Genomic DNA, 109,136 nt, shown 5'->3' on the forward strand with positions numbered 1-109,136 from the left:
TCCTGATCGGCACGCCGTTCTTCCTGTTCTTCGGCTCGCTCTCGGATCGCATCGGCCGTAAGCCGATCATCATGGCCGGCCTGCTGATCGCCGCGTGCACGTATTTCCCGCTGTTCAAGGCGCTCGCGCACTACACCAACCCGGCGCTGGAAGCCGCAAGCGCGAAGGCGCCGATCGTCGTGATCGCGAATCCTGACGAGTGCTCGTTCCAGTTCAACCCGGTGGGCACGTCGAAGTTCACGAGTTCGTGCGACATCGCCAAGGCCGCGCTGTCGAAGGCCGGCCTGAACTACGAGAACGTCGCGGCGCCGGCGGGCACGCTGGCGGAGATCAAGGTGGGCGATACGGTCGTCAACACGTATGACGGCAAGGCCGCCGACGCCAAGGATCAGGGCAAGGCGTTCGACAAGACCATCGCGTCGACGCTGAAAGCCGCCGGCTACCCGGCAAAAGCCGATCCGTCGCAGATCAACTGGCCAATGGCCGTGGTGATCCTGACGATCATGATGATCTACGTGACGATGGTCTACGGTCCGATCGCGGCCATGCTGGTGGAGATGTTCCCGACGCGGATCCGCTATACCTCGATGTCGCTGCCGTATCACATCGGCAATGGCTGGTTCGGCGGCTTCCTGCCGGCGACCGCGTTCGCGATCGTCGCGGCGAAGGGCAACATCTTTTCGGGGCTGTGGTATCCGATCGTGATCGCGGTCGCCACGTTCGTGATCGGCATGCTGTTCATCAGGGAAACCAAGGACTCGGATATCTACGCGAAGGACTGAAACGCCTGACGGACGGGGCAATTTAAAAAAGTTGTGCAGTGGGGGTTGACAGCCCCCGGCCCTATCCTCATAATCTCGCTTCTTTCGGCGAATTAGCTCAGTTGGTTAGAGCGACGGAATCATAATCCGCAGGTCCGGGGTTCGAGTCCCTGATTCGCCACCAGTTGCAAGAAAAAGCCGCTGATCCACAAGGTCAGCGGCTTTTTTGTTTTGGCTTTCCAAACAGCAACTTCAAGGAGGTTTCTTGATGACGTTCCGTACCGCCGCGCTTGCCGTGGTCACCGCATCCATCGCGCTTTTCACCGCCGCATCAGCGCTCACCACCAACGCCCAAACGACGCCCGACAGTCAGTGGCGCGCCAGTCCGATCACGCTTTCGACGTTGCTTCAGGACGGCTACAAAATCGTCGCCGTAGTGAATGACGCACGCGGCAATGCCACCCCGGCCGATACGATTTTCGTTCAGCGCGATCAGAGCGCCTTCAAATGCATCGACCCGCAGCAACCCGACGCGAAAGCGAAAACGCCGGCCGCGCCGCCTGCCTGCTTCGAACTGGTTCAGCCGTCGGGCGCGGCTGCGGCCTCTGAGGCCAAGTAGTCGCGCGTTCATAGCGGCTGGGCTCCGCTCGCTCGTGGGCGTAGCCGGCTACACACTCGTCGCACAACACGGCGATAAAGCTCACTCGCGTACGCAACCGGCCTCATGCGTAGCAAGCGTCAACAGATTTAGCCACGACCCGGCAGACCAGCCATAAAAAAAGGAGTCAGCCGAAGCTGACTCCATCAAATGCCACTCCTCGCGCATTCAGCACGACACTGCTCTTGCTCTAACTCGCCACGCCCATCGCCGGATCGCTGACGCTGTCCTTACCGGTTTCGACACGGCCTGCAAAACGCCGCGAGTAACCCCCCGGTGCAGCAAGCGTGAAGTCGTACCAGCCACCCACCGCGCTCACCGACCAGTACGGTTCTACCTGCATCCCCGCGGGCACCGCGTAGGTCCACGGGCCATCGCTGCGATACGCGTTCGAGGTGACCGTCACGTTGGCCGTCGCGTTGCCCGAATTCATGATCGTCAGATAGACCGCGTTGTTGACGATGTCGTAGCAGACCCGCACTTCCGGATTCGGCCCGGTGACCACCGTCGCGACGCTGCCCTGGAACGAGCGATGAAAACCGTTCGGCCCGAGCACCCACAGGCTGTAGTTACCCTGGTCGTCGGCGAGCGCGGCCCACGAATCCGACAGTTCCTTGCCTGCTTCGACGGTGTAGCGGCGCGGCACCCGATCGAGATGCAACTGGTCGTACACATGAAACACGGCACCCGCCGTACCCGTGTTGCTGAAAATCAGCCAGATCAGGCCATCCTGCACATCGGCATTGGCGCTCACGTGCAGCAGGTACGGCAACGCGCGCGACGGCCGCGACATCAGCGCCTGTTGCGGCATCTGCTGACTCGCCACCGGCGGCACGGGCACCGCGCCCAGGGCACTCTGCTGCGTGTTCTGCGCATCGGCCTGGGCTTTGGTTGGTGCCGGCAGCGCCGCAACCGGCGCGTCGTTCGGATTGCGGAAATTGAACGCCGACGTGAGATCGCCGCACACCGCGCGCCGCCACGGGCTGATATTGGTCTCGGTCACGCCGAAACGCTGCTCCAGAAAACGCAGTACCGACGTATGGTCGAACACTTGCGAATTCACCCAGCCGCCGGTGCTCCACGGCGACACGACGAACATCGGCACACGCGGCCCCGGTCCGAAGCATTGCCCGTCCGGCACCATCGGCGACGAATCGCCGGGAGGGTTCGGCTCCGTGAAGTACTCGTACTGCGTGTTCACCGTGGATTTACCCGCGAACGTGCCGTCGATGTTTTTGCTCGGCGCGTCGGGCGGCGGCATGTGATCGAAGAAGCAATCGTTCTCGTCGTAATTGACGAACAGCACGGTCTTGCTCCACACGTCGGGGTTCGCAGTCAGCGTGTCGAGCAACAGTTGCAGGTAATAGCCGCCCTGCCCCGGGGTCGAAGCGCCCGGATGCTCACAGTACGCCTGCGGCGACACGATCCAGCTCACTTGTGGCATCTGTCCGGCAGCAATATCGTCTTTCAGCGCCTGCAGGAAGCCGCCATCGGGCATCGTATTGCCGATGCCTTTGTACAGCGGCGCCACCGCTTCGAGCGACTGCGTGTAGGGCAACAGCGGCGAACCCGGCAGCGTCTCGTTAACCTTGCGGTAGGTCGCAAAACCGGCGAGCGAATTGTCCGTGTAGTTGTCCGGCATGTTCTGGTAGACCTTCCAGCTCACGCCCGCCGCCTGGAGACGCTCCGGGTAGGTGGTCCACTTGAGGCCGGTAGCCGAAGCGCCCAGGCCGTCCCAGCCGTCGTTGTTGACCACCGCATTGGCGCCGGCACTCGCGCCATTGGTGCCGGTCCACAGGAAGATCCGGTTCGAGTTGGTGCCGCCATGCAGCGAACAGTGATAGGCGTCGCAGATCGTGAAAGCATTCGCCAGCGCGACATGGAACGGCAGGTCGCCCTGCTTGAGATAGCCCATCGACACATCGCCCTTGGCTTTCGGCCACTGCGTCATGCGTCCGCTGTCCCACGCCTGATGCGCGTCGCTCCACGAATGCGGGCCGCCGGCGAGCAGCGCGTTCCCTTTCGTGCTGTCGAGGTAGAACGGCAGCACGCTGCGGGTTCCGTCGTTTTGCTGGAACACCGTCGTGCCTCCAGGCTGCGGAATCGTGAACCGGTCGCTAAAGCCGCGCACGCCCGGCAGCGTGCCGAAGTAATGGTCGAACGAGCGGTTCTCCTGCATGAAGATGACGACGTGCTGGACGTCGTTGATGGTGCCGGTGGTGTTGTTTGCGGGAATCGCAAGCGCGCGGCGGATGGCCGGCGGAAACAGGCTGAGCGCGGCAGCGCCCGCGGCGCTGCGCAGGAAGGTACGGCGGTCCAGTGAGGTCATGTTTGGCGTGTTGGGGTCGTCAGAATCTGTGCGCCTCGCCGGCCCGTCTCAGCCGATGGCTCGACGGACAGGCGGCAAAGCGCACTCGGCAAACAGCACGTCAGGGCGCGCAGACGAGTTGCGTGTTCTGCAACGGCTGCGCGGCGCTTGCACCCAGGGCGGCGCACGCACCGGAAGCAGGCGCGGCGACGATCGGCACCGGCGCGCTTGCGCCACCCGCGCCGGCCGCCGCGTTATTCGCGGCGGTGGCAGGGCCGGCTGCGCCATTGCTGGTGCTGCTGCTCAAACCGTCGCCGCAGCCGGCCACCGATACGGACAGCGCACACAAGGCCGCGGCCGTCAGCAGGCCACGCATATGCCACAGCCCGCAGCGGGTGTGCGCCTGATGCGCCTCACGCGTCGCGCAGGCCTCATTCGTCTCGGGCGCTTTCGAAAAGGAAGCCGTCGGGTTCATTGCAGGACTCCGTTCAGTGGGTGAGGGTGGACAGCGGCTGGCCCGAACCGAAGATCGACTGCAGCTCGGTTTCGGTGACGACGCGGGTCCACAGCGCGAGATCGCTAAACGCCTGCACGTCCGGCGGCGTCGCCGCGCACTTGCCGACGGTGTACGGCGGCGTATCGTTACAGGCGTTCATGTAGTACTTGCCGGTGCCGTCTTCGTTCAGGCCGAACACGCCGAGGCCAGGCAGCTTGGCGATGTTGACGCTCAGCGTCTGGCTCAGCACCTTCTCCTCGCCGAGCACCGGATCGAAGACGTAGGCATTGATCTTCTTCGCGGCGGTGTCGATGGTCAGCGCGAGATAAGTCCACTTGTTGGCGCTGACGTTCAGGCCGTTGATGTCGTTGCGCGTGCTGCCGTCGCCGAGATTGAAGCGGACATTGCAGCTCGTACCCGAACCAGGGAACAGGCCGATCGCGATGCCGGCATTGCCACCCGAGTAGTAGTTCTTGTTCGAGAACACCGGCGTGCCGTTGCCCGTGAGATTCGCGCACGAGGTGTAGAACCAGAAGCCGATCGTGAATTGCGCGTGAGTCGTGACGTCGTTGGTCTGCGTGAGCTTGTAGCCATCGAAGCCGTTGCTGTCGACCGTATGCGTGTCGATCTGCAAGCCCTTGCCGCCGAACGGATCGGCAACCAGCGAGCCACCGTCGGCGTCCGCGGCCCACGGCGCCATCGTGCTGGCGCTCAGGCGGTCGACAGGCGGCAGCGCACCGAACGGGTAGTAGCTGGAGAGACCGTTGGTCAGCGTGGTCGCGAGCGGCGGCGGCGGAGGTGGCGGCGGCGGAGGTTGCACGTACACGACCTGGGTGATCGTCGCGAGCGGCGCGCTGCCGGCCACCACCGTGTAGTTGAACGGGTAGACACCGGTAGCCGTCAGGCCGAGCTGACTGTCGGTATAGGTCGCAGTGCCCGCCGGCAGGCTCGCGATCAAGGTGCCGTTACGCAGCACACTGATCGCGCCGGTAGCGGGCGCAGTCCACGTGAGGACGAGGCTGGCGTTATCGCTGCCGGTGGTGCCGAGCAGTTGCAACACGGGCGTGGCGCCGATGAACTGGCCGCCGTCGAGCGCATAGGTCGTGGGATCCGGCAGCACGCCCTTATAGGCGAGCAGCGTCGGCGTGATGTCGGCGATGCTGGCGCGCGTGTAAAGCGCGGCCATCGTAGTCGGTGCGGTGGTGTTGCCGAGGCGCGCATTCGGCGCCTGGTTCAGGGCGATGAAGCTGGTCGATTCAGACGGCAGCGGCAAGCCGTCGGTGCCGCCTGCCGCGTTCAGACCGTGACTGCTGGTCACGACGATCAGCCAGTTCTCGTTGCTGCGTTTCGCGGTTTCGGCGACGAGCGTGCCGAGCGCGGCATCCAGTTGCGTCAACGTGCTCGTGTAGTTCGTCGACGACAACCCGTCGTTGAGCGCGGCGTCTTGCGCGGAGTGATATTGCGCGAACACCAGCGAGTAGCCGTTGTCGATCAGACTCACGCCGTTCTGCGTGACGCAGGTGTCGACCGAGGCGCAGTTCACCAGCGCGTCGAGATTGCCGGCATTCTGATCCGGTGTCAGCAAGGCCGCGAGACCGCTCGAATCGACGGCCGCACCCACCGTGCCGGCGCCCGCGCTCTTGAGCATCTGGAACACAGTGCTGCTGTGCGACGCCTGATTGGGGGCGTCGGAATTGATCTGGTGACGGTCGGCCCACGTGCCGGTCAGCACCGTCGCCCAACCCGGCGTATCGAGATTCGGTTGCTGCGACAGCGTGCCGTTGACACCGCCGCTGTACGCGGGCGCCACGGTCAGCTTCGCCAGATTGGGCAGCTTGCCGCCGGCAATACCCGCGCTCAACGCGCTATACGTCACGCCGTCGAGTTCGACCAGCAGCATCTTTTTGACCGCCGGTGCGCCGGACGTAGCCGGCGTGCTGGCCGGCGTACCCGAGCCGACTTGTGTATTGCCCGCGCTGTTGCCTGAATTGCTGTCGCCGGTCTGCGATACGCCGCCGCAGCCACTCAGCGCAGCCGTTGCGCCCAGCGCGCCGAGCAGCGCCAAGCCGCATGCGAATTGCACGACGGTGTGCCGTCTCATGTTTGTCCCCTCTCGATGCCGATATGCGCCGGACCATCCGGCGAGTCGTTGCAACGATAGGGACCACGGACGACGCGGCTATGTCGTTCTGCGCAAACTGACCGATACCGGCATCAGCATTCTTTTGGAGACCGCTGCGCGAGCGCGTCGACGTTGGCGATGAAGGCGGTGATGAGACGCGAGCCGGCCCGCGCCTCGAGGTAATACAGATACTCCTGGAGGATCGGCGCGTCGGTGTCCAGGGGCAGTTGTCGCAGATCGGGATGCGCCGGCGCCTCACCGAGCGGCATCAGCGTGCAGCCCATGTTGTGGCGGATCGCTTCGTAGATCGCCTCACGGCTGCCGATTTCGATCAGCATTCTCGGTGCAACGCCAATGCGCTTGAGCGCGGTCTCGGTGGCCTCGCGGGTACGCGAGCCGGGCTCGCGCAGCAGAAGCGTATGCGCGGCGACGTCGGCGAGCCTGACCACTTCCTGCGCGGCCAGCGGATGCCTGCAATGCGCGACGACGACGAGCGGATCGTCGGCAATCGTACGGCGTGCGAGGCGTGGGTCGTCGACCCGTTGCGATGACACCGCGAGATCGACACGAAAGTCGAGCAGCGCATCGAGGATCTGCTGCGAATTGCCGATCTCGACACAGATCTTGACGGCCTGATACTGCCGATGAAACGCCGCGATGGTCGGCAGAATGTAATAAGGCCCGGTCGCGCCGACCCGCAGATTGCCGGTGGCCAGTTCGCGTTCGTTGCGCAGCGTGAAGTCGATATCGCTTTCGGTTTGCTGCATGCGATCGATCAGCGGCATCAACGCGGCGCCGGCGTCAGTCAGGTCGAAACGGCTGCCGCGCCGATGGAACAGCTCGACGCCATACTGCTTTTCCAGTTGCTGGATGCGCGCCGTGATGGTCGGCTGACTGACTTCGAGGCGCTTCGCGGCGGCGGTGACACTGCCCTGCCGGACGGTTTCATAAAAGGCGACCAGAAGCGTTGCGAGCATGGAAGGCCAAAGGCAAAACTTCCAATTTATTACCGTAACGTGGCAATTTCGTTACGAACAGCTTTTGATTTTGTAATGCGTTGCAAGCGCCGCTGCGTAGATGCGACGCCATACGCGTGACGTCAACGGTCCACGAGGCGGCTGAGATTGCCGCGCACCCGTTGCAGCAGCGCGATGAGTTGCTTCGCTTCTTCGTCGCTGAAACCGTTCAGCGCTTCCAACGCGACTTCATCGCCCACTTTACGGGCCTTGCCGAGCGTTCGCTCGGCCTTCGGCGTCATCCGCACCTGGCGCTCACGGCGATCCTCTGGATTGGCCGTGCGCTCGATCCAGCCGCCCTCTTCCATGCGGTCCAGCAGGCGTCCCGCCGAAATCGGCGCGACTTCGAGCAGATCCGCGAGCCGCGCCTGATTGACGTCGCCGTAATGGGCGAGGTTGGCCAGCACGCGGCATTGCGCGCGCGTCAAATCGACTGATGATTTCGCGAGATCGTCGAAACGCTTGCCTGTCAGGCGGCCGACGTCGGAAATCAGAAAGCCGAAGCGTTCTTCGAGTTGGGTGGTCATGCGCGGATTATACGAAAGGCTTTTGTTTGTCATCGTCAAAACGGGTGCAATTCAGGCACCGCATAATTCCTGGTGGGCGCATGCGCTTGCAGCCGATATACTAAGCATGCTTACTATATCGAAGATCCCGCTCCCTCATGTCCTCCGACTCCTCGCCGACGAGCGCCGCCGCGCCGCTCAACCGGCCGATGATCACCGTCTCGATCATGCTCGCGACGTTGATCCAGACGCTTGACAGCACCATCGCCAACGTCGCGCTGCCGCACATGCAGGGCACGCTGTCGGCGTCGCAGGACGAGATCACGTGGGTGCTGACCTCGTATATCGTCGCGGCCGCGATCGCCACGCCCCTGACCGGCTGGTTATCCGACCGGCTGAGCGTCAAGCGGCTGCTGATCTTCTCGATCGGCGGTTTCACGGTGGCCTCGGCGCTGTGCGGGTTGTCGGAAACGCTGACGCAGATCGTCGCGTCGCGTTTGCTGCAGGGGATTTTCGGGGCCTCGCTGGTGCCGCTGTCGCAGTCGATCCTGCTCGACATCAATCCGCGCGAAAAGCAGGGCCAGGCGATGGCGGTGTGGGGCATGGGCGTGATGGTCGGACCGATTCTCGGGCCGACGCTCGGTGGCTGGCTCACCGATAGCTACAACTGGCGCTGGGTGTTTTTCATCAACGTGCCGATCGGCGCGTTTGCGCTGTTCGGCGTGGCAACCTTCCTGCCTGCGCGTGAACCAAAGCACGACGCAAAATTCGACGCATTCGGCTTTGCCACCCTGGGTCTCGCCATCGGCGCGTTCCAGGCGATGCTCGATCGCGGCGAACAGCTCGACTGGTTCGGCTCACATGAGATCGTTATCGAGGCGCTGATCGCGGCGATCAGCTTCGCGTTCTTCCTCGTGCATACGGCGACGGTCGGCAAGAAATCATTCTTCAAGTACGAGTTGCTGAAGGACCCGAACTTCGCCACCGGCACGTTCTTCATCTTCGTGATCGGCGCTGTGATGTATGCGACGCGCGCGCTGTTGCCGCCGATGCTGCAGAACCTGATGAACTATCCGGTCGCGACCACGGGTCTCGTCACGGCGCCGAGCGGCGCGGGGACCATGGTCGCGATGCTGTTCGCCGGGCGGCTATTGAAGCGGGTCGATGCGCGGCTGTTGCTGCTCACCGGCTTCCTGATCTCAGCGTTCGCGCTGTGGCAGATGATGCATTACACGATCGTGCTGTCGGAGTCGAACATCGTCTGGCCCGGCGTGATCCAGGGCTTCGGCCTGGGTCTCGTGTTTGTGCCATTGAGCGCGCTGACCTTCTCTACGCTAACGCCCGAACTGCGCGCGGACGGCACCGCGACGTACAGCCTGATGCGCAATATCGGTAGCAGTATTGGCATTTCGATCGTGCAGACGCTGATAACGCGCAACACCCAGGTCTCGCATGCCGACCTCGCGGCGAATATCACGCCCTTCAATCCGGCGATCCAGCCGATGCTCAACAGCGGATCAAATTACGACCTGGCGGCGCTGAACGCGTCGATTACGCAGCAGGCGTCGATGATCGCGTATCTGAATGACTTCAAGCTGATGTTCGTGGCCACGTTGCTGGTTATTCCGCTGCTGCTGTTGATCCGCCCAGCGCGCCAGGCGCCGGATGCATCAGTGGCGCATGCCGCGATGGATTGAGCACGAGGATGAAGTCAAGCGGGAGCGGCGGCGCACTCGCGTCACGCTCACCCTTCGATTCTTCCGCGCGTCACCCCCAGCAACCCCGCCATCGCCTCTCGCGCCGCCGCGGCGTCACGGTCGCGGATCGCTTCGAACACCGCCGAATGTTCCGCGAGCGACGCATTGAACACGTCCGCGCGTTTAGCATTCAGGCGTAACTGCGCTTCCAACGTTCGCTCGATCAGCGTGCCGAGCGGAATCAGCAATTCGTTACTGCACGCCGTCAGCACGCTCAGATGAAACTGCAGATCGGCGCGCACCCATTCGTCGACGGTACGTGCCCCGACCATCGACGCATGCGCTGCCGCCAGGGCTTTGAAGGTGTCGTCCGTGTGCGAGGCCGCCGCCAGACCCGCCGCGTACGGCTCGATCATCTCGCGCATTTCCTGCAACTTGAGTGCGAAGGCCATTGGCTCGGCAACGCGCGAGTACCAGTCGAGCACATCGACATCGAGCAGATTCCACGCGTGTTTCGGCCGTACCCGTGTGCCCACCCGCGGACGCGATTCGATCAGTCCTTTCGACGTCAATGTACGCAGCGCCTCGCGCAACACCGTCCGGCTCACGCCGAAGGTGTCCATCAACTCCGCCTCGCGCGGCAGGATCGAGTCGGGCGCGTAGTCGCCGCGCAGAATCGCGGTCGCCAGCAGATGGGCGACGCGCCCATGCAGATCGTGCTGAATAGCTTTCTCCCAGCAGCCTTGGGCTGCTATTGATATCGTCACTGAATCCGGAACGATCGCGATTATCCGGCATCCCGACGTGCCAACCTATGGCTTCGCCGCCGTTCCGGCGTGGGTCATGCTCGGCCCGCGCTCGTCCGCGGCCTCGCCGGCGCATGGAGAGTATCCAGCCGCCCCGGCCAACTTCCCGGCCAGCATCCGAGCAACATTCCGACCGACATCCCGACCAACAGCCCGACCAACAGCCCGACCAACAGCCAGCCAATATTTGGCCAATAGTACTATTAATAGTACTTAAACGCGCTTTTGTTGTAGCATGTGAATCCTCAAAATTGCCCGCACACGCAGGCACCCAGGCCGCAAGGAGACGCACACCATGAAAATCACCAAGCTCGAAACCTTCATCGTTCCGCCGCGCTGGTGCTTCCTGAAGATCGAGACAGACGAAGGTATCGTCGGCTGGGGTGAGCCGGTGGTCGAAGGCCGCGCGCATACGGTGGCGGCTGCCGTCGAGGAACTGTCTGACTATCTGATCGGCAAAGACCCCCTGCTGATCGAAGACCACTGGCAGGTGATGTATCGCGCGGGCTTCTATCGCGGAGGCCCGATAACGATGAGCGCGATTGCCGGTGTCGACCAGGCGCTGTGGGACATCAAGGGCAAGCATCATGGCGTGCCGATTCATGCGCTGCTGGGCGGCCAGGTGCGTGACAAGATCAAGGTGTATTCGTGGATCGGCGGCGACCGTCCGAGCGATGTCGCGAACAACGCCCGCGCCGTGGTCGAACGCGGCTTCAAGGCGGTGAAGATGAACGGCTCGGAAGAGTTGCAGATCATCGACACCTTCGACAAGGTGCAAGGCGTCATCAACAACGTCGCGGCCGTGCGCGAAGCGGTCGGGCCGAACATCGGCATCGGCGTGGACTTCCACGGCCGCGTGCATAAGCCGATGGCGAAGGTGCTGGCGAAAGAACTCGACCCGTACAAGCTGCTCTTCATCGAAGAGCCGGTGCTGTCGGAAAACGCGGAAGCCTTGCGCGACATCGTCAACCAGACCAATACACCGATCGCTTTGGGCGAACGTCTGTATTCGCGCTGGGACTTTAAGCACATCCTGTCGGGCGGCTACGTCGACATCATCCAGCCGGACGCGTCGCACGCGGGCGGGATTACCGAGTGCCGCAAGATCGCGTCGATGGCCGAGGCGTACGACGTCGCGCTCGCTTTGCACTGCCCGCTCGGTCCGATTGCTTTGGCCACCTGCCTGCAGATCGACGCGGTGAGCTATAACGCGTTCATCCAGGAACAGAGCCTGGGCATTCACTACAACCAGGGCAACGACCTGCTCGACTACATCAAAAACCCCGAAGTCTTCAAATACGAAGACGGCTTCGTGTCGATTCCGCAGGGTCCAGGCCTCGGTATCGAAGTGAACGAAGAGAAGGTGCGCGAGATGGCGAAGGTCGGCCACCGCTGGCGCAATCCGGTGTGGCGCCATGAGGACGGAAGCGTCGCGGAATGGTAATCGCGTGACGGCGCTCGGCGTGCGCGTTACGGTGGCGTGACGCGCACGCCGTCGCAGTTACGTAACATCGCGGACCGGAACGGCCTGAAGTCGCACGTTCCGGTCTTTCAAAGACCCCCCATCGCATTGCGCAAAGCCTTATCCAGAAAGGCTTTCCGCCCGTCTGTTCGGCATCAGACATACGCTTGGCCCACTCCTTGCTCAAATGCATTCAAACGACAAATGCATCGGGGAACATCATGGGCGAATTCCTTCCAGACTATCTGATCCGCGAACAGGCCGCCGTCGGCGCGCTGGTGGTGTTCGGCGTGCTTCGCATCATCGGCGCGATGCTCGCCTATGAACGCGGCTGGCGCATCTCCGTGGTCGAAAAATGCTTTATCGCTGCCGCGGTGCTGTACTGCCTGCCGCAGCTCTTCGATCTGCTGACGCAAATGGTCGGTTCGCGCGCCGCGAGCGCCGAGCTGGAAGGCAAGGCAGCAGGCTGCGCGATCGCGCTCTTCTGCGCGCCGATTCTCGGACATCGGCTCGGCCTTGAATAATCGGTTTCCTTGAACGGGATGCTCACCATGCGACTGGGAAATAGACCTGCAAGGTCCGCAAGACCCGCTTACCGCGCCGGCGACGTCCTGACGCTCAAGTCCGGCGGGCGTCCGATGACGGCCACCTGGACCGGGCCAGTGCTGTTCGCGCCGGGCAACTGGTTGATCTGCCAGTGGTTCGGCAATGACGGCGAGCTGCAGCAGGAGATGTTTCCGGAAGAGACGCTGGAACGGGCGCACAACGCGCTCGCTGCCTAGAGGGCAGTAACGGATCAGCCGGCCACCGCCGGGCGACCGTGTGTATTGCGCCGCACGCTTTTGCTGTGCGGCGCTTTTTTTAATCTCAGCCCAACGCGGCGAACGCCGGCACGCTATGCGACAACACGGCCGCAGCGACGAACACGCCGATCATCGCCAGCGCCTCCAGATACAGCACGTTGACGAAGGTATGCGCGTCCATCGTCGAGGCGGTACGGCGCAAGCGCGGCAGCGCCGATAAGCGGTTGAGTCCGCCGAGCACGAGCGCGAGTCCGACTAGCGTCAGCTTCAGCGTCAGCACATGGCCCCACGTGCTCATCTGGATCGCTTCGAACGAGCCGCCCGAACCGCGCACGGCATTGAAGATGCCCGTCAGCAGCACAAATCCGACCGCCACCACCGATACGTTCGACACCTGCGTCGCCGTGCGGATCAGCATCCCACGGGCGGTCGACGTGCCGAGCGCGGGCAATACCGCAAGCCCCGCCGCCATCGTCAGGCCGCCCCAGACGCCCGTGACCAGCACATGCAGCGTCTGCATGCCGATCGCCGCCGAGAGCGGGCCGGCATCGGCCGCGTGCCCGAGCGACGCCTTGCCCGCCGCAATCGCAATCACCGCGAGCCACAGCAGCGCATTGCGCAGCATGCCCGTATGACCGGCCATGGCCGTGCCCAGCAGCACCAGCGCGCCGCCGAACGCCACGCTCCAGCCATAACCGACATGGGTTTGCGTCAATACGGTCGGCACCACGCCGATGGCCGCCGGCAACGCCACGCCACTCATCGACGCCGCCTGATACAACAGCCAGCCGAGATCCGCGAACACCAGCACGACGGTGGCCGTCAACATCGACCGTTGAGCGCGCAACCAGGCAGGCCGTGCAGGGTTGATCTTGGCCTGCGCGTCCTTGGCGAGCCACGCGCCCAGCAAGGCCGAACCGACAGCAAACGCAAACGCGACATTCATGAGCGCGGCCATGGCGACCTGCCCGATCCACAGTCCGTCCATGCTCATTTGACGATGAACGCGAAGTCGCCTTGCGTGCGGTGGCCGTCCGTGGCAACCGCCGTCCAGTGCACCGCGTAGCGGCCGGCCGTCAGCTGCGGCAGCGGCAGGTGCATCACTTTTGCGTCACTTTTGTCGACTTGCGACGCAGCCGGCGCGGCGGGCTTGCCGCTCGCGTCGTTCAGCTCGATCCTGCTGAAAGCCGGCTCGAGCGGCTCGGTAAAATGGATCGTCACTTCAGTGGCGGCGGCCACTTCGGCGTTCGCCGCCGGCTCGCTCGACACCAGATGCGCATGCGCAAAAGCCGTGGACGTCATGACCAGCGCCGCGGCGCCGAACGTCAACGCACGCAGCGCCGGACGGGAAAAATTGAATAGCTTCATGTAAGGCCGATAGCTTGTGGAAGTAAAACGGTAGGCGTTGAGCCGGGGGCGTCCGCGTCGGACAGACGCCGGCGCGCCCGGAAGTGTACGCTTCGATGGTCGGCGCGCGCGTCGGTTCAACCTGCTTTGTTATGCAAGCCCGCGGGAGCGGCACGTGCACACGCGATTCCGCGGACAAAATCGAGACGCCCGAGCCGCCAGCCACGCAGCGGTGTGCGTCAAACTGTCGCATAGGCGTGACACCAGGAACCTTCTCTATTGTGGCAAATAGTCACCATCAGCCTTCGATGATAGAATTCTGCGTCGCCGCAGCGCCGGCTGCCCTTCACACCGAGCCGCTCGAAGTTCGGTCAGGTCCCCGATTTTGATGGAGTTACGCGTGTCTTCAAGACGCATTTTCCGCCCGTTGCTTGCCCTTCTGCTGATCGGCTCCGCGGGCGTCTATAGCGCTGCGAAAGCGCAGACTCAACCGAAGGCCCCCGATACGATGGAAGCGCGCGTGCAAGGCTGCACGGCCTGCCACGGCTCGCATGGCCAAGGTACCGACAACGACTACTTCCCGCGTCTGGCGGGCAAGCCGGCCGACTATCTGTACAACCAGTTGCAGAACTTCCGCGAAGGGCGCCGCAAGTACCCGCCGATGAACTACCTCGTCACGTATCTCTCGGACGACTACCTTCATCAGATCGCCACGTACTTCTCGCAGCAACGTCCGCCGTACCCCACGCCGGCCAAGCCGACCGTGTCGGCGACCATCGTTGCGCGCGGCCAGCAGATCGTGCTGCACGGCGACGCATCCAAACAGATTCCGGCCTGCGCGGCTTGCCACGGCAAGGCGCTGACCGGCATGGAACCCGCTATCCCGGGTCTGGTCGGCCTGCATTCGGACTACATCAGCGCGCAGTTGGGCGCATGGCGTTCGGGCTCGCGTCATGCCATCGCACCTGATTGCATGCACACCATCGCCACGCGTCTGACCGACGAAGACGTGAACGCCGTCGCTGCATGGCTTTCCACGCAAACGGCCCCACAAAACCCCGTGCCGGCTCCGGCCCGCTCGATGAAGACTCCGCTTGCCTGCGGCAGCGAACCGCAATAAGGCACCGGGAGAGACACTCAAATGAAACGCAAGTCTTTGTTCGCCCTCTCGGCAGTCGTCGTCGTTGCGGCTGCCGCACTCGTTCCCGTCCTGTGGTCGGGCGGCGACAACCTGCATAACGGCACGGCTATGGCGGCAACGCCCGCCGACCAGGCCGCGCTGATCAAGAAGGGCGAGTACCTCGCCCGCGCCGGCGACTGTATCGCCTGCCACACGGTGCGCGGCGGCAAGCAGTTCGCCGGCGGCCTGCCGATGGCTACGCCGTTCGGCACGATGTTCACGCCGAACATCACGCCTGACGACCAGTACGGTATCGGCAAGTGGACGCAGGACGACTTCTACCGCGCGATGCACACGGGCCGTTCGAAAGACGGTAGCCTGCTGTATCCGGGCTTCCCGTTCACAAGCTACACGAAGGTCACGCGCGCCGACTCGGACGCGATCTACGCGTACCTGCGCTCGGTTACGCCGGTCAATGTGCCGAGCCGTCCGCACGAACTGAAATTCCCGTTCAATCAGCGCAACATGCTGATCGGCTGGCGCACGCTGTTCTTCCGTGAAGGCGAGTACACGGCTGATCCGACCAAGTCGGTCGAATGGAACCGTGGCGCGTACCTGATCGAAGGCCTCGGCCACTGCGGCATGTGCCACACGTCGATCAACGCAATGGGCGGCCCGGTCAGCTCGGCGGCGTTCGCTGGCGGCTTGATCCCGCTGCAGAACTGGTATGCACCGTCGTTGACGTCGAACAAGGAAGCCGGCCTCGGCGACTGGGAAACCAAAGACATCGCCGACCTGCTGAAGACCGGTGTGTCGAACCGCGGCGCGGTGTTCGGTCCGATGGCTGAAGTGGTTCACAACAGCCTGCAGTACATGTCGGACGAAGACATCAACGCGATGGCAACGTACCTGAAGACGATTCCGCAGAAGAGCGAAGCACCGGAACCGCTGCAGCTCGAAACCTCGGAAAAGTTCGGCGGCGAACTGTTGAAGCAAGGTCAGAAGATCTACGCTGACAACTGCGCGAAGTGCCACGCGGAAAACGGCCTCGGTATGCCGCCGTCCTTCCCGCCGCTCGCGAACAACCAGTCGATCCAGATGCCGTCGGCGGTCAATCCGATCCGTATGGTGCTGAACGGTGGTTACCCGCCGAGCACGGAAGCCAACCCGCATCCGTACGGCATGCCGCCGTTCGCACAAGCACTGTCGAACACGGAAGTGGCCGCTGTCGTGACGTACATTCGTATGTCGTGGGGCAACCACGGTACGGCAGTGTCGCCGCAGCAAGTGTCTGATCTGCGTTCGGCGCCGCTCGACTAAGCGGCGTTAGATGCACCGGGGGCGCGGCCTGCGAAATACGCGGCCGCGCCCTTCGTTTTTTCAGGACCGGTATCATGTGGGGATAAACCCTTATGAAACCGCAGGAGGAAAGAGCCGTGCATGTCGGTGAGCGTTTCAACAGCATTACCCATCTCGTCGGCGCCGTGCTGTCGGTGGCGGGGCTTGCTGCTCTCGTGACAATGGGCGCGCTCGACGGCGACGCGTACAAGGTAGTGAGTTTCAGTGTCTACGGTGCGATGCTGTTCGTGCTGTATGCTATCTCGACGCTTTACCACAGCGTGCGCAACCCGCGTGTCAAAGCGGTTCTGCAAAAATGCGACCATTCGGCGATCTACCTGTTGATCGCCGGCAGCTACACCCCGTTCACGCTTGTCACTTTGCGTGGACCGTGGGGCTGGTCGCTATTCGGCGTAAGCTGGGGGCTTGCCGCTCTCGGCATCGTGCAGGAACTGACGCTCGGGCGACGCACCCGCAGCGTTTCGATGGTGCTGTATGTCTTGATGGGATGGCTCGCGCTCGTTGCCGTCCGCCCGCTGATTCAAGCCTTACCGGCAGCGGGTACCGCCTGGCTCGTGGCCGGCGGGATCATCTACAGCGCCGGTATCTACTTCTTCATCAACGACGAGCGCATCCGGCACGGACATGGTATCTGGCACCTGTTCGTACTGGCGGGCAGTCTGTGTCAATTCGTCAGTGTTGCGCGCTACGTCGCGTGACATCCCACGGCGGCGAAATGCAACTTAAGGCCAGTCAACGTGTCTGCATAGCGCGTTGAAGCATTCGGCACGCATTTGAGCGTGCCGCCGATTTCTCTGCGACCGGAACTGGGCTCTGGCCTCGAACGCGCCATGCGGGCGTGTTCATGCCGTGCTTGTACCAGCTTGTACCCACCTGGACCCGCTTGGGCCCAATCGGTGCCGTCTGCTACCGTTCGCGAAACTGCATTGCAAAGAGCATTTATGTCTTTTGATTCCCTCGGCTTGTCCGAACCGCTGGTCCGCGCTGTACACGAACTCGGCTACACCACCCCGACTCCGATCCAGACGCAAGCGATCCCCGCCGTGCTCAACGGCGGCGACCTGCTGGCCGGCGCGCAGACGGGCACCGGCAAGACCGCCGGCTTCACGCTGCCGATCCTGCAGCGTCTGAACACCATGCCCGCTGTCACCACGGCGTCGGGCAAGCGCGCTGTCCGCGCGCTGATCCTCACGCCGACGCGTGAGCTGGCCGCACAGGTCGAAGAAAGCGTGCGCGCCTACGGCAAGTATCTGAAGCTGAAGTCGACCGTGATGTTCGGCGGCGTCGGCATCAATCCGCAAATCGGCGCGCTGCGCAGCGGCGTGGACATTGTCGTCGCGACGCCGGGCCGTTTGCTCGACCACATGCAGCAGAAAACCATCGATCTGTCGCATCTCGAGATTCTCGTGCTGGACGAAGCCGACCGCATGCTCGACATGGGTTTCATCCACGACATCAAGCGCGTGCTCGCGAAGTTGCCGCCGAAGCGTCAGAACCTGCTGTTCTCGGCCACCTTCTCCGACGAAATCAAGACGCTCGCCGACAATCTGCTCGACTCGCCGGCGCTGATCGAAGTCGCCCGTCGCAATACGACGGCTGAACTGGTCGCGCAAAAGATTCACCCGGTCGACCGAGACAAGAAGCGCGAGCTGCTCACGCACCTCATCAAGCAACACAACTGGTTCCAGGTGCTGGTGTTCACGCGCACCAAGCACGGCGCGAACCGCCTTGCCGAACAGTTGACGAAAGACGGCATCAGCGCGCTGGCGATTCACGGCAACAAGAGCCAATCGGCCCGCACGCGCGCGCTCGCCGAGTTCAAGGACGCCACACTGCAAGTGCTGGTCGCGACCGACATCGCCGCGCGCGGCATCGATATCGATCAGCTGCCGCACGTGGTCAACTACGATTTGCCGAACGTGCCGGAAGATTACGTGCACCGGATCGGCCGCACGGGTCGTGCAGGCGCATCGGGCGAAGCGATTTCGCTGGTGTGCGTCGACGAGCTGCAACTGCTGAAGGACATCGAGAAGCTGATCAAGCGTCAGGTGCCGCAGGAAGTGATCGCCGGTTTTGAGCCGGATCCGACTGCGAAGCCGGAACCGATTCTGCGCCGTGGTCAGGGTGGCGGCGGTGGCAATCGTCAGCCACGCCAGAGCCAGGGCGCGCCGAAGCGCGAGGGTGGCCAGCGTGACGGCGGCCGCCGCGATGGCGCATCGTCGTCTGCCAAGCCGGCACAACGTTCGGGGCAGCGTCCGGCGAATGGTCAGCAGCAGCCGAAGCCGCAAGGTGCGAAGCCGGCCGGCAACGGCGGCCAGCCGCGCCGCGACGGCCAGCGTCATGACGGTCAACCGCGTGCAGCGGCGCACGAAGGCGGCGCCGCGCAGCATGCGCCCCGCAAGCCGCAGGGCGCAAAGCCACAAGGTGGCAATCCGGGTGCGTTGCTGGGTGGCGCAAAGCCGCGCAATGACGCACCGCGTGGCGGCCAGCCGACGCGCACCGGCCAGCGCGGCCGTTAAGTTTAAGCACTGCCTGCTCGCTAGCTGTAGTCCCAGATTAACGGCTAGCCGCAGCGGCAGCTTGCTTCAGGTGCTCGATCTGCCGTTCCCATCGATCGAGCACCGCCTCCCCTCCCCCTTCCAGTTCAAACGTAATGCCGCCTGTCAGGCGCGCATAACGCACGCTCTGCGCCTCCCCTGTGTCGATCGAGCCGATAAGGTACACGAGGCCGCTGTCATCGCCTGTTACGCCCGCTAGCGGCGTCAAACGCAATTGCACCTGATAGAACGCCTCGTCGCAGACGAACGTCAGCGCGGCCCGGCCGCTTTGCGCGATCACGCGCGCCGCCCGAGCCTGGGGCCACAATGCGACGCACAGCGAGCGCGAATCAGGCGCGTACAACTCGCCGACGCCGAGCAACGACGTGCGCACATGGCCGTTCGCATCGACGGTGAGCAGCGACGCGGTGAACCCCATCTTGCTCGCCAGGGACGAACCGTCGAATACCGTGCGGACGGCGTCGGGCCATTCGTCGAACACGTTCTGTTCGAGCGAACGTTCGGGTGAAGGAAAATCGCTCATCGTATCGATCCGGTCAGAAACAGGTTGCGAGGGTTGCCAAAGTTACCAAGCTTGCCAGGATCAATCATGCCTCGAAAAACGAATGGCCCGCACAAGCGGACCATTCGTCTTCATCTCTATACGCCGCGAACTCAGCAGACGAACATCAGCGAAAGAACACGTGCTGCGTGATCTTGGCGAGCGGGTAATGCACGCCCGGCTGAATCTTGGCCGGCAGATCGAGCGGCTTGAGCAGCATCTTCACGCACATGTCCGCCGACAGATTGCGCCGCACCAGCGCGTTAATGCGCGCCGCGCGTTCGCGGTTATAGGCCGAATCGTGCACACGCTCCGGATAACGAATCGCGAAGACATGGCGCAACGCAATCTCTGAGTCTTCGTTCTTGATTTCCATCACACGGCGCATCAGGGCGCCGAGAACCGCAAGACGCCCATTGCCTTCGATCTTGTTGTACTTCTTGAAAAACTTGAAAAAATGCTTGTAGTGACGGACTTCGTCAGTGCGAATGTTGTCGGTGATCTGCTTGAGCACTGGCTCGTCCGAACATTCGCCGATCGCGCGATATAGCGTGGCGGTGCCGGTCTCAACCACACAGCGGGCAACCATCTCGAGCGCGCGGGTCTTTTCGAAGTCTTCGACCGAGCAGGTCAGCGAATACTCCTCCATGAAATTGCGGAACGCAGTGTCCCAATCGAACTCAGGCCAGACGTAGGCGACATACGTCTTGAGAGCCCGGCCGTGCTGCATCTCTTCCGGCTCCCATTCCTGGTTGAGCCAGGCCGAGACTTCCGGATCGCCGTCGAAGAAGGTGCTCAGATTGCTGGTGTAAAGATCGGTGCCACTTTCGATAAACGAAGCGGCGCACAACAGAAGCAGCAGGTCTTCGTTAGCGACGGCCTTCTGGCGATCTATGCGGGTGAGGTCAATATCCTCGATCCGCCAGGGCATCACATGGTTCAGCTCAATGTGCATTGTGGCTTTGCTCCGAAAGCTGTATCGACTCGTGGAGCGCGCTCGAAACCGCCCGCTAGCGCAAGGACGGTCCGCCGTGTCAGATACAGCGCCTTGAATTAGAGTTAACCCCTTGTATCTTGCATCTTAGCCGGTGTTTCACAACTCTGCAGATAACCCAGCACAGACCGTGCCGAACAGCCGCAGTTCCAATTTCACGGTAGTCGAATCCTTCGGTTGATTACAAGCGACGCACGCAAAGGCACAAAAAAGCCAGCTCGACGAGCTGGCTTTGGCTTGAACAGAGGTTGCACGTCACGCGCAGAAATGCTCGCTGCGGAGCACAACGGCCGCCTGCAACGCCGTCATGCGAGCTGAACACCTTCGAGATGCCGGACGCGCCGCATACGCCACGCGACCACGACGAGCGACAATCCCGACAGCACTGCCGCAATCAGGACGTAGTAACTTGGCGCGAGCTTGTCGCCGGTCAAGTGAATGAAGGTCTCTACAATCGTCGGCGCAAAGCCGCCAAAGATTGTCACGCCGATGCTGTAACCGATTGACAGACCGGTGGAGCGCACCTGTGTCGGGAAGATTTCGGACATCAGCGCGGGCATCGGTCCGGAGTATGCCGCCTTGAAAATACCGGCTGTGCCTTGCAACACCAGCAGCCAGCCGATCGTCGGATGCGACTGCAACCACGCGAACATCGGATAGATCAGCGTGCCCATCAGAATCGACGTGGTCAGCATGATGCGAATCCGGCCGATGCGGTCGGACAATGCGCCCATCACCGGCGACAGCAGAAACTGCAAGCCGCCGTTGAGCACCACTACACCGAACGACGCCGCAGCCGGCATGTGCAACTGCTTGACCGCGTACATCGGCATGTAAAGTTGCAGCACGTACACGCCGACCGTGGATTGCGCAACGATGCCCACGGCCAGCAGCAGGTTCACCCACTGGTTGGAGAAAGACGCGCCCTTCTCCTCGGAGGTCTCCTGACGCTTGCCCGCGGTCTCACGCGCTTCGCGCATCGCGAGAAACTCCGGCGTCTCGTCGAGATGTGAACGGATGTAATAGCCCACCGGCCCGACCAGCAGACCGAATACGAACGGCAGACGCCAGCCCCAGCTATTGAGTTGCTCGGGCGGCATCCACGCGGTCAGCAGCGAACCGAAGGCCGCCGCGGTGATCGCGGCCAGACCCTGGCTCGCGAACTGCCAACTCGCGTAGTAGCCACGCCGCGACGCACTGTGCTCGACCATGAAGGCCGTCGCGCTGCCGAACTCACCGCCCACCGCGAAGCCTTGCACGAGCCGCGCAAGCAGAATCAACACGGGCGCCGCAATACCGATCGACGCATATGACGGCATCACGGCCATCGTGAAGGTGCCGACCATCATCAGCGCAATGGCGAGCGTGAGCGCCGCCTTGCGGCCTTTGCGGTCACCGTAGACGCCCAGCACGACGGCGCCCAGCGGCCGCATCAGGAACGAGATGCCGAAAGTGGCAATGGCGAGCAGCGTCGAGAGCCACTCGTCCTGCATCGGGAAGAACTGCTTCGCGATGATGGTCGCGAAATAGCCGTAGACGAGAAAGTCGAACCACTCGAGCGCATTGCCGACCGACGACGAAAACACGATACGCCGCACCATCGCTTTGGAAAGCGGCGCGGGCGTGGAATGAGATGAAGCTGTCGCGGATTGCGACGCGGGGGTGTTCATGATGTCTCCTGCCCTGCCAGATGCTGAATACCTGATTTGCTTGATGTACTTGAGACGCTGAATGCGCTCAATGCGCTTGTCCCGCGCAATGCCGGCTTTCGCGCGCAGCCCGTCTGGTTGTACGCGATGCCTTCATTTGGTCCCGAATGCGGTATGCCGCGGCGATACGTGATACATCGTCCGCAGATGCCGTAAAACGCGGCGGCCCAAGCGGCGCCGCGTTTCGTGTGGGACGTTTAGAACCCGGCTGCCAGCCCGTCGCGACGGCTGTCGCTCGCCGCCACGTAGCCGCGGTCCGGATCGTTACGGTCGAGCTTCCAGATGTACTGGCCGGAGCCGAAGTCCATGTACGGATCGTCGACCGACTTGATTGTGTGGCCCAGCTTCTGCAGTGCCGCGGCGGTCTTCGGATCGAGCGTCGATTCGATGTCGATCGTGAAATCGCGGTTGACCTTCCAGCGCGGTGCATCGCAGGCGGCCTGCGGTTGCTGACCGTAGTCGAGCATCCGCACGATCGATTGCAGATGGCCTTGCGGCTGCATATCGCCACCCATCACGCCGAAGCTCATCACCGCTTCCTGCTTGCCGTCCACCTGCTGCGTCAGGAACGACGGGATGATCGTGTGGAACGGCCGCTTGCCGCCTTCCACCACGTTCGGCGACTTCGGGTCCATCGAGAATCCGCAGCCGCGATTCTGCATCGCGATGCCGCTGTCCGGCACCACGATGCCCGAGCCGAAGCCCATGTAGTTCGACTGGATGAAGCTCACCATCATGCCGCGTTCGTCCGCCACCGACATGTAGATCGTGCCGCCGGCCTTCGGCATGCCGAAGTCGAACTGCGTGGCGCGCTTGTGGTCAATCAGCTTCGCGCGCGACGTGAGGTACGCGTCGTCGAGCATCTGCTCGGGCGTGACTTCCATCGAACGCGGATCGGCAACGTAGCGGTAGACATCGGCGAACGCCAGCTTCATGGCTTCAATCTGCAAATGCTGCGACTCGACGTTGTCGACGGCGAGTTCCTTCACGTCGAACTTTTCGAGGATGCCCAGCGCGATCAGCGCCGCGATGCCCTGGCCGTTCGGCGGAATTTCATGCACGGTGTAGCCGCGATAATCCTTGCCGATCGGCTCGACCCAATCCGCGCGGTAGTTGCGCAGGTCGTCGAGGGTCAACGCGCCGCCGCCTTCACGCGCAAACGCCGCGATCTGTTCAGCGATCTCCCCTTCGTAGTACGCACGCGGGCCTTGTTCAGCGAGCTTGCGCAACGTCTTCGCGTGGCCGGGAAAGCGCACCAGTTCGCTGACTTCCGGCGCGCGGCCGCGCGGCATGAAGGTTTGCGCGAAGCCCGGCAGGTCTTTCAGTTCCGGTACGGCTGCCGCCCACTTGTAGGCGACGATGCTCGCCACCGCATGACCGCGCTCAGCGATCTCGATCGCCGGCTCCATCAGATCGGCGAACGGCAGAGAGCCGAATTTCTGATGCAACGCTTCCCAGCCGGCGATCACGCCAGGCACGGTCACCGCGTCCCAGCCGCGCTTGGGCTGCTTCGCGAGACCGTTTTCCTCACCGTACTTGCGCTTGAAGTAGTCGACGTTCCATGCCGCCGGCGACACACCGGAAGCATTCAGGCCGTGCAGCTTCTTGCCGTCCCACACCAGCGCGAAGGCATCGCCGCCGAGGCCGCACGACACCGGCTCGACCACGGTGATGGCGGCGGCCGCGGCGATCGCCGCGTCGACGGCATTGCCGCCTTTCCACAACATCCGTAGCCCGGCTTGCGCGGCGAGCGGATGCGAAGTCGAAACGATGTTGCGCGCGAATACAGGCAGACGCGGCGTCGGATAGGGGTTTTGCCAGTTGAAGCCAGTCATGTCGAACACTCTCGAAAGCGCGGCCCGGCCTTGGGAAGACGCCGGAAACCATGGGAAACGGGTAACACGCGGGTGAAACGTGGAACCTCGGATTGCAGCGCGATCCGGCACAAAAAACAAATTCATTTATCAAATGAATAAATGCGCAAATGACCTGAATGGGTCGCTGCACGGGCGCCCCGGATCGGAACCATGACGCACGAGTTGGCAGACAAGACGTGCGATGGTCTTACAATAGCTCACCCTCGTTCACGCATTACCCGTTTTCCGGCCCGGCTTATCGCGCCGGCGGCGGGCAGCGTCGATAAAAAACCCACGACCCGAGACACATGACCCGAGACCCCCGCCTGACTCTCAACGCCCGGCAACAGGAACTGCTGGAGTGGGTGCAACGCGACGGCTTCGTGACCGTGGACGATCTCGCGGCCCACTTCGACGTGACGCCGCAGACGATCCGCCGCGACGTCAACTGGCTCGCCGACATGAACCTGCTGCGCCGCTATCATGGTGGCGCCAGTCTGCCGACCAGCTCCGAGAACGTCTCGTACACCGCGCGTCAACGGATGTTCCACGAAGAGAAGCGGCGCATCGCGACGCTAGTGGCCACTCACATTCCCGACCAGGCGTCCCTCTTCATCAACCTCGGCACGACCACCGAGGAAGTCGCACGGGCGCTCAACCGGCATCGCGGCCTGCGCGTAATCACCAACAATCTGAACGTCGCCAGCATGATGAGCGGCTATCCGGATTGCGAAGTGCTGGTGACGGGCGGCATTGTGCGGCCGTGGGACAAGGGCATCGTCGGCGAACTGGCGATCGACTTCATCCGGCAGTTCAAGGTGGACTTCGCGATCATCGGCACGTCGAGCATTGAAACGGATGGCACGCTGCGCGATTTCGATACCCGCGAAGTGCGTGTGGCCGAGGCGATCATCCAGCATGCGCGCACGGTGTTTCTCGCCGCCGACAACTCCAAATTCGGCCGTCCGGCGCTCGTCCGTCAAGGTCATCTCGATCAGATCGACGCGCTTTTCACCGACGCCGCACCGCCTCCCGAGATGGACGAAACGCTCGCTGCCGCCAATTGCCAGGTGTATATCGCCGAATGATCCAGGCGTCTTCGGCCATGTTGCAGTGCACGCGAAACTTCGAGTGAAATCAAGGATCTGAGCGCTGCCCCAAACCGCCTCAGCGGGTCCCAATTGTCAAAGGAAAAATTTACTGGGGCCCCTTTGGTGTTTAACCGGCGGTTGACTACACTCCAGTTCCCCGGCGTCCGTTCCGCGCTATGCGCAGTGCCGGTAGCGTGAACCTGTGTATGAGCCGTACCTCCCGCCTGATCCTCTAGCGGACTTCACTGGCATCTGGCCAGTCGCCGGCAAGGCCGTCCGCGTTTGCTTGACATGGAGAGAACAATGCTGAGTCCGCATGAATTCGCCACGTTGTTGCTCGTCAAAGACGCCCCCAACCAAGTCGACATGGAGCGAGAAGAACTCGACGCCCTGCTGGAACGCCAGCTTGTGCAACTCGAACGGCTCGCGTCGGGCAACGAACAATGGCGCGTGACCGAATCCGGCGACAGCGCACTCAAGGCCATCAAGCGTTTCTCGTAATACGTCCGGCTTTGAAGCCGACAACCGGCAACATGACGGCGGGCTGCGCCGCGGTGAGATAGTGGGCGCCCTCGTCTCTTCAAGTTGACGCACAATCTTTTTTGCCTCAAGGCAAGCCGCCGCACATGCGGCCGCTTTGTTGTGCCCAATTCATTTACACAGTAAATTGACGCGACGGACCTTCTGCCTTCGCGCATGCCAAAAACGCTCTCCTCCGACGACATCCAGCAATTCCGCGAAACCATGCGGCGCGTGGCCGAAAACGCATTTGCCACGCGCGGCGCGCAAGGCGTGACGATGCGCGAACTGGCGAAGGAGCTGGGTTGCAGCGCGATGACGCCCTATCGCTACTTCCGCGACAAGGATGAGATCCTGGCGATGGTCCGCGCTGCGGCGTTCAACCGCTTCGCGGCGCGGCTCGAAGCAGCGGCGAAACAGGCGCCCGCGACCGACCGCTCCGTCGTCAGCGACGCCTACGTGGCGTTCGCGCTCGACGAACCGCACGCCTACCGCCTGATGTTCGATCTGACCCAGCAGGAAGGCGCCTACCCGGAACTCACCGCCGCGTCGCAGCGTGCCTGGCGCATGCTCGGGGCGCACTTCGAGCAGCTCGTTGCCGCAGGCATTCTGGAAGGCGATCCACAGTTGATCGGCTATGCCTACTGGGCAAGCCTGCACGGCTTCACCATGCTAGCGCTCGCCAATCAGCTGCCTTTGCCACAGGCGCAACAAGCCGCCGCGAGCAACGCGCCGACACGCGAAGCCGTGTTCGCGCAGATTCGCCGGATGCTGTGGCGCGGGGCCCAGCCGCAGCGCGGCTAACCCCGCCTTAGCTGAGAGTTGCCCCCCGGTTCGCCCCGCAACGCTCAACGCGAATACGCCGGCGGGAAGGACTGGGCGGAGAAAATCGGGCGCGAAGGTCAGCCCGCGCGCAAGGTCGGATCGGCCGCCGCGCGCCAGCTCAACGCCTTGGCTCGCTGGTCGGTGAAGAACGCAACCCACTGATTACGCACCTGCGGGTCGGTGCTCACCCCTTGACTCGTATAGCGCTGCGCAAGCGACGCCTGGAACGCGCAGTAATCGTCCTTCGACAGCTTGCCGCGCCGGTTCGCCACGTACGCATCGAACAGCGTCGCGTAGACGCCTTGCGCGTCGTTGCCGTAGTCGACGGTCTGGGCACTGCACATCTGTTGCAACGATGCGAACGAGGGCGCGCCCATCGTTCCGTTCAGGCTCGGCGAGCTGACGCATCCCGCCATGAGCGCAGCGGCGCCGATCATCCAAAGTCCACGCATGAATTCACCTCGAAATGGCTCTTGCCGAGAGTATCGTCCGTGGCCGCGCGTTACGCCACCACCTTAGCCAACCGCTAGAGGGCCGCCTAAGAAAACCGAACTTTACTTTTTCGAATATGTTCATTAAAGTTCGAAAACGAACACTATCAGTTCGATAGTTTTTCCAAACCGCTTTCCGAAGATGACGCAGGGGACACAGCAGGTGACGCAAGGCTCGAGATACGATTTGCTCGTCGTGGGCGGCGGGATCAACGGCGCAGGCATCGCACGCGATGCGGCGGGCCGCGGCCTGTCGGTGCTGCTCTGCGAACAGGACGATCTGGCGGCACATACGTCGTCGGCCAGTACCAAGCTGATTCACGGCGGCCTGCGCTACCTCGAGTACCGCGAGTTCGGGCTGGTGCGCAAAGCCCTGCAGGAGCGCGAAACGCTGCTGCGCGCCGCGCCACACATCATGTGGCCGCTGCGCTTCGTGATGCCGCACATGCCCGATCTGCGCCCGGCCTGGCTGATCCGCGCCGGCCTGTTCCTTTACGATCACCTCGCCAAACGCGAACTGCTGCCCGGCTCGCGCGGCATCGTCATGCGCAACCATCCTGCCGGCGCACCGCTGGTTGATTCGATCAAGCGCGGTTTCGTGTATTCGGATGGTTGGGTGAATGACGCGCGTCTGGTAGTACTGAACGCGCTGGATGCGCAGGAACACGGCGCAAAGATTCTCACGCGCACCAAACTGCTGAGCGCGGTGCGCGCCGGTGGCGAATGGCGCGCGCAACTCAAGCGCGCGGACGGCACGATCCTCGACGTGCGCGCTGCCTCGATCGCAAACGCCGCCGGTCCGTGGGTCGGCGAACTGCTGCATGGCGCGCTCGGCCGCGAGGCGACGCACAGCGTGCGCCTCGTAAAAGGCAGCCATATCGTCACACGGCGCCTGTTCGAACACGATCACGCGTATATCTTCCAGAATCCGGACAAGCGGATCATCTTCGCGATTCCGTACGAACACGATTACACGCTGATTGGCACAACTGACCTCGAATATCGCGGCGACCCGTCGCAAGTAGCGATCGACGCCGACGAAATACAGTACCTGTGCGACTCGATCAACCGCTACTTCAAGCAGAAGATCTCGCCGCAAGACGTGCGCTGGACCTACTCGGGCGTGCGTCCGCTGCTCGAGGAAGAAGGCGCGGACAACCCGTCGGCGGTCACGCGCGATTACTCGCTCGAACTCGACGCGCCTGCGGGCGAAGCACCGCTTCTGTCCGTGTTCGGCGGCAAGATCACGACGTTCCGCAAGCTGGCTGAAGAAGCCGTCGACAAACTCGGGTACGCGCTGCATAAGAGCACGCCTTCTTGGACGGCCGGTGCGCCGTTGCCCGGTGGCGACATTCCGCAAGCCAACTTCGAGCGCTTCCTCGCCGGCTTCAAACAGCAGAATGCGTGGCTGCCCGCCGATCTGGCTCACCGCCTCGCTCGTGCGTACGGCACGCGCGTAAAGCATGTCATTGGCCAGGCGCGCTCGGTGGCCGACCTCGGCCGCGCTTTCGCGCCGGGTCTTTACGAAGCCGAACTCACTTACCTTCGCGACGCCGAATGGGCGCGCAGCGCGCAGGACGTGCTGTGGCGCCGCTCGAAACTCGGCCTGCACGTCGAACCGGGCACGCTCGATTCAATCACACACGACATTGACACGTGGTTCGCCCGCGAGCCGGTGCGGCAGAACGCTTAGTTCGGCCACACTCAGTTGCGTCGCTGAGTTGCGTCGCTAAGTTACGTCGCTGAGTTGCGTCGCTGAGTTACGTCACTAAGTTATATCACTGAGTTACGCCATTTAGTTACGCCATTTAGTTACGGCCATTCAATTTGGCCGCCAGGTCGGGCCATAGCAACGCGGCCTGACTGCTTGCATGAACCTGCATGAACCTGCATGAACCGAATCGATTTTCACCCCTCGGCTACTGGCAAAGCCGGGACGCACAACCACAAGCTGTTGCAGCCCGCTTAAAACAACAAGCCGTTCCCGTCGCCGGTCAACAGTCCGGCGATTCATAAAACGCATGGAGAAGAGACAATGCAGGATCAGTACATCCTCGCGCTTGACCAAGGCACCACCAGCTCACGCGCGATGCTGTTCGACCGGCTCGGCAATATCGTGTCGACCGCACAGAAAGAGTTCCAGCAAATCTATCCGCGTCCGGGTTGGGTCGAGCACGACCCGCAGGAAATCTGGTCGACGCAGGCCGGCGTCGCCGCCGAAGCCGTCACACGCGCCGGCATGAACGGTACGTCGATCGCTGCGATCGGCATTACCAATCAACGTGAGACCACCATCGTGTGGGACCGCGAAACCGGCCACCCGATCTATAACGCGATCGTCTGGCAAGACCGCCGCACTGCCGACTTCTGCGACCAGCTTAAAGAGCAAGGCCTCGAAGAAAAAGTCCGCGCGAAAACCGGCCTGCCGATCGACTCGTACTTCTCCGCGACCAAGATCCGCTGGATTCTCGACAACGTCGAAGGCGCACGCGAAAAAGCGAAGCAAGGCCGTCTCGCCTTCGGCACGGTGGATAGCTGGCTGGTGTGGAATTTCACCAAGGGCGGCCTGCATGTCACCGACGTGACCAACGCATCGCGCACCATGCTGTTCAACATCCACACGCTGAAGTGGGACGACGAGTTGCTCGAAGCGCTCGACATTCCGCGCAACATGCTGCCGGAAGTGCGTGCGTCGTCGGAAGTGTACGGGCCGACCAAGACCACCGTGTTCGCCTCCAAGATTCCGCTCGCGGGCATCGCCGGCGACCAGCATGCGGCCCTGTTCGGCCAGATGTGCACGGAGTCGGGCATGGTGAAGAACACCTACGGTACCGGCTGCTTCCTCGTGATGAACACTGGCGACAAGCCGATCGAATCGAAGAACAATCTCGTCACTACGATTGCATGGCAAATCGGCGATCAGATCAACTATGCACTCGAAGGCAGCATCTTCATCGGCGGCGCTGTGGTGCAATGGCTGCGCGATGGCCTTGGCATCATCAAGAACGCCGCTGAAATCGAATCGCTGGCGCGCAGTGTGTCGCACAGCGACGGCGTATATCTGGTGCCCGCGTTTGCAGGCCTCGGCGCGCCGCACTGGAACGCCCGCGCGCGCGGCACGCTGTTCGGCGTGACGCGCGGCACAAGCTCGGCGCATATCGCCCGCGCCGCGCTCGACTCGATCGCCTATCAATCGCTCGACGTGCTGAAGGCGATGGAAGCCGACTCCGGCATTCGCATCGGCGAATTGCGCGTGGACGGCGGCGCTTGCGCGAACAATTTGCTGATGCAATTCCAGGCGGACATTCTCGGCGTCGACGCAGTGCGCCCGAAGGTATCGGAGACGACCGCATTGGGCGCGGCGTATCTGGCCGGTCTCGCGGTCGGCTACTGGAAAGACGTGAACGAACTGAAAAGCCAGTGGGCGCTCGATCGCCGTTTCACGCCTGCCTTGCCGCACGCCGACGTCAAGGAATGCCTCGACGGCTGGAAGCGCGCGATTCGCGCCGCGAAGGCCTGGGCCGACACGCCCTGACTGCATTCCAACAGTTCAATAAGTCACTTTTCGACATAACGAAGCCGCTTATCCCGCGGCTTCCCTAACAACTATATTTCGGATAACCAACGATGTCTCCTTACATTGCGGAATTCATCGGCACTGCGCTCCTGGTGCTGCTCGGCAACGGCGCAGTCGCCAACGTGCTCCTCGCGCGCACCAAAGGTAAAGGCGCGGACCTGATTGTGATCGTGATGGGCTGGGCGATGGCTGTGTTCATCGCCGTGTACGTCACCGCATCGTACAGCGGCGCGCACCTGAATCCTGTGGTGACGATCAGCCTCGCGCTGGCAGGCAAATTCGCGTGGATGAAAGTACCCGGCTACATCGCGGCGCAGATGCTCGGCGGTATGGCGGGCGCCCTGCTCGTGTGGGTCGCGTATCGTCAGCACTTCAACAAGGAAGGCGATGCCGACGTGAAGCTCGGCGTGTTCTGCACGTCGCCCGCGATTCGCAGCGTGCCACATAACCTGCTCACCGAAATGATTGCGACTTTCGTGCTGATTCTCGGCGTGCTGTATCTGGCTTCGCCGCAAGTCGGCCTGGGCGCACTCGACGCGCTGCCGGTCGGTTTGCTCGTGCTCGGCATCGGCATTTCGCTCGGTGGCCCGACCGGTTACGCGATGAGCCCGGCGCGCGACCTGTCGCCGCGTCTGATGCACGCGCTGCTGCCGATTCCGGGCAAGCGCGACAGCGACTGGCGTTATTCGTGGATTCCGGTGTGCGGTCCGCTGCTGGGCGGCGCGCTGGCAACGGCGTTGTATCTGTACCTGCACGCGCACTGATCCTGCGGCGCACATAGGGGCGCCGCATAGGGTGCATATAGGGCGCGCACGAGGCGTAACTAAACGCACGCTTAAGGTGCAAATAAGCGCCGACGGAAAGCGACGGCACCGCGCACGCGGCGCCAAAGCACGTATCATGATGCTTTCAATCTCCGCGTATGAGCTTGCACCTGTCTTGCTCGCGTGCCTCTCGCTTTCCGCTTTAAAGCATGATCGACCACCTCATCTGTGACTGCGACGGCGTGCTCGTCGACAGCGAAATCATCGCTGACCGCGTGATGCTCGAAACGCTGTCTGCCACCTTCCCCGGTCTCGACTTCGAACCCGTCGTCAAGACGGCGTTCGGCCAGCAGACCTCGCGCTTTCTCGAAGGCATCGAGAAGTCGTTCGATATCACGCTGCCGGCCGATTTCTTCAATACGATCGAACACAACGTCGAGCTCGCGCTCGCGGCATCGCTCAGTCCGATCAATGGCGTGCGCGACGCATTGCAACGCGTGACGCTGCCGGCCGCTGTCGTGTCGAACAGCCGGACGGCGCGCGTGAATGCGTCGGTGCGGCGCGCGGGTTTGCAGCAGATTTTCGGCGAACGGATATTCAGCGCCGAACAGGTGGCGCGGCCGAAGCCTTATCCGGATGTGTATTTGTTCGCGGCGAAGGCGCTAGGTGTGGAGCCGGCGCGATGCATCGTCGTGGAAGATAGCGTGGCCGGTTTGAATGCGGCGCGCGCGGCGGGCATGAAGACGATTGCCTTCGTGGGTGCGAGTCATATCCCCGACGGTTACGCGGATGCACTGCGCAAGATGGGCATGACACGCATCATGAAGCATATGGATGAGTTGCCTGCGCTGGTTGAAGCTGGCGTGCGTGGTGAGTTTGGCGACGTGCAGTCGTAACGAGGCAGCAACAGAAAAACCGGCTGTAATAGCCGGCTTCAGGCCTCAGGCCTCAGGCTGCTGACCAACCCCACGTTTTTTCCGAGCGTGGGGTTTGTTTTTTTCAAACGCGCGAGAGTGCGTCGAGTTCGCGCCGGTCGGTGCCATTGTCCGGCGCGACAAAGCGTTCGCGTTCAACAAGCGCAAACCCATTCACCGCACGCGGCGCACCCCTTAACGCATCAAGCCTCGACGGCCACGCATTCGCGCGCCGTCGCCAGCGCCTGGCGGAATTCCACCAGTTCAGCGATCGTAAGCATCGGCAGATTGTGTTGTTGAGCGAAGCGCTCCACGTCCGCACCGCGCGTCATCGTGCCGTCTGCGTTCATCAGCTCGCACAGCACGCCGGCCGGCTTCAGACCCGCGAGAATCGCCAGATCGACCGTGCCTTCGGTATGGCCGCGACGCGCGAGCACGCCACCCGGCTGCGCACGCAACGGGAACACGTGGCCTGGGCGCACGATATCGGCAGGCTTCGCCGTATCGTTGATGGCCGCGCGGATTGTCGTCACGCGATCGAGTGCGGACACGCCGGTGGTTACGCCATCGCGTGCTTCGATCGAGACCGTGAACGCGGTGCCATGGCGGCTTTCGTTATTGACGGCCATTGGCGGCAGTTCGAGTGCGCGAATCTTGTCGTCGGGCAGGCACAAACAGACGATGCCGCTGCATTCGCGGATCAGCAAGGCCATGGTTTCGACGGAAAGACGCTCGGCTGAGACGATCAGATCGGCTTCGTTCTCGCGGTCGTGATCGTCTTGCAGGACGACAGCGCGACCATCGCGCATGGCTTGCAGCGCAGCGGCGATACGCGGCGGAACGGGTTCGGTGGCGAGCAGCGGGAGATCGAGAATTGCGCTGTCCGCAATCACCGACGGTGCAGGAAAAGTAGCAAAGGACATAGTTGAAACGCTCATCGCAAAAGTTGGGCGAAAAACGTTTCAGGGCATTGCAAACAGACAAAGACGCGCCGTTGAACGCCGAACAAAGCGACGCTCGCGCACCGCTCCAACCTCTAGCGGCGCCACGGAAACGAACATGACTATCTGCACATCTTCTTCCATCCGGACTCTAACCGTCGGCTCTGGCTTCTCACCAGATCTGCTGACCCCGCGCGGCTTTCGGTACGCTGAAAGCCAAATGAATGCGGGCGCTCGCGGGCTCACCGGCTCACGCTTTCGCGCTGCCGGCATACCGCCGGTGGGGAATTTCGCCCCGCCCTGAAGACGCACTGATTGCCGGATCGACCGGCTGGCAAAGGATACAACAGTCGCGCGGAACCTGCAGCGCAACCCTACTGATTAGACGGACATCTCTGCTTCGGAGCCGATCCTTGCAGCACATCCGCCTGAAAAACCTCATTCATCAGACCGGCGCGGCCTGGCGTGTCAATTCGTGCGGCGCAGGCACGTCCCAGCGCGGCGGCGTTTCCGCCTTCAGTGTCACGCGAAACGCGCGCGCTTCGGTGTCACCGGGATTGCGCAGGCTGTGCGGCTGATCGGCGTCGAACACAATCGCGTCGCCCGTTGCCAACAATTGGCGCTGGTCGTGCACGCTGACTTCCAGCGTGCCTTCGCTCACCACCAGATTCACCGTAGTGCCCGGCGCGCGGCGCGTGCCGGCTTCGGTATGCAACGGTGCGATACGCAACTCGTGAAACTCGGCGGCGGTCGGCTCGGCGTCGGGATAAAGCGGCCGGGCCGAATAGCGGCCATTTGAACTGACAACACGCGACGAACGCTCTGCCGGCAAATGTTCGAAGCCGTTGGTCGCATGACGTCGCAAGAACGCCGCCACCGATACCTTCAACGCCGACGCCACCTTGCACAGCACCTTGATCGACGGCACGCTGCGCGCCGACTCGATCTGCGCGAGCATCGCCCGCGAGACGCCCGAAGCGCGGGCCAGGGCGTCGAGCGAAAGTTGGCGCTCGGCACGCAAACGGGCGAGATTCACGCCGACCAGATGTTCAAGAGCATCGAAGGGTTCTGCGGCACGCGGCGACGCATTAGTGTCAGCCGTGGGATCGCGAACCAGCGCAAGCGGGGAATGCATGATTGCCTCCAGGAGCGCCGCCGGACGGCGGGCAAGCGGTTAGTGGAAGCAAGATAGCATCGCGCCTCGCCGCGCCCAACGAAGTTATCTTCACACTGTTATCAGCATTGCGGAGGACGATTCTCGCAAAGCTTGTGCGAATTTTTCATATGGGCGTGTTCGGGGACCTGTTTGGCCGCAGATGAGCTCGAACATGCCAACGCGCGTACACGCACATTCAGGCACATCTGGCGAAATCAAGTGCGCCCCACACACACTCAGGCGCGTAGCGCGACGGCCGATGCCGGCGCATCCATCCGCGCCGCGAACCACGTGAGCAACAAAGCCACCACGCTGACTGCCGCCGCGACCCACGGCAGCGTATCGAGCGAATGGCCGTGATTGATCACCAGACCGCCGAGCCACGCGCCGCCCGCATTGCCCACGTTGAACGCGCCGATGTTCAGTGTCGAAGCCAGATTCGGCGCGGCAGCGGCCTTTTCGACCACGCGCATCTGCAACGGCGGCACCGTGGCGAACGCAGCAATACCCCACACGAAAATGGTAATCGCCGCGGCCACCTGCGAATGACTGGTGCGCGCGAAGATCGCCATCACCACCGCGAGCGCCACCAGAATGCCCATCAGCGAAGGCATCAGCGCGCGGTCCGCAAGCTTGCCGCCCACGGTATTGCCGATCGTGAGGCCAATACCGAACAGCACAAGAATCAGCGTCACGCCACGCGGCGAGAAACCGCTGACCTGCTCGAGAATCGGCGCGATATAGGTGAACACGACGAACACGCCGCCGAAGCCGAGCACGGTCATCGCGAGCGCGGTCCAGACTTGCGGATCCTTCAGCACGCGGACTTCGTGTCCCAAGCCGACCGGGCCGGAATCATGACGATTCGGCACAAGCAACGACACGCCCGCCAGCGACAGCACCCCAAACGCGCTGACGATCCAGAACGCCGCACGCCAGCCGAATTGCTGGCCGACGAAAGTGCCGAACGGCACGCCGAGCACATTGGCGAGTGTCAAACCGGTGAACATCAGCGCAATGGCGCTGGCCCGCTTTTCAGCCGGCACGAGCGAGGCCGCCGCCACCGCGCCGATGCCGAAGAACGACCCATGCGCGAACGACGTCACCACGCGCGCGATCATCAGCACGGAATAGCTGGACGCGATCGCGCACAGCGTGTTGCCGACGATGAACACCCCCATCAGCAGCTGCAACGCGAGCTTGCGCGGCATTTTGCTGGTAACCACCGCGAGCAGCGGCGCGCCGACGGCCACGCCCAGCGCATAGCCGCTCACCAGCAAACCGGCCGACGGAATCGACACGGCCAGATCTCGCGCGACCTCGGGCAGCAAGCCCATGATCACGAACTCGGTCGTGCCGATCGCGAAAGCGCTGATCGCTAGCGCGAGTAATGGAATGGGCATTTTTCTACTCCTGGTTCTAAAGTTGAGCGTGTTAGCGACGGTGGGCGTGGCGCAGCGCCGTCACGAATTCGATGACGACACCCGGCGCGAGCGCGACGAACAGTTGCAATTCGGCTTGCTGCGGACCCATCTGCGGCACTTCGGCGAGCTGATACGGCATGTCCGCCGCATGCAAGCGCTGCAAAAGCGCCTGCCATTCGTCGGCGCTCTCCAGCCGGAAGGCGATATGGTCGATGCGCGGCGCGGCCCTGCCCGTCTGGGCAGGCACCGTCGCGTCAACCAGATGAATCACCGGGCGGCCGCTTGCACACAGCCAGTAGCCGTCGATCGAAAACGGCGGACGCGCACCCTCCGTCAGCCCGGCGACGTCGACAAAAAAGCGTCGCGCGGTCTCGAGGTCGGCGGTGACGATCGTTGCGTGATCGAGTTGCATGACGGGCTGCACAAAGCGTAAGGGGTTTACGAGGAGTGCATTGTGAACGGGATACAACAATTTGATAATTGGCGTAGCATTTGAAGCATTTTCAAATTCTTTTGAAAGATCGCGATGGATAACCTCGGTGACATCCGCCTGTTTGTCGAAGCGGCGCAGCAAGGCAGCCTCTCGGCGGCGGGCCGCAAGATGGGCCTGACACCGGCCGCCGCCAGCGCGCGGCTGGCCAAGCTCGAAGCCGGCCTGAAGGCACGCCTGTTCGAGCGCACCACTCGTCAGCTCAGGCTCACGGACGAGGGCCGGCTGTATCTGAACTGCTGCCGCCAGGCGCTGCAATCGCTCGATGACGCCGAGGCCGCGCTGCAAGCCGGCCAAGGCGTGGTGCGCGGCAAAGTCCGAATCTCGGCAACGTCGGACTTCGGCCGCAATCTGCTGATGCACTGGCTCGACGAGTTCAACGCGCTCTACCCCGAGGTGACGTTTGCGCTGACGCTGTCGGACTCGTTGTCGAATCTGGTGCAGGAAGACATCGATCTGGCGATCCGCTTCGGTGTGCCGCAAGACAGCTCGCTGGTCGCCCGCAAGCTGGCACCGAACCGGCGGGTGCTGTGCGCGTCGCCGGACTACATCGCACGCAAGGGCGAACCGAAAGATCCGCACGATCTGGCGAATTTCGATTGCATCGTGCTGGGTACCGCGTCAGGCCCGGTCAACGAGTGGCGCTTTACGCGCGGCAACGAAGTGCAGCAGTACACCGTGCCGTTCGAAACCTCCCGGGAAACCAACGACGGCGCCGTGGCCCGCGAATGGGCGCGGCGCGGCTACGGGATCGTCATCAAGTCGATGTGGGACGTGGAAGCTGACTTGCGGGGCGACTGCCTGAAAATCCTGCTGCCTGAATGGCGCTACCCGGACGCGCCGTTGCACGCGCTCTACCACCGCAACCGTTTCATGGCGCCGCGCGTGCGCGTACTGCTGGACTTCCTGAGCGAACGCTTCGCGCAAGTGTCGGACGAACTGGAAGGCCTGCTGGGCTTGCCGACAGAGCCGCCGCGAGCAATAGCCGCGGCAGAAATCGCAACCGGTGAAGGGCTATAATGTTGAGTTACGCTGCAAACGTGCATTGAAAGTGGACCGAAATAGGCTCAAGCGGGCTCAAGCGGGCTCAAGCGGGTTCAAGCGGGTTCAAGCGGGTTCAAGCGGGTTCAAGCCGGCCCAAGCCGGCCCAAGCGGGCCCAAGCGCCGCCCCGCGGTGCATCCGCACGTTTTCACCTCTCTTCACCTTTTAAATGACGCCCCCAGGTTAACCACTGCGACCGGCGAAAATCGATGACCAAGAAAGTTTATGTAAAGACCTACGGCTGCCAGATGAACGAGTACGACTCCGACAAGATGGTCGACGTACTCGGCGCGGCTGAAGGCCTCGTCAAAACCGACACCCCGGAAGACGCGGACGTCATTCTCTTCAACACCTGCTCGGTGCGCGAAAAAGCGCAGGAGAAAGTCTTCTCCGAACTCGGCCGTGTGCGTGAGTTGAAAGAAGCGAACCCGAATCTGATCATCGGCGTGGGCGGTTGCGTGGCGAGCCAGGAAGGCGCGTCGATCGTGGCGCGCGCACCGTATGTCGATCTGGTGTTCGGGCCGCAAACGCTGCACCGTCTGCCGCAAATGATCGACAAGCGCCGCGAAAGCGGCCGTGCTCAGGTCGACATCTCGTTCCCGGAAATCGAAAAATTCGATCACCTGCCGCCGGCGCGCGTCGATGGCGCGAGCGCGTTCGTGTCGATCATGGAAGGTTGCAGCAAGTACTGCAGCTACTGCGTCGTGCCGTACACACGCGGCGAAGAAGTGTCGCGTCCGCTGGACGACGTGCTGACCGAAATCGCCGGCCTCGCCGACCAGGGCGTGCGTGAAGTGACGCTCCTCGGCCAGAACGTGAATGCTTACCGCGCCGGCATCACGCTCGGCTCGAGCGAAATCGCCGATTTTGCCCAGCTGATCGAATATGTCGCGGATATTCCGGGCATCGAACGGATTCGCTACACCACGTCGCATCCGAAGGAATTCACGCAGCGCCTGATCGACACGTACGCCAAGGTGCCGAAGCTCGTCAGCCATCTGCATCTGCCGGTGCAGCACGGCTCCGACCGCATCCTGATGGCGATGAAGCGCGGCTACACGGTGCTCGAATACAAGTCAGTGATCCGCAAGCTGCGCGCGATCCGTCCTGACCTGTCTTTGTCGACCGACATGATCGTCGGCTTCCCCGGCGAGACGGAAGAAGACTTCGACAAGATGATGGCGTTGATTCACGAGATGAAGTACGACACCAGCTTCTCGTTCATCTACAGCCCGCGTCCCGGCACGCCGGCCGCGAATCTGCACGACGACACGCCGCACGAAGTGAAGCTCAAGCGTCTGTACCATCTGCAAGCTACGATCGAAGAAAACGTGCAGCGCATCAGCGATTCGATGGTTGGCAAGGTCGAGCGGATTCTGGTCGAGCGCCCGGCGCGCAAGGACCCGAACGAACTCGCGGGCCGCACCGAGAACAACCGCGTGGTGAATTTCCCGGCGCCGATCGCGTCGCACGCACGCCTGATCGGCCAGATGGTGGACGTGAAAATCGTCCATGCGTACCCACATTCGTTACGTGGCGAACTCGTGCTGGTGCACGAGGACACGCCCGCAGCCACCCACTGAGCGACGCCCGCCCGGCGTCACGAACCCGACAGGATCGATCCACCGCCTTGAAGACCACTCAGCAGCATCTGGAATTCACCGCACCGCGCGACGACAACGCGCGGCTCGCCAACCTCTGCGGACCGCTCGACGAGAATTTGCGGCAGATCGAGCAGGCGCTCGACGTGACGCTACAACGCCGTGGCCACCGCATCACGATTCGCGGGCGCGGCGCGAAACTCGCGCTCACCGCGCTCGAAAAGTTCTACGACAACTCGCAGAAGCCGCTGTCGGTCGACGACATCCAGCTCGCGCTCGTTGAAGTGCGGCAGCCGGCACGCCATCGCGCGAACGGCAACGGCCATGGCACGGAAGGTGTGGACCCGCGCTTTCCGGGCAATCCGGATCACCCGTTCGACCAGCCCGCCGACAGCGGCGACGACGACCTCGAAGAACTCGGCCCGAAGCTGTACACGCGCCGCGCCGATCTGCGCGGCCGCACGCCGATGCAACGCGAGTATCTGAAGCAGATCATTTCGCACGACGTGACTTTCGGCATCGGCCCAGCGGGTACGGGCAAGACGTATCTAGCGGTGGCTTGCGCAGTGGACGCGCTGGAGCGTGATCAGGTCAAACGCATCGTGTTGACGCGTCCGGCCGTCGAAGCGGGCGAGCGGCTCGGCTTTCTGCCGGGGGACCTGGCGCAGAAGGTGGATCCGTATCTGCGTCCGCTGTACGACGCGCTCTACGACCTGCTCGGTTTCGACAAGACTGCCAAGATGTTCGAGCGGCAGATGATCGAAATCGCACCGCTCGCGTACATGCGCGGCCGCACGCTGAATCACGCGTTCATCATCCTCGACGAGGCGCAGAACACCACGCCCGAACAGATGAAGATGTTCCTCACACGGATCGGCTTTGGCTCGAAGGCCGTGGTCACCGGCGATACGACCCAGGTCGACTTGCCGCGCGGTCACAAGAGCGGGCTGATCGAAGCGCAGCAGGTGCTGTCAGACGTGCGCGGCATTGCGCTCACGCGCTTCACGAGCGCCGACGTGGTGCGGCATCCGCTGGTAGCGCGAATTGTGGAGGCGTACGATGCGCATTCGCAGAAAACCGCCAGTCCGGCGGATTCACGCTAATTTACGGCGCTAATTTGCGGCGAATTTCATGGGATACGCCGCAGCAACCCAAGCAACAAGTCGACACCGCATGAGCCGCGCCCCGAAACTGACGTTGAATCTGCAATTCCCCGCCGCCAAGGCTTGGCCGGAACACAAGGCGCTGCTGCCGCGCGCCACCGTGGCCGGTTGGATCAAGGCGGCACTCTTCGCAGACGGCGAACTGACCGTGCGTTTCGTCGACGCCGAAGAAGGCCGCACGCTGAACCGCACCTATCGCGGCAAAGACTATTCGACCAATGTGCTGACCTTTGCGTACGCCGAATCGGAAGACGATCCGGTGACCGGCGACTTGATCCTGTGCTGTCCGGTCGTCGAGAAAGAGGCCGCCGAACAGGGCAAGCCGCTGATCGCGCACTACGCGCATCTGCTGGTGCACGGCACGCTTCATGCGCAAGGCTACGATCACGAGGTCGAGGAAGAAGCCGAGGAAATGGAAGCGATCGAAACCGAAATCCTCGGCAAGCTCGGCTTTCCGGATCCTTATCAATAGTCTTTCCCATCGTCTTTACCATCACAGTTAGAAGCCACCGTGAGCACCTCCTCCCCTGAAGCCGATACGCGAAACACGCCCTGCCCGGACTATCCACCCGCGCTCGGCGAACCGCGGCTGCTGACGGACGAGGAGTTGCGGGCGTCGCTCGAATGCACGTTGCGCGACTGGGACCGCAAAAGCGATCTGTGGCTGTTCGGCTATGGGTCGCTGATCTGGAATCCCGGTCTGCCCACCGTCGAAGCCGCCCGTTCGAAAGTGCACGGCTATCACCGCGGACTGTATCTGTGGTCGCGCGTGAATCGCGGCACGCCCGAGCAGCCGGGCCTCGTGCTCGCGCTCGATCGCGGCGGCTCGTGCACCGGCATCGCCTTTCGCCTCGCCGCCGAGGGAGCGATGCCGCATCTGGAAGCGCTGTGGCGCCGCGAGATGCCGATGGGTTCGTACCGCCCGGCGTGGCTGCCCTGCGTGCTCGCCGACGGGCGGCGCGTCGACGCGCTCGCGTTCGTGATGCGCCGCGACGTGCCGACCTACACCGGCAAGCTGCGCGACGAGGTCGTCAAAACCGTGTTCGGCTGCGCCTGCGGCCGCTACGGGACAACGCTTGATTACGTTAGCCGCACCGTGCACGCGCTGCGCGAGAGCGGCATGCCGGACCGCGCACTGGAAGCGCTACTTGAACGATGCCGTGAGGAAAACCGCGAGGCGGGTTGACGAGGACCGGCAAGCCAGCCAGGAATCGACGCGATAAGCCGCGAACCGGCTGTGGCACCACTTCCTGTTTGCCCGAACGCCGCCGCAGCCGTATGGGTAGGCCGTGGGGAACAAGCTTGAGCGCGCCACGCCCGCATCGGCATCGCACATGTCACCGCAATCCGTACTTTTTTGCTCCGAAACGCTTTTCCCCGCGTAATCAGTTAGGATTGACCCATGCCCACCACACGCGGCCGGGCGGTTTCATCCCAGCTTCACTCATCGCCCAGCCAGGCGGGACACGGTCCTGCCATGTGCCTGGTGTATCCTTAATACTCTGCAACAGCGCGCCCAGTCTCGCCGGGCGCACTACCATGAACGACACGTATCCCAGTCGACGTCAAACCGACAAACCGCAAGAAAAACGCTCACTCCTCGAGCGGCTGACCGACTTCATCTCGCCCGAGCCCGACTCGCGCGCAGAACTCCTGGAAATCCTGCAGGACGCGCACGAACGCAACCTGATCGACGCCGACTCGCTGTCGATGATCGAGGGCGTGTTCCAGGTGTCCGAACTCAGCGCGCGCGACATCATGGTGCCGCGCGCACAAATGGACGCGATCAACATCGCGGACAATCCCGCCGAATTCATCCCCTATGTGCTGGAAAAAGCGCACTCGCGCTATCCGGTCTTCGAAGGCAATCGCGACAACATCATCGGTGTGCTGCTCGCGAAAGACCTGCTGCGCTACTACGCTGAAGACGAATTCGACGTGCGCGGCATGCTGCGCCCCGCCGTCTTCATCCCGGAATCGAAGCGCCTGAACGTGCTGCTGCACGACTTCCGCGTGAATCGCAATCACCTCGCGGTGGTGGTCGACGAATACGGCGGCGTGGCCGGCCTGATTACGATCGAAGACGTGCTGGAACAGATCGTCGGCGATATCGAAGACGAATACGATTTCGACGAGGAAAGCGGCAACATCATCGCCTCGCCGGACGGGCGCTTTCGCGTGCGCGCGCTCACGGAAATCGAACAGTTCAACGAGGCCTTCGGCACGCATTACTCGGACGACGAAGTCGATACGATCGGCGGGCTCGTCACGCACCATTTCGGACGGGTGCCGCATCGCGGCGAAAAAGTCCGCCTCGACGATCTGATCTTCGAGATTCTGCGCGGCGACGCCCGCCAGATTCACATGCTGCTGGTGCGCCGCGACCCGCTCGCCGGCCAGCGTGAGCGCGAAGCACAGCACGTGCAGACCTGATCCGCTTCTTTTCTTCGCTTTTTCAACTCCTCACGCCGACCGCGCAACAATGGCCGACCCGATTACATCCCGTTCGCGCCGCGGCGTGAGTGCTGCTGCCGCCCGAGAAGCGCGCGGCCGTGCACTGCCCCGCTGGCATTACCTCGTCGCTTTGGCTGCCGGTGCGGCCAATACGCTGTCGTTCGCGCCGACGCCGCACGGCGGCTGGCTCGAACTCGTGATCTTCGCCTTCTTCTTTGCGTGGCTTACGCGTACCACCGGCTGGAAAAGCGCAGCGCTGACGGGCGGCGCTTTCGGCTTCGGCAACTTCGTCACCGGTGTGTGGTGGCTGTACGTCAGCATGCACTACTACGGCGGCATGGCCGCGCCGCTCGCGGGCGCGGCGGTTGTGCTTTTCTCGCTGTATCTGGCCGTGTATCCGGCGCTGGCTGCCGGCATCTGGTCGTTTTGCGCGGGGCACGCTCGCAACGGCGCGTGCGATAACGACCAACCGTTTTCGCCGACCTGGCACGGCGCGCTGGCGTTTGCGAGCGCGTGGGCGATCGGTGAATGGTTGCGTGGCACCGTGTTCACCGGCTTTCCGTGGCTCGCGAGCGGTTATGCGCAGGTGGACGGCCCGTTCGCCGGGTTTGCACCGGTGGCGGGCGTGTATGGCGTCGGCTGGGTGCTGGCGCTGGTAGCGGCGTTGATCGTGCAGGCGCTGGTACCGGTGCTGCCTTCGCGCGGGCAGCTCGATGGCGTCGGCGGCGGCAATGCTGGAAATGCGGCCAACGGCGTTAAGCGCGGCCTCGCGCGCGTCGCGGTGCCGGGGGGAATCGCGGTTGCGCTGATCGCGGCCGGCCTGCTGCTGCCGCTCGCACAATGGACCCTGCCGGCCAACGCGCCGCTGACGGTGCGTCTTCTGCAAGGCAACGTCAAACAGGACATGAAGTTCGAAGAAGCCGGCATGCGCGCCGCGATCGACCAGTATCAGCAAATGATCACGTCGAAGCCGGCCGACCTGGTCGTCACGCCCGAAACCGCCATTCCGGTGCTCGCACAGCAATTGCCGCCGCAGTTCGCGTCGGCGGTGCGCAACTTCTCCGATACGACGGGCACCGCGATCCTGTTCGGCGCGATTGGCGGCACCATCACGCCGGAAGGTCAGGTGGTCGACTACACGAACAGCCTGTTCGGCGTCACGCCCGGCACGCGCGACGTGTATCGCTACGACAAACACCATCTCGTGCCGTTCGGCGAATTCGTACCGTGGGGCTTCCGCTGGTTCGTGAATCTGATGAGCATTCCGCTCGGCGATTTCGCGCGCGGCTCGCCAGTACAGAAGCCGTTCATCGTGCATAACCAGCCGGTCTCGGTCGATATCTGCTATGAGGATATTTTCGGTGAGGAGATCGCGCGGAATATCCGCGAGAGCGACACGCCCGCGGGTGTGCTGGTCAACTCGACCAATCTCGCCTGGTTCGGCGACACCATCGCGCTGGATCAGCACCTGCAGATCGCGCGCATGCGTTCGCTGGAAACCGGCCGGCCGATGCTGCGCGCCACCAACACCGGCATGACCGCCGCGATCGATGCTAATGGCAAGGTGATCGGACGCCTGACGCCGTACACGATCGGCTCGCTCGATGTGACTGTGCAAGGGACGTCGGGCAGCACGCCTTATGTGACGAGCGGCAATAACACGGTGCTGGCGGTTTCGTTGCTGCTGCTGGCGTTCGGGTTTGCGTTCGGGCCGGGGATTACGCGGCGGCAAAGCGGCAAGAAATAAGCCTCAGTCAGATGGCCGATGCAGCAGTCAGGCCGGCAATCGCACGCCCCGGTTGAATCGCAGCGGCAAGACCACCCACGTAAAAAAGCGCGCTCCGGAATACCGCGAGCGCGCATTTTGCAAAAAATACCGCTTTACCGATCCGTGCTCAATTCGCCGGCACCGTATCAATAAACGACTGACGCAGCGACAGCTTCTGGAAGTGCTTATCCAGATTCGGATACCCTTCACGCCAGTTCAACTCAGGCATGCGGAAATCGAGGTAGCCCAGCGCGCAACCCACTGCGATATCCGCGAGCGTGTAGTGATTGCCCGTGCACCACGGCTTGGTGCCCAAGCCCTGTGACATGGCAATCAGGCCTTCGTCAATCTTGCGCTGCTGCCGCGCCACCCACGCGTCCACGCGCTGCTCGGGCGTGCGCTGGGTGCCTTCGAGGCGAATCAGCACCGCGGCGTCCAGCATGCCGTCGGCCAGCGCTTCCCAGCAACGCACTTCGACGCGCTCGCGGCCCGACGGCGGAATCAGCTTACCGACCGGCGACAGCGTATCCACGTATTCGCAGATCACCCGCGAATCGAACACCGCTTCGCCGTCTTCCATCACGAGGCACGGCACCTTGCCGAGCGGATTGAAGGTGTGAATCGTGGTATCCGGCGCCCAGACGTTCTCGGGCACGAGTTCGTAGTCGATCTTCTTGTCGGCCAGAACGATCCGCGCTTTACGCACGAACGGACTGCCGAGCGAACCGATGAGTTTCATCATTACCATCTGCCTTTTCTTGAATTCGGCGAAAGTATAAGTGGTTATAAGTGGTCGGCGGCATTCCCGAGCACGGCGAAGCCGCGTCGCAAGCCGCATGAATGCTCGCTGTGGATGGATTGCAACATTGCCGCGGTGCTCGTGCGCCGTCTACCCGGCCGAATGGCTAACGCAGCGGGCGACCACCCTCTCCCCGTCAGTATCCGCGGAAAATAAGTCTCCGCATTGGGCGCTACAATCGCAAGATGAACCAGCCGACCGAACCCACCATCGCCATCGACGTCTACCGCGCGCGCCGCGAGCGCGTACTCGCCGCGCTGCGCGCGGCGGGCGGGGGCGTCGCCATCGTCCCCACCGCGCCGGAAAAGCTGCGCAACCGGGACGCCGACTACCCCTACCGGCACGATAGCTACTTCTACTATCTGACGGGCTTCACGGAACCCGAGGCGCTGCTGGTGCTCGACGCAAGCGCCGCATCGGGCGAACCGGCCTCGATCCTGTTCTGCCGCGAGAAGAATGTCGAGCGCGAAACGTGGGAAGGGTTCCGTTTCGGGCCGGACGGCGCGCGCGAGGCGTTCGGCTTCGACGCCGCCTTCGCCGTCAGCGAAGTCGAGACGCAACTGCCGCGCATTCTCGCCGACAAGCCCTCGCTGCATTACGCGCTCGGCACGTCGGCGGAACTGGACGAACAGGTGCGCGGCTGGCTCGACGCCGTGCGCTCGCTCGGCCGCAGCGGCGTCGCCGCGCCCACGGCCGCGCGTGACCTGATCCCGTTGCTCGACGACATGCGACTCATCAAGGAACCCCACGAACTCGCGATCATGCGCCGCGCCGGACAGATTTCGGCGCAAGCGCATCGCCGCGCGATGGCCGCCTGCCACCCCGGCGTGCGCGAGTACGAACTCGAAGCCGAGTTGCTCTACACATTCCGCAAATTTGGCGCGCAAGCGCCGGCTTACACGTCGATCGTCGCCGCGGGCGCCAACGCCTGCGTGCTGCACTACCCGGCCGGCAACGCGATTGCCCAGGACGGCGACCTGATTCTGATCGACGCCGCCTGCGAACTCGACGGCTACGCTTCCGACATCACCCGCACCTTCCCGGCGAGCGGCCGCTTCACGCCGGCGCAGCGCGAGTTGTACGACATCGTGCTAGCCGCGCAGCAGGCTGCCGTCGACGCCACCCGCGTCGGCGCCACCTTTGACGATCCGCACCAGGCCGCCGTGCGCGTGCTGTCGCAAGGTCTGCTCGACACCGGCATCATCGACCGCGCGAAGTTCGCCTCCGTCGACGAGGTGATCGCCGAGCGCGCCTATACGCCGTTCTATATGCACCGAACCGGCCACTGGATCGGCATGGACGTGCACGATGTCGGCGACTACCGCGAACGCAGCGCGGCGCGCGACGAAGCGGGCGCGCTGCCGTGGCGCACGCTGCACGCAGGGATGACGCTGACCATCGAGCCCGGTCTGTATATCCGTCCGGCCGAAGGCGTGCCCGAGCGCTACTGGAACATCGGCATCCGCATCGAGGACGACGCGATCGTCACGCCGACCGGTTGCAAGTTGATCACACGCGACGTCCCCGTGGCCGCCGACGAGATCGAGGCGCTGATGCAGGAAGCCCGCGCGGCTCAGGAAACAAAGCAGTAACCCAGGCAGTAATCCAAGGAAGCAACCCGCAATGAACGACGTTTCCCAGTCGACGGTGATTCTGAAACCCGCCGCGTCCGACCACCCCTTCGATTTCGACGTGACGATCGTCGGCGCCGGGCCGGTCGGGCTGGCGCTCGCCGGCTGGCTGGCGCGCCGCAGCGCGACGCAAGCGCTGAAGATCGCGCTGATCGACGCGCGCGAGCCGGAAGATTCGATTGCCGATCCGCGCGCGATCGCCGTATCGCACGGCAGCCGGATGATCCTCGAACCGCTGCGCTGGCCCGCCGACGCCACCGCGATCCAGCGCATTCACGTGTCGCAGCGCGGCCATTTCGGCCGCACGCTGATCGACCACAGCGAGCATGGCTTGCCGGCGCTCGGCTACGTGCTGCGCTATGGGTCGATCGTGCATGGTCTTGCGGAAGCGGTTCACGCGACCGCCGTGCACTGGTTCCGCTCCACCTCCGCCGCGGCGCCGACTCAGGACCTCGACGGCGTCACGCTGCCGATCGAGACCGCGGGTGTCACACGCAATCTGCGCACGCGGATTCTGGTGAATGCCGAAGGCGGCCTGTTCGGCGACCAGAAACCCGCCAAGGGCGCGAGTAGCAGTGCCAGCGGCGGCACGCGCGATTACGGGCAGACCGCGCTGGTCGGCACGGTCAGCGTGTCGGCGCCGCAACCGCATGTGGCGTGGGAGCGCTTCACGTCGCAAGGACCGATCGCGCTGCTGCCGATGGGCGGCGTGCGCGGCGCCAATTACGCGCTGGTCTGGTGCTGCGCGCCCGACGAAGCCGCGCGACGCGCGCAACTCTCCGACGACGCATTCCTGCTCGAACTCGGCGCCGCATTCGGTAACCGTATGGGCCGTTTTACGCAGATCAAAGGGCGCGCGTCGTTTCCGCTGGGACTGAACGCGGTCGATACGCTGGTGAACGGCCACGTCGTCGCAATTGGCAACGCGGCGCAAACGCTGCATCCAGTGGCGGGCCAAGGCCTGAATCTCGGTCTGCGCGACGCGCATGCACTAGCCGATGCCTTGTCGGCGGAAGGCCCTACCCCGCTCGCCCTGGCGACGTTCGCGCAACGCCGCGCGCTCGACCGGCGCCTGACGATCGGTGCGACCGACACGCTCGCCCGCCTTTTCACCGTCGACTTCCCGCCGCTCGCCGCCTTGCGCGGCCTCGCCCTCACCGCGCTCGAATTCGTGCCGCCGGTGAAAACCGCGCTGGCGCGGCAAATGATGTTCGGTCAGCGCCGCTGAGCGCGCCGCCCGCTCGCGCCCCACGCCCCAGAGCCGCTGCGGCCTTTTTAGGCACTGCAAGCAGTAGCGCGTGAGCGGTGCCGGTTCTATGAACCGGACCACTTTCATAGAAGATTTAATGAGTTACGACAGACGCAAGTCGGGTGTCGGCTATCTGTTAACGCTAAAATAGCGGTTTTCCCTCGCATTTCGCGAATGCTCCGATTGACAGAATCTGAAAAGAAACTGCAACGATCGGTCGCAGGCGCGTCCAAGTCATGCCCACTCTCGGCTCCCACAATCTGCGTAATAACCTGTTCGTCGCCCCTATGGCCGGCGTGACCGACCGGCCGTTCCGGCAGCTGTGCAAGCGGCTGGGCGCGGGCTACGCGGTGTCGGAAATGGTCGCCTCGAACGCGCAGTTGTGGAAAAGCGAAAAGACCATGCGCCGTGCCAACCACACGGGCGAGGTCGAGCCGATTGCCGTGCAGATCGCGGGCGCCGATCCGGTCATGATGGCCGAAGCCGCTCGCTACAACGTGGCGAACGGCGCACAGATCATCGACATCAACATGGGCTGCCCGGCCAAGAAGGTGTGCAACGTGGCCGCGGGTTCTGCCTTGCTGCAGAACGAACCGCTGGTGCAGCGCATCGTCGAGGCGGTGGTAGGCGCGGTGGGCATCGGCCCTGACGCGGTGCCCGTCACGCTAAAGATCCGCACCGGCTGGGATCGCGACAACAAGAACGCGCTCTCCGTCGCGCATCTGGCTGAAGCCGCCGGCATTTCCATGCTGACCGTGCACGGCCGCACGCGCGCCGACCTATATCACGGGGACGCCGAGTACGAGACCATCGCTGCCGTCAAAGCGGCGGTGCGCATTCCGGTGGTCGCCAATGGCGACATTACGTCGCCGCAAAAAGCCCACGAGGTGCTCGCCGCCACTGGCGCCGACGCCATCATGATCGGCCGCGCCGCGCAGGGGCGCCCGTGGCTGTTCCGCGAGATCGAACATTTCCTGCAAACGGGTGAGTTGCTGCCGCCGCCGCGCATCGACGAAATCCAGCAGGTGATGAACGAACATCTCGAAGATCACTACGAGTTCTACGGCGAATTTACGGGTGTGCGCACAGCACGTAAGCATATCGGCTGGTACACTCGCGGCCTTTCTGGCGCCAATGTGTTCCGGCACCGCATGAATACGCTGGACACCACGCGCGAACAACTCCTCGCCGTCAACGAATTCTTCGACGCCCAAAAGGCGATCTCCGACCGCCTCGTCTACGTCGACGAGACGCTCACCAAGAACGACGGCGAGCCGGACCATACCGACCGACTAGCAGCATGAGCAAGAACAATATCGAACAATCTGTCCGCGACAGCTTGGGGATGTATTTCCAGGATCTCGACGGTTCCAATCCGCATGACGTCTACGACATGGTTATTTCATGCGTAGAAAAACCCCTGCTCGAAGTGGTGCTCGAGCAGGCCGGTGGCAATCAGTCGCTGGCCGCCGAGTATCTCGGCATCAACCGCAATACGCTGCGCAAGAAGCTGCAACAGCACGGTCTGTTGTAGTTTTTTTTCGGCGCCCTGCCACGTTTCCCTTCGGCTTTTCGTCTTCATCATGATCAAGCAAGCGCTCATCTCTGTTTCCGACAAGTCCGGCATCGTCGACTTCGCCAAGTCGCTGTCGGACCTCGGCGTCAAGATCCTGTCGACCGGCGGCACCGCGAAACTCCTCGCGGACGCGGGTCTCTCCGTCACCGAAGTCGCCGACTACACGGGCTTCCCGGAAATGCTGGACGGGCGTGTGAAAACGCTGCATCCGAAGGTGCACGGCGGCATTCTCGCGCGCCGCGATCTGCCGGAACACATGGCAGCGCTTGAAAAGCACGACATCCCGACGATCGACCTGCTGGTCGTGAATCTGTATCCGTTCGTGCAGACCGTGTCGAAGGAAGAGTGCTCGCTGGAAGACGCGATCGAGAACATCGACATCGGCGGCCCGACCATGCTGCGCTCCGCCGCGAAGAATCATCGCGACGTGACGGTGGTGGTCGATCCGGCTGACTACGCAATCGTGCTCGACGAAATGCGCGCGAACAACAACACGGTCGCCTACAAGACGAACTTCCGTCTGGCCACCAAGGTGTTCGCCCATACCGCGCAGTACGACGGCGCGATCACGAACTACCTGACGAGCCTGACCGACGAATTGCAACATTCGTCGCGCAATGCTTACCCGGCTACGTTCAACCTGGCGTTCGACAAGGTGCAGGACCTGCGCTACGGCGAAAATCCGCATCAGAGCGCTGCGTTTTACCGCGACCTCACCGTGCCGGCGGGCGCACTGGCGAACTACAACCAGTTGCAAGGCAAGGAACTGTCGTACAACAACATCGCCGATTCCGATGCAGCGTGGGAATGCGTGAAGACGTTCGACGTGCCGGCTTGCGTGATCGTCAAGCACGCGAATCCGTGCGGCGTGGCAGTGGGCGCGGACGCGAACGAAGCGTATGCGAAGGCGTTCCAGACGGATCCGACTTCGGCGTTCGGCGGCATCATCGCATTCAACCGTGAAGTCGACGAAACGGCTGCCCAAGCGGTGGCCAAGCAGTTCGTCGAAGTGCTGATCGCCCCGTCGTTCAGCGCGGCGGCTCGCCAGGTGTTCGCGGCCAAGCAGAACGTGCGTCTCCTGGAAATCGCTTTGGGTGATGGCCATAACGCGTTCGATCTGAAGCGCGTCGGCGGCGGCCTGCTGGTGCAATCGCTTGATTCGAAGAACGTGCAGCCGCGCGAATTGCGCGTGGTCACGAAGCGTCACCCGACGCCGAAGGAAATGGACGACCTGCTGTTTGCATGGCGCGTCGCGAAGTACGTGAAGTCGAACGCGATCGTGTTCTGCGGCAACGGCATGACGCTCGGCGTCGGCGCGGGCCAGATGAGCCGCGTGGACTCGGCGCGAATTGCGAGCATTAAGGCGCAGAACGCCGGTTTGACGCTGGCGGGTTCGGCTGTGGCGTCGGATGCGTTCTTCCCGTTCCGTGACGGTCTGGATGTGGTGGTCGCAGCAGGCGCGACCTGCGTGATTCAACCGGGTGGCTCGATGCGCGACGACGAAGTGGTCAGCGCCGCGGACGAGCACAACATCGCGATGGTGTTGACTGGGGTGCGTCACTTCCGGCATTGATTTTTCAGGCTTGGCGGTCGGCGTTTGCTTCTTTGCGAAGCGGCGGTCGCTGAGCTGCCTTGAATGAAGCGGCCTGGTGGAATTTTCCACCGGGCCGTTTTGTTTTTTGGCGGCTACTACTGGCAAGTCGTGACCGCTGTCCTTGCTGTGACCCTCTGTCTCCCCGCGTTCTTTGGATGTTTCGGGCCGCTCATTGGCCACTGTCATTGGCCACTGTCTTTAGCCACGCGCATTGGCGGCGCTCTTTGGCGGCGCCCTTCAAGCGTTCCCGCTGGGCCATCTGCTTTGGCCGCTTTCTCTTTGCGTCGCCAGTCAGTCGTCGGGGTCCTTTCTCGCGTATCCACCACTCACGTCGGCGTGCTGGCTAATGTAGGTGCTGAGCCCCCGCCCTCGCTGCGCCAAACGCTTTAGCGTGGCGACGTGCTTCGCGCCGACGCTCGCCTTCGTGTACCAGTAGACGACGCCCGTTCTGAAACGGACCGCGACGAAGTCATCGCCGATTTCGTACGCCTCGACGCCTGAGTCGCCGCTGAGATTTCGATAGTGCTCCATGTGCGATCCCCCTTTCAACGCATGCAGCAGCAGTTTTTATTCCGTCGGCATCGCTGCACACCGACCGCCACGTGACGCGTTCGTTGTAGTATCGCAAGCACTTAGTTTTAACCGCACGTGCGGCATCTCATGAGAATTCTCGGCATCGACCCCGGCTTGCGCGTGACCGGTTTTGGCGTAATCGATCAAACCGGTCACACGCTCAGCTACGTCGCAAGCGGCGTGATCAAGACCGCCGACGCCGATCTGCCGTCGCGTCTCGGCACCATTTTCGAAGGCATTTCGACGCTGATCCGTCAGCATTCGCCGGATCAGTCGGCGATCGAAAAGGTGTTCGTCAACGTCAACCCGCAATCCACTCTGCTGCTCGGCCAGGCGCGCGGCGCGGCGATCTGTGGACTAGTGGCGGGCGGCGTGCCGGTCGCCGAATACACGGCCTTGCAGTTGAAGCAGGCTGTAGTCGGCTACGGACGCGCGACCAAGGAACAGATGCAGCAGATGGTGGTACGGTTGCTCAACCTCTCCGGCGTGCCCGGCACCGACGCCGCCGACGCCCTCGGCATGGCGATCTGCCACGCACACGGCGGCACGACGCTTAGTACGCTCGGTGGCATTGCGCCTTCGCTGGCGAAGAAGGGTTTGCGCGTCAGGCGTGGACGGTTGGTGGGATAGACGCTCAGTTCCGGTTTGCCAGCGCCCGCCGCGCACTCGCTGCGCTACACTCGCCATTTCTCTCGAGATTGAATCCGCCATGATCGGTCGCATTGCCGGCGTTCTGCTGGAAAAAAACCCGCCGCATCTGCTCGTCGACTGCAACGGCGTCGGTTACGAAGTCGATGTACCGATGAGCACGTTCTACAACCTGCCGTCGAACGGCGAACGCGTTGTGCTGCTCACGCAAATGATCGTGCGCGAAGACGCGCATCTGCTCTATGGTTTCGGCACCGCTGAGGAACGTTCGACTTTCCGCGAATTGCTGAAGATCACCGGCATCGGCGCGCGCATGGCGCTCGCCGTGCTCTCCGGCATGAGCGTGCATGAACTGGCGCAGACCGTCACGATGCAGGACGCTGCACGCCTGACTCGCGTGCCCGGCATCGGCAAGAAAACAGCAGAGCGGCTGCTCCTCGAACTGAAGGGCAAGATTGGCGCCGACCTAGGCGCGTTGGCGGGCGCGGCGTCGGCATCCGACCATGCCTCCGACATCCTGAACGCACTAATCGCATTGGGTTACTCCGAAAAAGAAGCGTTGGCGGCGATCAAGAACGTATCGGCCGGTACCGGCGTTTCCGAGGGCATCAAGCTCGCGTTGAAAGCGTTGTCCAAGGGTTAAATGCTCAGGCCATCGCAGCGGCGCCGCATGCGATGGGTAGAGCTTCGCATACGGCGGCACGCTGCACACCCTGGCCGTTCGGCCAAGCTTCGCAACGGCCGTCCCCCCAAGGGGGTTCCCTTCGGGGCGCGCGCGGTACAATGACCGCATGATCGAAACCGACAAACTCGCCGCCGAGCGCATCATCGCGGCCACGCCCGTCTCGCCGAACGAAGAAGCGTTCGAGCGCGCGTTGCGCCCGCGCCAGCTCGAAGAATATGTCGGGCAGGAAAAAGTGCGTGGTCAGCTGGAAATCTTCATCGAGGCTGCCAAGCGCCGGTCGGAATCGCTCGACCACGTGCTGCTGTTCGGGCCGCCGGGTCTCGGCAAAACCACGCTCGCGCACATCATCGCGCGGGAAATGGGTGTCAATCTGCGGCAGACCTCGGGGCCCGTGCTCGAACGCGCCGGCGACCTCGCCGCGCTGCTCACCAACCTCGAAGCCAACGACGTTTTATTCATCGACGAAATCCACCGACTCTCACCGGTCGTCGAAGAAATTCTGTATCCGGCGCTGGAGGACTATCAGATCGACATCATGATCGGCGAAGGGCCCGCCGCGCGCAGCGTGAAGCTGGATCTGCAGCCGTTCACGCTGGTTGGCGCGACCACCCGCGCCGGCATGCTGACCAATCCGCTACGCGATCGCTTCGGGATCGTCGCGCGGCTCGAGTTTTATAACGCCGAAGAACTGGCGCGCATCGTCACGCGTTCGGCGTCGTTGCTACATGCGCAGATCCATCCGGATGGCGCGTTTGAAATCGCCAAGCGTGCGCGCGGCACGCCGCGGATCGCGAACCGGCTGCTGCGCCGTGTGCGCGATTTCGCCGAGGTGAAAGCGGACGGCAACATCACCGCGCAGGTGGCCGACGCCGCGCTCAAAATGCTCGACGTGGACGCGGTCGGCTTCGACCTGATGGACCGAAAGCTCCTTGAAGCGATCCTGCACAAATTCGACGGCGGCCCGGTCGGCGTCGACAACCTGGCGGCGGCAATCGGCGAAGAGCGCGATACGATCGAAGACGTGCTCGAGCCGTATCTGATCCAGCAAGGCTTCCTGCAACGCACGCCACGCGGCCGCGTCGCCACGCTGCTCACGTACCGGCATTTCGGTCTCGCCGCGCCGGACGCTTCGAGTCCCATATCCGGCCTGTGGAATTCGGCCGCGACCTGAACTGGATACACGTCGCGTGAAACTGATTTAGGGATGTCCGATCAAGCCAAGCAGCCCACTTCACGCGGCAGCCTCTCGCAGCTACTCACGGGCAGAATCCGCTCAAAACTGGCTGCCGGCGTCACGCATCTGACGACCGGCAGCGGTCCCACGCTCGACTACTCATCGCCGCCGGGCGACCCTGGGCTGTTCGGGCCCGACTCCGTTTGCTGGAAAGTCCACGCCGACTTCACGTCGATGATGACGGGCGGCATCAGCGCGCTTCTGCTCCAGGCCCTGCATCCGCTGGCGCTCGCCGGCGTCTGGGATCATTCGACGTTTCGCACCGATATTCTGGGGCGCCTGCGCCGAACCGCGACTTTCATCTCCGGCACGACGTATGGCAACCGGCATGATGCGTTAGCGCTGATTGAGCGCGTGAAGCGCATTCACCTCGGCGTCACTGGCGTTGGACCTGATGGCCGGCCATATCGCGCGAGCGACCCAGCCTTGCTGACGTGGGTGCACGTGGCCGAAGTGTCGAGTTTCATGACTGCGCACTTACGGTACGTGAATCCATTACTGCCCGTTGCCGCGCAGGACCAATACTTCGCGGAAACCGCGCGCATCGCTGAGATGCTCGGCGCGTCGAATATTCCGCGCTCACGTGCCGGGATCGACGCTTACCTGTTCGCCATGCAACCTCAGTTGGTGGCCAGCGAGCGCACTAGAGAAGTCGTGAGGATTCTAATGAACGCGCCCGCACCGACTGCAGCGATGCGGCCCGCGGGAGCATTGATGTTAAATGCCGGCGTTGATCTGCTGCCCGATTGGGCGCAGTCGATGCTGGGGTTCGAACGATTCGCCGGTATTCGCCGTGCGCTCGCGAGGCCCGGCGTGCGGCTGGTCGCGCCCGTGATCCGCTGGGCGCTGGTGAACGGTGTATCGAAGCGGGCACGCCGTCGCGTTGCCGCCACGCACGAATCGAAGTAGACCGCGAAATACCCACTGCGAGACAGCTTCCGCGAATAGCGGCCCCCTAAGGGTCGCGAGCGAAGCAAGCCGTGCAAACCGGCTCCATGCAAATGGAACCGCTCCGATCAACGCCCTGGTTCCGGCACCCTCTTGAAGCTATCGTCCGCGCTCGGCGCATCGAGATGCGACACATCCGCCCACGACACGATCGTCGCCTTGCTCGCGTCGTCGGCGTAGTCCACCACGTTGACGCTCGTGTTCAGCAACGCGTAATCGCGCGGCGCATCGAGCGACAACCCACATGCGAACCGCCGCACGCAATCCAGCACGCCACCATGAGCGACGACAGCGATCCGCCCACCCGGATGGGCAGCAACGATCGGCTCGATCGCATGCAGCACGCGATGGTAAAGCGTGCGCTGCGATTCACCTTCAGGCGCCGCAAAACCTGCGTCGCGAGTTTGCCAGTGCGCGTGTTCATCGGGAAAACGGACGGCGATCTCGTCGCTGTCATGCCCCTGGAATGCGCCGTATGAGCGCTCGCGTAAACCTTCACACAGTTGCAACGGCAGACCGAGCGCATCGGCGATTGGCTGCGCGGTTTGTTGTGCGCGCTGCAGATCGCTCGAATAGATCGCGTCGAGCCGCGCACCCTCTTTCACCTCATTCGCGATGCGGCGCGCAAGGCGTTGCGCCTGCGCGAGGCCGGTCGTTGCGAGCGGAATATCGATGTGACCTTGAATGCGCTTGATGCGGTTCCAATCGGTCTCGCCGTGGCGGATGAACAGAATCTGCGTGGTCATGGGATGAGCGTGGGGGCCAGTAGCCGGTTATGCCGAGCCGCTATTGTCGCAAAAAGCGGCTGGAGGAGTAGATGCCTGCCGGCGAATGCACCATTCGGCGGCAGTTGAAACTCAAGCGTTCGTCTGCAGCCAGAACGTGACTGGTCCGTCATTGACTAGCGACACCTGCATATCGGCGCCGAACTCGCCCGTCTCGACGATCGGGTGCTTTGCGCGCGCTGCCGAGACGAAGTAATCGAATAACCGCTTGCCTTCGTCCGGCGGTGCGGCGGGCGTGAAGCTCGGGCGCAGGCCGCTGTTGGTGTCAGCCGCCAACGTGAACTGGGAAACGAGCAGCAAGCCGCCTGCGCGCCCGGCACCGTCGAGATTTTGCACGGAGAGGTTCATCTTGCCAGCCGCATCGCTGAAGACCCGGTAGCCGAGCACCTTGGCGAGCAGCCGGTCAGCTGCGCCTTCCGTGTCGCCACGTTCGGCGCATACGAGCGCGAGCAGTCCCGCCTCGATCGCGCCGGTCACGCGGTCGCCTACACGCACTTCCGCGCGCCGCACGCGCTGTATCAGCGCAATCATCGGCTCGACTCCGAATGCAACGCTCGAGGCATCATCACGTTATCGCTGAGCCATCAAGCCGTCAGCGTGACGCGCGCAAAACGACGCTTGCCGACCTGCACGACGTACTCGCCGGCCTCGACCTTCAGGCCCTTGTCGGACACAGTCGTGCCATCGATCTTCACGCCGCCCTGCTCGATGTTGCGCAGCGCCTCGCTGGTCGACGGCACGAGGTTGGCCTGCTTGAGCAACTGGCCGATTGCGAGCGGTGCGCCCGCGAGCGTCACGGCCGGAATATCGTCCGGCACGCCGCCCTTGGCGCGATGATTGAAGTCTTCAAGCGCGCGCTCGGCATCGGCTTGCGAATGGAAGCGTGCGACGATTTCCTGACCGAGCATCACCTTAAAATCGCGCGGATTGCGGCCCGCTTCGATCTCTTTCTTGAACCCGGCGATCTCGTCCATCGGACGGAACGACAGCAGTTCGAAGTAACGCCACATCAGCACGTCGGAAATGCTCATCAGTTTGCCGAACATGTCCGTCGGCTTTTCGCTGATACCGATGTAGTTGTTCTTCGACTTCGACATCTTCTCGACGCCGTCCAGGCCTTCCAGCAACGGCATGGTCAAAATGCACTGCTGTTCCTGACCGTACTGTTTCTGCAGTTCGCGGCCCACCAGCAGGTTGAACTTCTGATCCGTGCCGCCGAGCTCGAGGTCGGCATTCAGCGCGACCGAGTCGTAGCCTTGCATCAGCGGGTACAGGAATTCGTGGATCGAGATCGGCACGCCGCCCTGGAAACGCTTGGTGAAGTCTTCGCGCTCGAGAATACGCGCCACCGTGTAGCGCGACGCGAGCTTGATCATGCCGTCGGCGCCGAGCGGCATCGACCATTCGCTGTTGTAGCGGATTTCGGTCTTGTCGCGGTCGAGCACGAGTGCGGCCTGCTCGAAATACGTTTTCGCATTCGATTCGATCTGCTCGCGCGTGAGCGGCGGGCGCGTGGCGTTGCGGCCCGATGGATCGCCAATCAGCGACGTAAAGTCGCCGATCAGGAAAATCACCGTGTGACCGAGGTCCTGCAACTGCCGCATCTTGTTCAGCACGACCGTGTGGCCAATGTGGATGTCAGGCGCGGTTGGATCGAGGCCGAGCTTGATACGCAGCGGCTTGGCCGTAGCCGCGCTCTTCGCGAGCTTTTGCGCGAATTCGTCTTCGATCAACAGTTCGTCGACGCCGCGTTTGGTGACCGCGAGTGCGTGACGGACTTCGTCGGTGATCGGGAAGGCGGGGCTGGGCTTGGTGGACTCGGTGGTCATGCTGGAAACGTGAAGTCGCGAAAAAAGGAGATTGTCCCATAGATGCGCGCCGCCGCGCCCACTGACTCAGCCATAAGCGCCCGCCGGCGCATGATTTCGGCTTGTTAGGACGCGCCATTGGCATCGTGACGCTTTATATTCGGCCGCGCTTGCGCGGATAATCTGCTAAAACAGATCGCAACGAATCATCGAGAGGAGCAGCAACGTGGCGCAAGACCCCGCAGACGGCGTCTACTTTGGACTGATGTCCGGCACGAGCATGGACGGCGTGGACGGTGTGGCCGTCAGATTTGCCCAAGGTAAGCCACCGGTGGTGCTGGCCGAGGCGTTTGTCGGCTTCGCGGCAGGCTTGCGCGAGGCGCTGTTCGCGCTGCAACAGCCGGGGGACAACGAGATCGAACGCGAAGCGCTGGCCGCGAATGCGCTCGCCACGCGCTATACCGTGTGCTGCCACGAATTGCTGAATTGCAGCCGCGTGCCGGCCTCAGAAGTCCGTGCAATCGGCGTCCACGGCCAGACGGTACGGCATCGACCGGAAAAGGGTTATACGCGGCAAATCAACAACCCCGCGCTGCTCGCGGAAATGATGCACATCGACGTGATAGCCGACTTCCGCAGCCGCGACGTCGCGGCCGGCGGCCAAGGCGCGCCGCTCGTGCCGGCGTTTCACGCCACGGTGTTCGGCGCGAAAGACGAAACGCGGGTGGTCTGCAATCTGGGCGGTATCAGCAATATCACGATCCTGAACGCGACCGGCAGCGTGCGCGGCTTCGACTGCGGGCCGGCGAACGCACTGCTCGACGAATGGGCGCAGCGCCATCTCGGCAAACCTTTCGACGAAAACGGCCATTTCGCCGCGGGCGGACAGGTCGATCGCATGTTGCTGAACGCGCTGCTCGATGAGCCCTTCTTCTCGCAGCAACCGCCGAAAAGCACCGGCCGTGACTTGTTCAACGCGCAATGGCTGGATGCGAAGCTCCAGCCGTTCGCCGCTCTCGCCCCCGCCGACGTGCAAGCCACACTGGTCGCGCTGACTGCGGTAACGGTTGCGCGCGAAATCGAACGGCATGCATCGGACGCCAAGGCGGTCTATGTGTGTGGCGGCGGTGCGCGCAATCCGGAGATTCTGAAAGCGCTGCAACAGGCGCTGGAGGACAGCGGCGTAAGCGGCGTGCCCGTGATGACAACCGACGCGCTCGGCGTCCCGCCGAGCCAGGTCGAGCCGCTGGCGTTTGCATGGCTCGCGATGCGCTGCGTAGCACGGCTGTCGGGCAATTTGCCGGCCGTCACCGGCGCCGCTGCCGAGCGCGTGCTGGGGGCGATCTACCCGCGCTAAGCGAGGCCCCTGGGTTTTAGCGCAGACAATAAAAAGCGGGGCCGAAGCCCCGTTTTCTTTTACAACCTGTCGCCTAACCGGCCATCAAACCGAGAACGACGAGCCGCAACCACAGGTGGTCGTAGCATTCGGGTTCTTGATGACGAACTGCGCGCCGTTGATGTCGTCCTTATAGTCGATCTCAGCGCCGACCAGATACTGGTAGCTCATTGAATCGATCAGCAGCTGGACGCCGCTCTTGTTCATGACGGTGTCGTCTTCGTTGACGGCTTCGTCGAACGTAAAACCGTATTGAAAGCCCGAGCAGCCGCCGCCCTGCACGAAAACGCGCAGTTTGAGGTCCGCATTGCCTTCTTCTTCGATCAGTTGCTTGACCTTGTCAGCCGCTGCGTCGGTAAAAACGAAGGGGGCGGGCATCTCGGTCACGGGTGTATCGGTGACTGCGTTCATTCGAACTCTCCAAAAAGCTTCTAACCGCTATTGTAGGGCTGATCTCAATATCGTGCTGATGCCCACAAAATCAATGGGTTCTTCCAGGAAACTCTATCGATCGGCGCCGGCCGCCGTCAGCCCGCCTGAGCGGACCAAACCACCGCCCCAGCGAGAAAACCGTCGTCGTAAATTCAACGCGAAAAGTCATAAAAAAAGCCGCCTTCGCGAAAGCGTTGGCGGCTTTTGCAGCGATCCAGCCCGAAAGCCAGATTGCACCCGAAGCGATTAACGCTTCGAGAATTGCTTCCTGCGACGTGCCTTGTGGAAGCCGACCTTCTTACGTTCGACTTCACGAGCGTCACGCGTCACGAAGCCAGCCTTCGACAGTTCCGGCTTCAGCGTTGCGTCGTAGTCCATCAGCGCGCGGGTGATGCCGTGGCGAACCGCACCGGCTTGACCCGTTTCACCGCCACCGTTCACGTTGACTTTGATGTCAAACGTGACGCCGTGGTTCGTGAGTTCCAGCGGCTGACGCACGATCATCAGCGACGTTTCGCGCGAGAAGTAATCGGCGATAGGCTTGCCGTTTACAATGATCTCGCCCTTGCCAGCCTTGATGAAGACGCGTGCGACGGCGCTCTTGCGGCGGCCCGTGCCGTAATTCCAGTTACCGATCATGTGGGCTCCCCTTAGATCTCGAGCGCTTTCGGCTGTTGTGCCGAATGCGGATGCGTTGCTTCAGCGTAGACCTTCAGCTTCTTGATCATCGCGTAGCCGAGCGGGCCCTTCGGCAGCATGCCTTTGACCGCTTTCTCGAGCGCACGGCCCGGGAAGCGTTCTTGCATCTTGCCGAACGTCGTTTCATAGATACCGCCCGGGTAACCCGAGTGACGGTAGTACTTCTTGTCAGTAGCCTTGTTGCCCGTGACGCGCAACTTGCCGGCGTTGATAACGATGATGAAATCACCGGTGTCGACGTGCGGAGTGAATTCAGGCTTGTGCTTGCCGCGAAGACGGTGTGCCACTTCGCTGGCGACACGCCCGAGAACCTTATCCGTCGCGTCAATCACGTACCATTCACGCGTAACCTCATGGGCTTTTGCGGAAAACGTCTTCATGATCGATCCAAAAAAATTGCTGCGCCCAATGTATTTTTTCCTGCTTGTAGTGTGCGCATCGAGGCGCGTGCAGGCTCTCCCTGGTTCTTCCTCCGCGGGCGCGGATGCGGAAAAGCTCTGAATTATAAAGGAATTTGTCACGCCGAGTCAAAGTTTGCGGGGTTTCGGGCGACAAGTTGTCTGCGGCGACGGCCGGACAGCGTCATTTGACGTTCCTCGTGGGCCGCCGGACGACACCGGCTCCGGGAGCCAAACACGGGAGAAAGCGCAGGCGAAAGCGCGAGCGAAAAAAAACCCGAACGAGCGGTTCGGGTTTAATCCACCAAAGGAGGAGGTGGAGGAGACAGCGGAGGTTGCAGAACTGCTGCAACCGATGGGATCGATTATACGAGGCGTCCTTGTGCGATGCAAGAACATTTGCATTGTGAAACTCTATCTCACAATATGGTAGTCACATCCACAGACCCAAAAACGCTGAATTCCTTTTAAAATCAATTGTGAAAGCCATTTTAAGCGGTTGCCTAAGCAGACATCGTCTAGAGTAAAACCCCTAAACCCGTCAGGACATTCCCGAATCGGCGGAACGTGCCGCACTGCAACACGCAAGCCATCATTGCGCGTAAGTTCCAGCGAAAGTCCCCTCGGGCGGACACGCAGACACCGGGCTACAATGCCGTTTCGATATAAGCGCAGCGCGGTGGAGCACAGCATGGAATGCAAAGTTAGCTGGATGGGGCAAGACGGGATGGCATTTGCGGCCGAGACCGGCAGCGGTCATCTGGTCACGATGGACGGCGCGCCGGAAGGCGGCGGCCGCAATCTCGCGCCGCGTCCGATGGAAATGGTTCTGCTCGGCACGGGCGGTTGCACGGCGTACGACGTCGTGATGATCCTGAAGAAGAGCCGCCAGGAAATCGCCGGCTGCTCGGTGACGCTGAAGGCCGAACGCGCCAGCGAAGATCCCAAAGTATTCACCAAGATCCATTTCCACTTCACCGTGACGGGCAAGAATCTGAACCCGGCTACGGTGGGGCGCGCGATCAATCTGTCGCACGACAAATACTGCTCGGCGTCGATCATGATCGCGAAGACCGCTGAGCTCACGCACTCGTTCGATATCGTCGCGGGCTGAGCGCTTCGGCTTCGGCGCAGGTAGCCGCGCATCTAACCAAACCAGCGCGTCAAAATAAAAATGCCGGCGTCCACACGGACGCCGGCATTTTTTGTTGGGTGGCAAAGCAAGCCGATAAGCCGGATTCTGTGCACGCGCCACGTCCGAAAACGTGACGCGCGTAGCAGTCATTCCTCTAGGCGCGCCATTGCTGACGCGCTCAAGCTTCCTACCCGCAGACGTGACGGGGGCCCCGTCCTGCATCTCGAAGATGCTAGCCTGCCTACTTGGAATTGCTCCGGGTGGAGGTTACCGTGCCGGTCTGCCTTGCAGCAGCCGCGGTGCGCTCTTACCGCACCGTTTCACCCTTACCTGATCCCGGCTTGCGCCGGGCCATCGGCGGTTTGCTTTCTGTTGCCCTGTTCCGCGTGTCACCACGGATGGCCGTTAGCCATCACCCTGCCCTATGGAGTCCGGACTTTCCTCGCCCTCTTTAGCCGAAGCCGCAGAGGCCGCGACTGCCTAGCCTGCTTTGCTGGGGCGCATTTTAGCATCTGCCGGCATGGGTAGCCGCGTCGGTGGGGAGAAATAGCCGGATGGCATCTGGCCCGGCGCGAGCAATTCGAATCGCGCCGCGATGTGGCGACGTCACATCCGTGCGACTCGCGTGCGCGGCCACCCACAGACGCCGCTCAAACAACTTCAAGTGGATCGGGAAAGCTTGTCGCGTGCGACAGCCCACTGAAGCCCCTTTCAGGAAATCTCACGTGGGCCGACAAGCCCTAGCGCGTGCGGCGGCCTGCTCGAAACACTGAGGCATCCTCGTAAAACGCCGGCACTTCGTTCTCAGACCACCACCCCGGAATGCCCAGCACGGGGAGCGGCGCGAACATACGGCTCGTCAATGCGTCTGTGCCCAGCAACGTGGCGCTCACCACCTTATCAAGCCATGCGTCGCGCGCCGGAGCGTCCCAACCGAAGTATTCGTATGGCACGTCGACGATCCACGCGTGGCCCGTGCAGGCCTTGAACGGCGCAACCAGCTTTTCCAGCAGCGCGTGCCCGAAGCAGCGCACTTCGCAGCGTGCGCCCCAGGCATCACGGTGAGCGACCATCAGCGTCTGCCAGTCGAACCCGCGCAATGCCACGCTCAACGCCGGGTCGGCACAGGCGAACAGCAACGCGTTTTCGTCGAACAAGGTCAACGTGTCGCGCACGCCGCCGCGGGTCGGACCGACACCTAACGCGTCGATCGCCGCCGACTGCCGCGCGTTCAGCGCCGCCTTGATACGCGGAAACGCAAACCACATCGACCCGTTGAAGAAGTCATGCAGGTTGTGGCGCGTCGGCACGCAGCCCGTCGATGCGATGTGCGCCTCGTAAGCCGCGCCCGGCGGCAGATCGTCCTGCGCAATGAACGCGAGGCGCTGACCGCGCCCAGTGACCTGCCGCATATCGCCGGCGTCGGCATTCATTTCTGCGAGCAAGGCCGCGTAGCTCGTCAGCGCGCCCTGCTGCCAGCGCTCGCCGCGCACCGCGAACTGCGCGAACCACGGCTTCGACCAGTCGATATCGGCGAAACCGAAGCCCACGCGCGCCGCCTCTTGCACCTGCATCTAACGCAACCTCAGACGAGGCGCCAGCCAATCGACTCACCGCCGCGCAGCGGCACGACAGGCGTGTCGCCAACCGGCAATTCAGCCGGCAGCGTCCATTCTTCGCGACGCAGCGTGACCTTCTCTTCGCTGCGCGGCAGACCGTAAAAATCCGCGCCGAAGAAGCTGGCGAAGCCTTCGAGTTTGTCCAGCGCGCCGGCCTTGTCGAATGCTTCCGTATAGAGTTCGAGCGCATGGAGCGCCGTGTAGCAACCCGCACAGCCGCACGCGTGTTCCTTCAAACCCTTCGGATGCGGTGCGCTATCGGTGCCGAGGAAGAAGCGCGGATTGCCCGAGGTCGCCGCCTCGACCAGCGCCACGCGATGCGTCTCGCGCTTCAACACCGGCAGGCAGTAGTAATGCGGGCGAATGCCGCCCTGGAAGATCGCGTTGCGGTTGTACAGCAGATGGTGCGCGGTGATCGTCGCACCGAGCAGCCCCGGCGCCACGCCGGCTTCGCGGATGTAGTCGACTGCGTCTTTCGTCGTGATGTGCTCGAACACCACCTTCAGCGCCGGAAATTCGCGGCGCAGCGGCGTCATCACGCGGTCGATGAACACCTTCTCACGGTCGAACAGGTCGATCGACGAATCCGTCACTTCGCCGTGCACAAGCAGCGGCATACCGGTTTCCTGCATCACTTCGAGCGTTTTGGCGCACTTCATGATGTCGGTGACGCCTGCGTCCGAGTTGGTCGTCGCACCCGCCGGGTAAAGCTTCACGCCATGCACGAAGCCGCTTTCGCGCGCGCGGCGGATTTCGTCCGGCGGCGTGTTGTCGGTCAGATACAGCGTCATCAGCGGCTCGAACTTCGCGCCGGCCGGGATCGCGGCGACGATGCGTTCGCGGTACGCCCGCGCCATCGCGGTCGTGGTGACCGGCGGTTTCAGGTTAGGCATGATGATCGCGCGGCCGAACTGGCGCGCGGTATCGGGCAACACGGCGGCAAGCATCTCGCCGTCGCGGACGTGCAGGTGCCAGTCGTCCGGGCGGGCGAGCGTAACGGTGTCGATGGAATCGTGGGGGGCGTTGGAAGCGGTCATGGCGAGAGGGGACGAGATTCGGCGATAAAAGCGTGATCGACGTGGGCACACTGCGGCAATTCGTGCCGTTGCGGCCTAAACACACGTCAATTTTGCTATTTGGCGCTTCTGGCTCGGTGATATGCTTGGAAAATCATCATTGTAACGGCTCGCCCCGTTCACAGGCTTACCCGCAACATGTGCCAACTTCTCGGAATGAACTGCGCCGCGCCGACGGACGTCACGTTCTCGTTCACCGGCTTTGCGGCGCGCGGCGGCGTCACCGATCACCACGCGGACGGCTGGGGCATCGCCTTCTTCGAAGACAAAGCCTGCCGCCTGTTCATCGACCATCAATCGTCGGCTACCTCGCCGATCGCCGAAATGGTCAAGCGCTACCCGATCAAATCGAAGAACACGATCGCGCATATTCGCAAGGCGACGCAAGGGCACATCCTGCTCGAGAACTGCCATCCGTTCATGCGCGAACTGTGGGGGCGTCACTGGATCTTCGCGCACAACGGCGACCTGAAAGACTATTCGCCGGCGCTGACGGGCGTCTATCAACCTGTCGGCACGACCGATAGCGAACTGGCGTTCTGCGCGTTGCTGCAAGGTTTGCGCAAGGCTTTCCCGGGCACGCAGCCGCCGCTCGACGAACTGTTCGCCGCGCTCGAAACGCTCACGCGCGAGATCACGCAATTCGGCGTATTCAATTTCCTGATGTCGAACGGCCAGGCGCTGTTCGCGCATTGCTCGACGCATCTGCATTACATCGTGCGGCGCTGGCCATTCTCGACTGCCCATCTGGTCGATGCGGATGTGTCGATCGATTTCGCCAAATACACGACGCCGGAAGACCGCGTCGCCGTGATCGCGACCAAGCCGCTCACCGATAACGAGGTGTGGACCGCTTTCAAACCGGGCGATCTGATGATGTTCCAGCACGGCGAAGTGGTCGGCCGAGTCAACGTGCCGGTGCCGGCTTCGGTGCTGGAGAAGTTGCGCAATCCGGCGTTGGACGCATCGGCTTCGGCAACGACGATTGCGGCTTCGGTTGAGGCGGTAGCCACGGCCGAGGTCGACTTTGAAGCCGCGGATGACGCCGCCGCTTTCGAATCCTGACCTGCGAATGCGCTCGCTAACGTCGGAACGCCGACCCTACGCTTGCGCTCGCCAACGCAAGAATTCTTAGCCCGCGTCTGCATTCACGCACGGCAGAACGACCAGCCCGCGCTTGCCTCCCGAACGTCAGAAGGCCAACGTCAAAAACAAAAAAGCCGCTTCTTTTCCCGAAGCGGCTTTTTTGCATGTGAGCCACGCCATGTAAGCAGCGTGGCCCGATAAAAACCTCAGTGCAGGATCTTCGCCAGAAAATCCTTCGCGCGATCCGACTTCGGATTCGCGAAGAAATCTTCCTTGCGGTCGTCTTCCACGATCAAGCCCTTGTCCATGAAGATCACGCGGTGCGCGACCTTCTTGGCAAAGCCCATTTCGTGCGTGACGCACATCATCGTCATGCCTTCCTGCGCGAGTTCGACCATCACGTCGAGCACTTCGTTGATCATTTCCGGATCGAGCGCGGAGGTCGGCTCGTCGAAGAGCATAGCGATCGGGTCCATCGACAGCGCGCGCGCAATCGCCACACGCTGCTGCTGACCGCCCGACAATTGCCCCGGAAACTTATCCGCATGCGCACGCAGACCGACGCGATCGAGCAGCTTGTAGCCCTTGGTGGTGGCTTCGTCTTTCGAACGGCCGAGCACCTTGATCTGAGCGAGCGTCAAGTTCTGCACGATCGACAGATGCGGGAACAGTTCGAAGTGCTGGAACACCATGCCAACCTTCGCACGCAACTTCGACAGATTGGTTTTCTTGTCGGTCAGCGATTGGCCGTTGATGACGATTTCGCCCTTCTGGAACGGCTCAAGGCCGTTCACGGTTTTGATCAGCGTGGACTTGCCCGAACCCGACGGCCCGCACACCACCACCACTTCACCTTTTTTGACTTCCGTCGTGCAGTCGGTCAGCACTTGAAACTGACCGTACCACTTCGAAACATTCTTGATAGAGATCATCTTGCGACCTTTTTCTGAAGACCTTTGACGAGGCTCGACGCGATCACACAGACCACGAAATAACACGCGCCCGCGAACAGTACCATTTCGACATTCGTACCGTCACGGTCGCCAATATTCGTAGCGGTGCGGAAGAAGTCGGCGAGGCTGATCACGTAGACGAGCGACGTATCCTGAAACAGCACGATACCTTGCGTAAGCAGCAGCGGCACCATCGCGCGGAACGCCTGCGGCAGCACGATGAGGCGCATCGCCTGCGGGTAGCTCATACCGAGCGCAAACGCCGCATTGACCTGGCCGCGCGGCACCGCCTGAATGCCGGCGCGGATGATCTCCGAATAGTACGCTGCCTCAAACAGCGAGAAAGCGACCATCGCCGAAGCCAGCCGGATATCGATATCCGGCGACAAGCCCAGCACGTTTTGTAGCACCTGCGGCACGATCAGGAAGAACCACAGCAGCACCATCACCAGCGGGATCGAACGGAACACCGTGACATAAGCCTTCGCGAACCAGGCGAACGGCTTGAACGGCGAGAGCCGCAGGATGGCGAGAACCGTGCCCCAGATAATGCCGAACACGATCGCGATCAGCGTGATCTTGAAGGTGACGATCGCGCCGGTCCACAGCGTAGGCAGTGCGCCCGGAATACCGCTCCAGTCGAAATGATGCATCACTTACCTCCGATATAGCCGGGCAACCGTGTCTTGGCTTCGACCCAGCGCATCAGTTGCATCACGACCAGATTGATCAGCATGTAGGCCAGCGTGACCGCGATGAACGACTCATACGTCTGCGACGTGTAGTCGACCAGTTGGCGCGCCTGGGCCGACAGATCCAGCAGACCGATGGTCGACGCGACCGCCGAGTTCTTGAAGATGTTCAAAAACTCGGACGTGAGCGGCGGCACGATGATCCGGTACGCAACCGGCAGCAGCACGTAGCGATACGTCTGCCATTGCGTGAAGCCCATTGCCAGACCCGCGGCGCGCTGGCCGCGCGGCAACGCGTTGATGCCCGAGCGCACCTGCTCGCACACGCGCGCGGCGGTGAACAACCCGAGACAGATGATCGACGACGAGAAGAACTGCGCGCCCGGCGGCAATTGCTTGAACCAGTTGCCGATCGACACCGGCAGCAACTCCGGTATCACCAGATACCAGATGAAGAACTGCACGATCAGTGGGATGTTGCGGAAGATCGCGACATAGAGCGTGCCGATACCGGACGCCCATTTGTTCGGCACCGTGCGCAGCACACCGAAAAACGAACCGACGATCAGCGCGATTACCCATGCCGACAGCGACACGGTAATCGTCACCCAGAAGCCGGACATCAGCCAGCCCAGATAGGTGGTCGGCTCGCCGGTGGAGACCGGACTCAGCAAAATGCCCCAGTTCCAGTGATATGACATGACCAAGACTCCAGCAAAAAGAAACGGAAGAAGCGCGTGGCCCCTTCCGTCTCGTTCAGCGTTTCAAAAAAACAGCTAAGGTTTAATCGATTGCCTTGTCATTCGGGCTCTTGTAGAGCGCCTTGATGTCGTCGCTTTCCGGGAAGTTCAGGTTCAGGCCCTTCGGCGGAATCGGCGATTCGAACCACTTCTTGTAGATCTGATCGGCTTCGCCCGAGGTTTCGACCTTCGCGATCGCGTCGTCGACGACCTTCTTGAATTCCGGATCGTTCTTGCGAATCATGCAGCCATACGCTTCATGCGATTGCGGTGTGCCGACGATCACGAAGTCGCCCGGGTTGTTCGACTTTGCCCGCTCGCCCGCCAGAAGCGCGTCGTCCATCATGAACGCGGCAGCGCGGCCGGTGGAGAGCGTCAGGAATGACTCGCCATGGTCCTTCGCGCTAATGATGTTCATGCCCATGCTCTTGTCCTGGTTCATCTTGCGAAGCAGGCGCTCGGAGGTGGTGCCGGCCGTCGTGACGACAGTCTTGCCCTTCAGGTCCGCGAAGTCCTTGATGCCGGAGTCCTTCTTGGTCATCAGACGCGTGCCGATCACGAAGATCGTGTTCGAGAACGAAGCTTGTTGCTGGCGTTCGGCGTTATTGGTGGTCGAGCCGCATTCCATGTCGACGGTGCCGTTTTGCACCAGCGGAATACGGTTTTGCGACGTGACAGGCGTGAGCTTGACCTTCAGGTTAGGCATGTTCAGCTTTGCCTTGACCGCCTCCACCACCTTCAGCGCGAATTCCTGCGAGTAGCCGATGACATTCTGTTTGTCGTCGTAATACGAAAACGGGATCGACGATTCGCGATGACCCAGCGAAATCACGCCCGTGTCTTTGATCTTTTTCAGCGTACCAGCGTCTTGCGCATGCGCGCCAACCGTAAACAGTCCGAGAGTCGCGAGCAACAGCGCAGCTTTTTTAACCTTCATGTGTGATCTCCTTGGCAAGAATCGGCGCCAGTTTAGCAAAGTAATTATTTTGAAAGTATTGCTATAAACCATGTTTGTTGCATGTTCCCCTAATCCCTCAAGAGGACTTCCTTGGGGGCGCGCGCCGCTACGCGTGTTGTCGTGTTAAACGACGCTTCCGGGACGGTCAGTTAACCTTTCCGGACATGCGAAGGCGGGCGGCATCGATACGATGCCGCCCGCCGGGTCAAACACGCGGTCTTTTGAACCGCGTCGAAGCAGGATCGGTAAGTTCCGCGAGGTAGCGGACCCGCCGTTTCACGCAATCAGGTCAGGGATACAGGCCGCGCAATTCGCGCGCTTCCAGGATCCGCTTACACGCGACGATAAACGCGGCGGTCCGCACGGACACCTTCTGTTCGCTCGATACTTGCCAAACTGCGGCAAATGCTTCACGCATCACGCGCTCGAGACGCTGGTTGATCTCATCTTCGGTCCAGAAGAAGCTCGAGAAGTCCTGCACCCACTCGAAATACGACACCGTCACACCGCCCGCGTTGGCCACAACGTCCGGAATCACGAGGATGCCGCGGTCGTGCAGAATGTCGTCCGCTGCCGTAGTGGTCGGGCCGTTAGCGCCTTCCACGACGATCTTCGTCTTGATCTTCGCTGCGTTCTTTTCGGTGATCTGGTTTTCCAGCGCAGCCGGAATCAGGATGTCGGATTCAACCGTCCAGAAATCTTCGTTCGCGATCGCGTCGGCTTCCGCGAAACCGCCCACGCCGCCCGTCTTCGCCACGTGAGCCAGCAGCGCGACAGCATCGATGCCGGTTGACTTGTACAGCGAGCCGGTGTGATCTTGCACCGCGACCAACTTCGAGCCCGCTTCCTGAAACAGACGCGCAGCGATGCCGCCCACGTTACCGAAGCCCTGCACGGCGATACGCGCGCCTTCGATGTCGACACCAATGCGGCGTGCTGCTTCGGAGGCAACCACGAACACGCCACGGCCCGTCGCTTCACGGCGGCCCAGCGAACCACCCAGCGTGATCGGCTTGCCCGTCACGACGCCCGTAGCCGTTTGGCCCTGGTTCATCGAGTACGTGTCCATCATCCACGCCATGATCTGCTCGTTCGTGTTCACGTCCGGCGCGGGGATGTCGGTATTCGGTCCGATGATGATGCCGATTTCGCTCGTGTAGCGGCGCGTCATGCGCTCCAGCTCGCCACGCGACAAGGTGCGCGGGTCGACACGAATACCGCCCTTCGCGCCGCCGTACGGCACGTTCACAGCAGCGTTCTTCACCGACATCCACGCCGACAGCGCCATCACTTCCGACAGCGTCACGTCCTGGTGATAGCGCACGCCGCCCTTACCCGGACCGCGCGACACGTTGTGCTGCACGCGATAGCCTTCGAAGTGCGCGACGGTGCCGTTATCGAGTTCGATAGGCACATCGACGATCAGAATGCGCTTTGGGCGCTTCAGGGTTTCGAGCCAGCGGGACAGCGAGCCGAGGTACGGCGCGACGCGGTCGACCTGACGCAGGTAGTTGCCCCACGGGCCGAGGTCTTCGCTATTAAGGTAGGAGGGAACGGACTGCAACGATGATGCGGATTGTGCGACTTGCTGCTGAGAAGACATGAACGCTCCGGCGTTGATCGAATAGCAGCATTGTCGAAAAACGCCGTTTTGAAATCCAATGCCGTTTCCTTATCCGATTATGTTTTTTCTGCATAACCGTTAAGAAGCCGCAAATTCGCGTCGTAGGGACGCAGGTTTTCAGGCAGCGCCTGCGCCTTGCGCCAACTCCTCCGACACCACGTCCCACAGTTGCCGCACGAGTATTTGCCGTGCATCGTCGCCTTTGGCGGCCAGCTTGTCGCGATAGAGGCGAATCTCCATGGTCAGCGTGAGCTGCCCTTCGGGCGTGCCGCGCGTCGCGCGATCGAGCCTGATCAGCTTGCTGTCGGCGACCGCGTCTTCCACTGCGCTGTGCGGCAGGAACGCAATGCCGTGGCCGGCCAGCGCCATCGCTTTGAGCCCCTCGGCCATGTCTGTTTCGTACAACCGGTCGAGATACAGGCGCTCCGGCGCGTTGGCGAGAATCACTTCGGTCATGCGGCCAAGGTACGCGTTCGGCGTGTAGGTTAGATAGGGCGTGGGCGTTTCGGCCGTGCCCGGCAGCGTGTGCCGAGGGCGCCCGGCGCGGCCCGGCGCCGAGAACGGACTGATCGGTTCGTTGCCGAGCGTGAGCATGTCGTAGCGCGCGGGATCGAGCGCGACCGGATGACTCGGATGGTGATAGCCCATCATCAGATCGCAACCGCCTTCCACCAGCGCCAAAGCCGCGTCGTGCACGTTCAACGCCCGCAGCCGGGTATGGATCGGGCCCATTTGCGCTTCGATGCGTTGCAGCCAGCGCGGGAAGTACGTGAGCGACAGCGTGTGCGGCACCGCGAACTCGATGGTTGCCTGCGGCGTCGCCGTGTGTCCGCGCAGTAGGGCACGCGCCTCGTGGAACTGCGACAGCATGGTGAGCGCCTGCTCGTAAAACACCTGGCCTGCCGCCGTCAGCCGCGTCGGGTAAACCGAACGATCGATCAGTTCCGTGCCCAGCCACGCTTCCAGTGCCTGAATTCGCCGCGAAAATGCCGGTTGCGTGACGTGACGCGATTCGGCAGAGCGGCTGAAACTACGCGTTTCCGCGAGCGAAACAAAGTCTTCGAGCCATTTCAGTTCCATACGTAGCCTGCTGCTGCCGGGAGAGAGGAAGACAGCATTCTAGATCGGTGTCGTGATGCATACCGCGGCCATCACGCTCCGCTATTGCCCGCCGGCGCGATGAGACGGCCATGAGCCGGCGACAGGCCAGGCGCGATAGAGACGCACTAGGCCTCGTCGCCTTCCATGACGCGGTGGTTCCCAATACGCTCAACCTCACCGAGTCCATTGATCACACATGCCTGGCCGATCAAGCCTTTGCGGTCCAGGCCGGCATCGTTGAGCTGTTGAGCTGTCAGGCTGCCACTCGCCACGCCGATATACACCCAATACTGCTGCGGCCGACAGCCGATGCCCAGTTCGCCGGCATCGCTGATAACGCCAAAATGCTTCAGTGCCCGATAGTGATCGGGCCGGGCATTCTTGTCGTCATCCGATTTCCATTGCTCGATGAAACTGTCGTAGCGGTTCGCCCGCAACGCGACGAAATCGTACGTCCATGCGTCATTGAACACTGACTCGAGAAATGCCCGGCGGGCGCCGTCAGCACCCATCACGCCGCACATCGCCCCGAGTAGCCCGCAGTTGAGACTCGCCGTCGCATCGTTGAAGTGGGCAGGCAATCCCACGACGATCCAGCTTGCGCTGCCCTCCGCTTCGCTGGATGCCGGCTGATCGAACTTCATGCGAATGCCACGCGCATCCCAATCCAGAAATGCCCGCATCAGGCATTCAATATCGTCGGCGAACAGCCATTCATCCGGCCCGGCCTGGGCGCCGCCCGGATCGTCGCCTCCACAGCTGACCGCGAACCTTGGACGCCCGATCCCGTTGATGTATTCCTCGAATTGTGTACCGTTGGTAATAACCGACCTGAAGACCGTTACACCTTGCTGGGGAGCTTTCATTATTTACGACCTCCTGGCTTTACTTGATTTTTTGGGGGTACAGGAGCCGACACAATACTCACTTTTTTACAAATGGAGAAGCACGGACATTAGATTCAGAAAATACTTCACCACTACCCATGCAATGAACCGTATAGTTAATTACCAAGTGGCGCAACGCGTGAAACATGTCACGCCATCAAAACCGCCCTGGCGCAGGCATTTTGCATCACAGCATTAACGTTCATGGCACCCCTCGACACGACATTAATTTGATATTTTTGACGAAAATTAGCTGGCGATCACGTATATCGCATACCAGCCACATCTACGCCCGTTACCTTGCGCAGGCATCTTTCGCTAACGAATGATACCCATTCTCACCAATCCGCCAATCGCCGTCCGGCGACAACGCAGTCACTTTCGATAAGAAAATATTTGAATCCGTGGGTGAAGCACCATCGACTTATTTCCTCCTTTTTTCCGTAGTAAGTCGACGTAGCCTTTTGCGGAGATTAAGCTAGACTCCTGCAACAGTCCTTAGTCGTTCCTCGGTGCGTTGCGGCCTCTCCCCGGGTCGCTGCATTGTTAATACGCCCGTAAGTTGCGGGCGTTTTTTTTGAAAGTATTCGCCGCCGCTCTCCGGGCGTCTCGACATAAACAAGCACGTCGTCATAAATGGTATTCGCGCAGCGTAATAGATGTGCTGCGCGCAATGAATCAAGTTGCTACCCGAATGTTCGACATTCGATGAAAATTCTTGAGATCCGCTGGCAGCGACCGGTTCGATTTCCGGCTGTTCCGCATATCCGCATTTCAGAGTTACACCACGTCTCCAGATACATCGCATCGCACGAATTTAGCGAAATTGACACACAGGAAGTCTTAAGACGTCATTCAGTCTGAGCATTGCCTGTTGCTTCATCTACTCTCATGTTCAAGAGGAACGGATAGGCGACGTGATCGCAAGTCATGCTTATTGTGCTAATTTTTTCGCATATCGATGCTGTCACCACCGATTTGAGGGTCATCGGAATTAGCCCATTTTTCCGATGCGTATCCGGCGCTCGAGAATGAACCCCTGTATCGAAGGCGAGACTTTCTTATGGAATTGAGTGGTCTCCCTCCGAAGCCGGATGATTACCTCACAGATGACCTGAGTGGCACACCGCTATTACTGGTTCGTCGTCTCCGGGCTACTGACTCCACGGCGAGGCATTGCGCAAGAACCGATGCCAACGATCAGCCCTGCCGTACGGCTCGAAGGCAGCACCAGCCAACCCCGTTCGCGTGCATCCGATCCGCGCCTCCCACCCTTCGGTAACGAATAGGCGTTGTTGTCCCTCGTGGACGGCGCGATGGAATCAGGGGTGCAAGCGTCCGGTGGTAAAATTCCGGGTTCTCGCAGTTTCCCCGCGTTTTCACCCTTGCGTCACGCCCCCATCATGTCCGACACCCGCCCCGACACCCTGTTCGCGCTGAACGCGCTCTCCCCGCTCGACGGCCGTTACGCGTCGAAAACCGAAGCCCTGCGCGACTGGCTCTCGGAAGCCGCTTTCATGCGCAATCGCGTGACGGTTGAAATCCACTGGCTGATCGCGCTCTCGCACGCCGGTTTCGCCGAAGTACCGCGCTTTTCCGAAGCGGCCGAACAGTTCCTGCTGCAACTGGCCGAGCGCTTCACCGCGCACGACGCCGCGCGCATCAAGGAAATCGAACGTGTGACGAATCACGACGTGAAAGCGGTCGAGTACTGGCTGAAGGAATCGGTCAAGGGTCAGGAAGAACTGGAACGCGCGAGCGAGTTCATCCACTTCGCCTGCACGTCGGAAGACATCAACAACACGTCGCACGGCCTGATGCTGGCGGGCGCGCGTGAACACGTGATTCTGCCGGCGCTGCGCTCGGTGCATCAACGCCTCGTCGCGCTGGCTCATGCGCAAGCCGAACAGCCGATGCTGTCGCGCACGCACGGCCAACCGGCCAGCCCCACCACGCTCGGCAAGGAAATCGCCAACGTCGCTGCGCGTCTGGAACGCGCGATCGAGCGTATCGCGAAGGTCGAACTGCTGGGCAAGATGAATGGCGCGGTTGGTAACTTCAACGCGCATCTGTCCGCGTATCCCGAATTCGACTGGGAAGCGTTCTCGCGCGAAGTGGTCGAACAGCGTCTGAAGCTCACGTTCAATCCGTACACGATCCAGATCGAGCCGCACGACTACATGGCCGAACTGTTCGACGCCGTGTCGCGCGCGAATACGATCCTGCTGGATCTGGACCGCGACGTGTGGGGCTACATCTCGGTCGGTTACTTCAAGCAACGTACGAAGGCCGGCGAAATCGGCTCGTCGACGATGCCGCACAAGGTCAATCCGATCGACTTTGAAAATTCGGAAGGCAATCTCGGCCTGGCCAACGCCACGCTGCGCCACCTGGCCGATAAGCTGCCGATTTCGCGCTGGCAGCGCGACCTCACCGACTCGACGGTGCTGCGCAACATGGGCGTCGCGTTCGGCTACTCGCTGCTTGCGTACGACTCGCTGATCCGCGGCCTGGACAAGCTCGAAGTGAATGCGCAGCGCCTGAATGAAGACCTCGACAACTGCTGGGAAGTGTTGGCCGAGCCGGTGCAAACGGTGATGCGCCGCTACGGCATCGAGAACCCGTACGAGCAGTTGAAGGAACTGACGCGCGGCAAGGGCATCACGCGCGAAGCGCTGCAAACGTTCGTGAGCGGCCTGGCGATTCCGCAAGATGCGAAGGATCGTCTGCTCGCCATGACGCCGGGTTCGTATATCGGCAAAGCGGTCGAACTGGCAAAGCGCATCGCTTAAGCTTCGGTCATCGCTGCCTCATTGCTTCTTCGGAGGCATAGAAAAGCCGCTCCTCGGAGCGGCTTTTCTTCGTTCAGGCCAAAGGGCTGGAAACTCAGCGAACCTCGACCTGCTTCAACACCTCGACGACGATTTCTTCCGGCGACAACTCGATACTCACCGTGATCGCTTCATCCGGGCCCGGTTCCTCGAGCGTATCGAGCTGACTTTGCAACAGCGACGGATCGAAGAAGTGACCGGTACGGGTAGTCAACCGCGCCTCCAGCACTTCGCGCGAACCCTTGAGGTAGATGAAGCACACGTCCTTGTCGCCATTACGCAGAACATCGCGGTACGAACGCTTCAGCGACGAACACGTGAATACCGCCTTCTCGCCCGCCCGTTGCTTCCCTTCGATTGCCACGCGGATGGTTTGCAGCCACGGCCAACGGTCTTCGTCGGTAAGCGGAATGCCGTGGTGCATTTTCTCTTTGTTGGCGGCGCTGTGAAACGCGTCGCCGTCGGTAAATGCGCAGTGCAGGCGTTCCGCCAGCATTTCGCCAATCTTCGTTTTGCCGGCGCCCGACACGCCCATTGCGATCAGAATCATCAGAAACTCCTTACACGACCGTCGCGAGCGCGAAAGTCAAACCCAAACCCATCACTGAAATGATGGTTTCGCAGAGCGACCATGTCTTGAACGTCTGCACTACCGTCATACCGAAATATTCCTTGATCAGCCAGAAACCGCCGTCGTTGACGTGCGAGAAAATCAGCGAGCCCGAACCGGTTGCCAGCACCAGCAATTCCGGCGTGACATGCACGCCGCTCGCCGCCGCGATCGGCGCGACGATACCGCAAGCGGTGGTCATGGCGACCGTCGCCGAACCCGTGGCCAGACGAATCAGCGCGGCCACCAGCCAGCCGAACAGCAGCGGCGACAGGTGCATGGCCGTTGCCACGTTGACGATTTCCTTCGAAATGCCGCTATCCATCAGCACGCGCCCGAAACCGCCGCCGGCACCGACGATCAGCGTGATGCCCGCGATCGGCGCCAGACATTCGCCGCAGAACTTCTGAATCTGCTCACGATTGAAACCGCGGCTCGCACCGAAAGTCCAGAAGCTGACCAGCACGGCGATCAACAACGCGACGTCCGAATTGCCGACGAAACGCAGCAGGTCGTTCGCCAAGGTCTTCGGCGTAAACACGAGGTCGGCCCAGCTGCCGACCAGCATCAGAATCACCGGCAACAGAATGGTGAAAAGCGTAATGCCAAAGCTCGGCAGTTCGCGCTTTTCCTTTTGCTTGTCAGCGGCGCCGAGAAACTGCGCGGCGAGCGGATTGTTCTCCGGCAGTTTGATATAGCGGCTGACCAGCAATGCGAACAACGGACCGGCGACGATCGCCGTCGGCACGCCCACGATCAGGCCGTACGCGATCGTCTTGCCGATGTCGGCGTGATACGCCTGCACCGCGAGCATCGCGGCCGGATGCGGCGGAATCAGGCCGTGCACGACGGAAAGCCCCGCGACCATCGGCAAGCCGACCAGCAGCAGCGATTTGTTGGTGCGCTTCGCGACGTTGAACGCGATCGGAATCAGCAGCACGAAACCGACTTCGAAGAACACCGGCAAGCCCACGATGATCGCCACGACCATCATCGCCCAGTGAATGTTCTTCTCACCGAACCAGTCGATCAACGTAGTGGCAATGCGCTCCGCGCCGCCCGATTCGGCCATCATCTTGCCGAGCATGGTGCCTAGCCCGACCACGATCGCAATGTGGCCGAGCGTGTTGCCGTTACCGGTTTCGAACGATTTGACGATGGTGCCCATCGGCATGCCGGATGCGAGACCCAGCAACAACGACACGATGATGAGGACGAGGAACGGATAAACCTTGTAGCGGGTGATCAGCAGGATCAGAAGTGCGATGGCGATCACCGCGAAGACCAGCAGCATGCTGCCGTGGACAGCTTCCATGAAGCTCCTCCTTTGCGTTATTGATGTCGGTGCGGAACACGGCTGGCACCTGTCTCACGGCGACCTGCAGCGGTGCCAGAAAACCCGGCAAGCCGCGCGGACGCTGAATTTTACTGTTTGTTGTCTCTAAAAGCGCGCGAATCCGGCGCGCATATCGAAAAGGAGCCTCGCCGCGACAGCCTGACAGACTGTTTCGACGAAGCTCCTTTGCGTGGTACCTGGCTAGCGGACTATCGTATCGTGCGCCGATGCAACTTAGTGTGCAGCTTAGTGAGCAGGCGCGGCCAGCTCGCTGGCGGCACGCGCGAGACGCGTGACTTCATCCCAGTTTTGCGCGACGAGCGCGGCTTTCGGCGTCAACCACGAACCGCCCACGCACACGACGTTCGGTTGTGCGAGGAAATTGATGGCGCTTTCGGCCGTGATGCCGCCGGTTGGGCAGAATTTCAGTGTCGGGAACGGGCCGTAAAACGCCTGCAGCATCGGCACGCCGCCGGCTTGCTGCGCCGGGAAGAACTTGACGATTTCGTAGCCGAGTTCCAGTGCGGTGATGATGTCGGTCGGTGTCATCACGCCCGGCAGCAGCGGCAAGCCCGCATCCTGCGCGGCCTTGTGCATGTCTCTCGTCAGACCCGGCGAGACGCCGAACTGCGCGCCCGCTTTCTTGGCCTGAGCGCAGTGCTCGGGCTTCGTGATCGTACCGACGCCAACCACGATGTCCTCAGCCAGTTGGCTCGCGCGTTCGATCGCTTCCAGACCGGCTGCGGTGCGCAGCGTGATTTCCAGCACCTTCACGCCACCCGCGTGCAGTGCGCGCGACACGTTTTCACCCTGCTCGACCGAGTCGAATGCGAGCACCGGAATCACGGGGCCGAGGCGCACGATGTCGCTTACTGTTTTCGCTGTCATAGTCAGACTCCTTATTTCTGCAGCGTTTAGCTGGCTTGAGTGGTGCTTGTGTGTGCTTCGGTGTGTGCTTTGGCCCGCTCACCGTGATGCGCTGCGCGCTCGCCCACCATCGGACCGAACACCGAGGCGCCCTGCTCCGCCGGCGCTGCCGCCGCACGGAACACGCCGAACAGCTCACGGCCGAAGCCGACTTCGTTCTCCGCCTGATGCTGCGGCAACGCTTCCGGCCGCGCCGCCCATTCGGCTGCGTCGATTTCGATGTCGAGCACGCCTGCGTCCGCATCGATCACCAGCATGTCGCCGGTGCGAACCTTACCGATCGGGCCTTGCAGCAATGCTTCCGGCGACAGGTGGATCACCGCCGGCACCTTGCCCGACGCGCCGGACATGCGGCCGTCCGTGACCAATGCGACGTGGAAACCTTGATCCTGCAACACACCGAGCAACGGCGTCAAACGATGCAGCTCGGGCATGCCATTTGCGCGAGCGCCCTGGAAACGCACAACAGCAATGAAATCGCGCTTCAGCTCGCCCTTGTCGAACGCGGCCTGCACCGCTTCCTGCGAATCGAACACGATGGCCGGCGCCTTCACCTTGCGATGCTGCGCCGCCACTGCGGAAATCTTGATCACGCCGCGGCCAAGCTTGCCTTGCATCAGACGCAAACCGCCATCGGGCTGAAACGGTTCTTTGATGCCACGCAGCACCGCCGTGTCTTCGCTCTTTTCCGCGCCCGGTACCCATTGCAGCTTGCCGTCGATCAGCTTCGGCTCTTCCGTGTAGTGATGCAGCCCTTTGCCGGCGACGGTGTTCACGTCCTCATGCAGCAAGCCGCCTTCCAGCAGATTGCGGACCAGGAACGCGACACCGCCCGCAGCGTGGAAGTGGTTCACATCGGCCTTGCCATTCGGGTAGATCTTTGCGAGCAGCGGCACGGCTTGCGACAGCGTGTCGAAGTCGTTCCAGTCGATCACGATGCCGGCTGCGCGTGCAATCGCGACGAGGTGCAACGTGTGATTGGTGGAACCGCCCGTTGCCAGCAATGCGACGATGCCATTGACGATCGCTTTCTCGTCGACCACGTGGCCGATCGGGGTGTAATTGCCGCGGTCCACCGTCAGATCGAGCACGCGGCGCGCGGCCTGCGCCGTCAGCGCGTCGCGCAGCGCCGTATGCGGATGCACGAACGCGGAACTCGGCAGATGCAGGCCCATGACCTCCATGAGCATCTGGTTGCTGTTCGCGGTGCCGTAAAACGTGCAGGTGCCCTGGCTGTGGTATGCGGCGGCTTCCGCTTCGAGCAGCGCGTCGCGGCCGCATTGACCGGTGGCGAAGAGTTGGCGCGTCTTGGCTTTGTCGTCGTTCGACAGACCGCTCCCCATCGGGCCGGCCGGCACGAAAATCGTCGGCAGATGGCCGAATTGCAGCGCGCCGATCAGGAGGCCCGGCACGATCTTGTCGCAAATGCCGAGGCACAGCGCCGCGTCGAACATGTTGTGCGTGAGCGCGACCGCCGTGCTCATCGCGATCACTTCGCGCGAGAACAGCGAAAGTTCCATGCCCGCATTGCCTTGCGTGACGCCGTCGCACATGGCCGGCACACCGCCCGCGAATTGCGCGACGCCGCCGTTTTCACGCGCGGCCTCTTTGATGATGTCGGGGTAGTTTTTGTACGGCGCGTGCGCGGACAGCATCTCGTTGTACGACGACACGATGCCGATGTTCGGCTCGCGGATCGCCTTGATGGCGAACTTGTCGTTGCCTTCGAGGCCGGCAAAACCGTGGGCCAGATTGGCGCAGGAGAGCGCGCCGCGCGCCGGAAATTTGCCCTGAGCGTGATGGATGCGGGCCAGATACGCCTCGCGAGTGGGTTTGCTGCGCTCGACCACGCGTTGCGTGACCTTCAACAATTGCGAATGCGGGGAAACCATCGGAGCTCCTTCGTCGCTGGCGTGAGCCGTGCGCGCACTATGCCAGGTAGGTATCGCGGGGATGTCGGATCAGTCGACGACGCAATCTTAGTAGAAAAACTACACGATCGCAATCACGATTCCTGCTGCACCGCCGCATCTTTGAATCGCCGCATCGCCATACTGGCTTTGCCTTAGCGACATATATGCCAAAAACCAGGGAATACACCTAGCGCTCGATATGTAGTTTTTGTAGCTTCTTCAGCAATCAGATATAGTCCACGCATTCTTCAGCATAGTGCGAGTTTTCCGATGATGCTGTCCCAAGTGGAAGAGATGCGCGAGCAGTTGCGCCCGTCCGAGCGCAAGCTGGCCGATTACGTGATTGAAGCGCCGCGCGAGGTGCTGGATCTATCGATGACCGAAGTGGCCGCGCGCGCCGGCGTCAGTCAGCCAACTATCGCTCGGTTCTGTCATGCGCTCGGTTTTTCCGGCTTTCGCGAGTTCAAGATCCGGCTGGCGCAAGGGATCGCGGCGGAAGTGCCCGCCGTCTACCGCGACGTGCGGCCTGACGAGCCGGCGCCGGGCGTGGCCGCGAAGGTGCTTGACCGGACTATCGGCGCGCTGATCCAGGTGCGCAACAATCTGTCGTCAGATAGCGTGGCGGCGGCAATCGCGCTGCTGGCGCAGGCGCGGCGCATCGAGTTCTACGGCGCGGGCGGTTCGGGCATCGCGGCGCTCGATGTGCAGCACAAGTTCTTTCGCCTCGGCATGCCGAGCGTCGCGTATTCGGACCCGCATACGTTTCTGATGTCGGCCGCGCTGCTGGGCGAGGGCGACGTGGTGGTGGCGATCTCGAATACCGGCCGCACGCGCGACATCGTCGATGCGGTGAAGTCGGCGCTAGCGGCAGGCGCGAAGGTGATTGCGATCACGCACGGCAATTCGCCATTGGCACGGCTTGCGACGGTCGGGTTGTTTGCCAATGTCGACGAAGACACCGATATCTTTTCGCCGATGACCTCGCGCGTCTCGCATCTGGCGATCGGGGATATTCTCGCGGTGGGTGTGGCTTTGAGCCGGGGGCCTGAGCTCGTCGAGAAGATGGCGCAGGCGAAGGAAGTGATTACTCGCAGAAGGATCGATCCGGGCGCCTGACGTTTCGCGGACGGTCGCGCATCGGACGTTGGCAGTGACATGCGTTCGCGTAGGGACAGCAGCAGGGGAAGGCGTCGCTCGGGAGAGGTGAGCGACGTGTTCGCAATCGTATCGGCTGTTCGGTGCGTCAACCGCACGCGCAAAAAAAGGACGAGCTCCTCGAAGGGAGCCCGTCCTCTTTTCTTTACTACCGGGTCAAACTCAAACTTGCGGCCTACGGAAGGGCGCGACGCAACCGCCGCACCTTTTCACCACCGTCATACGCTTACCACTGATACGACGCACCGGCGCCGACAGTCGTTTCGCTACCGCTGATGCCGGCACCCACCTTGACCTTCAGGTTCTGCGTGATACGGGCCGATGCGCCCACAGCCGCGGCCTGATAACCCTTGTAAGTCGCTCCGGCGACGCCGACTGCCAGCGTCTTGCCCGGATCGACTTCCGGAATCATCGTCAGCGCGGTGGCGGCTGCTACGCCGCTGTAGGCGCTGCGCGCCACGTCATTGATACCCGACTGGAACTGACGCATGTTCACGGCGTCCGTCGCAACCTGGCCATCGGCGACGTTGGTGATACGACGCTCATTGCCTTGCGAACCCACAGAGACAGTGTTCGCCTGATCGGCCACGGAACCCGAACCGATCGCAACCGAGTTCTCGCCACTAGCCTGCGAACCGCCGCCGAGCGCCACGGCATTGTTGCCGGTGGCTGCCGCTGCCGGTGCGCCGCCTGCGTTGAGGGACATCGCGGTGTTGCCGGTCTGCTGCTGGTTCTGCACCGACTGGCTCAGATCGGACAGTTGCTGGTTGGTATTCCACAACTGCGCGCCGGTCACTGCATCGGTGCTCGTCGCCGACAGTTCGCCATCCTGCAGGTTGGTCAACTTCACCTTCGGCGCGCTGGCCGAACCGCCCAAGGTCACCTGGTTGTGTGCCGACGTGTCATACGACACCGCGTTCGCCACCGAGCCGCTCATCGAGCCGACCGTCGTCTGCAGGCTCGCGATATCGGACGTGTTCTGCGTCACACGGCCGTCGACGTTCGCGATCGCCGCGCCGACGTTGTTCACGGTCGTGCCGCCGACGCTATATGACGGCGCCGAGACCGTGCCGTCCGCGTTGACGGTCGATCCGCCGCCAAGCGCCGCTGCCGTGCTGGCTGCGTTCGCATGGAGTTGCGAGCCGTTCACCGCATCGACGCTCTCCGCGCTCACCGCACCGGCCGCCACACCGGTCACGACACGGTTACCCGCTGTGCCGGCCACGCTGAGACGCGTGCCATCGGTCGTAGCGCCGATGCGCAGATCGCGCGAAGTCTGGTCCTGCGTGACCATGCCGATGCTGCCATTGTTGATCTGCGTTTCCAGCGACGACAGATTCGTGTCAAGCGTATCGAGCGCGTCGCCGACGGTGCTCTGCGTGCCGCCCTGCATGTGATAAGTCGGGCTGACGATCGAGCCGTCAGCGTTCACTTGCGCACCGCCGCCGAGCGATGCGACGAGCGGGTTCAACTGACCCAGGTTGACCGCGGAGTTGCTGGTCGTGCCGGCTGCGACGCCGAGCAGTTCGCGCGGGCCCGTGGTGCCCATGAAGTTGACGCGCGTTCCGCCGGTGTTGCTGGCGACCGTCAGATCACCCGAAGTCTGATCCTGCTGCACGAGGCCGACTGCGCCCGTGTTGATCTGGTTAGCCAAATCGCTTACCGAACCTTCGACCGTCGTGACGCGCGTGTCGAGGTTCGAGATATTGCTGGTGTTCTTCGCGATGTCGCTAGTGTTTTGCGCGATGTCGCTGGCGTGCTGCGCAATATCGCTAGTGTTCTTCGCAATATCGTTCGTGTTCTGCGCGATGTTGCCAGTGTTGGTCGAGATGTCGCTCGTGTTCTGCGCGACGTTCTGATTCGTCGTGTACAACTGCGTGCCGTTCACTGCGTCCATGCTCGAGCCCGACACCGCGCCTGCCGCCACGTTCTTGAGCGTCGTACCCGAGGCGCCTGCGAACGTCACCTTGTCGCGCGCCGCGGAGTCGTAGGCCACCGCGCCGGCCACACCGCCGCCGAGGCTGGCGATCTGCGAGTTGATCGTGCTGATGTCGCTGGTGTTCTGCACGAGATCGCTCGTATTCTGAGCGATCTTGCCAGCGTTCGTCGCGATGTCGCTGGTGTTCTGCGTGATCGCAGCGACATTTTGCGCAACGCTCTGGTTCGTCGCATACAGTTGCGAGCCGTTCACCGCGTCCGTGCTCGAGTCCGATAGCGCGCCCGCTGCCACGTTCGTGATCTTCGTGCCTGCCGCGCCGGCCAGCGTCATCGTGTCGTGCGCCGACGAGTCGTATTTCGCGACGTCCGCCATCTGGCCGTTGATCGTGCTGACCTGCGTATTCAGCGTGCTGATGTCCGTGGTGTTCTGCGCGATATCGCTCGTGTTCTGCGCAACCTTGCCCGCGTTCGTCGAGATGTCGCTCGTGTTCTGAGCAACCTTGTCGACGTTCGTCGAGATATCGCTCGTGTTCTGCGCGATCGCGGCGGCATTCTGTGCAACGCTCTGGTTCGTCATGTAGAGCTGCGAACCATTGACCGCATCCTTGCTCGAATCCGACAATGCACCTGCCGCCACGTTCGTGAGCGTCGTGCCCGATGTACCGCCGAAACTCACCTTGTCATGCGCCGACGAATCGTACGTCACCGCGCCCGCCACCCCGCCGCCCAAGCTGGCAATCTGCGAGTTGATCAAGCTAATGTCGCTGGAGTTCTGTGCGACATTCTGGTTCGTCGCGTACAGTTGCGTGCCGTTCACCGCGTCCGTGCTCGACGAGGACAGCGCGCCCGCCGCCACGTTCCTGATCTTCGTGCCCGCCGTGCCGGCCAAGGTCATCGTGTCGTGTGCTGACGTGTCGTATTTCACGACGTCTGCCATTTGACCGTTGATCGTGCTGACCTGCGTGTTCAGCATGCCGATGTCGCTGGTGTTTTGCGCGATGTTGCTAGTGTTTGTCGAGATGTCGCTGGTGTTCTGTGCGATGTTGCTGGCGTTCGTCGAGATGTCACTGGTGTTCTGCGCGATCGCAGCCGCATTCTGCGCGACGTTCTGATTCGTCGTGTACAGCTGCGCACCATTCACCGCGTCCGTGCTCGACGCCGACACCGCGCCGGCCGCGACGTTCGTGAGCGTCGTGCCCGACGCGCCGCCCAGCGTGACCTTGCTCTCCGTCGTATCGTCGTAGGCGACGAAAGAGTTGGTGGCGTTGCCGCTCGTATCAGTCTTCAGACCCGCCGCCTGCAACTGGGCGTAGTTGACCGCATCGGTCGCTTGCGTACCCGCCGCGACATTCACGATCTGACGCTGGTTCGTTGCGCTGCCGACCGATACCGTGCCGAAACGATTCGCCAAAGAACTGCCGCCCAAGGCGACTGCATTCCCGGCAGTCGCACTCGCGTTATAGCCCAATGCCGCCGAAACTCCTGCGCCGCTCACGACGTTCGAGTTATAGCCAAAGGCGACCGATTGGCCTGCGCTAACTATCGAGTTATAGCCCACGCCAATGGAATTTTGGCCGCTGACATTTGCACCCACGCCGATCGCCTGAGAATTGTTGCCCAATGCCTTGGCATTCGGGCCGATTGCCAACGCTCCATTCTGAGTCGCGCTCGCAGCGGCCCCGCCACTGTAGGCAGCGATGTATTTGCTGCCACTCACAGCAAGATTGTCGATCGCCGTATCCAGACCACCGAGCGCGCTGCCGACGTCGTTATAGACTGAGCCACCAAGGGTATAGCTCGGAGCTGTCACATGACCGCTCGCGTCCACGCTAGCGCCGCCACCCAGCGAAGCCGCGATGCTTTGCGCCGTACCGGTCAGTTGGCCGAAATTCGCCGCATCAGTAGCCGCCGTACCCGCAGCCAGATTCGTGATCTTGTTGCCGCCCATATCGAGCGCGTTCAGCACGAACAAACCATTGTTCGTGATCTTCAACTGGTCGATGCCACCGGCACCCACATGAGCGGTATTCGGATCGGTCACCGTAAAGAACGCACCCGCATTCCCACTAGCGTCGTAGGACACGATGCCGGCTTGCTGCGCACCAGTGCCCGAAGTACAGTCAGCACCCGTGGTCACCTGTGCACCGTCCGCAGAAGAAATGCAGCCCGAGTTGCTTGCATCAGTGCCCAACACGCCTACCGCAAAGGAGTTGGGCGTGGCCGCCGCTTCAGATTTCACCGCCGTGCCGAATCCAACCCCCGCCGCCATCAGCGCCGCCACCAGCGCCTTCTTGTTCCGACTCTTCTTGCCGCGGCTCTTCGCGACTTCGGGTGCGGCTACATACGTGCCGGTGGTTTCATTCCAAACGGTTTTGTACGACTTGTTCATGATTTCGTCCTTCTGAAGATCTGATATCGGGCTCTGTGCGGCGGAGGCTTTTTTAATGGAGGCCGGCGCGCGTCAGGTGCTGACAGAAGGATGAAAACGGGGTCGTCGTGATGAGAACTTTCGGACCATCCCATTAATCCTTCTGGGGATGCTCCGACTATAGAAGTAGGAATCTGACGGTTTAATAGGACGGTTCTTAAAGAAAATACGGCACCGATCAGACTTTTCTTACGTGATGTGCTTGAATATCAGACAACATAAGTCGCAAATCCCTACCAGACAAAGGTATCAGCCGACAGGAACAGCGCAATCCGTGCATAGGGACGCGGCTAGGCCCACGCTCAAAATCAGAAAATTCCGAACGTAGCGATCAGCCGGATAGCAGCTTGAAGGAAAGTGAGCGGCGCAGAAAATAGCGCGTTGAAATCGACAGTGTCCTGCGAATATTTTGCCGACGAACCATCGATTACTGATGTGCAGCGCCGCGCGGAGACAAATGCCACGCGACGAGTTAATGCTTATTCAAAAAACGTAAATAGGAATATTCCTATTTTTAAAACGGCTTGATCACCACCAACGCAACCGCCGCCAACATCCCCAGCACCGGCAGTTCATTAAACATCCGATACCACTTGTCCGTCCGACGGTTCTCGCCGCGCTCGAAGGTCCGCAGCAGTACCCCGCAGTACGCGTGATAGATGATCAGCAGCACCACCACGCCGACCTTCGCGTGAATCCAGCCCTGCCCGCGCCCAATGCCGACCGCGAGCCACAGCCACAGTCCGCATGCTAGCGCCGGCACCGCGATGAACGTCATGAAGCGGAACAGCTTGCGGGCCATCGTCAAAAGCCGCGCGGTGGCCGCGGGTTCAGTCTCCATGGCCAGATTGACGAAGATGCGCGGCAGATAGAACAGGCCGGCAAACCAGGAAGCAACCAGGACGATGTGAAACGTCTTTACCCAAAGCATCAGCGGTCCTTGCGACTTGTATTGTGGAAATCAGCGCTCGTGGCGGCGCGTTCGTAATGAAAAGACGCAGCCGGCAGCATTGCTCGGTGGCGTTCGCGATTAAACGTACAGCCGGCGGCGCTTATTCCGGTTTTCGCGATGAAACGCGCGGGCGGCGCCGCTTATTCCGGCGTTCGCGATGAAACACGCTTCCGACGGCGACTTATTGCCGGCCTTCGCCATGCCCAAGCACGACGTACTTCATCGACGTCAGCCCTTCCAGCCCGACCGGTCCGCGTGCGTGCAACTTGTCGTTCGAGATGCCGATCTCCGCGCCCAGGCCAAATTCAAAGCCGTCCGCGAAACGCGTCGACGCGTTGACCATCACGCTCGCCGAATCCACCTCGCGCAGGAAGCGCATTGCGCGGTCGTGGTCTTCGGTAACGATCGCGTCGGTGTGCTTCGAGCTATACGTGTTGATGTGGTCGATCGCGGCGTCGAGATCGTCGACCACCTTGATCGCCAGCACCGGCGCGAGATACTCGGTGCGCCAGTCTTCTTCGGTGGCATCGACGAGCGGGCCGATGCCGGCGTCAGCCAGCACAGCGCGCGCGGCTGCATCCACGCGCAATTCGACTTCCTTGTCGCGATACAGCTTGCCCAAAGGCGGCAGTACTTCAGCCGCGATACCGCGCGCGACCAGCAGCGTTTCCATCGTGTTGCAGGTGCCGTAGCGGTGCGTCTTCGCGTTGTCGCAGACGGTCAGCGCCTTGGTCAGGTCCGCGCGATCGTCGACATACACGTGGCAGATGCCATCGAGGTGCTTGATCATCGGCACACGCGCTTCGTTCATCAGCCGCTCGATCAGGCTCTTACCGCCGCGCGGCACGATCACGTCGACGTATTCGGTCATCGTGATCAGCTTGCCAACCGCGGCGCGATCCGACGTCGCCACCACTTGCACGGCATCCTGAGGCAAACCGGCGGCTTCCAGCCCTTCGCCGATCAGCTTCGCCAATGCCGTATTGCATTCGAGCGCTTCAGAGCCGCCACGCAGAATCGTCGAGTTGCCCGACTTCAGGCACAGCGCGGCGGCGTCGATCGTCACGTTCGGACGCGATTCGTAGATGATGCCGATCACGCCGAGCGGTACACGCATCTGGCCGACCTGGATGCCGCTCGGGCGGTACTTCAGATTGCTGATCTCGCCGATAGGATCGGCCAGCGCGGCGACTTGCCGCAAGCCTTCGACCATCGTCTTCAGCGCCTTGTCCGACAGCGTCAGTCGGTCGATGAAAGCGGCGTCGAGACCTTTGTCACGCGCACGGGCTACGTCGCGCGCATTGGCTTCCTTCAGCAGCGCGGCGTCGCGTTCGATCGCGTGAGCGACTGCAGCGAGCGCGGCATTCTTTGCCGCCGTCGACGCACGCGCCATCGCACGCGAAGCGTGACGGGCGCGGCGGCCGAGGTCGGTCATGTACTGGTCGATATCCATGGTGATTCTCGTGGTGCCGCGCACATCGAGGTGCGGCGGACAAGCAGAATTAGCGAAAGATGAAACGATTGTAAGTCGGGTGGCAGCGCTTTGCTTGCCGCGGCGGCCGGAGTGACTGAGGTCAGATCCTTAGCGCCGTCAACCTCGACGGTGCGAGACCTGATACTGCCCCTGCATCGACTGTGACGCGTCTAGATGCCTGCTGCTGGTTGTGGGAAAGCCTCACACCGGCTCCTCATCAGCATGTCAGCCTCATCAGCCACGTCAGCCACTATTGGCCGCGTCGATCGTCCAGATCAGACTGGCCTTCGCGCCGGCGTAGCTGCCGCGGAGCGAGGTCGTGGCGGCGGCACAGGCGCTGCTTTCGGCGAAGCCACCGTCATGGCCAGTTCGAACAGGCCGTCCCACGGATCAGGCGGTGGGTCGTTGCGATGATTGCCCGGCGTGCCGCCCGACAATCCCTTCACCTGCCGATCCAGCCGCGCGGCCAAAGCGAGCGCCTTTTCAAGCGTGCTTTCCGTGACGCGCGACAGCGCCGGCCCAATCAGCCGCTCACGCGGGCCCCAGACGCGGTTCTCACGCACCAGCATCGCAAGCGGCTTGCCGGCCGCGACGCCGCGCTTGATCCGCAACAGCGTCCGCACTTCTTCGACGACCGCCCACAACACCAGTACGGCAGCCTCGCCTTCGCCGCGCAGCCCGTCGAGCATGCGCGCCAGGCGGCCGACATCGCCCGCCAGCATCGCCTCGTTCAGCTTGAAAACGTCGTAACGGGCAACATTGAGCACAGCGTCCTGGATCTGTTCGAAGCTCAAAGACCCAGCCGGATACAGCAACCCGAGTTTCTGGATTTCCTGATGCGCCGCCAGCAGGTTGCCTTCAACACGTTCGGCGATGAACGCCAGCGCACGCCGCCCTTCTTCGCCGGCAACGACCCGCTGGCCCTGAGCCGCAAGCCGTTGACCGACCCAATTCGGCAACTGCGCGCGTTCGACCGGATCGATCTTCAACGCGACGCCGGCATCGGACAGCGCGGTGAACCACGCGGACTTTTGCGTAGCTGCATCGAGCCGCGGCAGCGTGATCATCGTCAGCACGTCGTCATTCACGGCGGCGGCGAGCGCCTTCAGCGCATCCGCACCTTCCTTGCCGGGCTTGCCCGATGGGATGCGCAATTCGACCAGTTGACGGTCGCCGAACAGCGACATCGATTGACTCGCGCCAAGTAGCGAACTCCAGTCGAAACCGCGTTCGACCGTGAACACCGAGCGATCCGTGAAACCGGCCGCACGCGCCGTCGCACGAATCCGGTCGCTCGCTTCCTGCGCGAGCAGGTGCTCGTCGCCGTACACGACGTAGAGTCCGGCGAGTCCCTTCGCGAGATGCGCTTCGAGCGCGTCAAGTCGCAGTTGCATGGCTACCGATCGGCGAGGTTAAACGGGTGCATGAGCGAGTGCATGAGCAAGCGCAGCAAGCGAAACAAAGACACAGCGCGGCGCTCACAGCGGCGGCGGCGGTAACGGCGCGCGCGGCGCAACCGACGGCACCTGCTGACCCGGGGCCGGATGCAGCGAGCGCACCAGCGACAGACGGCGCGAAAGCTGGTCGATCGCGTCGTTTTCCATGTCCGCGAACAGGATGTCCGCTTCAGCAGCCTTGGCCTGCGAGTACTGGTCGCTATAGGTCATCGCGCGGTTTAGCGCGATCGCGCTCGGCGGAATCAGCACGGTGCCATCCTTGCCGACCAGCGTGTAGTTCATCGTGAGATTCATCGCGTACTCTTCGACGACACCGAGCGAGTTCAGCGTGAGCGTATTGACGCCGCGGCCTTCGGTGATCTGCAACGTTGCGTCGGCATTCGCGACGGAAGTGACCACCACCGTGTCGCTGCCGCCCTGTACGAGGCGAGCCAGCCGCGCGCCGGCCGCTGCCGAACCGCCGGAGATATAGAGTCGTTTGAATGCGTAGTCCTGCTGACCGCGCAGCTGGAAGCCGCAGGCGGACAACATCAGCACGCTGCACACCAGCGTCAATAACGATCTGCGAGTCACATTGGCTCCTGGTTCGCAGTAGATTTCGCAGCGAGAGACAAGCGCCGCCGCGCGCGGCGGCACTTGTCTGCTGTCATGTTTCGGTGGGCTGTCAAACGACCACGTTCACGAGACGGCCCGGCACCACGACGATTTTTTTCGGCGCCTTGCCTTCGCTGAACTTCCCGACCGCTTCATGCGCGGCGGCGAGCTTTTCGATCGCTTCACGTGTCGCGTCCTTCGCCACCGTGAGCGCGCCGCGCACCTTGCCGTTCACCTGCAGCACGAGCTCGATTTCGGCCTGTTCCAGCGCCTGTTCATCGACCTTCGGCCACGCTGCGTCGAGCAGCGAGCCGAATTCGTCGGCGTAACCGAGTTCCTGCCACAACTGGAACGTCTGATGCGGCACGACCGGATACAGCACGCGCAGCATCACGCTGTACGTCTCGCGCAGCACCGCCGGTTGTGCGCCCTTCGCGCTGTCGAGCGCGTTGAGCATCTTCATCGCCGCCGACACCACCGTGTTGTATTGCAAACGCTGATAGTCGAAGTCGGCCTGCTTCAGCACGCTGTAGATCTCGCGGCGCAGCACCTTGTCGGCGTCGCCGAAATTCGCGGCGTCGAGCTTACCGCCGGCGCGCAACGCGGCTTCGTTCGCGTGACCGAAGTTCCACACGCGGCGCAGGAAGCGGCTCGCGCCTTCCACGCCCGAACCGGACCATTCGAGCTGTTGTTCGGGCGGTGCAGCGAACATCACGAACAGACGCGCCGTGTCAGCGCCGTGTTGATCGATCAGCAATTGCGGGTCGACGCCGTTGTTCTTCGACTTCGACATTTTCTCGACGCCGCCGAGTACCACCGGCTGGCCATCCGAGTTCAGCACGGCGCCGACCGGGCGGCCTTTGTCGTCGAACGAGACGGTGACGTCAGCCGGGTTGTACCAGGTCTTCTTACCGGCGTCGCTTTCACGGTAATAGGTTTCGTTGAGCACCATGCCCTGCGTCAACAGGTTCTTGGCCGGCTCGCCGAACTTGATCAAGCCCATGTCGCGCATCACCTTCGCCCAGAAGCGCGAGTACAAGAGGTGCAGAATCGCGTGCTCGATGCCGCCGATGTACTGGTCCATCGGCGCCCAGTAATCGGTGCGCTCGTCGACCATGGTCTTCGCGTCCGGCGCCGCGTAGCGGTAGAAGTACCAGGACGAATCGACGAAGGTGTCCATCGTGTCGGTTTCGCGCTTGGCCGCGCCACCGCAGGTCGGGCACGTGCAATTCACGAATGCTTCCGACTTGGCGAGCGGATTGCCCGTGCCGTCCGGCACGAGGTCTTCCGGCAGCACCACCGGCAGATCTTTTTCCGGCACCGGCACGTCGCCGCACGTCGGGCAATGGATGATCGGAATCGGCGTGCCCCAGTAACGCTGGCGCGACACGCCCCAGTCACGCAGACGCCACGTGATCTGCTTGTCGCCAAGGCCGAGTTCTTTCAGATCGGCGGCGATCTGGTCGACCGCCTGCTCGTAGTTAAGGCCGTCGTACTTGCCGCTGTTGATCAGCGTGCCGGTCTTGTCGCCGTACCATTCTTGCCAGGCATCGGTCGAGTATTCCTTGCCTTCAACTGCCACCACCTGCTTGATCGGCAGACCGTATTTCTTCACAAACGCGAAGTCGCGCTCGTCATGCGCCGGCACGCCCATCACGGCGCCTTCGCCGTAGCTCATCAGCACGTAGTTGCCGATCCACACTTCGACCTGTTCCTGCGTCAGCGGATGCGTGACGTAGAAGCCGGTGGCCATGCCCTTCTTTTCCATCGTCGCGACGTCGGCTTCCGCCACACCGCCGCGCTTGCATTCTTCGATGAAGGCCTGCAGTTCCGGCTTGTCTTGCGCGAGACGCGTGGCGAGCGGATGCTCGGCCGCGACTGCACAGAACGTCACGCCCATGATCGTGTCGGCACGCGTGGTGAACACGCGCAGGAGCTTCTGTTCGCCGTCGATTTCATACGGGAAACCGAAGTTCACGCCGAAGCTCTTGCCAATCCAGTTCTGCTGCATGATCTTGACGCGCTCGGGCCAGCCGAGGCCTTCAAGGTCGTTCAGCAGTTCATCCGCGTACTGCGTGATACGCATGTAGTACATCGGGATTTCGCGCTTTTCGATCAGCGCGCCCGAACGCCAACCGCGGCCGTCGATCACCTGCTCGTTGGCGAGCACGGTCTGATCGACCGGGTCCCAGTTGACGGTGCCGGTTTTCTTGTACGCGATGCCCTTTTCGAGCATCTTCAGAAACAGCCACTGGTTCCACTTGTAGTAATCGGGGCTGCAGGTTGCGACTTCACGCGACCAGTCGATCGCGAGGCCCATCGACTGCATCTGCTTCTTCATGTAAGCGATGTTGTCGTAGGTCCACTGCGCGGGCGGCACGTTGTTGGCCATCGCGGCGTTTTCCGCCGGCATGCCGAACGCGTCCCAACCCATCGGCATCAGCACGTTGTAGCCGTTCATCCGCAGATAGCGGTACATCACGTCGTTGATCGTGTAGTTGCGAACGTGCCCCATGTGCAGCTTGCCCGACGGGTACGGCAGCATCGAAACGCAATAGAACTTGGGCTTATCAGTCGTTTCCGAAGTCTTGTACGCGTCGATGGCGCGCCATTGCCCTTGCGCGGCGGCTTCGACGTCGGAGGGAACGTATTTTTCGTGCATGGTGTGATGAGATCGCTGGGTTCGGTGCTTTCGCACCGGCCGCTTTGGTGCTCTGCTGGATGAAATGGCGTCGTTTCCCCTTCTGCAGGGGAAAGGGCTGATTATACCGTTCGCGGACGGGTGCGCCGCGTGGCGTGGTGCGCGGGTGGCATGGGTTGCGCCCGTCCGTATGCGGTCCGGCTTGCTCGGTGGATCTCGGTGGCGTACAGCACGCAAGGCTATTGCGGCGACGCTGCAGACGCAGGAGCGGCGGCGTAGTCAACGGCACGCCCAGCCGGACGCGGTGTTTTTTGCGCCGGCATGCTATGGCTTCGCGTCCGGCGGCGGCGGGTCGGTGACGAAGCCGATCCGCTCGAGGCCGGCCTGTTGCGCCGCGCCCATGACCTGCGCGATGACTTCGTAGCGCGTGGAGCGCTCGGCGCGCAGTTGGATCTCCGGCTGGTCGGCCTGCCCCGCTTTGCCCGCTTCCACGAATCGCGCGCGCATTTGCTGCAGCGTGATGACGTTGCCGTTCCAGTACAACTTGCCGGCGGCATCGATTGAAAGAGCAATGGTTTGCGGCGTTTGCCGCGCGGGCGCCGCCGCGACTTTGGGCAAATCGAGCCGGATCGCGTGCGTGAATAAAGGCGCGGTAATGATAAAAATCACCAGCAGCACGAGCATCACGTCGATTAACGGCGTCATGTTGATCTCGGCCATCGGCGCGGCCGTCTGCTTTTTCTCGAGTCCGCCGAATGCCATGCCGCCTCCTTCTGTTGAGCGCTGCGCTTAATGGGTCGGGGTCCGGGCCTGGGCTTGCTGAGGCTGGGGCCGGGGCTGATCCGCCGGCGCGCACACATAGGTGTGCAGATCGTGCGCGAAGCCGTCGAGTTCCTCCGACAACTGGCGCACCATCCGCCCAAGCACGTTATAGGCGAGCACCGCCGGGATCGCGACCACGAGGCCGAAGGCCGTCATGATCAGCGCCTCGCCGACCGGACCCGCGACGTTTTCGATCTGTGCCTGACCACTCGCCGCGATGCTGCCGAGCGCGTGATAGATGCCCCAAACCGTGCCGAGCAGGCCGACGAATGGCGCCGTGCTGCCCACCGAAGCCAGCAACACCTGGCCGAACTCCAGCCGCCGCTGCGACGCGTTGAGCGCCTGACGCAGCGCCCGCAATACCCGCTCGCTGCGCTCGACGCGGGCCAGCAGCGCGCCGGGGATGTCCACTTCGGCTGCATGCAGCGCGGCCTCAGCGAGCGGCGCGAAAACGCGCTCGCGGTCCACCCGCCTCAATGCCGCGACGCCGTCCGACAACGTCGACGCCTGCCAGAACTGCGCAATCGCCGGCGTGGCCTGACGTTTCGCGCGTGTGAGGATCCAGCTTTTGACGATCAGAAAGCACCAGCTCGCAATCGACATAGCCAGCAGCACATACGCGACGCCATGCGTGATCGCGTCGCTGGTTTCCAGGTAATGGATGATGCCACTGCTGCCTGCCATCTGACCTCGCCGTTGGAAAGTGATTACAGGGGCGCTACAAAAGAGCAAAGCGGGGCCGCAACCGGCCCCGTGACACGCTCAACGCAGGCCCAGCACGTCCTGCATGTCGAAAAAGCCCGTCTTGTGGCCTTCGAGGAAGCGTACAGCACGAAGCGCGCCCTGCGCGTACGACAGGCGGCTCGCCGATTTGTGCGTGATTTCGATACGCTCGCCGATGCCGGCAAACAGCACCGTATGGTCGCCGACAATGTCGCCACCGCGAATCGCCGAGAAGCCGATCGTGGACGGATCGCGTTCGCCGGTCACGCCTTCGCGGCTGTAGACGGCGCAGTCGTCGAGATTGCGGCCGAGCGCGTTGGCGATCACTTCGCCCATGGTCAGCGCCGTGCCGGACGGCGCGTCGACCTTGTGACGGTGATGGGCCTCGATGATTTCGATGTCGTAGCCGGTCGCGAAATGCTTCGCGGCGTATTCGAGCAGCTTCAGCGTCACATTGACGCCCACGCTCATGTTCGACGAAAACATGAGCGCGATCTTGTCCGCCGCGGCGCGCAGTTGCGCTTTCTGCTCATTGTCGAAACCGGTCGTACCGATCACCATTTTGACGTTGTGGCGCTGCGCGGCTTCCAGATGCATCAGCGTGCCTTCGGGGCGCGTGAAGTCGATCAGGTAGTCGGATTCGGCGAACACGCGCTCGACGTCATCGGTCAGCAGCACGCCCGTCTGTTTACCGAGAAACGCACCGGCGTCCTGACCGAGCTGCGGGGAGCCCACACGGTCGAGCGCACCGGACAGCGTGGCGTCGGAATCATTGAGGACGGTTTCGATGAGCATCCGGCCCATACGGCCCGATGCGCCAGCAATGGCAATTTTCATGGCTAGAGGGTTCGAAAGGGGTAAAAACCTGGCAAAACCCGGCAAACGCGGGCAAAAGCGACGGCGGGCAGCACGCCCGGGCGCCGCGCATACAGGAACAGCAACGACCAGCACAGTACAGCAGAAAGGCTGACGGGCGCTGCGCACGGTGCATTCCGTCGCAGCGCCCGTCTTAACCGTACCAAGAGAAGGACAGCCTGCTTAGCCGCCCGTTCCCGTAGTGGACGAAGAAGACGAAGAAGACGTCAGTGGCGCGTTATGCGTCGGGCCGCCATTGCTGCTTTGCGGGCCCGTCGGTCCCACCGGATTGTCCTGCGTACCCGGAACCTGCGGCGGCGGCGGACGCGTGAACTGGAACTGCGGCTGCCCCGCGGCCGTCGGGCCTTGCGACGGAATACCGCCGCCATTGGCGGTCGGCGCATTAGCGCGCACCGACGACTGCGTCTTGCCTGAAGGCGTTTGCACCGCGTTGGTCAGCCGATTCGCGGCCTGCGCGGCTTCGGCGTTGGCGTCCGTTGACGGCGCGGCCGCTGCTGCGGCGCCATCGACGGACGGCGAACGCGTGGTGTCCACGGCAGCCGGCGCCTCAGCCAGCGGCGCGCTAGCGCCAGTGGCCGCACTGGCCACGTTCGGCACGGCGGCCTTCTTCTTACCGGACTTGTCGCCGTCGATTTCCGCCAGCAACTCGAGGTTCGACGGCAGATCTTCGCCACCCGACCAGCTGGCGACGCGGTCGCCCGCGAACAGGATCACGAAGTCGCGCTGTTGCACGACGTTAGTCGAGCCGCGCTTGAAATAGAACACGTAGTCCCAGCGGTCCGCGTGGAACATGTCGGTCAGAAGTGGCGTGCCGAGCAACTGCTTCACCTGCGCGCGCGACATGCCGACCTGCATCTGTGCAGCCGCTTCTTTCGAGACGAAATTGCCTTGCACCACCGTAATACGATACGGCGTAATGCTCTGGGCAACGCGCTGCGTCAGGCTGTCGTAGGTGGAACATCCGGCAAGAACCGCGACAGTCGCAACAGCGATCAAGGTACCCCGCATGCGGCTCCCCCGGTAGATCAATTGAGATTTTGAAATCATTTCACTCACCGTGCGGGCCCGCTGACGAGCCGCGCGAGTTTCATTCCATCGAAGATGACCAGAACGGCAAAAACACATTACTATGAGAGCCCAGCATTGTACTCTAGGGATCCCTTGTCATGACCAATCCAACCGATCTCAAGAATATCGGGCTCAAGGCGACCCTTCCGCGCCTCAAAATCCTTGAGATTTTCCAGCATAGTCCGGTGCGCCATATGACTGCAGAAGACGTCTACCGCAGTCTGCTGCACGAAGAACTCGATATCGGCCTGGCAACCGTGTATCGCGTGCTGACGCAGTTCGAGCAGGCCGGCCTGCTCTCGCGCAGCAATTTCGAATCGGGCAAGGCGGTGTTCGAATTGAACGAAGGGTCGCATCACGACCACCTCGTCTGCCTCGACTGCGGGCTTGTCGAAGAGTTTTTCGACTCCGAAATCGAGAGCCGTCAGCAATCCATCGCGAAGGAACGCGGCTTCAAGCTGCAGGAACATGCGCTGGCGCTGTACGGCGCGTGCACCAAGGAGAATTGCCCGCATCGCAAGCACTAAGTTTGAATGAATGCGATACCGGCCGCGTCGGGGTGCGCGGCTCGGTGGGCAAAAAAAACCCGGTCGATGAAAATCGGCCGGGTTTTTTTACGTGTGCGGCGCTGTGGCCGCGCGCAGACGCTAGCGCCGCTTTGCATGCGCGGCATTACGGCCGCGTTGCGACTCCGGCCTATTCCGACAACTCGGCGCTCGCCGACTCCGACCTATTCCGGCAACCCGGCTCTCGCCAAATCCGCCTTATTCCGGCAACCCGGCTCTCGCCAAATCCGCCATATTCCGGCAACCCGGCTCTCGCCAAATCCGCCCTATTCCGGCAACTCGGCTCCCGCCAAATCCGCCCTATTCCGCCAACTCGACGCTCGCCTCAAACAGCAGCCGCCACGGCTCGGTCAACGACAATTCGTCGCAGTTGGGCTGCTCGCCGCCACGGTCCACCACTACAAAATCGCTCACCTGATCGAGCGCAAGCAGCGGATGGTGCCAAACGCCTTTGGCGTAGTTCACGCCCTGCCAGCCGTCGCTCCAGAAGGCCCGCATCCGCGCCGGATCAAGCTCGCCGGCCGGCGCGACGACCACCAGATAGCGGCGCGCCGCTAAGGGAATGAAAGCCTGACTGCCCAGCGGATGGCGTTCCATCATTGTGATTTCGATCGGCAGCGCGCGAGGCTGCGCCCGAAACAGGTTGATCAGCGGCCGGCCGCCGTTCTCCGTCACGTCGACGTTCGCGAGATCGTGATAGCGCTCGGTCGTGCCGCCGTTGATCGGAAAATGGCGCGCGCCGTCCAGTTCGATGACGTCGCCGAACGGCGCGAAGGCCGCGCGCGTCAGACGTTCCACATGCAAGGTCTTCATCGACGCGTCTCCGTTATGCGATCTCGCCCCACAAGCGCAGGCGCGACACGCCACCGTCGGGGAAGATGTTGAAACGCACGTGCGTCACCGGCCCGAGGGAGGCGATGTCGTCCGCAAATGTGTGCACATGGTCCATCTGCAACTTCTGTTCGCCGAGCAGAACCGGCCAGAACATCGCCTGCGTGACGAGCGAATCGTCCGTGCCACCCGTCACCGAGGCCGCCTGCAGCGAACAGCGATCAGGGTAGTTGCCCTTGAAGTGCGCCGTATCCACTTCGATCTTGCGAATCACGCCCGGCCGCGCGAGCGCGACGATCGCCCAGTCGTTGCCCGGCTCGCGACGGCGTCGCGTTTCCCAGCCGTCGCCCATATTGACGCCGCGGCCCGGCATCAGCATCTGCGAGGCCGGCCCGAAATGCTGGTTGTTCGCGGCGACAAGGTACGCGCCGTTTTCGATCGCGGCGAGATCCAGCAGCGTGCCGCGCTCGAGGCGCTCCCAGTCGCGCTTCGGCTGGCCGTACACGCGCAGACGCGCGAGACCGCCGTCCGGATACAGATTCACGCGCAGATGGGTGAAGGCGCGGTTGTCGTTCACTTCGATGTAATGGTGTTGATTGCCCTGCAGCGTGGTGGCCGGCACGAGCGGCTGCCAGTCGGCATTGTCGGGCGGAACGTCGCCGTCCACGTAGCAAGCGTCGATCGACGCGGCCGGCGGGAAGTTGCCGGTGAAGTGACTCGTGTCCAGATCGACGCCATGCACGACGCCCGGCCGCGCAAGCCGGATCACGCAATAGTCGTGGCCGGTGGTGCGCTTGCGGCGGGTTTCCCAGCCGTCCATCCATTTGCCGTGGTCGTCGTATTTACCGGGAATGAACACCGCCGGTTGCGGCTCGAGCATGCGTTCTTTCGGTGCGAAGAATTCGTCGCTCGCGTGGAGCGCCTGCGCGCCCAGTCGCGGGTCGGCGAGGTTCATGTAGCGACGGGTGAAAGCGGGAGCGTTGGGGTCAAGGATCGGATTAGCCATAGTCTCAGTCAGTCGACAAAAAGTGAGGGAGAGCCGGCGGAGTCAGAGCATCCGCCGGGGCAGAACGCGCGCTGTATTGGCGCGCTGATGAATAGAGATGAATCTGGCCAGAGTGCAACGTGGTCGCACCTGGTCAGACCGCCGGTACATGTTCGCCGGCGGTGGGCTCGGCGCCTGCGTCTTCGCCTGCGGGCACGTAGCGCAGCGCCGCGTCACGGTTCAGCACGCGATGAGCACGTGCCCGGTCGATATCGTTTTCCCACACGGCGACCACCACCGTTGCCACGCAGTTGCCGATCAGGTTGGTCAGCGCACGGGCAATACCGACGAACCAGTCGACCGGCAGAATCAGCACGAGGCCGAGCACGGGGATCGCCGGAATCGCGGACAGCGTCGCCGCCAGAATCACGATTGCCGAGCCGGGAATGCCGTGCGCACCCTTTGACGTCACCAGCGATACCAGCACCACCACGATCAGATCGTGGATCGACAGCGGCGTATTGGTGGCCTGCGCGATGAAGATCACCGCGAGCGTCAGATAGATGGAGAAGCCATCGAGATTGAAGGAGTAGCCAGTCGGAATCACCAGACCGACGGTCGAATCCTTGACGCCCATCCATTCGAGCTTGCGCATAATCTGCGGCAGCACGGCATCTGAAGAAGCCGTACCGAGCACGATCGACAGCTCTTCACGCAGATAGCGGATCAGCTTGAAGATGCTGAAGCCGGCCAGACGCATCACGATGCCGAGCACGACCGCGACGAACACGAAACAGCTCGCGTAGAACACCAGCACCAGCATGCCAAGTTGTTTGAGCGACTCGACGCCATAGGTGCCGGTCGTGAACGCGATCGCGCCGAGCACGCCAAGCGGCGCGAGCTTGATGATGAAACCCATCACGCGGAAGAACACCTGCGAGAGCTCGTCGATCAGGCTGCTGACGCGTTGCGCTTTATTGCCGAGCAGCGAGAGCGCCGAGCCGAACAGCACCGAAAACACGAGAATTTGCAGGATGTCGCCCGTCGCGAATGCGTTGATCGCCGTGTCGGGGATGATCTTCAGCAGAAAGCCGGCCGTGTCCTTCAGGCTCTTCGCGTGTTCCGTGTAGGTCGACAGCGAAGCGGGGTCGAGCGAATGCAGGTTGATGTTCATGCCGACGCCAGGCCGCGTTGCGTAGGCCAGCACCGCGCCGATCACGAGCGCAATCGTCGTCATGATCTCGAAGTAGATCACCGACTTGAGGCCGACGCGCCCCACTTTGCGCAGGTCGCCGGCATGCGCCATGCCGCTCACCACGACGCAGAAGACGATCGGGCCGATCACCATCTTGATCAGCTTGAGAAAGCCGTCGCCGAGCGGGCGCAACGACTGGGCAAAATGAGGGAACACGGCGCCGATCACGATACCCGCCACCAGCGCTATGACGACCCGGCCAAACAGTGAATTGAAGAATTTCAACACGGCTTCCTCCTGGTTACGATTCACATCTGTTCAGACTGGTCCGACCAGTGCTGTTATGTCGAATAGTAGGAAGCCGATATACTGGCGTCAAGGATTCATTAAATAGCGTTTACCCGCTGTTTTTTAACGGTTTAGGGGCCGGAGTTTGTATGCTGAACGGCTCGTCGTACGAGCGTTCAGAACGCGTACTACAATGCTGGTCAGACCGCGCACCCAAGTGAGCCACGATGAAAAACGTTCCGCATACCGTCACTGATGCCGCCATCGCGACCATCCGCGAACGGATCGAAGCGGGCGTCTATCCGGTGGGCAGCTTGCTGCCGGCGCAGCGTCAGCTTTCCGAAGAACTGGCGATCAGCCGCGCATCACTGCGCGAGGCGCTCTCGACACTCGAAGCGCTCGGCCTGCTCATGATCCGCCCCGGCAAGGGCGTTTATGTGGAAAGCGCGCAGGCCACGGCCGCGCAATCATGGCGTTTCGCGGAGCAGTCGTCGCTGCCGGATACCTACCAGATGCGTTTCGCGCTGGAAGGCTTTATCGCGCGCATGGCGGCGCTAGCTGTCAGCGATTCTGACCTCGCCTGGTTCGAAGACAACATCGCGGCCATGCAGACGGCGCTCGCCTGCGACGAACTCGACGAAGCCGCCCGCCTCGACTACGACTTCCACATGCGCATCGTGAGCATTGCCGGCAACGCGGCGATCGAGTCGATTCTGAGCAGCGCCGCGGAAATCATGAAGGAAAGCCAGCGGATGCCGTTCTACCGGCGCGAACTGGTGCTGTCCACGTACACCGAGCACCGGGCGATTCTCGACGCGCTCAAGGCGCGCGATTCCGCCGCGGCCGGTAAGGAGATCGAAACCCATATCTCGAACGCCGCGCAACGCGCGGGCGTCTATTTCCCGACGCCGCAGGCGTAAAAAAACCGCTCCGAGGAGCGGTTTTTGTCTTTCTGCCCTGTTGGCCGCGCAGGCCGCAGGGCATACAAAGCAAACAGCTTACTTCGCGTTGGCCAGCGCCACAGCCGTGTCCAGCATGCGGTTCGAGAAGCCCCACTCGTTGTCGTACCAGCTCGATACCTTCACCAGACGGCCCGACACCTTGGTCAGCGTTGCGTCGAACGTCGACGAAGCCGGGTTGTGGTTGAAGTCGATCGACACCAACGGCGCCTCGTTGTAACCGAGGATGCCCTTCAGCGCGCCTTCCGATGCTTCCTTCATGATCGCGTTGACTTCCTCGACCGTCGTGTCGCGCGCGGCGATGAACGACAGGTCGACGACCGACACGTTGATCGTCGGGACGCGAATCGCGTAGCCGTCCAGCTTGCCGTTCAGTTCCGGCAGCACCAAGCCAACTGCCGATGCAGCGCCGGTCTTGGTCGGGATCTGGCTGTGCGTGGCCGAGCGCGCGCGGCGCAGGTCTTCGTGGTACACGTCCGTCAGAACCTGATCGTTCGTGTAAGCATGAATCGTCGTCATCAGGCCGTTCACCAGGCCGATCTTGTCGTTCAGCGGCTTGACGAGCGGTGCCAGGCAGTTGGTCGTGCACGATGCGTTCGAGATCACCGTGTCCGATGCCTTCAGCACGTGGTGGTTCACGCCGTAGACGATCGTTGCGTCGACGTCCTTACCGCCCGGCGCCGAAATGATGACCTTCTTTGCGCCGCCCTTGATGTGCGCGCTCGCCTTTTCCTTGGTCGTGAAAAAGCCCGTGCATTCCAGCACGACGTCGACGTTCAACTCGCCCCACGGCAGTTCTGCCGGATTGCGGTTAGCCAGCACGCGGATCTTGTCGCCGTTGACGACCAGGTAGTCGCCGTCCACCGACACTTCGCCCGGGAACTTGCCGTGCGCCGTGTCGTATTGCGTCAGGTGAGCGTTGGTCTTGGCATCGCCAAGATCGTTGATGGCGACGATTTCGATATCGTGCTTCTTGCCGTTTTCATAGAAGGCGCGCAGCGTGTTGCGGCCGATCCGGCCGTAGCCGTTGATTGCGACGCGAATCGTCATGGTCTATCTCCTGATGGCTGAAAAAAAATCGTCCATGTTGGTCTGATTTGCCGGAATTGCCGCGCGTGGGGTGCGCGCGGCAAACCTCGAATGCAAATCAGCCGAGTGCGGCTTTTGCCGTCTCTACCACGTGCTCGACGGTGAAGCCGAAATGCTTGAACAGCACGCCAGCCGGGGCCGATTCGCCGAACGTGTCGATGCCGACCACGCCGCCTTCCAGACCCACATACTTGCGCCAGAAATCCGTGACACCCGCTTCGATCGCGACACGGCGCACGCCTTGCGGCAAGACGCGTTCGCGGTATTCGGCGTCCTGCTTGTCGAACACGGTGGTCGACGGCATCGACACGACACGTGCCGCGATGCCTTCGCGAGCCAGCGGCTCAACAGCGTTCAACGCCAGTTCGATTTCCGAACCGGTGGCGATCAGGATGACCTTGCGCGCGACGATCTCGTCATTCCAGTCACGCAGCACGTAACCGCCCTTCTCGATGTTTGCGATCTGCGCGTCAGTACGCTCCGAGAACGGCAGGTTCTGACGGCTGAAGATCAGGCACGACGGGCCGTGGTGTTCGACCGCGTGGGTCCAGGCCACCGCCGTTTCGACCGTATCAGCCGGGCGCCACACTTGTAGGTTCGGAATCAGACGCAGGCTTGCGACATGTTCGATCGACTGGTGCGTCGGGCCGTCTTCGCCCAGACCGATCGAGTCGTGCGTGAACACGAAGATCGACGGCGCTTTCATCAGCGCGGCGACGCGCAATGCGTTGCGGCTGTAGTCCGAGAACGTCAGGAACGTGCCGCCGAAAGCCTTGAAGCCGCCATGCAGCGCGATGCCGTTGATCGCAGCGCTCATGCCGAATTCGCGCACGCCGTAGTTCACGTAGTTGCCTGCAGCCTTGCCTTCAGCGTTCACACGCACCGGCTTGGCGGCCTTCCAGTTGGTCAGGTTCGAGCCGGTCAGGTCGGCAGAGCCGCCGAGCAGTTCCGGCAGCACAGCCGACAAACCTTCGATTGCCTGTTGCGAAGCCTTACGCGTAGCGACGGTTTCCGCGCGTTCGTTGGCACCGGCGATGATGGCCTTGGCCTTTTCTTTCCAGTCGGCGGGCAATTGCTTCGCGTCACGGCGCTTGAATTCAGCGGCTTCCTGCGGGTATTTGGCTGCGTACGCTGCAAACGCCTTGTCCCAGTCGGACTCGTTACGTGCGCCGGCTTCCGTCGCATCCCATGCGGCATAGACTTCCTGCGGAATCACGAACGGCTCCCACTTCCAGCCGATCGCTTCGCGCGTGGCCGCGATTTCCTTGTCGCCGAGCGGCGCGCCGTGCGAGTCATGGCTGCCGGCCTTGGTCGGTGCACCTTCGCCAATCACGGTCTTGCAGCAAATCAGCGTCGGCTTGTCGGATTGCTTGGCTTGCTTGATCGCGGCGTCGACCGCGTCGACGTCATGGCCGACCACGTTGGGGATCACGTTCCAGCCGTACGCTTCGAAGCGCTTCGGCGTGTCGTCGTGGAACCAGTGAACCACTTCACCGTCGATCGAGATGCCGTTGTCGTCGTAGAACGCGATCAGCTTGTTCAGCTTCAGGACGCCCGCGAGCGAGCAGGCTTCGTGCGAGATGCCTTCCATCAGGCAGCCGTCACCGACGAACACATACGTGTGGTGGTCGACGATCTTGGCGTCAGGCTTGTTGAATTCGGTAGCGAGCAGCGATTCGGCGAGCGCCATGCCGACTGCGTTCGCCAGACCCTGACCGAGCGGGCCGGTGGTCGTTTCGACGCCCGGCGTGATGCCGTATTCCGGGTGACCCGGCGTCTTCGAATGCATCTGGCGGAAGTTCTTCAGCTCTTCGATCGGCAGGTCGTAGCCGGTCAGGTGCAGCAACGAGTACAGCAGCATCGAGCCGTGGCCGTTCGACAGAATGAAACGGTCGCGATCGGCCCACTGCGGGTTCTTCGGATTGTGGCGCAGATGGCGCGACCACAAAGCCACGCCGATTTCGGCCATGCCCATCGGCATGCCGGGGTGGCCGGAATTCGCTTTTTGAACAGCGTCCATGGACAACGCGCGAATTGCGTTGGCCATCAGGGAGGTGGGTGCGGGAGACGGGGTCGTCATGTCGAGTCCGGAGACAGAGTCAGAAAGCGGTGCGCGCTTGAGGCCCGGATGCTCGAATGCCAGTCCACTTCGGCGCACGGTGCGGCGCCAGGAGACGCGAAACGGGCAGAGCAAACGGACAAGGCTGAAAGCGTGACATTCTAACAGAACGTTACCCGCGCCCCGTTGGGGAAGCCTCCTGGTAGTGTGGCGAGGCGCGCTCGGCGGGGCCGCGCGGCGCTTCTGCCCTTTACAATTGGGCAACCTGAACCCACCGCGCTCCGAACGGAGCCCGCCATCCGTGAGCGCTCCCCTGCTGTTCCAACCCACCGCCGACGCAGTCTACGGATTTCCGAACGCGCGGCGGCTGGCGCGCGTCGATTCGCCCTACCAGCGTATCGAGGTATGGGACACGCCGCAGCTCGGCCGGCTGTTTACGCTCGACGGCCGCCCGATGACCTCGACCGGCGACGAATTCATCTACCACGAATGCATGGTGCATCCGGCCGCGCTGGCGCATCCTTCGCCGAAAACAGCGCTGGTGCTGGGCGGCGGCGATGGCGGCGCCGCACAGCAATTGCTGAGGCACCCCAGCATCGAGCGGATCGTGGTGGCGGAGCTCGATGCCGAAGTCGTGCGCATGACCCGCGAGTATCTGCCCGAGGTGCAGGGCGGCGCTTTCGACGATCCGCGCGTCGAGCTGGTGATCGGCGACGCTGCGCATTATGTCGCGGGGGTCGCGCATGCGGGGGTCGCGCATGCGGGGGTCGCCCAAGCGCAGTTCGCCCATTCGGGAGCCGCCCGTGCGGGGGCCACCCAAGCGGGAGCTACCCAACCAGAGGCCAGCCATGCGACGACGGCCCAGGCAGCAATGGATGCCGCAATGGCATCAGATTCGGCTGGTGCGGCGGGACCGGCTGCGGCACAGGCACACACTGCGGCTGCGGCTGCGGGTGAAGCTACGGATGCGGGTGCGGGTGTTGGTGCAGGTGCGGCTGCAGGTGGGGCTGCTGCGGCTGCGGGTGCGGGTGCGGGTGCGGGTGCGGGTGCGGGTGCGGGTGCGACGCAGTTTGATCTGGTCGTCTTCGACCTGACGCCGCCGGACTCGCCCGCCGCGGGCCTGTACACACCGGGCTTCTACATGCAGCTCAAGCGCGTCATGAGCCCGACTGCCGTGCTCTCGCTGCATCTCGGCTCACCGTACTTCCATGCCGAACGCATCGCCCGCCTGCTCGGCGATCTGCGCAACACATTCGCCATCGTGCGCACGATGCACACCTTTATCCCGCTCTACGGCTCGCTCTGGATGATGGCGACCGCCAGCGACACGCTCGACCCCGCCGCCCTCACCGCCGAAGCACTCGCCAGGCGCCTTGCCGCGCGTCGAATCGACTCGCTTAGGCATTACGACACGGCCCTGCACGCAGGACTGTTCTCGGCATCCCGGTCCGTGCGCGATAAACTAAGTCAATTCTTAAAGCCATCAAGCTAACGCGTGGGCAGAATGCACGGTTCGGTCGGCGCGCGCTATCGGTGTACCGATACGCGGCCGACCGCCTGGCCTCGCAGCATGCATCCCGCAACCCCAATAGATCTGGAGAACCCCATGACCGCCTCCCGCCCAGCCGGTGTGCCCTGGTTGACCCCGTATCTGACGGTGCGCGACGCACGTGCCGCGACCGCGTTCTTCGAAGCGGCCTTCGGCTTCGAGGTACGTGACAGCGTCCAGGACGACGGTGTCGTCATGCATGTCGAGATGACCTATCAGGGTCAGTTGATCGTGATGTTCGCGCCGGAAGGCGCGTTCGGCTCGGCGGCAAAAACACCCAAAAGCGCGGGCGCAATTGCGCCGCAATCGTTTTATGTCTATGTCGACGATGTCGACGCGGTTTACACGCGGGCGCTAGCCGCCGGCGCAAAATCGCTGAGCGAGCCACAGGATCAGTTCTGGGGCGACCGGTTTGCCCAGGTCGAAGATCTGGACGGCTACCGTTGGGCGCTCGCTCGCCACCTTTCCTGAACCAATGAGTATTTTTCTGATGCCTCGCTTCTTCGTCGGTACGCCTCTCAAGCCCGACGACATCATGCAGTTGCCCGATGACGTCACGCGCCACATCCTCGTGCTGCGTTTGCAGCCCGGCGATTCGATCGTGCTTTTCAACGGCGAAGGCGGCGAATACAGCGCCGAACTCGTCGAGGTCGAACGCCGCTCGGCCAAGGTGCGAATTCACGAATTCCGCAATATCGAAGTGGAAGCGCCGTATCACCTCACCCTCGCGCAGGGCATTGCCGGCGGCGACAAGATGGATTGGCTCATCGAGAAGGCAGTCGAGCTCGGGGCATCGTGTTTCGTGCCGCTGACCACCACGCGCAGCGTCGTGCGTCTTTCCGGCGACCGCGCGCAGCGGCGGCACGTGCACTGGCAGGGCATCGTGCGGGCGTCGTGCGAACAGTGCGGGCGCAATCGCCTGCCGGAAGTGATGCCGGTGCGTGAGATCGCCACATGGCTCGGCGCGCTTCCTCGCACACCCGAAGAAGGCGAGATGCGCATTCTGCTGTCGCCGCGCGCCAGCATCAGTTTTTCCGCGCTGCCCGTTAATCCACCGTTCGGGCGCGTGACTGTGCTGGTCGGCCCCGAAGGCGGTTTTTCGGCGGCGGAAGAAGCCGCTGCGACCGATCACGGATTTACCGCAGTGGGTCTCGGTCCGCGAGTGTTGCGCACGGAAACCGCGGGCATCGCCGTGCTCTCGGCGTTGGCAGCCCGCTGGGGCGGCTGGTAAGCCAAGGTGTGGCGCCTTTTGGCGGCCCGGCCAGCTTGAGTTTAATCAGCGAAACGGCAGATGAGAGCTAGGCGAGTAAGGCTATCTCCAGCCTTGATCCAAGCCAATTGAAGCGGATGGCTTCAGAGCCAAGAGCCAACCGTCTGATTTGAGCGCCAAAAACAAAGGCCCGCCAATTGGCGGGCCTTTGTTTTTCTTTTGCAACGGGAAGCCGTGCTCAGGCATCCATTCAAGCAAAGTACTCGGGCATCCCTTACGCAAACGAATAAAACACCCGGAACGCGACCTTGCGCTCGGCCCAGAACTCGGCCGCCTCGCGAAACACGTCCAGTAGCGTCTCACGCCCTTCCTTGTCGAACTTTTGCGCGACCGGCAGTTGCTCGAGCACGATCACGAACCCGGGCTGAGCGCCCGCCTTATGGACCAGATCGGTCAGGCAATCGTATAGCGCGTCGTAATTCTTGCCGAAATGCTTAGGAAACAGGAACGACGTAGCAATGGTCTCCAGCACTTCCTGTTTGGACTGTGCGTTCGCGCAGTACGCGTACAGAAAATGCTGGCCGAGTTGATTGGCCTCGTCAGCGAGATCCTGCACGCGAAACGCGCGGATCGACTGTACGATGTTCGGTCGTACGGTCTTGAAAAGACTCATGGGCTCCTCGTTCGATGAAAGCACAGTGCTGGCTTCGCTCTGGTTATCCCGGCCCTGGTCGCCGGCGCGCATCCGCATGACGCGCTGGAACAAGTTGCCGTCGCCAGCCGCGAAAAGATCCGTCGCGACTCCGGAGTCGTGCGCGTAGACGTTGTCGCTCATGCCGTTCATCCCGATGTCATTCAACAATACGATTAAAACTGGTGTAATGGTCGTCCGAGTAGTAACAGTTGTCGATCCGCTGTAGCGGACCTCCGCAGACGATGCGACGCGCCCCGCGATTTCGTGAACGAGGCGTGGGAACGGTGTATTCGTGGTAATAGCCGCGCCGATGCGGCGGTAGCAACCGTTCGCGATTGCCGAATACGATGCCGTCCTTCTCATACGGGTAAGGCCCGCCCGCGGCAATCAAGTTCAATGTATTGACCGCTTCGCGCGGCAACTGCGCCGCCGCGATGGTGCCCTGCACCTGTGCTTGTGTATCGGCGGTTGCCGTGTAGTCGCGCGCAAACGCGCCAGGCACGGAGCCAGACAAAGCGCAGAGCGTCAAAGCACCGATCAGCACGCCTTTAATGCGTTGCCACTTGCGTGCCATGAATCAAGGTTCCCCGCTGTTAGATCACGAGTTTGACGACCATGAAAGTCGTAAGGGTATCGCTAAAACCCCACAGAATCAACGTTCACCGGACAGGCAAAAGCTTCCAATCGCGCGGGAAAGAGCCACGGAACAGGCTTTGACGACTTTTGACAGAATATTTAGCCTGTGCAAGCTAAAATTAACTTGGTGGAGCAAACAGAGTGGACCTGAGCCGGCAGCATGCCCGTTGCGTCGCCCATCCCGTGGTAAGAGCCTTGCGTCTCTTGCAGCTTCTCAGGGCCGAATGGACGCATTCGGCCTTTTTAGGGTGGCAATCCCCTGCTCACCCACAGGCGTGCCCATTGCGGGCACGCCTTTTTTTCGCATGGCGCTTTAGTCACGGCGCCACGCTTCAGTCCCCGATCAATGATCAGCGGGAAGCGATCACGTCTGCAACCAGCAGCGCCGTCATGTTGACGATGCGGCGAACCGTGGCCGAAGCCGTCAGCACATGCACCGGCTTGGCCGCGCCGAGCAGCATCGGACCAATCGCGATGTTGTTGCCCGCCGCGGTCTTCAGCAGGTTGTACGAGATGTTGGCCGCGTCGATGTTCGGCAGCACCAGCAGGTTCGCGTCGCCTTCGAGCGTCGAGTCGGGCAGCACTTCGCGGCGCAGATTCGCGTCGAGCGCGAGGTCGCCGTGCATTTCGCCGTCCACTTGCAGTTCCGGCGCGCGCTCGCGCAG

Annotated in this window: 100 protein-coding genes, 1 tRNA gene, 1 other RNA gene and 1 riboswitch (1 of these 103 running past the window's edge); of the genes, 45 read left to right on the forward strand and 57 right to left on the reverse strand. The window is 62.3% G+C overall.

The annotated features are described in order from the left end of the window. From HHL24_RS09315 to HHL24_RS09325, 3 genes are all read left to right on the forward strand, one after another. Window positions 1-782, forward strand: partial view of an MFS transporter gene (locus tag HHL24_RS09315; protein WP_169485225.1) — the end only. The gene continues 877 nt to the left of window position 1, outside the view; only the last 782 of its 1,659 coding nucleotides appear in the window; its start codon lies off the left edge, out of view; it ends in the stop codon at window positions 780-782. Window positions 783-868: 86 nt separating this feature from the next. Continuing rightward, window positions 869-945 (forward strand) — tRNA-Met (locus HHL24_RS09320). Window positions 946-1,029: 84 nt separating this feature from the next. Beyond that, window positions 1,030-1,380, forward strand: coding sequence for a hypothetical protein (locus HHL24_RS09325; protein ID WP_169485226.1), 351 nt, complete (start codon window positions 1,030-1,032; stop codon window positions 1,378-1,380). A 229-nt stretch (window positions 1,381-1,609) separates the two neighbouring features. Here HHL24_RS09325 and HHL24_RS09330 read toward each other — a convergent pair whose 3' ends face one another. The 5 genes from HHL24_RS09330 to HHL24_RS09350 all read right to left on the reverse strand — a co-directional run bounded on the left by HHL24_RS09330 (window position 1,610) and on the right by HHL24_RS09350 (window position 7,888). Next, window positions 1,610-3,748 (reverse strand): phosphocholine-specific phospholipase C, encoded by a 2,139-nt coding sequence (locus tag HHL24_RS09330; RefSeq protein WP_169485227.1) that lies wholly within the window; start codon window positions 3,746-3,748, stop codon window positions 1,610-1,612. 100 nt (window positions 3,749-3,848) lie between these two features. Next, a complete protein-coding gene (locus HHL24_RS09335) occupies window positions 3,849-4,202 on the reverse strand; it encodes a hypothetical protein (RefSeq protein WP_230417394.1) in 354 nt (117 codons plus the stop codon). 13 nt (window positions 4,203-4,215) lie between these two features. Beyond that, the gene (locus HHL24_RS09340; RefSeq protein ID WP_169485228.1) at window positions 4,216-6,324 is read right to left on the reverse strand and encodes a LamG-like jellyroll fold domain-containing protein; all 2,109 of its coding nucleotides are present in this window, start codon (window positions 6,322-6,324) and stop codon (window positions 4,216-4,218) included. 113 nt (window positions 6,325-6,437) lie between these two features. Then, complete coding sequence (locus HHL24_RS09345) at window positions 6,438-7,322, reverse strand: LysR substrate-binding domain-containing protein (protein ID WP_169485229.1); 885 nt, start codon at window positions 7,320-7,322, stop codon at window positions 6,438-6,440. Between the two features lie 122 nt (window positions 7,323-7,444). After that, on the reverse strand, window positions 7,445-7,888 hold the full coding sequence (locus tag HHL24_RS09350; RefSeq protein WP_169485230.1) for a MarR family winged helix-turn-helix transcriptional regulator: 444 nt from the start codon (window positions 7,886-7,888) through the stop codon (window positions 7,445-7,447). 137 nt (window positions 7,889-8,025) lie between these two features. Between HHL24_RS09350 and HHL24_RS09355 the strand changes: the two genes are divergently transcribed. Continuing rightward, on the forward strand, window positions 8,026-9,564 hold the full coding sequence (locus tag HHL24_RS09355; protein ID WP_169485231.1) for a DHA2 family efflux MFS transporter permease subunit: 1,539 nt from the start codon (window positions 8,026-8,028) through the stop codon (window positions 9,562-9,564). Window positions 9,565-9,611: 47 nt separating this feature from the next. On the opposite strand, the gene HHL24_RS09360 is transcribed toward HHL24_RS09355, so the two are convergent. Further along, entirely contained in the window at window positions 9,612-10,325 is a 714-nt protein-coding gene (locus tag HHL24_RS09360; protein WP_169485307.1) for a FadR/GntR family transcriptional regulator, read from the reverse strand. 340 nt (window positions 10,326-10,665) lie between these two features. Between HHL24_RS09360 and dgoD the strand changes: the two genes are divergently transcribed. The 3 genes from dgoD (at window position 10,666) to HHL24_RS09375 (ending at window position 12,614) form a co-directional block, all read left to right on the forward strand. Next, window positions 10,666-11,814 (forward strand): galactonate dehydratase, encoded by a 1,149-nt coding sequence (dgoD, locus tag HHL24_RS09365; protein WP_074765636.1) that lies wholly within the window; start codon window positions 10,666-10,668, stop codon window positions 11,812-11,814. A gap of 239 nt (window positions 11,815-12,053) precedes the next feature. Then, the gene (locus HHL24_RS09370; protein WP_169485232.1) at window positions 12,054-12,356 is read left to right on the forward strand and encodes a hypothetical protein; all 303 of its coding nucleotides are present in this window, start codon (window positions 12,054-12,056) and stop codon (window positions 12,354-12,356) included. A gap of 27 nt (window positions 12,357-12,383) precedes the next feature. After that, the gene (locus tag HHL24_RS09375; protein ID WP_169485233.1) at window positions 12,384-12,614 is read left to right on the forward strand and encodes a YodC family protein; all 231 of its coding nucleotides are present in this window, start codon (window positions 12,384-12,386) and stop codon (window positions 12,612-12,614) included. Window positions 12,615-12,699: 85 nt separating this feature from the next. On the opposite strand, the gene HHL24_RS09380 is transcribed toward HHL24_RS09375, so the two are convergent. Beyond that, window positions 12,700-13,629 (reverse strand): CopD family protein, encoded by a 930-nt coding sequence (locus HHL24_RS09380; protein WP_169485234.1) that lies wholly within the window; start codon window positions 13,627-13,629, stop codon window positions 12,700-12,702. Beyond that, a complete protein-coding gene (gene copC / locus HHL24_RS09385) occupies window positions 13,626-14,003 on the reverse strand; it encodes a copper homeostasis periplasmic binding protein CopC (protein WP_169485235.1) in 378 nt (125 codons plus the stop codon). Before copC ends, HHL24_RS09380 begins: the two co-directional genes overlap by 4 nt. A 367-nt stretch (window positions 14,004-14,370) precedes the next feature. Between copC and HHL24_RS09390 the strand changes: the two genes are divergently transcribed. From HHL24_RS09390 to HHL24_RS09405, 4 genes are all read left to right on the forward strand, one after another. Then, window positions 14,371-15,102, forward strand: coding sequence for a c-type cytochrome (locus tag HHL24_RS09390; RefSeq protein ID WP_169485236.1), 732 nt, complete (start codon window positions 14,371-14,373; stop codon window positions 15,100-15,102). Window positions 15,103-15,123: 21 nt separating this feature from the next. After that, window positions 15,124-16,422, forward strand: coding sequence for a c-type cytochrome (locus HHL24_RS09395; RefSeq protein ID WP_169485237.1), 1,299 nt, complete (start codon window positions 15,124-15,126; stop codon window positions 16,420-16,422). Between the two features lie 116 nt (window positions 16,423-16,538). Continuing rightward, a complete protein-coding gene (gene trhA, locus HHL24_RS09400) occupies window positions 16,539-17,159 on the forward strand; it encodes a PAQR family membrane homeostasis protein TrhA (protein WP_169485308.1) in 621 nt (206 codons plus the stop codon). Between the two features lie 243 nt (window positions 17,160-17,402). Beyond that, entirely contained in the window at window positions 17,403-18,980 is a 1,578-nt protein-coding gene (locus tag HHL24_RS09405) for a DEAD/DEAH box helicase (RefSeq protein ID WP_169485238.1), read from the forward strand. A gap of 37 nt (window positions 18,981-19,017) precedes the next feature. On the opposite strand, the gene HHL24_RS09410 is transcribed toward HHL24_RS09405, so the two are convergent. From HHL24_RS09410 to ggt, 4 genes are all read right to left on the reverse strand, one after another. Then, window positions 19,018-19,542, reverse strand: a complete 525-nt coding sequence (locus tag HHL24_RS09410) for a hypothetical protein (RefSeq protein WP_169485239.1) — start codon at window positions 19,540-19,542, stop codon at window positions 19,018-19,020. 145 nt (window positions 19,543-19,687) lie between these two features. Continuing rightward, window positions 19,688-20,515 carry a ferritin-like domain-containing protein gene (locus HHL24_RS09415; protein WP_169485240.1) on the reverse strand — a complete coding sequence of 276 codons (828 nt, stop codon included), beginning with the start codon at window positions 20,513-20,515 and terminating at the stop codon, window positions 19,688-19,690. A gap of 344 nt (window positions 20,516-20,859) precedes the next feature. Further along, window positions 20,860-22,224: an MFS transporter gene (locus tag HHL24_RS09420; RefSeq protein ID WP_169485241.1), complete on the reverse strand. Its 1,365-nt coding sequence runs from the start codon at window positions 22,222-22,224 to the stop codon at window positions 20,860-20,862. A 236-nt stretch (window positions 22,225-22,460) separates the two neighbouring features. Next, the gene (gene ggt, locus HHL24_RS09425; RefSeq protein ID WP_169485242.1) at window positions 22,461-24,098 is read right to left on the reverse strand and encodes a gamma-glutamyltransferase; all 1,638 of its coding nucleotides are present in this window, start codon (window positions 24,096-24,098) and stop codon (window positions 22,461-22,463) included. A gap of 329 nt (window positions 24,099-24,427) precedes the next feature. Between ggt and HHL24_RS09430 the strand changes: the two genes are divergently transcribed. The 3 genes from HHL24_RS09430 (at window position 24,428) to HHL24_RS09440 (ending at window position 26,533) form a co-directional block, all read left to right on the forward strand. Further along, window positions 24,428-25,207: a DeoR/GlpR family DNA-binding transcription regulator gene (locus HHL24_RS09430; RefSeq protein ID WP_169485243.1), complete on the forward strand. Its 780-nt coding sequence runs from the start codon at window positions 24,428-24,430 to the stop codon at window positions 25,205-25,207. A 306-nt stretch (window positions 25,208-25,513) separates the two neighbouring features. Beyond that, on the forward strand, window positions 25,514-25,711 hold the full coding sequence (locus HHL24_RS09435; protein WP_169485244.1) for a hypothetical protein: 198 nt from the start codon (window positions 25,514-25,516) through the stop codon (window positions 25,709-25,711). Between the two features lie 195 nt (window positions 25,712-25,906). Then, window positions 25,907-26,533: a TetR/AcrR family transcriptional regulator gene (locus HHL24_RS09440; RefSeq protein WP_169485245.1), complete on the forward strand. Its 627-nt coding sequence runs from the start codon at window positions 25,907-25,909 to the stop codon at window positions 26,531-26,533. A gap of 98 nt (window positions 26,534-26,631) precedes the next feature. Here HHL24_RS09440 and HHL24_RS09445 read toward each other — a convergent pair whose 3' ends face one another. Next, entirely contained in the window at window positions 26,632-27,006 is a 375-nt protein-coding gene (locus tag HHL24_RS09445) for a hypothetical protein (protein WP_206002776.1), read from the reverse strand. A gap of 202 nt (window positions 27,007-27,208) precedes the next feature. Between HHL24_RS09445 and glpD the strand changes: the two genes are divergently transcribed. The 5 genes from glpD to HHL24_RS09465 all read left to right on the forward strand — a co-directional run bounded on the left by glpD (window position 27,209) and on the right by HHL24_RS09465 (window position 32,282). Continuing rightward, on the forward strand, window positions 27,209-28,738 hold the full coding sequence (gene glpD / locus HHL24_RS09450) for a glycerol-3-phosphate dehydrogenase (protein ID WP_169485310.1): 1,530 nt from the start codon (window positions 27,209-27,211) through the stop codon (window positions 28,736-28,738). A 188-nt stretch (window positions 28,739-28,926) separates the two neighbouring features. Beyond that, window positions 28,927-29,061 (forward strand): hypothetical protein, encoded by a 135-nt coding sequence (locus HHL24_RS44550; protein ID WP_268966701.1) that lies wholly within the window; start codon window positions 28,927-28,929, stop codon window positions 29,059-29,061. Window positions 29,062-29,080: 19 nt separating this feature from the next. After that, window positions 29,081-30,580: a glycerol kinase GlpK gene (glpK, locus tag HHL24_RS09455; protein WP_169485246.1), complete on the forward strand. Its 1,500-nt coding sequence runs from the start codon at window positions 29,081-29,083 to the stop codon at window positions 30,578-30,580. 92 nt (window positions 30,581-30,672) lie between these two features. Next, the gene (locus HHL24_RS09460; RefSeq protein ID WP_169485247.1) at window positions 30,673-31,386 is read left to right on the forward strand and encodes an MIP/aquaporin family protein; all 714 of its coding nucleotides are present in this window, start codon (window positions 30,673-30,675) and stop codon (window positions 31,384-31,386) included. Window positions 31,387-31,595: 209 nt separating this feature from the next. Next, complete coding sequence (locus HHL24_RS09465; RefSeq protein ID WP_169485248.1) at window positions 31,596-32,282, forward strand: HAD family hydrolase; 687 nt, start codon at window positions 31,596-31,598, stop codon at window positions 32,280-32,282. A 221-nt stretch (window positions 32,283-32,503) separates the two neighbouring features. On the opposite strand, the gene ribB is transcribed toward HHL24_RS09465, so the two are convergent. From ribB to HHL24_RS09485, 4 genes are all read right to left on the reverse strand, one after another. Continuing rightward, window positions 32,504-33,223 carry a 3,4-dihydroxy-2-butanone-4-phosphate synthase gene (gene ribB / locus HHL24_RS09470; protein ID WP_206002778.1) on the reverse strand — a complete coding sequence of 240 codons (720 nt, stop codon included), beginning with the start codon at window positions 33,221-33,223 and terminating at the stop codon, window positions 32,504-32,506. A gap of 146 nt (window positions 33,224-33,369) precedes the next feature. Further along, window positions 33,370-33,553: riboswitch (FMN riboswitch) on the reverse strand. A 133-nt stretch (window positions 33,554-33,686) separates the two neighbouring features. After that, window positions 33,687-34,376 (reverse strand): helix-turn-helix domain-containing protein, encoded by a 690-nt coding sequence (locus tag HHL24_RS09475; RefSeq protein ID WP_169485250.1) that lies wholly within the window; start codon window positions 34,374-34,376, stop codon window positions 33,687-33,689. A gap of 257 nt (window positions 34,377-34,633) precedes the next feature. Next, complete coding sequence (locus HHL24_RS09480) at window positions 34,634-35,800, reverse strand: MFS transporter (protein ID WP_169485251.1); 1,167 nt, start codon at window positions 35,798-35,800, stop codon at window positions 34,634-34,636. A gap of 31 nt (window positions 35,801-35,831) precedes the next feature. After that, complete coding sequence (locus HHL24_RS09485; RefSeq protein ID WP_169485311.1) at window positions 35,832-36,233, reverse strand: VOC family protein; 402 nt, start codon at window positions 36,231-36,233, stop codon at window positions 35,832-35,834. A 114-nt stretch (window positions 36,234-36,347) separates the two neighbouring features. Here HHL24_RS09485 and HHL24_RS09490 point away from each other — a divergent pair, with 114 nt between their 5' ends. The 7 genes from HHL24_RS09490 (at window position 36,348) to lnt (ending at window position 44,318) form a co-directional block, all read left to right on the forward strand. Next, window positions 36,348-37,331 carry a LysR family transcriptional regulator gene (locus HHL24_RS09490; protein ID WP_169485252.1) on the forward strand — a complete coding sequence of 328 codons (984 nt, stop codon included), beginning with the start codon at window positions 36,348-36,350 and terminating at the stop codon, window positions 37,329-37,331. Window positions 37,332-37,562: 231 nt separating this feature from the next. Beyond that, on the forward strand, window positions 37,563-38,936 hold the full coding sequence (gene miaB, locus HHL24_RS09495; RefSeq protein WP_169485253.1) for a tRNA (N6-isopentenyl adenosine(37)-C2)-methylthiotransferase MiaB: 1,374 nt from the start codon (window positions 37,563-37,565) through the stop codon (window positions 38,934-38,936). 47 nt (window positions 38,937-38,983) lie between these two features. Next, window positions 38,984-40,057, forward strand: a complete 1,074-nt coding sequence (locus tag HHL24_RS09500) for a PhoH family protein (protein ID WP_169485254.1) — start codon at window positions 38,984-38,986, stop codon at window positions 40,055-40,057. A gap of 70 nt (window positions 40,058-40,127) precedes the next feature. Next, entirely contained in the window at window positions 40,128-40,589 is a 462-nt protein-coding gene (gene ybeY / locus HHL24_RS09505) for an rRNA maturation RNase YbeY (protein ID WP_120349492.1), read from the forward strand. Between the two features lie 39 nt (window positions 40,590-40,628). Continuing rightward, window positions 40,629-41,303 carry a gamma-glutamylcyclotransferase gene (locus HHL24_RS09510; protein ID WP_169485255.1) on the forward strand — a complete coding sequence of 225 codons (675 nt, stop codon included), beginning with the start codon at window positions 40,629-40,631 and terminating at the stop codon, window positions 41,301-41,303. A 353-nt stretch (window positions 41,304-41,656) separates the two neighbouring features. After that, complete coding sequence (locus tag HHL24_RS09515; protein ID WP_169485256.1) at window positions 41,657-42,550, forward strand: HlyC/CorC family transporter; 894 nt, start codon at window positions 41,657-41,659, stop codon at window positions 42,548-42,550. Window positions 42,551-42,599: 49 nt separating this feature from the next. Continuing rightward, entirely contained in the window at window positions 42,600-44,318 is a 1,719-nt protein-coding gene (gene lnt, locus HHL24_RS09520) for an apolipoprotein N-acyltransferase (protein ID WP_169485257.1), read from the forward strand. A 148-nt stretch (window positions 44,319-44,466) separates the two neighbouring features. Here lnt and HHL24_RS09525 read toward each other — a convergent pair whose 3' ends face one another. Further along, on the reverse strand, window positions 44,467-45,081 hold the full coding sequence (locus HHL24_RS09525) for a glutathione S-transferase C-terminal domain-containing protein (protein WP_206002779.1): 615 nt from the start codon (window positions 45,079-45,081) through the stop codon (window positions 44,467-44,469). Between the two features lie 242 nt (window positions 45,082-45,323). Between HHL24_RS09525 and HHL24_RS09530 the strand changes: the two genes are divergently transcribed. The 5 genes from HHL24_RS09530 (at window position 45,324) to purH (ending at window position 51,167) form a co-directional block, all read left to right on the forward strand. Continuing rightward, complete coding sequence (locus HHL24_RS09530) at window positions 45,324-46,730, forward strand: aminopeptidase P N-terminal domain-containing protein (protein ID WP_169485259.1); 1,407 nt, start codon at window positions 45,324-45,326, stop codon at window positions 46,728-46,730. A gap of 31 nt (window positions 46,731-46,761) precedes the next feature. Continuing rightward, complete coding sequence (locus HHL24_RS09535) at window positions 46,762-47,997, forward strand: UbiH/UbiF/VisC/COQ6 family ubiquinone biosynthesis hydroxylase (protein WP_169485260.1); 1,236 nt, start codon at window positions 46,762-46,764, stop codon at window positions 47,995-47,997. Between the two features lie 257 nt (window positions 47,998-48,254). Beyond that, complete coding sequence (dusB, locus tag HHL24_RS09540; protein ID WP_169485261.1) at window positions 48,255-49,322, forward strand: tRNA dihydrouridine synthase DusB; 1,068 nt, start codon at window positions 48,255-48,257, stop codon at window positions 49,320-49,322. After that, window positions 49,319-49,552 (forward strand): Fis family transcriptional regulator, encoded by a 234-nt coding sequence (locus HHL24_RS09545; RefSeq protein WP_007180440.1) that lies wholly within the window; start codon window positions 49,319-49,321, stop codon window positions 49,550-49,552. The genes dusB and HHL24_RS09545 overlap by 4 nt, the downstream gene beginning before the upstream one ends. 49 nt (window positions 49,553-49,601) lie before the next feature. After that, window positions 49,602-51,167 (forward strand): bifunctional phosphoribosylaminoimidazolecarboxamide formyltransferase/IMP cyclohydrolase, encoded by a 1,566-nt coding sequence (purH, locus tag HHL24_RS09550; RefSeq protein ID WP_169485262.1) that lies wholly within the window; start codon window positions 49,602-49,604, stop codon window positions 51,165-51,167. 312 nt (window positions 51,168-51,479) lie between these two features. Here the strand turns inward: purH and HHL24_RS09555 are convergent, their stop codons facing one another. Next, window positions 51,480-51,719 carry a hypothetical protein gene (locus HHL24_RS09555; RefSeq protein ID WP_169485263.1) on the reverse strand — a complete coding sequence of 80 codons (240 nt, stop codon included), beginning with the start codon at window positions 51,717-51,719 and terminating at the stop codon, window positions 51,480-51,482. Window positions 51,720-51,848: 129 nt separating this feature from the next. On the opposite strand from HHL24_RS09555, the gene ruvC reads away from it, so the two are divergent. The 4 genes from ruvC (at window position 51,849) to HHL24_RS09575 (ending at window position 55,237) form a co-directional block, all read left to right on the forward strand. After that, window positions 51,849-52,391: a crossover junction endodeoxyribonuclease RuvC gene (gene ruvC / locus HHL24_RS09560; RefSeq protein ID WP_063497310.1), complete on the forward strand. Its 543-nt coding sequence runs from the start codon at window positions 51,849-51,851 to the stop codon at window positions 52,389-52,391. A 79-nt stretch (window positions 52,392-52,470) separates the two neighbouring features. Next, on the forward strand, window positions 52,471-53,052 hold the full coding sequence (ruvA, locus tag HHL24_RS09565; protein WP_169485264.1) for a Holliday junction branch migration protein RuvA: 582 nt from the start codon (window positions 52,471-52,473) through the stop codon (window positions 53,050-53,052). A gap of 148 nt (window positions 53,053-53,200) precedes the next feature. After that, the gene (gene ruvB, locus HHL24_RS09570) at window positions 53,201-54,265 is read left to right on the forward strand and encodes a Holliday junction branch migration DNA helicase RuvB (RefSeq protein ID WP_169485265.1); all 1,065 of its coding nucleotides are present in this window, start codon (window positions 53,201-53,203) and stop codon (window positions 54,263-54,265) included. A 33-nt stretch (window positions 54,266-54,298) separates the two neighbouring features. Then, window positions 54,299-55,237 carry an oxygenase MpaB family protein gene (locus tag HHL24_RS09575; protein WP_169485266.1) on the forward strand — a complete coding sequence of 313 codons (939 nt, stop codon included), beginning with the start codon at window positions 54,299-54,301 and terminating at the stop codon, window positions 55,235-55,237. Window positions 55,238-55,344: 107 nt separating this feature from the next. Here HHL24_RS09575 and HHL24_RS09580 read toward each other — a convergent pair whose 3' ends face one another. The 3 genes from HHL24_RS09580 to tyrS all read right to left on the reverse strand — a co-directional run bounded on the left by HHL24_RS09580 (window position 55,345) and on the right by tyrS (window position 57,890). Next, window positions 55,345-56,022 carry a histidine phosphatase family protein gene (locus HHL24_RS09580; RefSeq protein WP_169485267.1) on the reverse strand — a complete coding sequence of 226 codons (678 nt, stop codon included), beginning with the start codon at window positions 56,020-56,022 and terminating at the stop codon, window positions 55,345-55,347. Between the two features lie 111 nt (window positions 56,023-56,133). After that, on the reverse strand, window positions 56,134-56,592 hold the full coding sequence (gene dtd / locus HHL24_RS09585; RefSeq protein ID WP_120303006.1) for a D-aminoacyl-tRNA deacylase: 459 nt from the start codon (window positions 56,590-56,592) through the stop codon (window positions 56,134-56,136). Window positions 56,593-56,645: 53 nt separating this feature from the next. After that, on the reverse strand, window positions 56,646-57,890 hold the full coding sequence (gene tyrS, locus HHL24_RS09590) for a tyrosine--tRNA ligase (RefSeq protein ID WP_169485268.1): 1,245 nt from the start codon (window positions 57,888-57,890) through the stop codon (window positions 56,646-56,648). 205 nt (window positions 57,891-58,095) lie between these two features. Between tyrS and HHL24_RS09595 the strand changes: the two genes are divergently transcribed. Continuing rightward, entirely contained in the window at window positions 58,096-59,226 is a 1,131-nt protein-coding gene (locus tag HHL24_RS09595; protein ID WP_169485269.1) for an anhydro-N-acetylmuramic acid kinase, read from the forward strand. Window positions 59,227-59,310: 84 nt separating this feature from the next. Here the strand turns inward: HHL24_RS09595 and erpA are convergent, their stop codons facing one another. The 3 genes from erpA to rplM all read right to left on the reverse strand — a co-directional run bounded on the left by erpA (window position 59,311) and on the right by rplM (window position 60,776). Further along, a complete protein-coding gene (gene erpA / locus HHL24_RS09600) occupies window positions 59,311-59,676 on the reverse strand; it encodes an iron-sulfur cluster insertion protein ErpA (protein WP_007180424.1) in 366 nt (121 codons plus the stop codon). Between the two features lie 267 nt (window positions 59,677-59,943). Then, on the reverse strand, window positions 59,944-60,336 hold the full coding sequence (gene rpsI, locus HHL24_RS09605; protein ID WP_007180423.1) for a 30S ribosomal protein S9: 393 nt from the start codon (window positions 60,334-60,336) through the stop codon (window positions 59,944-59,946). 11 nt (window positions 60,337-60,347) lie between these two features. Then, entirely contained in the window at window positions 60,348-60,776 is a 429-nt protein-coding gene (gene rplM, locus HHL24_RS09610; RefSeq protein ID WP_007180422.1) for a 50S ribosomal protein L13, read from the reverse strand. Window positions 60,777-61,485: 709 nt separating this feature from the next. On the opposite strand from rplM, the gene HHL24_RS09615 reads away from it, so the two are divergent. Then, entirely contained in the window at window positions 61,486-61,908 is a 423-nt protein-coding gene (locus HHL24_RS09615) for an OsmC family protein (protein WP_169485270.1), read from the forward strand. Between the two features lie 99 nt (window positions 61,909-62,007). Here HHL24_RS09615 and rnpB read toward each other — a convergent pair. The 3 genes from rnpB to pyrC form a co-directional block, all read right to left on the reverse strand. Further along, window positions 62,008-62,421, reverse strand: an RNA gene (rnpB, locus tag HHL24_RS09620) — RNase P RNA component class A. Between the two features lie 248 nt (window positions 62,422-62,669). After that, window positions 62,670-63,503, reverse strand: a complete 834-nt coding sequence (locus HHL24_RS09625) for a DUF3025 domain-containing protein (protein WP_169485271.1) — start codon at window positions 63,501-63,503, stop codon at window positions 62,670-62,672. An 11-nt stretch (window positions 63,504-63,514) separates the two neighbouring features. Then, complete coding sequence (pyrC, locus tag HHL24_RS09630) at window positions 63,515-64,585, reverse strand: dihydroorotase (RefSeq protein ID WP_169485272.1); 1,071 nt, start codon at window positions 64,583-64,585, stop codon at window positions 63,515-63,517. Window positions 64,586-64,762: 177 nt separating this feature from the next. On the opposite strand from pyrC, the gene HHL24_RS09635 reads away from it, so the two are divergent. After that, complete coding sequence (locus tag HHL24_RS09635; RefSeq protein WP_169485273.1) at window positions 64,763-65,689, forward strand: class II glutamine amidotransferase; 927 nt, start codon at window positions 64,763-64,765, stop codon at window positions 65,687-65,689. A 227-nt stretch (window positions 65,690-65,916) separates the two neighbouring features. On the opposite strand, the gene HHL24_RS09640 is transcribed toward HHL24_RS09635, so the two are convergent. From HHL24_RS09640 to HHL24_RS09670, 7 genes are all read right to left on the reverse strand, one after another. Continuing rightward, complete coding sequence (locus tag HHL24_RS09640; RefSeq protein ID WP_074282222.1) at window positions 65,917-66,642, reverse strand: amino acid ABC transporter ATP-binding protein; 726 nt, start codon at window positions 66,640-66,642, stop codon at window positions 65,917-65,919. Beyond that, entirely contained in the window at window positions 66,639-67,316 is a 678-nt protein-coding gene (gltK, locus tag HHL24_RS09645) for a glutamate/aspartate ABC transporter permease GltK (protein ID WP_169485274.1), read from the reverse strand. The genes HHL24_RS09640 and gltK overlap by 4 nt, the downstream gene beginning before the upstream one ends. Further along, window positions 67,316-68,056, reverse strand: coding sequence for an amino acid ABC transporter permease (locus tag HHL24_RS09650; RefSeq protein ID WP_169485275.1), 741 nt, complete (start codon window positions 68,054-68,056; stop codon window positions 67,316-67,318). The genes gltK and HHL24_RS09650 overlap by 1 nt, the downstream gene beginning before the upstream one ends. Window positions 68,057-68,138: 82 nt before the next feature. After that, entirely contained in the window at window positions 68,139-69,032 is an 894-nt protein-coding gene (locus HHL24_RS09655; RefSeq protein ID WP_169485276.1) for a glutamate/aspartate ABC transporter substrate-binding protein, read from the reverse strand. A 310-nt stretch (window positions 69,033-69,342) separates the two neighbouring features. Then, a complete protein-coding gene (locus HHL24_RS09660) occupies window positions 69,343-70,656 on the reverse strand; it encodes a Glu/Leu/Phe/Val family dehydrogenase (protein WP_169485277.1) in 1,314 nt (437 codons plus the stop codon). A gap of 138 nt (window positions 70,657-70,794) precedes the next feature. Beyond that, window positions 70,795-71,757 carry a LysR family transcriptional regulator gene (locus HHL24_RS09665; protein WP_169485278.1) on the reverse strand — a complete coding sequence of 321 codons (963 nt, stop codon included), beginning with the start codon at window positions 71,755-71,757 and terminating at the stop codon, window positions 70,795-70,797. A gap of 146 nt (window positions 71,758-71,903) precedes the next feature. After that, window positions 71,904-72,644: a hypothetical protein gene (locus HHL24_RS09670; protein ID WP_169485279.1), complete on the reverse strand. Its 741-nt coding sequence runs from the start codon at window positions 72,642-72,644 to the stop codon at window positions 71,904-71,906. 1,424 nt (window positions 72,645-74,068) lie between these two features. Between HHL24_RS09670 and purB the strand changes: the two genes are divergently transcribed. Further along, window positions 74,069-75,457: an adenylosuccinate lyase gene (purB, locus tag HHL24_RS09675; RefSeq protein WP_169485280.1), complete on the forward strand. Its 1,389-nt coding sequence runs from the start codon at window positions 74,069-74,071 to the stop codon at window positions 75,455-75,457. 94 nt (window positions 75,458-75,551) lie between these two features. On the opposite strand, the gene HHL24_RS09680 is transcribed toward purB, so the two are convergent. The 4 genes from HHL24_RS09680 to edd form a co-directional block, all read right to left on the reverse strand. After that, a complete protein-coding gene (locus HHL24_RS09680; protein WP_169485281.1) occupies window positions 75,552-76,046 on the reverse strand; it encodes a gluconokinase in 495 nt (164 codons plus the stop codon). A 10-nt stretch (window positions 76,047-76,056) separates the two neighbouring features. Continuing rightward, the gene (locus HHL24_RS09685; protein ID WP_169485282.1) at window positions 76,057-77,421 is read right to left on the reverse strand and encodes a GntP family permease; all 1,365 of its coding nucleotides are present in this window, start codon (window positions 77,419-77,421) and stop codon (window positions 76,057-76,059) included. 267 nt (window positions 77,422-77,688) lie between these two features. Continuing rightward, complete coding sequence (gene eda, locus HHL24_RS09690) at window positions 77,689-78,330, reverse strand: bifunctional 4-hydroxy-2-oxoglutarate aldolase/2-dehydro-3-deoxy-phosphogluconate aldolase (protein WP_169485283.1); 642 nt, start codon at window positions 78,328-78,330, stop codon at window positions 77,689-77,691. A 26-nt stretch (window positions 78,331-78,356) separates the two neighbouring features. Then, complete coding sequence (edd, locus tag HHL24_RS09695) at window positions 78,357-80,261, reverse strand: phosphogluconate dehydratase (protein ID WP_169485284.1); 1,905 nt, start codon at window positions 80,259-80,261, stop codon at window positions 78,357-78,359. 291 nt (window positions 80,262-80,552) lie between these two features. On the opposite strand from edd, the gene HHL24_RS09700 reads away from it, so the two are divergent. Continuing rightward, window positions 80,553-81,398, forward strand: a complete 846-nt coding sequence (locus HHL24_RS09700; protein ID WP_169485285.1) for a MurR/RpiR family transcriptional regulator — start codon at window positions 80,553-80,555, stop codon at window positions 81,396-81,398. A 265-nt stretch (window positions 81,399-81,663) separates the two neighbouring features. On the opposite strand, the gene HHL24_RS09705 is transcribed toward HHL24_RS09700, so the two are convergent. The 10 genes from HHL24_RS09705 to HHL24_RS09750 all read right to left on the reverse strand — a co-directional run bounded on the left by HHL24_RS09705 (window position 81,664) and on the right by HHL24_RS09750 (window position 96,350). Continuing rightward, entirely contained in the window at window positions 81,664-85,764 is a 4,101-nt protein-coding gene (locus tag HHL24_RS09705; protein WP_169485286.1) for a YadA-like family protein, read from the reverse strand. Window positions 85,765-86,317: 553 nt separating this feature from the next. Next, entirely contained in the window at window positions 86,318-86,734 is a 417-nt protein-coding gene (locus tag HHL24_RS09710; RefSeq protein ID WP_120349445.1) for a CopD family protein, read from the reverse strand. Between the two features lie 202 nt (window positions 86,735-86,936). Beyond that, a complete protein-coding gene (locus tag HHL24_RS09715) occupies window positions 86,937-88,208 on the reverse strand; it encodes a glutamate-5-semialdehyde dehydrogenase (RefSeq protein ID WP_169485287.1) in 1,272 nt (423 codons plus the stop codon). 296 nt (window positions 88,209-88,504) lie between these two features. Continuing rightward, window positions 88,505-89,623 carry a DNA polymerase III subunit delta gene (gene holA / locus HHL24_RS09720; RefSeq protein ID WP_169485288.1) on the reverse strand — a complete coding sequence of 373 codons (1,119 nt, stop codon included), beginning with the start codon at window positions 89,621-89,623 and terminating at the stop codon, window positions 88,505-88,507. An 84-nt stretch (window positions 89,624-89,707) separates the two neighbouring features. Then, entirely contained in the window at window positions 89,708-90,259 is a 552-nt protein-coding gene (locus HHL24_RS09725) for an LPS-assembly lipoprotein LptE (protein WP_169485289.1), read from the reverse strand. A 91-nt stretch (window positions 90,260-90,350) separates the two neighbouring features. Continuing rightward, window positions 90,351-92,942: a leucine--tRNA ligase gene (gene leuS, locus HHL24_RS09730; protein ID WP_169485290.1), complete on the reverse strand. Its 2,592-nt coding sequence runs from the start codon at window positions 92,940-92,942 to the stop codon at window positions 90,351-90,353. A gap of 303 nt (window positions 92,943-93,245) precedes the next feature. Beyond that, a complete protein-coding gene (locus tag HHL24_RS09735) occupies window positions 93,246-93,683 on the reverse strand; it encodes an ExbD/TolR family protein (RefSeq protein WP_169485291.1) in 438 nt (145 codons plus the stop codon). Window positions 93,684-93,710: 27 nt separating this feature from the next. After that, window positions 93,711-94,427, reverse strand: a complete 717-nt coding sequence (locus HHL24_RS09740) for a MotA/TolQ/ExbB proton channel family protein (RefSeq protein ID WP_169485292.1) — start codon at window positions 94,425-94,427, stop codon at window positions 93,711-93,713. A 78-nt stretch (window positions 94,428-94,505) separates the two neighbouring features. Further along, window positions 94,506-95,303: a 4-hydroxy-tetrahydrodipicolinate reductase gene (dapB, locus tag HHL24_RS09745; RefSeq protein WP_169485293.1), complete on the reverse strand. Its 798-nt coding sequence runs from the start codon at window positions 95,301-95,303 to the stop codon at window positions 94,506-94,508. A 201-nt stretch (window positions 95,304-95,504) separates the two neighbouring features. Next, window positions 95,505-96,350: an outer membrane protein assembly factor BamE gene (locus HHL24_RS09750; RefSeq protein WP_169485312.1), complete on the reverse strand. Its 846-nt coding sequence runs from the start codon at window positions 96,348-96,350 to the stop codon at window positions 95,505-95,507. Between the two features lie 158 nt (window positions 96,351-96,508). On the opposite strand from HHL24_RS09750, the gene fur reads away from it, so the two are divergent. Next, window positions 96,509-96,937, forward strand: coding sequence for a ferric iron uptake transcriptional regulator (gene fur, locus HHL24_RS09755; RefSeq protein ID WP_169485294.1), 429 nt, complete (start codon window positions 96,509-96,511; stop codon window positions 96,935-96,937). Window positions 96,938-97,276: 339 nt separating this feature from the next. On the opposite strand, the gene HHL24_RS09760 is transcribed toward fur, so the two are convergent. The 3 genes from HHL24_RS09760 to HHL24_RS09770 all read right to left on the reverse strand — a co-directional run bounded on the left by HHL24_RS09760 (window position 97,277) and on the right by HHL24_RS09770 (window position 100,275). Then, window positions 97,277-97,789: an ureidoglycolate lyase gene (locus HHL24_RS09760; protein WP_169485295.1), complete on the reverse strand. Its 513-nt coding sequence runs from the start codon at window positions 97,787-97,789 to the stop codon at window positions 97,277-97,279. A 13-nt stretch (window positions 97,790-97,802) separates the two neighbouring features. Continuing rightward, window positions 97,803-98,813: an allantoicase gene (gene alc / locus HHL24_RS09765; RefSeq protein ID WP_169485296.1), complete on the reverse strand. Its 1,011-nt coding sequence runs from the start codon at window positions 98,811-98,813 to the stop codon at window positions 97,803-97,805. A 133-nt stretch (window positions 98,814-98,946) separates the two neighbouring features. Continuing rightward, window positions 98,947-100,275 carry a C4-dicarboxylate transporter DctA gene (locus HHL24_RS09770; RefSeq protein WP_169485297.1) on the reverse strand — a complete coding sequence of 443 codons (1,329 nt, stop codon included), beginning with the start codon at window positions 100,273-100,275 and terminating at the stop codon, window positions 98,947-98,949. Window positions 100,276-100,502: 227 nt separating this feature from the next. On the opposite strand from HHL24_RS09770, the gene HHL24_RS09775 reads away from it, so the two are divergent. After that, window positions 100,503-101,195 carry a FadR/GntR family transcriptional regulator gene (locus HHL24_RS09775; RefSeq protein ID WP_169485298.1) on the forward strand — a complete coding sequence of 231 codons (693 nt, stop codon included), beginning with the start codon at window positions 100,503-100,505 and terminating at the stop codon, window positions 101,193-101,195. A gap of 78 nt (window positions 101,196-101,273) precedes the next feature. Here the strand turns inward: HHL24_RS09775 and gap are convergent, their stop codons facing one another. Both gap and tkt read right to left on the reverse strand, forming a co-directional pair. Next, window positions 101,274-102,284 carry a type I glyceraldehyde-3-phosphate dehydrogenase gene (gene gap / locus HHL24_RS09780; RefSeq protein WP_169485299.1) on the reverse strand — a complete coding sequence of 337 codons (1,011 nt, stop codon included), beginning with the start codon at window positions 102,282-102,284 and terminating at the stop codon, window positions 101,274-101,276. A gap of 97 nt (window positions 102,285-102,381) precedes the next feature. Continuing rightward, window positions 102,382-104,403: a transketolase gene (tkt, locus tag HHL24_RS09785; RefSeq protein ID WP_169485300.1), complete on the reverse strand. Its 2,022-nt coding sequence runs from the start codon at window positions 104,401-104,403 to the stop codon at window positions 102,382-102,384. Window positions 104,404-104,683: 280 nt separating this feature from the next. Here tkt and HHL24_RS43905 point away from each other — a divergent pair, with 280 nt between their 5' ends. The 3 genes from HHL24_RS43905 to HHL24_RS09805 all read left to right on the forward strand — a co-directional run bounded on the left by HHL24_RS43905 (window position 104,684) and on the right by HHL24_RS09805 (window position 107,162). Further along, window positions 104,684-105,874, forward strand: a complete 1,191-nt coding sequence (locus HHL24_RS43905) for a spermine/spermidine synthase domain-containing protein (protein WP_329606605.1) — start codon at window positions 104,684-104,686, stop codon at window positions 105,872-105,874. Window positions 105,875-105,988: 114 nt separating this feature from the next. Beyond that, a complete protein-coding gene (locus HHL24_RS09800) occupies window positions 105,989-106,402 on the forward strand; it encodes a VOC family protein (protein ID WP_054034519.1) in 414 nt (137 codons plus the stop codon). Between the two features lie 19 nt (window positions 106,403-106,421). Further along, complete coding sequence (locus HHL24_RS09805; RefSeq protein ID WP_169485301.1) at window positions 106,422-107,162, forward strand: 16S rRNA (uracil(1498)-N(3))-methyltransferase; 741 nt, start codon at window positions 106,422-106,424, stop codon at window positions 107,160-107,162. A gap of 253 nt (window positions 107,163-107,415) precedes the next feature. On the opposite strand, the gene HHL24_RS09810 is transcribed toward HHL24_RS09805, so the two are convergent. From HHL24_RS09810 to HHL24_RS09820, 3 genes are all read right to left on the reverse strand, one after another. Continuing rightward, window positions 107,416-107,976, reverse strand: coding sequence for a barstar family protein (locus HHL24_RS09810; RefSeq protein WP_115783446.1), 561 nt, complete (start codon window positions 107,974-107,976; stop codon window positions 107,416-107,418). Between the two features lie 16 nt (window positions 107,977-107,992). Continuing rightward, entirely contained in the window at window positions 107,993-108,409 is a 417-nt protein-coding gene (locus HHL24_RS09815; RefSeq protein WP_169485302.1) for a ribonuclease, read from the reverse strand. Window positions 108,410-108,821: 412 nt separating this feature from the next. Then, the coding region (locus HHL24_RS09820; protein WP_268966703.1) for a phosphate acyltransferase at window positions 108,822-109,136 on the reverse strand (315 nt) is incomplete at its 5' end.

Source organism: Paraburkholderia polaris (genome assembly GCF_012927345.1).
Lineage (GTDB): Bacteria > Pseudomonadota > Gammaproteobacteria > Burkholderiales > Burkholderiaceae > Paraburkholderia > Paraburkholderia polaris.

What these genes read in the sequence shown, in the direction of transcription:
- HHL24_RS09325 (WP_169485226.1), top strand. Translation starts at nt 1,030, where the DNA reads ATGACGTTCCGTACCGCCGCGCTTGCCGTGGTCACCGCATCCATCGCG.
- HHL24_RS09330 (WP_169485227.1), bottom strand. Translation starts at nt 3,748, where the DNA reads ATGACCTCACTGGACCGCCGTACCTTCCTGCGCAGCGCCGCGGGCGCT.
- HHL24_RS09335 (WP_230417394.1), bottom strand. Translation starts at nt 4,202, where the DNA reads ATGAACCCGACGGCTTCCTTTTCGAAAGCGCCCGAGACGAATGAGGCC.
- HHL24_RS09340 (WP_169485228.1), bottom strand. Translation starts at nt 6,324, where the DNA reads ATGAGACGGCACACCGTCGTGCAATTCGCATGCGGCTTGGCGCTGCTC.
- HHL24_RS09345 (WP_169485229.1), bottom strand. Translation starts at nt 7,322, where the DNA reads ATGCTCGCAACGCTTCTGGTCGCCTTTTATGAAACCGTCCGGCAGGGC.
- HHL24_RS09350 (WP_169485230.1), bottom strand. Translation starts at nt 7,888, where the DNA reads ATGACCACCCAACTCGAAGAACGCTTCGGCTTTCTGATTTCCGACGTC.
- HHL24_RS09355 (WP_169485231.1), top strand. Translation starts at nt 8,026, where the DNA reads ATGTCCTCCGACTCCTCGCCGACGAGCGCCGCCGCGCCGCTCAACCGG.
- dgoD (WP_074765636.1), top strand. Translation starts at nt 10,666, where the DNA reads ATGAAAATCACCAAGCTCGAAACCTTCATCGTTCCGCCGCGCTGGTGC.
- HHL24_RS09370 (WP_169485232.1), top strand. Translation starts at nt 12,054, where the DNA reads ATGGGCGAATTCCTTCCAGACTATCTGATCCGCGAACAGGCCGCCGTC.
- HHL24_RS09375 (WP_169485233.1), top strand. Translation starts at nt 12,384, where the DNA reads ATGCGACTGGGAAATAGACCTGCAAGGTCCGCAAGACCCGCTTACCGC.
- HHL24_RS09380 (WP_169485234.1), bottom strand. Translation starts at nt 13,629, where the DNA reads ATGAGCATGGACGGACTGTGGATCGGGCAGGTCGCCATGGCCGCGCTC.
- copC (WP_169485235.1), bottom strand. Translation starts at nt 14,003, where the DNA reads ATGAAGCTATTCAATTTTTCCCGTCCGGCGCTGCGTGCGTTGACGTTC.
- HHL24_RS09390 (WP_169485236.1), top strand. Translation starts at nt 14,371, where the DNA reads ATGGAGTTACGCGTGTCTTCAAGACGCATTTTCCGCCCGTTGCTTGCC.
- HHL24_RS09395 (WP_169485237.1), top strand. Translation starts at nt 15,124, where the DNA reads ATGAAACGCAAGTCTTTGTTCGCCCTCTCGGCAGTCGTCGTCGTTGCG.
- HHL24_RS09405 (WP_169485238.1), top strand. Translation starts at nt 17,403, where the DNA reads ATGTCTTTTGATTCCCTCGGCTTGTCCGAACCGCTGGTCCGCGCTGTA.
- HHL24_RS09410 (WP_169485239.1), bottom strand. Translation starts at nt 19,542, where the DNA reads ATGAGCGATTTTCCTTCACCCGAACGTTCGCTCGAACAGAACGTGTTC.
- HHL24_RS09415 (WP_169485240.1), bottom strand. Translation starts at nt 20,515, where the DNA reads ATGCACATTGAGCTGAACCATGTGATGCCCTGGCGGATCGAGGATATT.
- HHL24_RS09420 (WP_169485241.1), bottom strand. Translation starts at nt 22,224, where the DNA reads ATGAACACCCCCGCGTCGCAATCCGCGACAGCTTCATCTCATTCCACG.
- ggt (WP_169485242.1), bottom strand. Translation starts at nt 24,098, where the DNA reads ATGACTGGCTTCAACTGGCAAAACCCCTATCCGACGCCGCGTCTGCCT.
- HHL24_RS09430 (WP_169485243.1), top strand. Translation starts at nt 24,428, where the DNA reads ATGACCCGAGACCCCCGCCTGACTCTCAACGCCCGGCAACAGGAACTG.
- HHL24_RS09435 (WP_169485244.1), top strand. Translation starts at nt 25,514, where the DNA reads ATGCTGAGTCCGCATGAATTCGCCACGTTGTTGCTCGTCAAAGACGCC.
- HHL24_RS09440 (WP_169485245.1), top strand. Translation starts at nt 25,907, where the DNA reads ATGCCAAAAACGCTCTCCTCCGACGACATCCAGCAATTCCGCGAAACC.
- HHL24_RS09445 (WP_206002776.1), bottom strand. Translation starts at nt 27,006, where the DNA reads ATGCGTGGACTTTGGATGATCGGCGCCGCTGCGCTCATGGCGGGATGC.
- HHL24_RS44550 (WP_268966701.1), top strand. Translation starts at nt 28,927, where the DNA reads ATGAACCTGCATGAACCGAATCGATTTTCACCCCTCGGCTACTGGCAA.
- glpK (WP_169485246.1), top strand. Translation starts at nt 29,081, where the DNA reads ATGCAGGATCAGTACATCCTCGCGCTTGACCAAGGCACCACCAGCTCA.
- HHL24_RS09460 (WP_169485247.1), top strand. Translation starts at nt 30,673, where the DNA reads ATGTCTCCTTACATTGCGGAATTCATCGGCACTGCGCTCCTGGTGCTG.
- HHL24_RS09465 (WP_169485248.1), top strand. Translation starts at nt 31,596, where the DNA reads ATGATCGACCACCTCATCTGTGACTGCGACGGCGTGCTCGTCGACAGC.
- ribB (WP_206002778.1), bottom strand. Translation starts at nt 33,223, where the DNA reads ATGTCCTTTGCTACTTTTCCTGCACCGTCGGTGATTGCGGACAGCGCA.
- HHL24_RS09475 (WP_169485250.1), bottom strand. Translation starts at nt 34,376, where the DNA reads ATGCATTCCCCGCTTGCGCTGGTTCGCGATCCCACGGCTGACACTAAT.
- HHL24_RS09480 (WP_169485251.1), bottom strand. Translation starts at nt 35,800, where the DNA reads ATGCCCATTCCATTACTCGCGCTAGCGATCAGCGCTTTCGCGATCGGC.
- HHL24_RS09485 (WP_169485311.1), bottom strand. Translation starts at nt 36,233, where the DNA reads ATGCAACTCGATCACGCAACGATCGTCACCGCCGACCTCGAGACCGCG.
- HHL24_RS09490 (WP_169485252.1), top strand. Translation starts at nt 36,348, where the DNA reads ATGGATAACCTCGGTGACATCCGCCTGTTTGTCGAAGCGGCGCAGCAA.
- miaB (WP_169485253.1), top strand. Translation starts at nt 37,563, where the DNA reads ATGACCAAGAAAGTTTATGTAAAGACCTACGGCTGCCAGATGAACGAG.
- ybeY (WP_120349492.1), top strand. Translation starts at nt 40,128, where the DNA reads ATGAGCCGCGCCCCGAAACTGACGTTGAATCTGCAATTCCCCGCCGCC.
- HHL24_RS09515 (WP_169485256.1), top strand. Translation starts at nt 41,657, where the DNA reads ATGAACGACACGTATCCCAGTCGACGTCAAACCGACAAACCGCAAGAA.
- lnt (WP_169485257.1), top strand. Translation starts at nt 42,600, where the DNA reads ATGGCCGACCCGATTACATCCCGTTCGCGCCGCGGCGTGAGTGCTGCT.
- HHL24_RS09525 (WP_206002779.1), bottom strand. Translation starts at nt 45,081, where the DNA reads ATGATGAAACTCATCGGTTCGCTCGGCAGTCCGTTCGTGCGTAAAGCG.
- HHL24_RS09530 (WP_169485259.1), top strand. Translation starts at nt 45,324, where the DNA reads ATGAACCAGCCGACCGAACCCACCATCGCCATCGACGTCTACCGCGCG.
- HHL24_RS09535 (WP_169485260.1), top strand. Translation starts at nt 46,762, where the DNA reads ATGAACGACGTTTCCCAGTCGACGGTGATTCTGAAACCCGCCGCGTCC.
- dusB (WP_169485261.1), top strand. Translation starts at nt 48,255, where the DNA reads ATGCCCACTCTCGGCTCCCACAATCTGCGTAATAACCTGTTCGTCGCC.
- HHL24_RS09545 (WP_007180440.1), top strand. Translation starts at nt 49,319, where the DNA reads ATGAGCAAGAACAATATCGAACAATCTGTCCGCGACAGCTTGGGGATG.
- purH (WP_169485262.1), top strand. Translation starts at nt 49,602, where the DNA reads ATGATCAAGCAAGCGCTCATCTCTGTTTCCGACAAGTCCGGCATCGTC.
- HHL24_RS09555 (WP_169485263.1), bottom strand. Translation starts at nt 51,719, where the DNA reads ATGGAGCACTATCGAAATCTCAGCGGCGACTCAGGCGTCGAGGCGTAC.
- ruvC (WP_063497310.1), top strand. Translation starts at nt 51,849, where the DNA reads ATGAGAATTCTCGGCATCGACCCCGGCTTGCGCGTGACCGGTTTTGGC.
- ruvA (WP_169485264.1), top strand. Translation starts at nt 52,471, where the DNA reads ATGATCGGTCGCATTGCCGGCGTTCTGCTGGAAAAAAACCCGCCGCAT.
- ruvB (WP_169485265.1), top strand. Translation starts at nt 53,201, where the DNA reads ATGATCGAAACCGACAAACTCGCCGCCGAGCGCATCATCGCGGCCACG.
- HHL24_RS09575 (WP_169485266.1), top strand. Translation starts at nt 54,299, where the DNA reads ATGTCCGATCAAGCCAAGCAGCCCACTTCACGCGGCAGCCTCTCGCAG.
- HHL24_RS09580 (WP_169485267.1), bottom strand. Translation starts at nt 56,022, where the DNA reads ATGACCACGCAGATTCTGTTCATCCGCCACGGCGAGACCGATTGGAAC.
- dtd (WP_120303006.1), bottom strand. Translation starts at nt 56,592, where the DNA reads ATGATTGCGCTGATACAGCGCGTGCGGCGCGCGGAAGTGCGTGTAGGC.
- tyrS (WP_169485268.1), bottom strand. Translation starts at nt 57,890, where the DNA reads ATGACCACCGAGTCCACCAAGCCCAGCCCCGCCTTCCCGATCACCGAC.
- erpA (WP_007180424.1), bottom strand. Translation starts at nt 59,676, where the DNA reads ATGAACGCAGTCACCGATACACCCGTGACCGAGATGCCCGCCCCCTTC.
- rpsI (WP_007180423.1), bottom strand. Translation starts at nt 60,336, where the DNA reads ATGATCGGTAACTGGAATTACGGCACGGGCCGCCGCAAGAGCGCCGTC.
- rplM (WP_007180422.1), bottom strand. Translation starts at nt 60,776, where the DNA reads ATGAAGACGTTTTCCGCAAAAGCCCATGAGGTTACGCGTGAATGGTAC.
- HHL24_RS09615 (WP_169485270.1), top strand. Translation starts at nt 61,486, where the DNA reads ATGGAATGCAAAGTTAGCTGGATGGGGCAAGACGGGATGGCATTTGCG.
- HHL24_RS09625 (WP_169485271.1), bottom strand. Translation starts at nt 63,503, where the DNA reads ATGCAGGTGCAAGAGGCGGCGCGCGTGGGCTTCGGTTTCGCCGATATC.
- pyrC (WP_169485272.1), bottom strand. Translation starts at nt 64,585, where the DNA reads ATGACCGCTTCCAACGCCCCCCACGATTCCATCGACACCGTTACGCTC.
- HHL24_RS09635 (WP_169485273.1), top strand. Translation starts at nt 64,763, where the DNA reads ATGTGCCAACTTCTCGGAATGAACTGCGCCGCGCCGACGGACGTCACG.
- HHL24_RS09640 (WP_074282222.1), bottom strand. Translation starts at nt 66,642, where the DNA reads ATGATCTCTATCAAGAATGTTTCGAAGTGGTACGGTCAGTTTCAAGTG.
- gltK (WP_169485274.1), bottom strand. Translation starts at nt 67,316, where the DNA reads ATGCATCATTTCGACTGGAGCGGTATTCCGGGCGCACTGCCTACGCTG.
- HHL24_RS09650 (WP_169485275.1), bottom strand. Translation starts at nt 68,056, where the DNA reads ATGTCATATCACTGGAACTGGGGCATTTTGCTGAGTCCGGTCTCCACC.
- HHL24_RS09655 (WP_169485276.1), bottom strand. Translation starts at nt 69,032, where the DNA reads ATGAAGGTTAAAAAAGCTGCGCTGTTGCTCGCGACTCTCGGACTGTTT.
- HHL24_RS09660 (WP_169485277.1), bottom strand. Translation starts at nt 70,656, where the DNA reads ATGTCTTCTCAGCAGCAAGTCGCACAATCCGCATCATCGTTGCAGTCC.
- HHL24_RS09665 (WP_169485278.1), bottom strand. Translation starts at nt 71,757, where the DNA reads ATGGAACTGAAATGGCTCGAAGACTTTGTTTCGCTCGCGGAAACGCGT.
- HHL24_RS09670 (WP_169485279.1), bottom strand. Translation starts at nt 72,644, where the DNA reads ATGAAAGCTCCCCAGCAAGGTGTAACGGTCTTCAGGTCGGTTATTACC.
- purB (WP_169485280.1), top strand. Translation starts at nt 74,069, where the DNA reads ATGTCCGACACCCGCCCCGACACCCTGTTCGCGCTGAACGCGCTCTCC.
- HHL24_RS09680 (WP_169485281.1), bottom strand. Translation starts at nt 76,046, where the DNA reads ATGATTCTGATCGCAATGGGCGTGTCGGGCGCCGGCAAAACGAAGATT.
- HHL24_RS09685 (WP_169485282.1), bottom strand. Translation starts at nt 77,421, where the DNA reads ATGGAAGCTGTCCACGGCAGCATGCTGCTGGTCTTCGCGGTGATCGCC.
- eda (WP_169485283.1), bottom strand. Translation starts at nt 78,330, where the DNA reads ATGACAGCGAAAACAGTAAGCGACATCGTGCGCCTCGGCCCCGTGATT.
- edd (WP_169485284.1), bottom strand. Translation starts at nt 80,261, where the DNA reads ATGGTTTCCCCGCATTCGCAATTGTTGAAGGTCACGCAACGCGTGGTC.
- HHL24_RS09700 (WP_169485285.1), top strand. Translation starts at nt 80,553, where the DNA reads ATGATGCTGTCCCAAGTGGAAGAGATGCGCGAGCAGTTGCGCCCGTCC.
- HHL24_RS09705 (WP_169485286.1), bottom strand. Translation starts at nt 85,764, where the DNA reads ATGAACAAGTCGTACAAAACCGTTTGGAATGAAACCACCGGCACGTAT.
- HHL24_RS09710 (WP_120349445.1), bottom strand. Translation starts at nt 86,734, where the DNA reads ATGCTTTGGGTAAAGACGTTTCACATCGTCCTGGTTGCTTCCTGGTTT.
- HHL24_RS09715 (WP_169485287.1), bottom strand. Translation starts at nt 88,208, where the DNA reads ATGGATATCGACCAGTACATGACCGACCTCGGCCGCCGCGCCCGTCAC.
- holA (WP_169485288.1), bottom strand. Translation starts at nt 89,623, where the DNA reads ATGCAACTGCGACTTGACGCGCTCGAAGCGCATCTCGCGAAGGGACTC.
- leuS (WP_169485290.1), bottom strand. Translation starts at nt 92,942, where the DNA reads ATGCACGAAAAATACGTTCCCTCCGACGTCGAAGCCGCCGCGCAAGGG.
- HHL24_RS09735 (WP_169485291.1), bottom strand. Translation starts at nt 93,683, where the DNA reads ATGGCATTCGGCGGACTCGAGAAAAAGCAGACGGCCGCGCCGATGGCC.
- HHL24_RS09740 (WP_169485292.1), bottom strand. Translation starts at nt 94,427, where the DNA reads ATGGCAGGCAGCAGTGGCATCATCCATTACCTGGAAACCAGCGACGCG.
- dapB (WP_169485293.1), bottom strand. Translation starts at nt 95,303, where the DNA reads ATGAAAATTGCCATTGCTGGCGCATCGGGCCGTATGGGCCGGATGCTC.
- HHL24_RS09750 (WP_169485312.1), bottom strand. Translation starts at nt 96,350, where the DNA reads ATGCGGGGTACCTTGATCGCTGTTGCGACTGTCGCGGTTCTTGCCGGA.
- fur (WP_169485294.1), top strand. Translation starts at nt 96,509, where the DNA reads ATGACCAATCCAACCGATCTCAAGAATATCGGGCTCAAGGCGACCCTT.
- HHL24_RS09760 (WP_169485295.1), bottom strand. Translation starts at nt 97,789, where the DNA reads ATGAAGACCTTGCATGTGGAACGTCTGACGCGCGCGGCCTTCGCGCCG.
- alc (WP_169485296.1), bottom strand. Translation starts at nt 98,813, where the DNA reads ATGGCTAATCCGATCCTTGACCCCAACGCTCCCGCTTTCACCCGTCGC.
- HHL24_RS09775 (WP_169485298.1), top strand. Translation starts at nt 100,503, where the DNA reads ATGAAAAACGTTCCGCATACCGTCACTGATGCCGCCATCGCGACCATC.
- gap (WP_169485299.1), bottom strand. Translation starts at nt 102,284, where the DNA reads ATGACGATTCGCGTCGCAATCAACGGCTACGGCCGGATCGGCCGCAAC.
- tkt (WP_169485300.1), bottom strand. Translation starts at nt 104,403, where the DNA reads ATGACGACCCCGTCTCCCGCACCCACCTCCCTGATGGCCAACGCAATT.
- HHL24_RS09800 (WP_054034519.1), top strand. Translation starts at nt 105,989, where the DNA reads ATGACCGCCTCCCGCCCAGCCGGTGTGCCCTGGTTGACCCCGTATCTG.
- HHL24_RS09805 (WP_169485301.1), top strand. Translation starts at nt 106,422, where the DNA reads ATGCCTCGCTTCTTCGTCGGTACGCCTCTCAAGCCCGACGACATCATG.
- HHL24_RS09810 (WP_115783446.1), bottom strand. Translation starts at nt 107,976, where the DNA reads ATGAGCGACAACGTCTACGCGCACGACTCCGGAGTCGCGACGGATCTT.
- HHL24_RS09815 (WP_169485302.1), bottom strand. Translation starts at nt 108,409, where the DNA reads ATGGCACGCAAGTGGCAACGCATTAAAGGCGTGCTGATCGGTGCTTTG.